The 103,710-nt window shown below is 47.6% G+C and carries 98 protein-coding genes and 1 tRNA gene; 46 read left to right on the forward strand and 53 right to left on the reverse strand.

Features of this window, described 5'->3' with window-relative positions; genetic code table 11:
- Positions 1–400: 400 nt before the first annotated feature.
- Positions 401–484, forward strand: a tRNA-Leu gene (locus AAC052_RS23710).
- Between the two features lie 21 nt (positions 485–505).
- Here AAC052_RS23710 and AAC052_RS23715 read toward each other — a convergent pair.
- Both AAC052_RS23715 and AAC052_RS23720 read right to left on the reverse strand, forming a co-directional pair.
- Entirely contained in the window at positions 506–802 is a 297-nt protein-coding gene (locus AAC052_RS23715; RefSeq protein ID WP_339815734.1) for an antibiotic biosynthesis monooxygenase family protein, read from the reverse strand.
- Between the two features lie 2 nt (positions 803–804).
- Positions 805–1,590: an SAM-dependent chlorinase/fluorinase gene (locus AAC052_RS23720; RefSeq protein ID WP_339815735.1), complete on the reverse strand. Its 786-nt coding sequence runs from the start codon at positions 1,588–1,590 to the stop codon at positions 805–807.
- A 97-nt stretch (positions 1,591–1,687) separates the two neighbouring features.
- Here AAC052_RS23720 and AAC052_RS23725 point away from each other — a divergent pair, with 97 nt between their 5' ends.
- The 4 genes from AAC052_RS23725 (at position 1,688) to AAC052_RS23740 (ending at position 5,823) form a co-directional block, all read left to right on the forward strand.
- Positions 1,688–2,647 (forward strand): PhoH family protein, encoded by a 960-nt coding sequence (locus AAC052_RS23725; RefSeq protein ID WP_151999517.1) that lies wholly within the window; start codon positions 1,688–1,690, stop codon positions 2,645–2,647.
- On the forward strand, positions 2,644–3,087 hold the full coding sequence (locus tag AAC052_RS23730) for a GNAT family N-acetyltransferase (protein WP_339815736.1): 444 nt from the start codon (positions 2,644–2,646) through the stop codon (positions 3,085–3,087). The genes AAC052_RS23725 and AAC052_RS23730 overlap by 4 nt, the downstream gene beginning before the upstream one ends.
- Before the next feature lie 54 nt (positions 3,088–3,141).
- On the forward strand, positions 3,142–3,609 hold the full coding sequence (locus AAC052_RS23735) for a hypothetical protein (RefSeq protein WP_339815737.1): 468 nt from the start codon (positions 3,142–3,144) through the stop codon (positions 3,607–3,609).
- Positions 3,610–3,690: 81 nt separating this feature from the next.
- Complete coding sequence (locus AAC052_RS23740) at positions 3,691–5,823, forward strand: ComEC/Rec2 family competence protein (RefSeq protein WP_339815738.1); 2,133 nt, start codon at positions 3,691–3,693, stop codon at positions 5,821–5,823.
- Positions 5,824–5,997: 174 nt separating this feature from the next.
- On the opposite strand, the gene AAC052_RS23745 is transcribed toward AAC052_RS23740, so the two are convergent.
- From AAC052_RS23745 to AAC052_RS23755, 3 genes are all read right to left on the reverse strand, one after another.
- The gene (locus tag AAC052_RS23745) at positions 5,998–7,593 is read right to left on the reverse strand and encodes an ABC-F family ATP-binding cassette domain-containing protein (protein WP_339815739.1); all 1,596 of its coding nucleotides are present in this window, start codon (positions 7,591–7,593) and stop codon (positions 5,998–6,000) included.
- 184 nt (positions 7,594–7,777) lie between these two features.
- Positions 7,778–8,833, reverse strand: coding sequence for an acyltransferase family protein (locus AAC052_RS23750; RefSeq protein ID WP_339815740.1), 1,056 nt, complete (start codon positions 8,831–8,833; stop codon positions 7,778–7,780).
- Positions 8,834–8,856: 23 nt separating this feature from the next.
- Entirely contained in the window at positions 8,857–9,444 is a 588-nt protein-coding gene (locus AAC052_RS23755) for an ankyrin repeat domain-containing protein (protein WP_339815741.1), read from the reverse strand.
- Between the two features lie 250 nt (positions 9,445–9,694).
- Here AAC052_RS23755 and AAC052_RS23760 point away from each other — a divergent pair, with 250 nt between their 5' ends.
- Entirely contained in the window at positions 9,695–11,779 is a 2,085-nt protein-coding gene (locus AAC052_RS23760) for a helix-turn-helix domain-containing protein (protein ID WP_339815743.1), read from the forward strand.
- Here the strand turns inward: AAC052_RS23760 and AAC052_RS23765 are convergent.
- Complete coding sequence (locus AAC052_RS23765) at positions 11,776–14,139, reverse strand: ABC transporter permease (RefSeq protein ID WP_339815744.1); 2,364 nt, start codon at positions 14,137–14,139, stop codon at positions 11,776–11,778. The two genes, AAC052_RS23760 and AAC052_RS23765, sit on opposite strands and share 4 nt — an antisense overlap.
- 338 nt (positions 14,140–14,477) lie before the next feature.
- Between AAC052_RS23765 and AAC052_RS23770 the strand changes: the two genes are divergently transcribed.
- The gene (locus AAC052_RS23770; protein ID WP_339815745.1) at positions 14,478–14,867 is read left to right on the forward strand and encodes a hypothetical protein; all 390 of its coding nucleotides are present in this window, start codon (positions 14,478–14,480) and stop codon (positions 14,865–14,867) included.
- A gap of 134 nt (positions 14,868–15,001) precedes the next feature.
- Here the strand turns inward: AAC052_RS23770 and AAC052_RS23775 are convergent, their stop codons facing one another.
- The 12 genes from AAC052_RS23775 to AAC052_RS23830 all read right to left on the reverse strand — a co-directional run bounded on the left by AAC052_RS23775 (position 15,002) and on the right by AAC052_RS23830 (position 23,760).
- On the reverse strand, positions 15,002–15,418 hold the full coding sequence (locus AAC052_RS23775; RefSeq protein ID WP_339815747.1) for a hypothetical protein: 417 nt from the start codon (positions 15,416–15,418) through the stop codon (positions 15,002–15,004).
- 68 nt (positions 15,419–15,486) lie between these two features.
- Positions 15,487–16,755, reverse strand: a complete 1,269-nt coding sequence (locus AAC052_RS23780; protein ID WP_339815748.1) for a mandelate racemase/muconate lactonizing enzyme family protein — start codon at positions 16,753–16,755, stop codon at positions 15,487–15,489.
- Positions 16,756–17,010: 255 nt separating this feature from the next.
- The gene (locus AAC052_RS23785; protein ID WP_339815749.1) at positions 17,011–17,481 is read right to left on the reverse strand and encodes a GNAT family N-acetyltransferase; all 471 of its coding nucleotides are present in this window, start codon (positions 17,479–17,481) and stop codon (positions 17,011–17,013) included.
- Positions 17,471–18,055 (reverse strand): uracil-DNA glycosylase family protein, encoded by a 585-nt coding sequence (locus AAC052_RS23790; protein WP_339815750.1) that lies wholly within the window; start codon positions 18,053–18,055, stop codon positions 17,471–17,473. The genes AAC052_RS23785 and AAC052_RS23790 overlap by 11 nt, the downstream gene beginning before the upstream one ends.
- A 68-nt stretch (positions 18,056–18,123) precedes the next feature.
- A complete protein-coding gene (locus AAC052_RS23795) occupies positions 18,124–18,582 on the reverse strand; it encodes a YHS domain-containing (seleno)protein (RefSeq protein ID WP_317487629.1) in 459 nt (152 codons plus the stop codon).
- A 45-nt stretch (positions 18,583–18,627) separates the two neighbouring features.
- Entirely contained in the window at positions 18,628–18,987 is a 360-nt protein-coding gene (locus AAC052_RS23800; RefSeq protein WP_339815751.1) for a hypothetical protein, read from the reverse strand.
- A 12-nt stretch (positions 18,988–18,999) separates the two neighbouring features.
- Entirely contained in the window at positions 19,000–19,353 is a 354-nt protein-coding gene (locus AAC052_RS23805) for a hypothetical protein (protein ID WP_317487627.1), read from the reverse strand.
- A 102-nt stretch (positions 19,354–19,455) separates the two neighbouring features.
- Positions 19,456–20,040, reverse strand: coding sequence for a Crp/Fnr family transcriptional regulator (locus AAC052_RS23810; RefSeq protein ID WP_339815752.1), 585 nt, complete (start codon positions 20,038–20,040; stop codon positions 19,456–19,458).
- 256 nt (positions 20,041–20,296) lie between these two features.
- Complete coding sequence (locus AAC052_RS23815) at positions 20,297–20,800, reverse strand: DinB family protein (RefSeq protein WP_339815753.1); 504 nt, start codon at positions 20,798–20,800, stop codon at positions 20,297–20,299.
- A gap of 159 nt (positions 20,801–20,959) precedes the next feature.
- Positions 20,960–21,616, reverse strand: a complete 657-nt coding sequence (locus tag AAC052_RS23820) for an energy transducer TonB (RefSeq protein WP_339815755.1) — start codon at positions 21,614–21,616, stop codon at positions 20,960–20,962.
- A gap of 168 nt (positions 21,617–21,784) precedes the next feature.
- The gene (locus AAC052_RS23825; RefSeq protein WP_339815757.1) at positions 21,785–22,468 is read right to left on the reverse strand and encodes a response regulator transcription factor; all 684 of its coding nucleotides are present in this window, start codon (positions 22,466–22,468) and stop codon (positions 21,785–21,787) included.
- The gene (locus tag AAC052_RS23830; RefSeq protein WP_339815759.1) at positions 22,465–23,760 is read right to left on the reverse strand and encodes a HAMP domain-containing sensor histidine kinase; all 1,296 of its coding nucleotides are present in this window, start codon (positions 23,758–23,760) and stop codon (positions 22,465–22,467) included. The genes AAC052_RS23825 and AAC052_RS23830 overlap by 4 nt, the downstream gene beginning before the upstream one ends.
- Positions 23,761–24,190: 430 nt before the next feature.
- On the opposite strand from AAC052_RS23830, the gene AAC052_RS23835 reads away from it, so the two are divergent.
- Genes AAC052_RS23835 through AAC052_RS23855 form a run of 5 tightly spaced genes read left to right on the forward strand, consistent with a single transcriptional unit; the run spans position 24,191 to position 28,196 of the window.
- Entirely contained in the window at positions 24,191–25,078 is an 888-nt protein-coding gene (locus AAC052_RS23835; RefSeq protein WP_339815760.1) for a rhodanese-like domain-containing protein, read from the forward strand.
- Position 25,079: 1 nt separating this feature from the next.
- A complete protein-coding gene (locus AAC052_RS23840) occupies positions 25,080–25,610 on the forward strand; it encodes a YeeE/YedE thiosulfate transporter family protein (RefSeq protein WP_339815761.1) in 531 nt (176 codons plus the stop codon).
- Positions 25,607–26,194, forward strand: coding sequence for a YeeE/YedE thiosulfate transporter family protein (locus AAC052_RS23845; RefSeq protein ID WP_339815762.1), 588 nt, complete (start codon positions 25,607–25,609; stop codon positions 26,192–26,194). Before AAC052_RS23840 ends, AAC052_RS23845 begins: the two co-directional genes overlap by 4 nt.
- Positions 26,191–26,793 carry a rhodanese-like domain-containing protein gene (locus AAC052_RS23850; protein ID WP_339815763.1) on the forward strand — a complete coding sequence of 201 codons (603 nt, stop codon included), beginning with the start codon at positions 26,191–26,193 and terminating at the stop codon, positions 26,791–26,793. Before AAC052_RS23845 ends, AAC052_RS23850 begins: the two co-directional genes overlap by 4 nt.
- Before the next feature lie 2 nt (positions 26,794–26,795).
- Positions 26,796–28,196 (forward strand): aminotransferase class V-fold PLP-dependent enzyme, encoded by a 1,401-nt coding sequence (locus AAC052_RS23855; protein WP_339815764.1) that lies wholly within the window; start codon positions 26,796–26,798, stop codon positions 28,194–28,196.
- A gap of 90 nt (positions 28,197–28,286) precedes the next feature.
- Here AAC052_RS23855 and AAC052_RS23860 read toward each other — a convergent pair whose 3' ends face one another.
- Positions 28,287–28,604 (reverse strand): nuclear transport factor 2 family protein, encoded by a 318-nt coding sequence (locus tag AAC052_RS23860; RefSeq protein WP_339815765.1) that lies wholly within the window; start codon positions 28,602–28,604, stop codon positions 28,287–28,289.
- Positions 28,605–28,625: 21 nt separating this feature from the next.
- Positions 28,626–29,417 (reverse strand): SDR family oxidoreductase, encoded by a 792-nt coding sequence (locus tag AAC052_RS23865; protein WP_317487616.1) that lies wholly within the window; start codon positions 29,415–29,417, stop codon positions 28,626–28,628.
- 127 nt (positions 29,418–29,544) lie between these two features.
- Here AAC052_RS23865 and AAC052_RS23870 point away from each other — a divergent pair, with 127 nt between their 5' ends.
- Positions 29,545–29,916 (forward strand): helix-turn-helix domain-containing protein, encoded by a 372-nt coding sequence (locus AAC052_RS23870; protein WP_339815766.1) that lies wholly within the window; start codon positions 29,545–29,547, stop codon positions 29,914–29,916.
- Positions 29,917–30,093: 177 nt separating this feature from the next.
- Here AAC052_RS23870 and AAC052_RS23875 read toward each other — a convergent pair whose 3' ends face one another.
- Complete coding sequence (locus AAC052_RS23875; protein WP_339815767.1) at positions 30,094–30,864, reverse strand: LytTR family DNA-binding domain-containing protein; 771 nt, start codon at positions 30,862–30,864, stop codon at positions 30,094–30,096.
- Between the two features lie 149 nt (positions 30,865–31,013).
- Here AAC052_RS23875 and AAC052_RS23880 point away from each other — a divergent pair, with 149 nt between their 5' ends.
- Entirely contained in the window at positions 31,014–31,403 is a 390-nt protein-coding gene (locus AAC052_RS23880; protein WP_339815768.1) for a MotA/TolQ/ExbB proton channel family protein, read from the forward strand.
- Positions 31,404–31,539: 136 nt separating this feature from the next.
- On the opposite strand, the gene AAC052_RS23885 is transcribed toward AAC052_RS23880, so the two are convergent.
- The 6 genes from AAC052_RS23885 to AAC052_RS23910 form a co-directional block, all read right to left on the reverse strand.
- Complete coding sequence (locus AAC052_RS23885; protein ID WP_317487612.1) at positions 31,540–32,082, reverse strand: hypothetical protein; 543 nt, start codon at positions 32,080–32,082, stop codon at positions 31,540–31,542.
- A gap of 237 nt (positions 32,083–32,319) precedes the next feature.
- Positions 32,320–32,748, reverse strand: a complete 429-nt coding sequence (locus AAC052_RS23890; protein ID WP_339815769.1) for an EthD family reductase — start codon at positions 32,746–32,748, stop codon at positions 32,320–32,322.
- Positions 32,749–32,874: 126 nt separating this feature from the next.
- Positions 32,875–33,411 carry a hypothetical protein gene (locus AAC052_RS23895; RefSeq protein ID WP_339815771.1) on the reverse strand — a complete coding sequence of 179 codons (537 nt, stop codon included), beginning with the start codon at positions 33,409–33,411 and terminating at the stop codon, positions 32,875–32,877.
- A gap of 173 nt (positions 33,412–33,584) precedes the next feature.
- Complete coding sequence (locus tag AAC052_RS23900) at positions 33,585–34,004, reverse strand: hypothetical protein (RefSeq protein ID WP_339815772.1); 420 nt, start codon at positions 34,002–34,004, stop codon at positions 33,585–33,587.
- 782 nt (positions 34,005–34,786) lie between these two features.
- Positions 34,787–36,220 carry a TrkH family potassium uptake protein gene (locus AAC052_RS23905; protein ID WP_317487607.1) on the reverse strand — a complete coding sequence of 478 codons (1,434 nt, stop codon included), beginning with the start codon at positions 36,218–36,220 and terminating at the stop codon, positions 34,787–34,789.
- Entirely contained in the window at positions 36,220–37,005 is a 786-nt protein-coding gene (locus tag AAC052_RS23910; protein WP_317487606.1) for a hypothetical protein, read from the reverse strand. Before AAC052_RS23910 ends, AAC052_RS23905 begins: the two co-directional genes overlap by 1 nt.
- 43 nt (positions 37,006–37,048) lie before the next feature.
- On the opposite strand from AAC052_RS23910, the gene AAC052_RS23915 reads away from it, so the two are divergent.
- Positions 37,049–37,363 carry a hypothetical protein gene (locus AAC052_RS23915; RefSeq protein WP_339815773.1) on the forward strand — a complete coding sequence of 105 codons (315 nt, stop codon included), beginning with the start codon at positions 37,049–37,051 and terminating at the stop codon, positions 37,361–37,363.
- Between the two features lie 80 nt (positions 37,364–37,443).
- On the opposite strand, the gene AAC052_RS23920 is transcribed toward AAC052_RS23915, so the two are convergent.
- Entirely contained in the window at positions 37,444–39,045 is a 1,602-nt protein-coding gene (locus AAC052_RS23920; protein WP_339815774.1) for a nucleoside hydrolase-like domain-containing protein, read from the reverse strand.
- 423 nt (positions 39,046–39,468) lie between these two features.
- Between AAC052_RS23920 and AAC052_RS23925 the strand changes: the two genes are divergently transcribed.
- From AAC052_RS23925 to AAC052_RS23940, 4 genes are all read left to right on the forward strand, one after another.
- Complete coding sequence (locus AAC052_RS23925) at positions 39,469–40,812, forward strand: HAMP domain-containing sensor histidine kinase (RefSeq protein ID WP_339815776.1); 1,344 nt, start codon at positions 39,469–39,471, stop codon at positions 40,810–40,812.
- Between the two features lie 116 nt (positions 40,813–40,928).
- Positions 40,929–41,702 carry an enoyl-CoA hydratase-related protein gene (locus AAC052_RS23930; RefSeq protein WP_317487603.1) on the forward strand — a complete coding sequence of 258 codons (774 nt, stop codon included), beginning with the start codon at positions 40,929–40,931 and terminating at the stop codon, positions 41,700–41,702.
- 215 nt (positions 41,703–41,917) lie between these two features.
- Positions 41,918–43,114 (forward strand): S41 family peptidase, encoded by a 1,197-nt coding sequence (locus tag AAC052_RS23935; protein ID WP_339815777.1) that lies wholly within the window; start codon positions 41,918–41,920, stop codon positions 43,112–43,114.
- Positions 43,115–43,127: 13 nt separating this feature from the next.
- Positions 43,128–45,035: an ATP-dependent DNA helicase RecQ gene (locus AAC052_RS23940; RefSeq protein WP_339815778.1), complete on the forward strand. Its 1,908-nt coding sequence runs from the start codon at positions 43,128–43,130 to the stop codon at positions 45,033–45,035.
- Here the strand turns inward: AAC052_RS23940 and AAC052_RS23945 are convergent.
- The 3 genes from AAC052_RS23945 to AAC052_RS23955 form a co-directional block, all read right to left on the reverse strand.
- Positions 45,028–47,109, reverse strand: a complete 2,082-nt coding sequence (locus AAC052_RS23945) for an ATP-binding protein (RefSeq protein ID WP_339815779.1) — start codon at positions 47,107–47,109, stop codon at positions 45,028–45,030. The two genes, AAC052_RS23940 and AAC052_RS23945, sit on opposite strands and share 8 nt — an antisense overlap.
- 124 nt (positions 47,110–47,233) lie before the next feature.
- Positions 47,234–48,418, reverse strand: a complete 1,185-nt coding sequence (locus AAC052_RS23950; RefSeq protein ID WP_317487599.1) for a phosphoglycerate kinase — start codon at positions 48,416–48,418, stop codon at positions 47,234–47,236.
- A gap of 124 nt (positions 48,419–48,542) precedes the next feature.
- Positions 48,543–49,496: an L-threonylcarbamoyladenylate synthase gene (locus tag AAC052_RS23955; protein WP_339815781.1), complete on the reverse strand. Its 954-nt coding sequence runs from the start codon at positions 49,494–49,496 to the stop codon at positions 48,543–48,545.
- Between the two features lie 85 nt (positions 49,497–49,581).
- Here AAC052_RS23955 and AAC052_RS23960 point away from each other — a divergent pair, with 85 nt between their 5' ends.
- Positions 49,582–49,743 (forward strand): hypothetical protein, encoded by a 162-nt coding sequence (locus AAC052_RS23960; RefSeq protein WP_317487597.1) that lies wholly within the window; start codon positions 49,582–49,584, stop codon positions 49,741–49,743.
- A gap of 369 nt (positions 49,744–50,112) precedes the next feature.
- Here the strand turns inward: AAC052_RS23960 and AAC052_RS23965 are convergent, their stop codons facing one another.
- The 4 genes from AAC052_RS23965 to AAC052_RS23980 are packed head-to-tail and all read right to left on the reverse strand — an operon-like array spanning position 50,113 to position 54,510.
- Positions 50,113–52,944 (reverse strand): FlgD immunoglobulin-like domain containing protein, encoded by a 2,832-nt coding sequence (locus AAC052_RS23965; protein WP_317487596.1) that lies wholly within the window; start codon positions 52,942–52,944, stop codon positions 50,113–50,115.
- Between the two features lie 15 nt (positions 52,945–52,959).
- Complete coding sequence (locus AAC052_RS23970) at positions 52,960–53,517, reverse strand: NUDIX hydrolase (RefSeq protein WP_317487595.1); 558 nt, start codon at positions 53,515–53,517, stop codon at positions 52,960–52,962.
- Positions 53,518–53,522: 5 nt separating this feature from the next.
- Positions 53,523–53,891, reverse strand: coding sequence for a carboxypeptidase regulatory-like domain-containing protein (locus tag AAC052_RS23975; protein ID WP_317487594.1), 369 nt, complete (start codon positions 53,889–53,891; stop codon positions 53,523–53,525).
- 31 nt (positions 53,892–53,922) lie between these two features.
- Positions 53,923–54,510, reverse strand: a complete 588-nt coding sequence (locus AAC052_RS23980; protein WP_339815782.1) for a hypothetical protein — start codon at positions 54,508–54,510, stop codon at positions 53,923–53,925.
- A gap of 82 nt (positions 54,511–54,592) precedes the next feature.
- Between AAC052_RS23980 and AAC052_RS23985 the strand changes: the two genes are divergently transcribed.
- Both AAC052_RS23985 and AAC052_RS23990 read left to right on the forward strand, forming a co-directional pair.
- The gene (locus tag AAC052_RS23985) at positions 54,593–54,970 is read left to right on the forward strand and encodes a RidA family protein (protein ID WP_317487592.1); all 378 of its coding nucleotides are present in this window, start codon (positions 54,593–54,595) and stop codon (positions 54,968–54,970) included.
- A 33-nt stretch (positions 54,971–55,003) separates the two neighbouring features.
- Positions 55,004–55,435 (forward strand): DUF4174 domain-containing protein, encoded by a 432-nt coding sequence (locus tag AAC052_RS23990; RefSeq protein WP_339815783.1) that lies wholly within the window; start codon positions 55,004–55,006, stop codon positions 55,433–55,435.
- 32 nt (positions 55,436–55,467) lie between these two features.
- On the opposite strand, the gene AAC052_RS23995 is transcribed toward AAC052_RS23990, so the two are convergent.
- Both AAC052_RS23995 and topA read right to left on the reverse strand, forming a co-directional pair.
- A complete protein-coding gene (locus AAC052_RS23995; protein WP_317487590.1) occupies positions 55,468–56,463 on the reverse strand; it encodes a 2-hydroxyacid dehydrogenase in 996 nt (331 codons plus the stop codon).
- 11 nt (positions 56,464–56,474) lie between these two features.
- Positions 56,475–58,793, reverse strand: coding sequence for a type I DNA topoisomerase (topA, locus tag AAC052_RS24000; protein ID WP_339815784.1), 2,319 nt, complete (start codon positions 58,791–58,793; stop codon positions 56,475–56,477).
- A 151-nt stretch (positions 58,794–58,944) separates the two neighbouring features.
- Here topA and AAC052_RS24005 point away from each other — a divergent pair, with 151 nt between their 5' ends.
- Positions 58,945–59,466, forward strand: a complete 522-nt coding sequence (locus tag AAC052_RS24005; RefSeq protein WP_317487588.1) for a histidine phosphatase family protein — start codon at positions 58,945–58,947, stop codon at positions 59,464–59,466.
- Complete coding sequence (locus AAC052_RS24010; RefSeq protein ID WP_317487587.1) at positions 59,467–60,603, forward strand: glycerate kinase; 1,137 nt, start codon at positions 59,467–59,469, stop codon at positions 60,601–60,603.
- On the opposite strand, the gene AAC052_RS24015 is transcribed toward AAC052_RS24010, so the two are convergent.
- Entirely contained in the window at positions 60,598–61,173 is a 576-nt protein-coding gene (locus AAC052_RS24015; protein WP_339815785.1) for a TlpA disulfide reductase family protein, read from the reverse strand. The genes AAC052_RS24010 and AAC052_RS24015 overlap by 6 nt on opposite strands.
- A gap of 175 nt (positions 61,174–61,348) precedes the next feature.
- Here AAC052_RS24015 and AAC052_RS24020 point away from each other — a divergent pair, with 175 nt between their 5' ends.
- The 4 genes from AAC052_RS24020 to AAC052_RS24035 all read left to right on the forward strand — a co-directional run bounded on the left by AAC052_RS24020 (position 61,349) and on the right by AAC052_RS24035 (position 65,499).
- Positions 61,349–63,652 (forward strand): Tex family protein, encoded by a 2,304-nt coding sequence (locus AAC052_RS24020; protein ID WP_339815786.1) that lies wholly within the window; start codon positions 61,349–61,351, stop codon positions 63,650–63,652.
- A gap of 74 nt (positions 63,653–63,726) precedes the next feature.
- Positions 63,727–63,987 carry a DUF6364 family protein gene (locus AAC052_RS24025; RefSeq protein ID WP_317487584.1) on the forward strand — a complete coding sequence of 87 codons (261 nt, stop codon included), beginning with the start codon at positions 63,727–63,729 and terminating at the stop codon, positions 63,985–63,987.
- Positions 63,984–64,406, forward strand: coding sequence for a PIN domain-containing protein (locus tag AAC052_RS24030; protein WP_317487583.1), 423 nt, complete (start codon positions 63,984–63,986; stop codon positions 64,404–64,406). The genes AAC052_RS24025 and AAC052_RS24030 overlap by 4 nt, the downstream gene beginning before the upstream one ends.
- A 73-nt stretch (positions 64,407–64,479) precedes the next feature.
- Entirely contained in the window at positions 64,480–65,499 is a 1,020-nt protein-coding gene (locus AAC052_RS24035) for a DUF3500 domain-containing protein (RefSeq protein WP_339815787.1), read from the forward strand.
- 5 nt (positions 65,500–65,504) lie between these two features.
- On the opposite strand, the gene AAC052_RS24040 is transcribed toward AAC052_RS24035, so the two are convergent.
- The 3 genes from AAC052_RS24040 to AAC052_RS24050 are packed head-to-tail and all read right to left on the reverse strand — an operon-like array spanning position 65,505 to position 66,970.
- Complete coding sequence (locus AAC052_RS24040) at positions 65,505–66,008, reverse strand: GNAT family N-acetyltransferase (protein ID WP_317487581.1); 504 nt, start codon at positions 66,006–66,008, stop codon at positions 65,505–65,507.
- The gene (locus tag AAC052_RS24045; RefSeq protein WP_317487580.1) at positions 66,005–66,442 is read right to left on the reverse strand and encodes a MarR family winged helix-turn-helix transcriptional regulator; all 438 of its coding nucleotides are present in this window, start codon (positions 66,440–66,442) and stop codon (positions 66,005–66,007) included. Before AAC052_RS24045 ends, AAC052_RS24040 begins: the two co-directional genes overlap by 4 nt.
- Before the next feature lie 39 nt (positions 66,443–66,481).
- Entirely contained in the window at positions 66,482–66,970 is a 489-nt protein-coding gene (locus tag AAC052_RS24050) for a cupin domain-containing protein (protein ID WP_339815789.1), read from the reverse strand.
- A gap of 64 nt (positions 66,971–67,034) precedes the next feature.
- On the opposite strand from AAC052_RS24050, the gene AAC052_RS24055 reads away from it, so the two are divergent.
- Entirely contained in the window at positions 67,035–67,841 is an 807-nt protein-coding gene (locus AAC052_RS24055) for a tetratricopeptide repeat protein (RefSeq protein WP_339815790.1), read from the forward strand.
- A 40-nt stretch (positions 67,842–67,881) separates the two neighbouring features.
- Here AAC052_RS24055 and AAC052_RS24060 read toward each other — a convergent pair whose 3' ends face one another.
- Complete coding sequence (locus tag AAC052_RS24060; protein ID WP_317487577.1) at positions 67,882–68,661, reverse strand: NIPSNAP family protein; 780 nt, start codon at positions 68,659–68,661, stop codon at positions 67,882–67,884.
- Between the two features lie 149 nt (positions 68,662–68,810).
- Between AAC052_RS24060 and AAC052_RS24065 the strand changes: the two genes are divergently transcribed.
- The 4 genes from AAC052_RS24065 to AAC052_RS24080 all read left to right on the forward strand — a co-directional run bounded on the left by AAC052_RS24065 (position 68,811) and on the right by AAC052_RS24080 (position 75,169).
- Positions 68,811–70,619 (forward strand): hypothetical protein, encoded by a 1,809-nt coding sequence (locus AAC052_RS24065; protein WP_339815791.1) that lies wholly within the window; start codon positions 68,811–68,813, stop codon positions 70,617–70,619.
- Positions 70,620–70,963: 344 nt separating this feature from the next.
- Entirely contained in the window at positions 70,964–71,974 is a 1,011-nt protein-coding gene (locus AAC052_RS24070) for a glutamine synthetase beta-grasp domain-containing protein (protein ID WP_317487575.1), read from the forward strand.
- A gap of 636 nt (positions 71,975–72,610) precedes the next feature.
- Positions 72,611–73,993, forward strand: a complete 1,383-nt coding sequence (locus tag AAC052_RS24075) for an ammonium transporter (RefSeq protein ID WP_317487574.1) — start codon at positions 72,611–72,613, stop codon at positions 73,991–73,993.
- A gap of 108 nt (positions 73,994–74,101) precedes the next feature.
- Positions 74,102–75,169 carry an outer membrane beta-barrel protein gene (locus AAC052_RS24080; protein WP_317487573.1) on the forward strand — a complete coding sequence of 356 codons (1,068 nt, stop codon included), beginning with the start codon at positions 74,102–74,104 and terminating at the stop codon, positions 75,167–75,169.
- Positions 75,170–75,223: 54 nt separating this feature from the next.
- Here AAC052_RS24080 and AAC052_RS24085 read toward each other — a convergent pair whose 3' ends face one another.
- Positions 75,224–75,940 (reverse strand): RsmE family RNA methyltransferase, encoded by a 717-nt coding sequence (locus AAC052_RS24085; RefSeq protein WP_339815792.1) that lies wholly within the window; start codon positions 75,938–75,940, stop codon positions 75,224–75,226.
- Positions 75,941–76,111: 171 nt separating this feature from the next.
- Between AAC052_RS24085 and AAC052_RS24090 the strand changes: the two genes are divergently transcribed.
- From AAC052_RS24090 to AAC052_RS24100, 3 genes are all read left to right on the forward strand, one after another.
- Positions 76,112–78,271, forward strand: coding sequence for a glutamine synthetase III (locus tag AAC052_RS24090; RefSeq protein ID WP_339815794.1), 2,160 nt, complete (start codon positions 76,112–76,114; stop codon positions 78,269–78,271).
- Positions 78,272–78,369: 98 nt separating this feature from the next.
- A complete protein-coding gene (locus AAC052_RS24095) occupies positions 78,370–79,149 on the forward strand; it encodes an alpha/beta hydrolase (protein ID WP_339815795.1) in 780 nt (259 codons plus the stop codon).
- A gap of 66 nt (positions 79,150–79,215) precedes the next feature.
- Positions 79,216–80,283, forward strand: a complete 1,068-nt coding sequence (locus tag AAC052_RS24100) for a DUF6340 family protein (protein ID WP_339815796.1) — start codon at positions 79,216–79,218, stop codon at positions 80,281–80,283.
- A 1-nt stretch (position 80,284) separates the two neighbouring features.
- On the opposite strand, the gene AAC052_RS24105 is transcribed toward AAC052_RS24100, so the two are convergent.
- Positions 80,285–80,458, reverse strand: coding sequence for a Lacal_2735 family protein (locus AAC052_RS24105; protein ID WP_339815797.1), 174 nt, complete (start codon positions 80,456–80,458; stop codon positions 80,285–80,287).
- A 194-nt stretch (positions 80,459–80,652) separates the two neighbouring features.
- Between AAC052_RS24105 and AAC052_RS24110 the strand changes: the two genes are divergently transcribed.
- The 5 genes from AAC052_RS24110 (at position 80,653) to AAC052_RS24130 (ending at position 89,022) form a co-directional block, all read left to right on the forward strand.
- Positions 80,653–83,067, forward strand: coding sequence for a TonB-dependent receptor (locus AAC052_RS24110; RefSeq protein WP_339815798.1), 2,415 nt, complete (start codon positions 80,653–80,655; stop codon positions 83,065–83,067).
- A 5-nt stretch (positions 83,068–83,072) separates the two neighbouring features.
- On the forward strand, positions 83,073–84,164 hold the full coding sequence (locus AAC052_RS24115; protein ID WP_317487566.1) for a DUF4249 domain-containing protein: 1,092 nt from the start codon (positions 83,073–83,075) through the stop codon (positions 84,162–84,164).
- Between the two features lie 200 nt (positions 84,165–84,364).
- On the forward strand, positions 84,365–86,770 hold the full coding sequence (locus tag AAC052_RS24120; protein ID WP_339815799.1) for a TonB-dependent receptor: 2,406 nt from the start codon (positions 84,365–84,367) through the stop codon (positions 86,768–86,770).
- A complete protein-coding gene (locus tag AAC052_RS24125) occupies positions 86,770–87,894 on the forward strand; it encodes a DUF4249 domain-containing protein (protein WP_339815800.1) in 1,125 nt (374 codons plus the stop codon). The genes AAC052_RS24120 and AAC052_RS24125 overlap by 1 nt, the downstream gene beginning before the upstream one ends.
- Positions 87,895–87,900: 6 nt before the next feature.
- Entirely contained in the window at positions 87,901–89,022 is a 1,122-nt protein-coding gene (locus tag AAC052_RS24130; RefSeq protein WP_339815801.1) for a DUF4249 domain-containing protein, read from the forward strand.
- Between the two features lie 69 nt (positions 89,023–89,091).
- On the opposite strand, the gene AAC052_RS24135 is transcribed toward AAC052_RS24130, so the two are convergent.
- From AAC052_RS24135 to AAC052_RS24160, 6 genes are all read right to left on the reverse strand, one after another.
- Complete coding sequence (locus AAC052_RS24135) at positions 89,092–90,579, reverse strand: hypothetical protein (protein WP_339815802.1); 1,488 nt, start codon at positions 90,577–90,579, stop codon at positions 89,092–89,094.
- 145 nt (positions 90,580–90,724) lie between these two features.
- Positions 90,725–91,330 (reverse strand): hypothetical protein, encoded by a 606-nt coding sequence (locus AAC052_RS24140; RefSeq protein WP_339815803.1) that lies wholly within the window; start codon positions 91,328–91,330, stop codon positions 90,725–90,727.
- Positions 91,324–92,331 carry a beta-ketoacyl-ACP synthase III gene (locus tag AAC052_RS24145; protein WP_317487560.1) on the reverse strand — a complete coding sequence of 336 codons (1,008 nt, stop codon included), beginning with the start codon at positions 92,329–92,331 and terminating at the stop codon, positions 91,324–91,326. The genes AAC052_RS24140 and AAC052_RS24145 overlap by 7 nt, the downstream gene beginning before the upstream one ends.
- 52 nt (positions 92,332–92,383) lie before the next feature.
- Positions 92,384–94,432, reverse strand: a complete 2,049-nt coding sequence (locus AAC052_RS24150) for an OmpA family protein (RefSeq protein ID WP_339815804.1) — start codon at positions 94,430–94,432, stop codon at positions 92,384–92,386.
- Between the two features lie 110 nt (positions 94,433–94,542).
- Positions 94,543–95,241: an SOS response-associated peptidase gene (locus tag AAC052_RS24155; RefSeq protein ID WP_339815805.1), complete on the reverse strand. Its 699-nt coding sequence runs from the start codon at positions 95,239–95,241 to the stop codon at positions 94,543–94,545.
- Positions 95,242–95,320: 79 nt separating this feature from the next.
- Positions 95,321–96,316, reverse strand: coding sequence for an alpha/beta fold hydrolase (locus AAC052_RS24160; RefSeq protein ID WP_339815806.1), 996 nt, complete (start codon positions 96,314–96,316; stop codon positions 95,321–95,323).
- Positions 96,317–96,581: 265 nt separating this feature from the next.
- Here AAC052_RS24160 and AAC052_RS24165 point away from each other — a divergent pair, with 265 nt between their 5' ends.
- From AAC052_RS24165 to AAC052_RS24180, 4 genes are all read left to right on the forward strand, one after another.
- On the forward strand, positions 96,582–98,240 hold the full coding sequence (locus tag AAC052_RS24165; protein ID WP_339815808.1) for a pyruvate dehydrogenase complex dihydrolipoamide acetyltransferase: 1,659 nt from the start codon (positions 96,582–96,584) through the stop codon (positions 98,238–98,240).
- A 125-nt stretch (positions 98,241–98,365) separates the two neighbouring features.
- Positions 98,366–98,902, forward strand: coding sequence for an ATP-dependent protease subunit HslV (hslV, locus tag AAC052_RS24170; protein ID WP_151999427.1), 537 nt, complete (start codon positions 98,366–98,368; stop codon positions 98,900–98,902).
- Between the two features lie 7 nt (positions 98,903–98,909).
- Complete coding sequence (gene arsC / locus AAC052_RS24175; RefSeq protein WP_317487555.1) at positions 98,910–99,254, forward strand: arsenate reductase (glutaredoxin); 345 nt, start codon at positions 98,910–98,912, stop codon at positions 99,252–99,254.
- A gap of 75 nt (positions 99,255–99,329) precedes the next feature.
- Positions 99,330–99,902 (forward strand): Uma2 family endonuclease, encoded by a 573-nt coding sequence (locus AAC052_RS24180; RefSeq protein WP_317487554.1) that lies wholly within the window; start codon positions 99,330–99,332, stop codon positions 99,900–99,902.
- Between the two features lie 47 nt (positions 99,903–99,949).
- Here AAC052_RS24180 and AAC052_RS24185 read toward each other — a convergent pair whose 3' ends face one another.
- Positions 99,950–101,089 carry a cystathionine gamma-synthase gene (locus tag AAC052_RS24185; protein ID WP_317487553.1) on the reverse strand — a complete coding sequence of 380 codons (1,140 nt, stop codon included), beginning with the start codon at positions 101,087–101,089 and terminating at the stop codon, positions 99,950–99,952.
- Positions 101,090–101,159: 70 nt separating this feature from the next.
- Here AAC052_RS24185 and AAC052_RS24190 point away from each other — a divergent pair, with 70 nt between their 5' ends.
- On the forward strand, positions 101,160–101,840 hold the full coding sequence (locus tag AAC052_RS24190) for a VTT domain-containing protein (RefSeq protein ID WP_317487552.1): 681 nt from the start codon (positions 101,160–101,162) through the stop codon (positions 101,838–101,840).
- Positions 101,841–102,308: 468 nt separating this feature from the next.
- Here AAC052_RS24190 and AAC052_RS24195 read toward each other — a convergent pair whose 3' ends face one another.
- A complete protein-coding gene (locus AAC052_RS24195) occupies positions 102,309–102,566 on the reverse strand; it encodes a hypothetical protein (protein ID WP_339815809.1) in 258 nt (85 codons plus the stop codon).
- Positions 102,567–102,850: 284 nt separating this feature from the next.
- Positions 102,851–103,528, reverse strand: a complete 678-nt coding sequence (locus AAC052_RS24200; RefSeq protein WP_339815810.1) for a M15 family metallopeptidase — start codon at positions 103,526–103,528, stop codon at positions 102,851–102,853.
- Positions 103,529–103,710: the final 182 nt, after the last annotated feature.

The following is a 103,710-nucleotide window of genomic DNA, read 5'->3' on the forward strand; positions in this document are numbered from 1 at the left end:
CTCCGACTTTATTCATTCCGCTGGGTATGGACTTTCCTTATGGCTATTTCATGGTGATAGGTTGGTATTTTTTTAACGCCGGTTTTCCAAAGGATTGCCACTTCCAATATGCAGAAGTATTTTAATTCTCCGGTATATTTTTTTTAAATAACTCCAAAAAAATTCAGTTAAAACAAAAGATACGATATAACCATCGGTTAAATATTAAGCTGGTTGTAAAAGCTTAGGCGAGAGGTGATGGTTACATGACTTGCAGAATGGCTGGCACCAGGCGAAAGGCATCGGTGACACGTATTTTTAGTTGGTCAACGCCTACAGATAGCTTTGCATTTATTCAAAACTTTAATATGTTTGCATCCCGTTTCGGAATGAGACACGAAACGTAGTTCCTTCACTTCAAGCCTGGGTGGCGAAATTGGTAGACGCAAAGGTCTCAAACACCTTCGGGGGCAACCCCATGCCGGTTCGAGTCCGGCCCCAGGTACTCTTTTCTCATTTGATTCCCCTAGTCTGCTACGGTAATAATTTCATTGGAAAAGGCCATCGGCTTGTCCGCAAAAAGCATCCGTGTCTTCGCCCAGGTAGTTCTGAATAGCTCTGAATGCCGGTAGTTGTCCAGGTCAGCCGCAGTTTGCCAATGGCTGTAGGTGGTGAAGACGTTTGGTGTCTCTGTGCTTTGCCAGAGCTCCAAATGCTTGCAGCCCTCAAAATTTCTGATCTTACTTTTCGAATGGTTGAAGATTGTCAGGAACTCGCTGACTTTGCCCGGATGAAAGGTCATGCGCACAATCCTGATAATCATAGCTATTCGGTTACAAAATTGATAAATACCGGGGAGTCGTAGTGGAGCCCCAGTAGGTCCGACCCATGGCCGTTGTTGATGCCAATTTCCAGCAAACCCGATTGGTTGAAGATGAAGAAGCATTCGCCACCTTCTACAGAAAAATAAGATTCATGGATTTCGGTAGAGCGCTCCCTCCCAAAAGATATTTCAAAACCTTTTTGCTGGTTCAGCTCCATGATGGTATCAAAGTCCTCTTTCGCAATGTTGGTAATCAAATTGCCGTAATGGTCGATATGAATCACATGGCCGGTGATTTGTTTTTTAGTCGTTTTGCCCTTTTTCTTGATGAGGGTGTTGAGCTCCGGCACCATTTGCCCCAGGTCATGAATAGACTTGCCGCTGGCCAGGTAGGAGGCGGCTTGCGCATACATGTTTCTGGCGGGAAAAGTGGTTTTCTTTTTATTGATGAGGTCGAGCGTTACAATGGCTGTAGGCTTTTGCGTGGAAATCAGGCTGAAGATGCCATTGTCGGGCCCAACGAAGAAATGATCTTCCAGCTTCACTGCCACTGGCTTGTCTTCTCTTTTTCCGGTCGAGTTCACGGCCACCATGTGCACCGTGCCCTTGGGGAAATCACGAAAGACCGATTCAAGAAGGTAGGAGGCCTCTGCCAGGTTGCACGACGCTACCTCATGGGTAATGTCGACTATTTGCAGCCCCGGGTTAACGCTCATTATTGCTGCCTTCACTGCTGCCACGTAATGGTCTGACGTACCGAAATCTGACAGAAAAGTAATGAGAGCCATGTAGGAAGACGCAAATAATAGTTAGTTTTACAGGGGCAAAGTAAATAAAAATAAAGCACTTAGCTGATTACTAACAAAATCTAAAATAGATCATCATTTGATAGAAAAGGTCATCACACTGGAGAATATCTCCCTTCTCGATTTTCTGGGGATTGAGAATCAAAATATTAAGCAAATAGCCCAGGCGTTTCCTCAAAGCAAGATCATATCGAGAGGAAATGAGATAAGGATACAGGGAAGCACGCCCGAAATCATCAGGATCAACGATATCCTTAATTCGCTGATTCAGCACTACAATAAGTTCGGCATGGTAACGGAAGAGAACGTGACCAACTACCTGACGCAGGAAGACGAGACCGTGCTCGATGAGGACAAGGATGATGTGCTTATTTATGGAACCAAAGGGTTTAAGATCGTTCCGAAAACGCCCAATCAAAAAGCGCTGGTAACAGCCTCCCGAAAGAACGACCTGGTGTTTGCCATTGGGCCAGCTGGTACCGGCAAGACCTATATTTCGGTGGCGCTGGCCGTAAAGGCTCTCAAGAACAGAGAGGTAAAAAAAATTATCATCACCCGTCCGGCTGTGGAAGCTGGAGAAAACCTCGGTTTTCTACCAGGCGACCTCAAAGAAAAAATCGACCCCTATCTCCGTCCGATTTACGATGCACTGGACGACATGGTGCCACCGGAAAAACTGAAGTTTTATCAGGAAAACAGGGTGATAGAAATAGCACCGCTGGCCTACATGCGGGGCCGTACACTGAACCATGCTTTTATTTTGCTTGACGAGGCTCAAAACACCTCAGCTATGCAAATAAAGATGTTTCTGACCAGGATGGGGCCTACGTCGAAAGTGATCATTACAGGCGATAAGTCGCAGGTGGATTTGCCCAAAAAGCAAAAGTCAGGCCTTATTGAAGCATTGAATGTGCTGAAAGATGTGAAAGGCATTGGCTTTGTGGAGCTGGATGGTAAAGATGTGGTAAGACATAAGCTGGTAAGAGAAATTATCAAGGCTTATGATCAGTTTGACGAAGGAGAGGAAGACCGCAAATGAATGATATAGCCGTTAGAAAAATCGCCTCGAACGAAGACCTGGAGCATGCCTTTCACATCCGCCGAAAGGTATTTATGGAGGAGCAAAAGGTGAGTGAGGCGGACGAATATGATGGCCTGGATGAATCGTCAACCCATTTTCTGGCCTTTTCTGGCAGTCAGCCTGCTGGAACCGCCAGGTGGAGATATGTAGAAAATAGCGTAAAGCTCGAACGGTTTGCCGTACTTGTTAGTTTTAGGGGAAAGGGAGTTGGTAAAGAGCTGTTGAAAAAGGTAATGGGAGATGTTCTTACGGCCGTGCCGTTAGGAACCAGAGTCTTTCTTCATGCGCAAATCGATGTGGTGCCTTTGTATCAATCGCATGGGTTTGTGACCGTGGGAGACGAGTTTGAAGAATGCAACATTCTTCATATTGAAATGGAATATGATCGCAATAGGTGACTTTGGGAAGTCAGCTTGGAAATTGAGACCAGTTAAAGCTTAAACGATAGAGAATTGACAGCATTGGAAAGAATAACTCATTTTTTTGAGTTGGCAGGCGGCGATCTTCACCTTCTTAAGCACGATTATTTTGTTATTGGCAGCGCCGCCATGGTGCTGGCAGAGTGTGAAATGTACAAGATAGGAGACATCAATCTGCTGACCTCCAGCGCTGACGCCAACTTTCTTAAAGAACAATGGAAAGACAGGCAAGTAAAGGACCATGTATATGCCTATGACCGAATATTCAGATCCAACTCCGGTAGGTTTCGCTTCAAAGGAGTTGACGCAGAAGTAATGGGAAACCTTGAAGTGAATGCGGGGCAACAATGGGTGCCGTTGCTTGTCAGGCAATTTATGAACGTGACAGTGGCCGGCATGCAAGTGAAAATACCCACCATCAAGGAACAGCATCGGATTTATCGTTTCTTCGGTCGGCCTAAAGATATCCAGAAGGCTGAGCTGCTGTTGAGGCATTTATAAGAAGTTTTTCAGCATTATCTTTTGTACAACCTTTTTTAACTATAGCGTCATAATTACTATTTTTAGAAAAATAGTAGCCAATTGATCCGCTGGAGTGCCATACCTTTTGTTAGAATTTTTCTTGCCTGTGCTGCTGGTATCGGCTGCCATGAGTTGTTTCTGAGAGGCACCTGGCTTCCCCCTTCGTATATAGCGCTTATTTGGCTTGTGGTACTGCTTCTTTGGTTTTATTCCAGAAGAAACGCTGCACGGAGTCTGCGTTACCTTTTCGGTATAGTGTTTATGCTTTCGATCAGTTTCGTCGGCATCCTCAGAAAGCAGTCAACAGAAGCCACATTTCAGGAGAATCATTTGTACACCAGCAAGTCGCCGATAGATTTCTACAAAGGAGTTCTGGTAGATGATCCAATAGAAAAGACAAATACCTGGGCGTTTGATATCCAGGTGACTGCCATTAGGTCGGGCGATTCATTGCTGCGAAAGACTGGATTGGTGCAGATATACCTGAAAAAGGACTCCGCCACCACGGCCAATCTTAGTGCCCTGAAATACGGCACGGTACTTTGGATCCACGGAAGCCCGGAAGAAATCAGACCGCTTCGTAACCCTGGCGGATTTGACTTTAAGCAGTACATGGCCAGGAAAGGCATTCATTTTCAGGACTACGTTACCTTCGACGACGTGCTCCTGGCTGGCTCAGCACCTCCTAATAAGTTAGTGAGCCTTTCAATGGGTTGGCGACGTGAGCTGCTACAGGTGCTGAAGGAATACCTTCCCGATGTACGGGAGCGGGGCATAGCTGAGGCGCTGATACTGGGGCAAAAAGATGAAATTGACATCGAACAACGGCGGGCTTATGCGGCAGCTGGTGCCATGCATATTCTGGCAGTGTCGGGCCTGCATGTGGGCATCATCTACATGATCCTGGCTTTCTTGCTGAAGCCATTGGAGAAGCGTAAATATGGCAAGCTGGTGCGATTTATCATTTTGTTTGCCAGCCTATGGGGCTTTGCGCTGATCACCGGCATGTCGGCTTCGGTGTTGAGGGCCGTTACCATGTTTTCTATTGTGATGGTAGCAGAAGGCCTGGGTAGAAAGACCAATATCTACAATTCGCTGGCGCTGGCTGCCTTTCTGCTGCTCCTTTACGACCCCAACTTTCTTTTTCATGTGGGCTACCAGCTTTCATTTCTGGCGGTGCTGGGTATCGTTTACCTTCAACCCTTTCTGTACCGTCAGTGGGCGGCACCTCATTGGCTGCTCGACAAAATCTGGGCCATTACCTGCGTTTCTCTGGCTGCTCAGCTGGCCACAGGGCCATTGAGCATGTACTACTTCAACCAGTTTCCCAGTTGGTTTTTGTTGTCCAATTTGCTCGTCATCCCGGCGGCATTTCTGATCTTAAGCACCGGAGTGGCCTTATTTGTTGTCCATTATGTGTCATCATTTTTGGCCGGGGCAGTAGCCTTTATGCTGAAATGGATGGTGTTTGGCCTCAATTGGTTTGTGGAGTTTATAGAGCAGCTGCCGGCCAGCCAAATCTTCCCCATTTCCTTTTCATCTGCACAAACCTGGCTGTTATACAGTGCCCTTCTGCTGATGCTGCTTTGGTGGCAGAGCCGTGAGTACCGGTGGTTTCAGTACATGGCGGCGTGTCTGCTACTCTTTGTTCTGTCGAAAGGACTTTTTGTAGCAGATAAACATCAGAAAAGGGAGCTGGTGATTTACGAAATGACCGGCTACACCGCCATGGACTACCAGGAAGGAGGGAAGGTGTTTCACTATTTTGATGAGGCGTTTAAGCAGGAGGAACGACTATTCAACCTTAATGTGAGACCCCACCTGATCCAGCAGGGAACAATGATCCCTTTTGTTTCGCATGCCGACAATTGGCTCCCACAAACGGTTTTGATAAAAGACACCCTCGTTGCAATAATGGTCGGCAGCTTGAAAGTGATTCATCTGCTAAACCCACTGCCGAAGCGCAAGGCTTTTTCCGAGCCCCTGGCGGCTGATCTTTTGATTGTCTCCAACCAGAGTTTTTGGTCGACTGATCTTGGGAAGTACTTTGCTCCGCAGGAGATCGTTTTTGACGGAACTAGCAGGTTCAACTACCTGAGCAGAACTTCGAAGGCGTTGCAGGGAACGGGCGTAAAAGTCTATATCATCCCATGGGAAGGTGCCTACGTAAGGGATTTGAGACAGCGAGAGTAGTAAAGCGTACTCGCTCGAGAGCAAGCGCATTTAGCCTGCAACCCTCCAAGGGTTCGCTTTTAGCTAGCCCCTCTCGGGCACATGACAACTGCCCTGAAAAGGACAAACCCTTGGAGGGTTTTACTACAAAACTTCACTACGTGCATTTGTCTCAAGCGCACCTTCGCTGAATGCTTACCGCAAAAGAATCTCCCTGTCCACGTTTACCTGTTCCAGAAAATAGCTGTCGTGCGACACCACCAGCAGCGTGCCCTCATATTCGTTGATAGCCCCGGTCAAAATCTCTATGTTCTGAATGTCGAGGTTGTTGGTGGGTTCGTCGAGCACGATAATGTCAGGTGCCTGATTGCTAATTGTAAGACAGCACAGCATCAAGCGCATTTTTTCGCCGCCGCTCAGCACGCCGCACGACTTGTCCCAGTCCTCCTTCGAAAACAGGAAGCGGGCCAGCCTTATTTTGACTTCGTGTTCCAGCAATGGTGGCTTGGAGGTGTTGAATAGCTGAGCTTGTTCATAAACAGTGAGCTTGTTGTCGATCAGCGAGTAATCCTGGTCGATGTAGATGGCTGAATTGTCCGTCCTGTAGATGGTGCCTGATTGGGGCTTTGTGTCGCCAAGTATTAGCTTGATCAACGTCGTTTTTCCCGAGCCGTTCAGGCCTTTGATAGCTATTCTATCGCCGCTGTTGATGCGGAAATCAATTCCATCTTCCCAAAGTGCCTTTTCATCATACCCGTAGTTTAGTTTTTTCCCCTCTACCAAAACCTTGCCTTTATGCAGGTTGGAGCGGTCGAAGCCAAACTTCATTGCGTCCCTGTCGGGCAGCTCTTTTCTGAGGGCCGTCAACGCTGTTGAAATGGTGCCGATTTTCTCGGTGTGAACCCCTTTGAGCCGTGAGGTGCTTTTCTCCGCTTTGTCCTTCATGAGGTTCATCATCACTTTGGGCATCCCGGCTTTCTGCTGCTTTTTCTTTCCCCGGGCATCCTGCTTTTGCTTTCTTTCGGCGGCTTCTCTTTCTACTTCCTTCGCTTTGCGAAGGGCCTTTTCTTTGCTGTTCACGTCGTGTTGGAGTGCCTGGCTTTCGATCTCCTTCTGCTCAGCGTAGAACTCGTAGTTCCCTCCGTACATGGTGATTTTGCCCCGGCTGAGCTCATAAACATTGTCAAGCAAGTTCAAAAGCTGCCTGTCGTGGCTTACAACCACCAGCGTTAGCGCATTTGACTGCACCAGCTGGTATAGCAGCTCCCGGCTGCCGGTGTCGAGGTGGTTGCTGGGCTCGTCGAGCAGTACGAGCGCCGGTTGATGGATGGCAATACCTGCCAGACACACCTTAGTCTTTTGGCCCCCACTCAGGGTGCCCATGCTGGTGTTTAAAGGCAAGTTGCCAAGCCCCCAATGTGTAAGGGCCTCGCTGCAGCGCTCCTCAATGCTCCAGTCATCGTCGAGGATTGCCATGTTGGTTTCTGTTACGCTACCTTCCAGTATTTGCTGAAGGGCCTCGATTTTGCCGTCAACTTTTAGCGCCTGGGCAACAGTAAGGTCATTGAACTGCCCGAACAACTGCGGAACGTAGTAGGGTGCTGCGTCGGACTGCACTGTCCCGGCCGACGGCTCCAGTCCGCCTGCCATGATTTTCATAAGCACACTCTTTCCTTCACCATTGTTGCCAATCAGGGCAATTTTGTCGTGCCTGTTGATAGAAAGGTTGAGATGACTGAAGAGCACATCCTTGTTGGGATGTGTATAGGTAATATCTTGAAGAATAAGCATAATTTCTTTTCAGGTAGTGGAACAAATACAGCAAAGTCCCGGGGAGGGTGCTGTTTACTTTTTCTGAAAGAAATTAGATTTCACATGGAGTATGACTGTCTGGCTTTTGTCGTACGGAAGCAAGGACGATTTTGTTGCAATGGCCCGGCTTTGATCGAACCATTGCAACTAATCAAGAGCAAAATTATACAGATTTCCACTTTAACCCGAACAATGGCCTCAGGAATTTCACTCTTCTGATCACCTCATAAGTTGCAAAGCATCCCACGCTTGTGACAACCAAAACCATCAGGAACTGGACAGGTGCTGGCAAGTCGAGCTGGAAGATGTATTTCGAGCCAAGATAAAGAAACACCATGTGCAGGATGTAGACCGGATAGGCTGCCTGACTCAGATAAGTCAGGGCTTTGCCGCCGTGATTCAGGTATTTGTAACCAAAGGCGAAAACTGAGAAAATCCAGAAATTTGACTCAATAGACTGCAGATGGTTAGGAGCCATTTGCTTGAAAACAACCATCCGAATGACGAACAGTGCAGAGCCAATGACCACAAATATCCACTTCCACTTCAGGATCAGTTCCAGAAAGGGCTGCCCGCTGAGCACGAAACAGAAGCCAAAGAAAAACGCCAACAAGCCCAGGAAGAATCCGTGCCATGTGGTGGCGTAAAGGGAGTAAATACCCGGGTTCACCAGCCAGGCTTCTGCGGCGAAAGTTGCCAAAGTAGCGAAAAGGCCAAGGGGATTACCAAATAGCCACTTGATGCCTTTTGCCAGCTTCCCATCGTCGTGGCCTTTCAGGTAGAAAAAGATGGGAGAGAGCACCAGCACATAGGTGAAAATGTTTCCAAGAAACCACAAGTGACCCGGGTTGTACTCGTAGCCGGCTGTCATCTTGTAATAAGACTTCCACAGGTAGATATGGATAGGCACTATGGCGAACATACCGAAAAGGAAAGGCACCAGTATCCGGCCGGTGCGTTCCATCAGCAGCTCCTTCCAGTTCCTGCGGCGCAAGGCAAAATAGACGCCCATGCCCGAAACAAAGAAAAGCAAGGGTATCCGCCACACATTCAGCATCGACATGGGAATCCAAAGTGATTCCCATGTCTTCGTAGAGGCAATGAAGCCAATCATCACCCCCCAGGTTTGGAAACCGATCGCCACATGGTAGATCAGCAGCAAGCCGATGGCGATCACACGCAACCAGTCAATATCGTACCGTCTGTTTGTTGTTGTCATTTGAGTATTCTTTGTACCGGTTATTATTTCAGCATTTCAGCCACCTCAGGTCTTGTTTTTTCTATATAGGCATAGTCTAGCTTAAGGCCCATAGGGGCAAGCATGGTGGCCATCATTTCGTAGCTGCCTTTTACGTCAGCGTACGGTACTGCTACACCGTCATAAGCAGTGGCGCCATATTTATTCTTAATGGTTTTGTCGGCACCCTTATCGAGCAGCATCTGCACGATTGCGGGGCGGCAGAAGAAAGCAGCCGAGGTCAGTGCAGTAGAACCATCATTGTTTTGGAAATTGATGTCAGCACCTGCATCGATAAGAAGTTTGGCTGCTTCGGGTTTGCCGAACACTGCCGCTGAGATCAATGGACTGGAGCCTCCGAATGGGTCTTTCTCATCCAGGTTGGAGCCGGCAGCGATATGCTGCTTTACTGCTTCAAGGTTTCCGGAGATTACCGCCGTGTGAATGTCAACATCCGGTGCTGCAACTGTTGTACTTTCGCTGGCCGATTCACTTTTCACTTTTTTGTCGGAGCAGGCTGCAGTCACTAAAAGAGCGGCTGCGAGCGTCAAATGTGTCATTGTTTTCATTGTGTTTTTCATCATCGTTTTCATAGTGCTGTGTTTTAAGTTTTTGCAAGAATTTGTTTTGATACAAAGGTGGGGCATACCGTGACGCAGCGTTAAACATGGATGACGCCAAAAGCATAAAGTTTGCTGAAGCATTAGCATTTATGACGATTCGATATAAAATATGACGCAAGCCGGGTAAAAAGCTTTGGAAATGAAGTGATTAGAGGAGGTTGCTACTTCAAATGGGAATCGCCATTTTTGTTGAGTCAAAAGAAACCACCGCCACCTAACGATGGAGAACCAAACGTCTGCGGGCAATCCGGCAGAAAACGATTTTTTGAACCAACTAACAGAGATCATCGGCGACAACCTGTCGGATGAAAACTTTGGAGTGTCGGAGCTGGCCAGTGAGGTGAACATGAGCCGTTCGAACCTCCTGCGCAAAATCAACAAACTGACCAAACTGTCAGCCAGCCAGTTTATTCGCCAGGAAAGGCTAAAAAAGGGCATGGAGTTGCTCCGTCAAACCTCGATGAATGTGTCGGAGGTGTCGTACAAAGTGGGTTTTGGCAGCACATCGTACTTTATCAAATGCTTTCGGGAGTATTATGGTTATCCGCCAGGGGAGGTGGGGAAAAGAGAACATCACGAACCTGTGAGTTCGGCTGTTGTTGAGAAAAGAAAGTCGCTCCTGGTTCCGGCATTGGCGGTGGGAACCTTGCTAGTTATCGGGGCAGTGGCCTTGTGGTTTTTCAATCAGCCGCAGGCACCGGAAGCTGCGTCGGCTCCGCTCGATAAGTCAATAGCCGTGCTGCCTTTCAAAAACGAAAGCAACGACTCCACCAACGTTTACCTTATCAATGGGCTGATGGAGTCGACCCTGACTAACCTGCAAAAGATGCGTGACGTCAGGGTGATCAGCCGCACATCTTCTGAAAAATACCGCAACACCAGCAAGTCAATTCCTGAAATGGCGAAGGAATTGAACGTAAGCTATTTCGTAGAAGGGAGTGGACAGAAAATTGGTGATAAAATATTGTTGAACATCCAGTTGATAGAAGCAGCCACCGACCGCCACCTTTGGGCCAAACAGTATAGAAGAGAGGCGAAAGATATTTTTGAATTGCAGGAAGAAGTAGCCAAAAACATCGCCGAGGAGATACAGGTGTTCATTACACCGGAAGAGGAAGAAAGAATTGGAAGGCGGCCGACAGAGAGCCTCGCAGCCTATGATTTTTACCTGAAAGGCACCGAGCTATTTTACCAAAGCACTGGAGAAAGTCTTAGGGCTTCTATTCCCTATTACAAGAATGCTATTGATATCGACGATCAATTTGCCCTGGCCTATGCCGATCTCACCATGGTGTATTTTTACCTGGATATCTATCGATCAGATAAGCAGTACAAAGAGGAAATAAGCCAGGCCTCGGAAAAGGCATTTGCTACTGATCCGACGCTGGCAGAGAGCCTTGTGGCAAAAGCTCTGGCCTACATTTATGAGGGAAAAAACGAGCAGGCAGTGCCCTACCTGGAAAAGGCGCTGGAGTACAACCCCAACTCGGGTGTTGTTCTTCACTTTCTTTCTGAATATTATTTTTCCCGCCAGCCGGATACGGGCAAGTATCTGGAGTATGCTTTGATGAAAGCGAGAGTGGACATTGCGGCCGACTCCGCCACCCAGAGTTACAACTACCTGCAAATAAGTAATGCGTTGGTGCAGGCAGGGTTCGTGGATGAAGCACTTTTTTACATCGACAAATCCCTTGCGTATGAGCCTGGCAACACTATAGCCAAGATGGTAAAAGTATTCACCCAGCTAGCCAAAACCAGAAGCTTTGTTAAGGCAAAAGACTTTCTACTGAAAGAGCTGGAAAATGATCCCAACAATATGATGTTCTTACAAGAGTTGGGTAACACGTACTTTGTGCTGAGGGACTATGAAAATTCTTACCGTTACTACAAAAAATTCGTCAACCTGAAGGACAGCCTTCATCTTGATTTGTATGCCCACGCCAACCTTAAGATTGGGGCTGTGTATGAAAAAATGGGTTTTAATGAGGAGGCCCGGCTATTCGTCAGTCGCTATAAACAGTATGCCGACAACGACCCGACGATTTACATGCATGTGAACCAGGCCGCACACTTCGCCTATTTGAAAGATTGGCCAAAAGCCATCGAGGAGGTGACCTTGTTTTCAAAACAGGATAACTTCTACATTTGGGTGCTATTGCTGGATATGGATCCCATGTTTGAACCTATCAAAGATTGGCCTGAATTTCAAAAGGCATTTGGCGAGGTAACGGCCAAGTTTTGGAGGGACCATGAGGAGATTAAAGCCCACCTGGGGGAGAAGGGGCTGCTGCCGATAACACTTTAGTCCCTAATCAAACTCGCTGGGTTTGTGTTCCATGTTCTTCCAATACTAAGTACAACGGTAGTTATCCCAAGCACAAGCACGCCAAGACAGGCTGCCACAAACGCCCAGGGGCTGATGCCGTCTCTCAGCGCAAAGGACTGCAGCCATTGGGACACCAGCCAGAAGCAAACCGGTGCGATCATGACGAACGAGAGACCAATGAGCATCAGGTATTCCGTTGAAAATAGTCTCACGATGGAGCCATAGCTGGCACCAATGATTTTGCGAACGCCCACTTCCTTTTTCCTTTGTGAAATGGTGAGGGAGCAGAGGCCAAAAAGCCCCAGACACGAGACCATGATGGTGAGTACGCTGAAGGAAGTGAACAGGGTAAGGGCTCTGTCTTCCTGATCGTACTGAGCGGCCAGGGATTGATCCAGGAAATGGGCGCTAAAAGGGTCGTTCGGAAAAAGCTTTTTCCACTCTTGCTCCAACAAAGGCATTTGATCAGCCACCGGATAGTCGGCCCGGAAACGCACCAGCATATGCACGGTAACGTCATCGCCAAACATGATGATTGTGGGCTCCACCCCCACATGAAGAGACTGGAAATAATAGTCCTCCATCACACCCACCACTTTCACAGAGCCATCGGCATGCACCTGCTCGCTGAGGGGATCGTCCCAGCCCCAAAGTTGAGCGAATGCTGTATTCACAATGGCGGTGGTATGTTTATCTCCAGGGCGGGTTGCGTCAAAGTTTCGCCCTTCGAGCAGTGCCACGTCCAGTGTTGGCAGGTAGTCAGCATCAACGGTAAACACATTCACCAGCCTGCTCTCGCCATTGGGTTTTACGCCCAATGTGCCTTTTCGGGGTTCTTCGTCAGGAATAGCGCCATAGCCTGTGCCAGATACCTTTTCTACGGCGCTGTTTTGTAGCAAAATCTGTTTGAACACATTCAGACCACCTGCCGCCAGCGAATCGTCCGGGGTGTCGATCACTACCACGTTCTCTTTACGGAAGCCCATGTCGTAGTTGCTCATGAAACGCATTTGCCGGTGGATCAGCAGCGTACAAATGATCAGTCCCATGGCAATGGCAAACTGCACCAATATGGAGGCTTTGCGGAACCATTGACCCCGGATGCCAGTGATTTTTCCTTTCAGCGCCTGTAAAGGTTGAATAGAGGAAGTGAAAAAAGCTGGAAAGCTGCCAGCCAGCACACCCACCAGCAGCACTGTGGCAAAAGAGAGCGAGAGGAAGGTGAAATTGAACAGGCGGATGGCTTCGAAGCTTTTACCGGTAATTTCATTGAACAGCGGCATGGCCACCACCACCATTAGCATGGCAATGATAAAAGCCATCAGGGCGATGAGCACCGACTCGCTGAGGTACTTAAACACCAGCTGGGGAAAACGGGCGCCAACAATCTTACGGATGCCCACCTCCCTGCCTCGTTCGAGAGACTGCACCAGAGAAAAGTTGATGAAATTGATGCTGCCTATAACCAACATGAGCAGCGCCACTGAAGCAATGATATAAATGAAGGCCATATTGCCCTTTGGGCTGTCATCGTACGTCGGCTCCCTGAAGTGGACGCCACTCAGTGGCTCCACTGGCATGGCGATGGTGAGGTCAGCCTCGTCCAGCAGGTCGTTAAGGGTTTTTTCAGCCTCGCTCACCATTCGTTCTTTGAGGGAAATGAGCGCTGGATCGGATTGAAGGTATTGTTCTTTGAGCAGCACATAAGTATGGTATTCAAAATCGAACCACCCTTTCTCCGCCTGGCTGTCCATTGACACGAGGGCAGAAAATTTAAGGTCGGTAGCCGTCGGAATGTCGTGCATGAGCCCCGTGACCTGGTAGGGCTGCTCATTGATGGTAAGCACTTTGCCCATCGGCTGCTCTGCACCAAAGTACTTCTCAGCCAGGGTTTTGGTCAGCACGATGCTATTGGGAGCTGTGAGGGCGGTGCCGGGGTCTCCTTCAACGAGGGGGAAAGTAAGTACCTGAAAGATTTCCGGGTCGGCTTGGAACATGTCATTCTCCTGAAAGATGTTGGAGCCGTACTTGACTGACCGAACAGTCATGGAGGTTGTTCGCACTGCCTCCTCCACTTCGGGAAAGTCCTGCTTCAGCATGGGTGTGAGCGCTCCCGGAGCAGTAGACACTTTGGTGACCGACTCGCCTGAGTTGATCTGAGACGTGACCACGTAGATTCGGTCGAGCTTCTCGTGGTATTGGTCGTAGCTAAGCTCTTCGGTAATGTACAAGCCGATGAAAATACAGGCAGCAAAGCCAATAGCCAGGCCAAACACATTGATAAAACTGAGGGTTTTATGGCGGGAAAGGAAGCGAAGGTAGGCGGTTAGGTTGTGCATGCTGAAATGGTTTAAGTAATGCTATGGTTGAACTGATAGTAGTTGTCGGTCAGTATCCAGAGTCAACAATGCAGTATTTGGTTGGAGGGTTGTTCAACGGAGTGCAGGAACAAAGGCTTCGGCTGCAAATTTGGCTGTATATGTTTTATCGCAGCCACAAACCTTGCTTTCAGCTGCCGAGGAAATTCCTGAGTGCGAATAAATTTGTATATTTGTTAATATGAAAGACGCAGTAAAAGACGCATTAAGAGCTGAAAAAGCAATGAATGAGGCTTTAAAGAGAGAAAAGGCATCTCGCCAAGAGAAAAAATAATTGGTTGCTCCAAAAGTGATAGTTGTTGCAGAAAAAATCTGAATTCAGCTCGTCGCCATTTTTTATTGTCATTGCCGGACCCAACGGTGCCGGCAAGTCGACTACGAGTAAAGAAATACTTAGGCCGTATGAGATAGAAGCCTTTGATTGGGATAAGGAATTCCAATCAGTATGGAGAAAATTTGACTTTGATCCCCTGCTTGCCGAAGGAATCAGGGAGTCTATCAACTCAAAATTTGAATCGTATTTGTCTCATTCATTTTCACAAGATAAGTCGGTAGCCTACGAAACAAATTTCCACTCAGAATACAATATCCAACTAGCGCAAAAAGCTAAGAAATTGGGTTATGCAACGATTCTATACTTCTTGGCGCTGACCAATCCTACCATTGCAATTCCAATGTCGTTAAGTTAAGGAATCGGAATACTAAACGTCACTCACCCCAATTCACAAATGACAAGGAAAGTTCGTTATTCTCCCTTCGGGGCCGGGGTAGAAAAGGCTTAACTTAACGACATTGGGCTCACACCAGCGGGGGTACAGTAAAGTCAACGGCAGTCTTCCAAAAGCCACTTAGACGCCAGGTCAAGAAGCAGCGTGGCGTCAGTACCCGGATTGTGAACGAGACCAACAAATTTCATCACCTGATGTGGTGAAACATGGAGCACTTTTAGGCAAACGGTGTTGTGAAAGACAGCAATGTTTAGTCCCTCGTCTGGGATACCAGACACTAGCGCATCCTCTATTTTTTCTTTTAGCGCATCCGCTGTTTTTGCCGGAAGCTTGATGGGTGCGGTAATCGTGACTACAACAGCTTTCCCTGTCGGTATCTCACCTTCCAAAGAGGCTTTGAGACTCCCCAGGAGGCGTACCACAACTTTATCAAAGCGTAAGCCAAGCGTGGTTAGGCTCAGTCCGTTGGCCCTCACAATGGCCTCGGCTATTTGTTTTTCGGTGTTTGACATGCTGAAGGATTGCCACTCTGGTTGAAACCAATGCTTACACCAGGGATGTTTCTTTTTCTATGATCCGTTTATTTCCACCAGGTTTCACCTGCTACCAAATACTTCTCTTTGATAAGCTTTTCATTGAGCTCGATCCCGAAGCCCGGCCGGTCGCTGAGCTGGATGTGGCCGTTTTTAATGACCTCTTTGTCGTAGCCGAGCACATCAGGGTCGCCGTTGATGCCATTGCCTGCCTTGTTCTTAGGATGGAAGATAAACGCTTCATGAGCCACAAACTCCCTCACCGATGCGGCGAAATTAGCTGAGGCAATGGTGGCAATCGGTCCGGCCACGTTGTGTGTACACACGGGGATGTAATAAGTCTCAGCCATGTCGGCGATTTTCTTGGCCTCCAGCAGCCCGCCTGCCATGGAAACGTCAATCTCTATCATGTTCACGCCCTGGTTCACGATAAAAGGCCGGAAGTCATCACGGGTATACAGGTTTTCGCCTGTCAGGATGGGTACGGGCGACTTTTCTGTCAGCTTCACCCATTGCTCATTGTAGGCGATAGGTAGCGGGTCTTCCATCCAGATGGGACGTATAGGTGCTACTGCATTGGCCAGCCGCAGGGCACTGTCGAAATCAAACTCCCAGTGACAGTGCACGGCAATATCGAATTCGAGCCCGAGCGCTTCTCTCATGTTGGTGTAGCCTGTTCCATTGCGGTCTGCTTCTATATTTGATAGCCGGCGGTTGTCAAGCTTGTTCCACTCCTGGTCTCTTAGGATATTGGTTTTACAGGCTGTCCATCCCTGGCTTTTCATCAGCTCGGCAAATTCGGCGCAGGAGTCTTTGCTCAGCATGTCCTGAGGGCCCGACGAGGCATAGGCCCTCACTTCCTTTACGTGGCTGCCACCGCCTAATATTTTGTGCACAGGCTGTTCCGTGATTTTGCCGATCAGGTCCCACATGGCAAACTCCACACCGGTGATGGCGTGGGTGGCCAGGCCATGGTTGCCGCCATAGTAGGAGGTGCGGGTACTCATTTTGAAAACGAGGTATTCAAGGTCCAGCGGATCCTGATCCATCAGAATGGGCTTGCAAACATTTTGGATGATGTCTTTGGCACCATACCCAGTTTCATCGTGGTGGCATTCGCCAATACCCACCAGCCCCACATTGGTGCTGATCTTGACGAGCGGACTTACCCGAAAGCCAATTTTGGTTAATACACATTGTACATCGGTTATTTTGACTTTTCCGGCAAGTGAGTTGGCCAGCAAATCCAGGTACGGCATAAAAGCCAGAGCAGGCGTGGCCAGTGCTACGTTTCGGACAAAGGTTCTTCTCTTCATGTAGGTAGTGTTTGGGCGTTTGATAAAAATAGGGAATTATATCACTTATCGACAAACAACCCGGCAAAATAGCCATAGAGAGAGCCATACCCAGAGGAACCGGCGTGGAACGATGAATATGTAGGTCGAAAGGCTAAATATTCATTCCCCAATGGTAGAAGCTATTCCCGCTTCGGCGGCGGACCGATCGCTCCGGCGAACCGGTGGCCGCAGAAAATCAAAATTTATACACATGAATCCATGCCTTTCATTCCTTCAGGCGGGCCTTCTGAGCCGGTACTTAATGAAGCGATGCTGGCCTATATACACCTCGCTTTCTTCTGTGAAGCCGAGACGCAGCAGGCCTTTCACCCTGGTTCGGCTGGGGGGAAACAGCACGGTGACGGACTCCAGCCCCATTTCTGTAAACGCCCGGCCAATGATTTTCTGGTAAAGCTTTTTTCCAAGGCCCCAGTAGCCGGGGTGCAGCACCAGGGCCAGGTCCGCTTCGCCCGCCTCAGGCTGCAAGCCACCCCAGCCCGCAAATACATCGTCGACTACAAATGCCCACGGGCCATAGCCATGTTCGTCCCATAGCCGGGTTTTGGCCGCCACAAAGGCAGCGCAGGCGGCTTCGTCAAAGTAGTCGGTCAGCAGGGGCATCTGCCGCCTCACGAGGGGGTTGTTCATCAACGCCACGATGGCTGAGGTGCTTACCTCAGAAAGCTGCCTGAATTCAATAGTCATCTTTTTCTAATAGGGGTAATATGATGGATTGAAGGGTGGGGAGCACCTCTTCCCGAAACCAGCTGTTTCTCTTTTGCCAGATATTGTTGCGGGGCGATGGATGGGGAAGGGGTAAGTATTCCGGCAGATAGGCTTGATAGTTCTTCACTGTCTCAGTTAAAGTGCTCATGCATCTTTCTTTCAAATAGCAGGCCTGGGCATACTGCCCGATCAGCAGTGTGAGTTGTACTTCCGGCATTGAGGCGATCACTGGTTGATGCCACAGCGGCGCACATTCCGGCCTTGGCGGCAGGTCGCCACTTTTTCCGGTGCCAGGATAGCAAAAACCCATGGGCATGAGTGTCAGCAGTCTGTCATTGTAGAAGATTTCCCGGTTCATTCCAAGCCAGCTTCTCAGGGTATCGCCGCTGGCATCGTCCCACGGAATGCCACTTTGCTGCACTTTGAGGCCGGGCGCCTGCCCGATCACCACAATCCGGGCCAATGGGCTGGCCTGAATGATGGGCTTGGGTGCATACGGCAAATGCGCTTTGCACACACTGCAATGTCTTATCTCGTTGAGGAGTTTCTCCATGGTAGGTTCACATAAAGCCACCTGAAGCAATGAGCTTCAGGTGGCGGGTTTCATATGGCAGGGAACCACTATTCCCGGCTAAGCTTTTTCCAGTTGTTGTCGGCTTTGGCGGCCAGCTGGCTATGATTGCCTTCCAGCCACAGCTGCTGGGCGTCCACCTCCAAATCGTACAGGAAAAGGTAGTATTTCCCGTCTTTCACCACAAATTTGTTGGGATCAACCCTGAATTTGGCCCCTACCGACACCCCAAAGGCGCAGTAGCCTCCGTATTGTGGCAAATACTTCTCAGGGTTGGCTTCAAAGGCCTTTTTCTGTTTAGCGTCCGTGAAGTAGTAAGCTACGCCGTCGTGGGTCGCCTTAAACTCCTTCTGGCCTTTTTGAGCGATGCCTAGCTCCAGATAAGACACCGGACTGTAGCCCTGCAGGGCAATTTTGCTGTCGTCAATATTGTTGACCGACTTAATGTTCTGAGCAAGGCCAATGGTTGACATCAGCAATGCTGTGAGTAAGAATGAGAATGTTTTCATGTTCGTTTATTGATTTTAAAATGATAAAAAGATTATTAATGGTTATTATTTTGAGGTGACCTCTTCGGGCTTGTGCAGGCTTACTACCGTTAACACAGCCAGGCCATTCACCAGATAGTAGTAGGTATCCAGCCCCTTAAAAGAGAAGATGAAGGGTGCCAGCGTAAAAACTACCCCAACAAGGCCATCGACAATCAGATGTATGCGGTAAGGGATCACACGCACTATTCCCAGGTGGTGGTCGGTTAACACGGTGAGCACAAAAGCGGCGACGCCCGTAGCCACCGACAGCTGCAGGGCGAAAGCATTTGACCCACCCAGCCCCAGCACAAAAGGAAGGGCCATCAATGCAACCGCCACCGGGTAGTCGAGGTAAGCGTGGATTCTCTTGGTTACGAATTTCATCTGACGGGTGGTTTAGGCTTTAAAGTATTGTTCCTCTACAATCTGCCCGTTTTCCCATGATGTCTTCAGGATTTCGTGCCATAGGATTTTGCTTCCGTCTTTCATGTCGAAGTCGAAAGTGAATTCGGCAAAAGAGGTGTCTCCGTTGAGGGCGGCGTGGTGCAGCTCAATGCCATTGACTTTTGCTATGGCGCCGGCAAACCCCTGCATTTTGGCAACCATTTCCGATTTGTTGTGGGTTACTGTACCGTCAAAGTCGATGGTTTTGGCATGGGCAGCAAAGTACTTTTCAGTGGCTTCCACTATCTGCCCTTTCTTTACCAGCTCGTTTTTGGCTGAGAAGATTTCGTTCAGCGATTGTTCCATTTTCTTTCTTTTTTAGATCATTTGTCAAAATTGACAGCACAAAAGTGCGGCGATCAAAAGGCAGGAAAAATGAAGCAGATCAAGAAAAGAGGTTGATGTAGTTCAACTTCTTCGGTGCGCTTTTTTGTTGCGGATTCGTGACAGAAACTCGGTGGTCATACCCAGATAAGAAGCCAGGGCGTATTGTGGCACCCGCTGAATGAAATTGGGGAAGTTCAGGATGAAATTCTCATAACGGGCTTCGGCAGAGTGGCAAAGGTTGAAAATGATGCGCCGGTGCTCAAAGGCCAGTCCTTTTTCGGCCATGATCCTGAAGAAGGTTTCAAACTTATGGTTCGCCTTTTTGAGCTCCTGCTCTCTGCTGTATTCAATTTGAAGGAGGATGCTGTCTTCCAGGGCCACAATAAAAAGCGTTGCCGGATGCTGGTAAATGTAGCTGTTGAAGTCCGACACCCACCAATTTTCGATGGCAAACTGAAGGGTGTGTTCCTGCCCGTCGTGGACGGCATAGCTTCTGAAGGCGCCCTTTACTACAAATGCCCGGTGCTTGTTGGTGAAATTGGGCTGCACAATGAATTGCCGTTTTTTTACATGAACCTCTTCATAGGGTGCTAAAAATTGCTCTGACTCTTCGTCGGTGAGCGCAACGAAGCTACGAACATACTGGAGAAGTTGCTCTTTAATCATTTTTCGGAGTATTCAGATTGTTGGTAGTATGCGCCTGCAACCGGTTTTGCATAGCCACAATTTGATCCACAATTTATTTGATCTTAGCTGGATCGGGGCAAAGTTGCTGCTCCTTGTTCACAATATGTCTGCTGGCAGGCAATTTTCTTCGCATCACCTGGGCCCACGGAGTTTCCTTAACCTGAGGTTTCAATTTTTTGTCTTGTGCGAGTGTAACTGTTTAGCTATGCCTTAGCTGAGACATTCGGCACGGCTTTTACTCTTTGGCTTTTGTTTCTTGGTCCCAGAAATAGGTTTCGTAGTCGGTTTCAGGGATATTGGATACTGCTCCTAAAATGCGGGCGATGGTGATGATTTGCCCCCGGTGATAAGAGTTGTGATTGATCACATGCATAATGAAGTCGTGTCTTGTTCTCGTCATGACTGGCGAGTTGATGTCAGCCGCAAGCTGTTTTTCACTGAATGTAGTGTAGGTGTCGACCATTTTTTCTGAGCCTCGCAGCAATTCTTCAATCACTGCTTCAATCGACTTCACCTTTATTGTTTCGTCCAGTTTTTTGACGTCACCTTCGGTAATCACTTCATACCAGAAGAACTGTGCATTTTTCATGTGCTGCAAAGTCAGGTCGATGCTGGCAAAACTGGCATTAGTCTCTGTGTAGAGCACTTCATTGGATGACGTTTGTAGCCATTGAGTCAATCTTTCATTGGCCCAGTGGTTGTAGCGGATGTAGCTGGAGATTGTTTCTTTTAGTGTCATCAGGTAATAGTTTCTGCGGCAAGGGCTTGTGTTTCCACGAGCGTCTCTGTAAATATTCTGATTTTTTCCGAAGGAAGGAATTCAAGCTGAAAGCTTGATAAGCGATTTCCGCCTTCGCCAGGGTTTGGAATATATATTTTGATATATTTTTTATCTGAATTAGTAATCAGAAAATCTAATCGGTATGATAATCGACGACTCTACCGGTTTACCGTTTTGTAGTGCTGGGTTGAATGATAGATCAAGAGAGTTTAGGGCTTTTACAGCCTCTTCGTTAGCCGCTGCACAATTGCCTTTCATTACTTTTACATCTTTTATCAAGCCATCGGGGCCAACCGTTACTTTCAGGAAGACGGTGCCAACAAAGTCGACACCTTTGGGGTATCTTAGGTTGGCTTTTAGCATTTCATATAGTTTTGCTTGGCCGCCCACTGGTTCGGGCATCGATGGTTCATCTTCGATAAGATAAACGATTCCCGTCAACGTGATCTCTTCTTCGATCGGATTGATCGCTGACGTGTCTGCAGGCAATACATCGTCCTTTGTACAGGACTGTGTGGTAATAGCCGATGCAGCAACCATTGAAGCTACTGCGTATTTTACGAACTGTTTGTTTAGTTGGGAGTGCTTGAAGATGCCACAAAGTGATTCGTCTGACGAGCGGATAGTTTTGTTGATATAGCTGTCTGTCTTTCGGGTAAAATCGATCACCTTTTTGGAGCAGCTGTCGCAAAAGAAATTGGTTCCGCAGGGCTGTAGATTGGTCTTATTTTTTTCGCAGGCAAAGCGAAGACTGGGTTTGTTGAGGCTTTTCATTGCAGTAGGTGTTTCTTATACAATCAGAAGTGTGCAGAAAAGTCACAGTATTTGTAAGGCTTTTTTAAGCATGTGAGCCAAGCTTCCTTTTGATCAGTCTCTGAGTTGTGCAACAGCAAGGAACCGCTTGCACGGATGTGGATGTGCCCGTGCCTCTTGCTCTAAGAGTCACCCCTCCTCCAAAATATACCCGCTCCCGTGCATGTTCTGGATCTTGACGGCGTCGTCGGAGCTCAGGTACTTTCGGAGCTTGGAGATGTACACATCCATGCTGCGGCGGGTGAAGTAGGTGTTTTCGCCCCACACCTCCCGGAGGATTTTGTCACTTTCCACCAGCTGGCCCTTGGCTTCGCATAGCATCTGCAGCACCCGGGCCTCCTTCTTGGTCAGGTGGAGGGCATTGCCATCGTGCAGCAGCTGCCGGTTTTTCAGGTGGAAGGTGTGGGAGCCAATCTGGTAGCTCTCGGTAGCCGTGCCTGAGCTGCTTTTGCCGCTGCGGCGCAGCACAGCCTGTATCCGCATAATGAGCTCTTCTTCGTCCACCGGCTTCACAATATAGTCGTCGGCACCGGCCTTAAAGCCTTTCATCTTGTCGATTTTCATCGACTTGGCGGTGAGAAAGATCAATGGAAGGGTGGGGTCAATGGCTTTCAACTTACCGGCCAGGGCAAAGCCGTCCATTTTGGGCATCATCACGTCCAGGATACAGATGTCGAACTTACCAGGCTGGAAGGCGCTCAGCCCTTCTTCGCCGTCTTTCGTCCATTCCACTGTAAAGTCGTGCATTTGCAGGTACTCTTTCAGAATATAGCCAAGGCTGTGGTCGTCTTCTACAAGTAAAATGCTGCTCATGACACCTGGGGTAAAAAGATGCTAAACTCGCTGCCAGCGCCCGGCTGACTCTTGAGGCTGATGGTGCCCATATGAAATTCCACAATGCGCTTGACATAGCTGAGCCCCAGCCCAAAGCCTTTCACAGTGTGGATGTCGCCCTGCTGAGCCCGGTAAAACTGATCGAAGATGTATTTCTGTACCCGCTCGTCGATGCCAATGCCATGGTCTTTTACCACCAGCAAGATGCCATCCTGTGCTGTGTCGGAAGTGCTGATGTTGATTTTGGGTGCTCCGTTGGTGTACTTCTGTGCATTGTCGATCAGGTTGTACAGCACGTTTTTGATGTGGGTTTCATCGGCCGTGATGAGGTGCCTCTTTGCCAACAAGCTGAGCTTTATTTCACCTTGCTTTTCAGCAATGATCATGGTAAAGCTGTCTGCTACTTGCCGGATCACCTCATGGAGATCAAATGTCTTTTTTTCGAGGTGGAGATTACCCGAGTCGAGCATAGCCATCTGCAGGATTTTGTCCACCTGGGTCTGCAACCTTTTGCTCTCTGCGCCGATGAGGTTCACGTAGGAAGTCATCTTTTCTGAGGTCTTTACTTCCTCTTTCGCTTTCAGCGATTTGGCCGCAAGCGAAATGGAAAAGATGGGTGTTTTGAACTCATGGGTGAGGTTGTTGATGAAGTCCCGCTTGAGATCGGACAGTTTCTTCTGCTTGTTGATCGTGTAAATGGTGTAGCCAAATGCGCCTAGTATTACCACAATGAGAATAAGACTGGTGCGGATGATATCTGCAGACTCTCCCAGCACTGCCGCCCCTTTGTTGGTGTAGGTCATGGCGATGTCGAGCTTTTTGGGATAAATCATGCAGAAGCAAAGGTGATTGTCGGCTGCCATCACGTTTTTGGCTTCTGGCTGCACGGGCCAGTTGCCACGGTGGATCATGCAGCCATATTCGCTTGATGTGTAGCCGTCTACCCTGTAGTCGAAGTTGGGATAATTAAGTGCCAGCACCTTGTCGATCTCCGTCTTCAGCTTCAACTGGAGCGGATCGGTGACCTCGGAGGTGTTGGTAAATACAAAGGAATCCGTTCCCCTGATGTCATCAACCAGGTCTCGCAGGTCGTCGTTGTACATGGAGTTGTCGTAGAGGTCGGAGAGGATGTCCGGCACCGCCATGCTCATGACGTTCCTGTTGGTTTCGATGTCCTGCTCGAGAATGCGGTATTGATTGTACAGCAGCACACCCAGCGAGGTAACAACCACGAGGAAGAGGAGGATGAAAGTGTACTTTGATAGTTTCATGTTACAATATGCAATAATGAAATCCTTCGACTCCCTTTAGGGTTGGGGTAAAACGAAGGATTTCATTATCGCTTTTTATTTTTACGTCATTGCGAGGCTGTGCCAATTGCTTGTTGATTGTGTGCATAATTCTGTCACAGTTGCGGTAATTTTTTTATTCCGGAGCGATGTTCTAACAGACAGATTGCTTCAGTCGCTTGATGATCTTCAACATAGATTGCATGTTGTTTCGCTCCATCGCAATAACCGTCAGGTGGTGATTCCCCTCCTCAAATGTCGCAGATCGCTTTCAAAAATTAGCTATATTTAACCAAAGCCGCCCCTTTTTAACCTTTCTTTAACACTTTTAACTTTTGCTTAAGTGAGTTTAACGCTTTGTTAACCCAAATAGAAAAGATGAAGCCCTAAACTGCATGAAAAACTCAAAGTCATGCATAAACTCAAATTAATCGGACTCCCTCTTTTATTACTGTCCTGTCAACTGTTCGCCCAGAAGGCCAATATCCTTGTGGATGCCAATTGGCTGAAAAACAGAATGAAACAAGACAACCTCGTGATCCTGCACATAGGGCAAGAAAACAACTACAAGCAAGAGCATATCCCCGGCGCTGTTTTCATTGCTGGGGATGAGTACACCGTCGATGACGACCCCCATGTTTTTGACCTTCCGCCGGACGCCACACTAAAAAGCATCCTGGAAGGCAAAGGAGTCAGCTCGTCAACAGACGTGGTGATTTACACAGGTGAAAACTGGATTCCGATGGTGACCCGGCTCTACTTCACCTTCGACTACCTCGGCCATGCCAGCAAAACCTACATACTGAATGGAGGCTTAAAGGCCTGGAAAGACGGTGGAGGGGCTCTGTCTGCCGAAACACCCTCCCCTGCAAAAGGAGCTTTCAGCATTAAGCCCAACCCGGGGCTTGTGGCCGACCAGGCCTACGTGCTGAAAAGTATCGAAGATGCCAATACCAATATCGTCGACTGCAGGGCAGCGGTTTTCTACAATGGCATCGAGCCTACCCACGGGGCCAGAAAGGGCAGGATACCGGGTGCCAAAACCATCCCTTATACAAGCCTGTACGAAAAGACCAGCACAGGTGCCTACGAGTTCAAGTCGCTGGAAGACTTGGGGGGCATTTTTGCGGCACAGGGGCTGTCCAAAGACAAGCAGCTGGTGCTCTACTGCCATATTGGTATGCAGCTGACGGTCGTTTACACGTCGGCCAAACTGCTTGGGTACACCGATATCAAAATCTACGACGGCTCCTTTCATGAGTGGGGCCCCGATGAAAAACTCCCGATAGAAATAGACTGATATGTCAAAACAACCAAAGGTGCCGCAGCCGTATTGGAATCCTTACGTCTGTGGGATAGGCCTCGGCCTGGTACTGCTGGCAGCGTTTGTCGTCATGGGCCGTGGCATTGGCGCTTCAGGCGCCATGACGTCGGTAGTAGCTACAGGCGTAAAATCCGTGTCGCCCTCCCATGCCGAAGCCAGCGCTTTTTACATGGGTTACCTCGGTGATGGCACCGTGAGCCCGCTGAAAGACTGGCTGGTGTTTGAGGTGCTGGGTGTGCTGATTGGCGGGTTTCTCTCCGGGAAGCTGGCTCATCGGTTCAAGTTCAAAGTGGAGAAAGGAGAACTATTGTCGAACAACAGTCGCTTCTTGTACGCCTTCCTGGGGGGCATCATCATGGCGTTTGGCACCAAGCTGGCCAGGGGCTGCACCAGCGGACAGGCGCTGACAGGCGGAGCCCTGATGAATGTAGGCAGCTGGATTTTTATGATTGCATTATTCATCGGCGCCTATGCCATGGCTGGCGCTGTTAAACGACTTTGGACATGAACGGGCCCTTTTACGAATTTGGATGGATAGGAGAGGAGGCCAGTCTGGCTTTTGCGTTAATAACGGGCGTGGCCTTTGGGTTCTTCCTTGAAAGAGCGGGGCTGGGCAGTGCCAAAAAGCTGGCAGGGCAGTTTTACTTTCGTGACATGACTGTCTTCAAAATGATGTTTACAGCCATCATCACGGCCATGCTGGGCGTGTTCTGGCTCAGCTGGGCGGGGCTGCTGCAGGCCGATATGATCTACCTGACGCCGACCTTTGTCTGGCCACAGTTCATCGGCGGGCTGGTGTTTGGTGTGGGCTTTATTGTCGGCGGCTACTGCCCCGGCACCTCCTGTGTGGCGTCTTCTACCGGGAGTCTGGATGGGCTGGTGAACGTCGCCGGGCTACTGTTTGGCATCTTTTTGTTTGGGGAGTTGTACCCCTGGCTGGAAGGTTTCTACACCGCCGGGCCGCTTGGACAGGTGACAATGGACGACTACTTCGGCATCCCGGAAGGCATCATGGTGTTTCTGTTGGTAAGCATGGCGTTGGCGGGCTTTTGGGCGTCGGAGAAACTTGAAAAAAAGTATTCGGGCCAATGAAACAACTCACCTTCAATCAGAAGCTGGCTGCGATGGCCTTTTTGCTGGCTGTGGCGTCGTTGGTAGTGGCGCTGGCCTTTCCCAACGGCCCGAAGAGCGTGAGTCAGGAGCCCAGGTTTGTGTCGGTGGTGACGCTGGCTGAGCGAATCAAGAACCGGGAGCCGCTGGTGCTTATCGACCTCAGGGAGCCCGATCTCTTCGAAGAGTTTCATTTGCCTACGGCTGTGAATATGTCGCTGAATGAGATACAGGAAACAGGATTGGCCGAAGGCACAACCTACGTTTTTTATTCTGGCGATGACCTGCTGACACGGCATCTGTGGATTTCCTTGCCTCCAGCCATTAAAAAGCAGTCATCCATTTTGTATGGCGGCGTGCACGACTGGTACAATCATCTGCTCTACCCAACGCTTCCATTGGAGATTCGTGGCGAAGACTCGTTGATGGCTGAGAAAGTAGAGGCCCTTACCCGTTTTTACGGCGGGCAGGCGGAATTTGAAAAGGACAGTACCGGGCTTGCTTACTACACCAAAGACATGGGCAAAGCTTCCTGGCCAGTAGTAAAAAGGGTGGGGAAGCTGATGAGGAAGGGTTGCTGATCATGGAAAAACATCAACAAATCCTGAATCTGGAAGCCTATTTCGCTTCCTACAGAAAAAATATTATCGGCGTTGACCAGCAAATAGCCACGGACAGGCATCGTTCTATCCGCATGCTGTATGCCGACTGGACGGCCAGCGGCCGATGCTACTGGCCGATAGAAAACCAGCTTCTACAGGAGATTATGCCGCTGATGGCTAATACTCATACGGACACCAGCCACTCCGGGGCGTTTATCTCCAGGGTTTACCACGAAGCCCGGCAGACCATCAAAGCCCATGTAAATGCCTCGGCCGACGATGTACTGATTGCGTCCGGTTCCGGCATGACCGACGTGGTGAACAAACTGCAGCGACTCCTGGGCCTGCGGCTGCCTGAGCCCTTCAGGCACAGGTGGCAAGTGCCAGCCTCAGAGCGACCTGTTGTGTTCATCACACACATGGAGCACCACTCCAACCACACCAGCTGGCTGGAAACCATCGCCGATGTAGTAGTGGTGTCGCCCAACGCCAGGGGAGAAGTGGAGACCGCTCAGTTTGAAGAAGCAGTGGCCCGCTACAATGCCCGGCCGCTTAAAATTGCTGCCATTACCGCCTGCTCCAACGTGACGGGGATCACCACCCCTTACCACGACATTGCCAGGCTGGTACATCATCATGGAGGCTACTGCTTTGTTGATTTTGCCTGCTCAGCACCCTACGTCGACATTGATATGCATCCCGAAGACGAAGAAGCCTGCCTGGATGCCATTTACTTTTCTCCCCACAAGTTCCTGGGTGGCCCCGGCTCGTCGGGGGTGCTCGTGTTTAACAAAGGGCTGTATCAGCATCACGTGCCTGACAACAGCGGTGGTGGCACCGTCGACTGGACTAACCCCTGGGGTGGCCGGAAGTACGTGGACGACATTGAGGACAGGGAGGACGGAGGCACCCCGCCTATTTTACAAACGATCAAAGCGGCACTGTGTATTCAACTAAAGGAGCAGATGGGGGTCGACCGCATGGCACACCGGGAGGAGGAGCTGCTGGCTATTTTATGGGAGGGGTTGTCCGGCATTCCCGGTGTGCGCATACTGGCTCCGCAGCATAGAAACAGGCTGCCGATTGTATCCTTCTATGTGGAGGATCAGCACTTCAACACCACCGTGCAGCTCCTCAACGACCACTTTGGCATCCAGTGCAGGGGTGGCTGCTCCTGTGCTGGCACCTATGGGCACTACCTGCTGGACATTGATCAAAATCAATCACAGCAAATCACCGACCTGATCGATCAGGGCGATACGTCAGCCAAACCGGGTTGGGTGCGGATTTCTCTGCATCCCACGATGACGGACGAGGAGGTGAGGTTCATTGTGGGTAGCGTGAGAGAAGTGAGTGGGATGAGGCGAGCGGTTGACCAATAGCCGACGCAACCGCTGGTCTCATACCTCCTCCCTGGTGTGCAGCCGTTTCACCTTTCCGGTTCAAGGGCCTACTTGAAGCATGAGGGCTTCTTACCCTGTTATTTTCAAAGACTGAATAAGTCCGTCTTTTAATTTTAAATGGTAAGCCAGCACTATCGGACTTCCCGGGAAATTACCTGAAACTTCGGCTTTCAGAATTTCTTCTGTTGCCGAATAGTCGATCGGTTTCATCACGGCTTGGTAGGCCTCATTGGCTTTTTTAATCCATTGCTGAATTTCCTTTTTTCCTTTGTGTGTTCTTCCCTCGTCGAAAACGACGGCTGTTTCAGAAAAGCAATTTGCGTAAGCCAGGCTGTCAAAATTGTTTTGGGCCTGTGCCAAATTGGTGATTACGTTGGGTAAGTTCATGTTTTTATTTTTTTAAGATGATTAAATAGTGGGTATAGTACCTCCGTCGATGACGAATTCTGTTCCTGTTAAATAGTTGGCTCTAGGCGACACAAGAAAGCCCACCAGCTCGGCCACTTCTTCTGGTTGAGCCGGCCTGCCGTAGGGTATGCCGCCCAAAGCGTCCATCACGCTCTGTGTTGCCTGCTCTACCGTAGTAGCTGAGCTCTCAGCAATGCGTTCCATCATGGCTGTGGAGCTTTCGGTTTTTATCCAACCCGGGGAAACAGTCAATACACGAATACCTTTTGGCGAAACTTCGTTGGAAAGGCTTTTGCTGTAATTGATAAGCCCCGCTTTGGCGGCTGCATAGGGCAAGGTGGAGTCGAATAGAGGCAGCTTACCCTGTATGGAGCCGATGTGGATAATGACACCCGTTTTTCGTTCGATCATTCCGGGCAGAAATCCTCTGTCGAGCCTTACCGGGGCCAATAAATTGGCTTGCAGCGTTGTTAGCCAGTCCTCATCAGTCAATACCGCAAAGCCGCCGCCGGGAGTATCCGAGCCCCCCAAATTGTTGACCAGGATATCAAGCCTGCCAAAGGTTGATTGTACTTCCTGTATCACTTTGGCTGTGCCCGCTGAGGTGCTTAAGTCGGCTGAAATGAAGTGAAGGTTTTGAGCTGATGCTGCAGGGCGGTTCCTTGCTGTGATGATCACTGTGGCTCCTGCTTGCAGCAGCCGTGCGGCAATGGCTTTTCCTGTGCCTTTTGTGCCGCCTGTAACTAATGCTATCTTGCCATGTAGCTCGTTGTTAAAGTCAAAATGTCCCATTTGTGTAACTTAGTGTAGGGCAAAATTCGGCTATACAAGCAGTGGACACAAGTACGGGCAATCGAATCACATAGGGATAAAATTATCCCCTACAACATGTTTTAGAACATTGAAGTACTTTTAGGTTATGTATGAAAGAAAGATTCCGTTAAACCTGAATTGCGGCCTCGACCTGGTCGGCGAAGTGCTTTATGGCAAGTGGAAAATCAGACTGCTGTGGTTTATCAATGAAGGAATCCAGCGGCCAAGCGACCTGCAACGAAAAATCCCTGATGCTTCACGCAGGGTTTTAAATGTGCAGCTGAAGGAATTGGAAGAACACGAATTGGTTACAAAGAAAATTTACCCTGTTGTGCCTCCCAAAGTGGAGTATTCGTTGACTGATTTCGGTAAAACTTTGATCCCCGTCATTTCAGCACTGGGCGACTGGGGTGATCAGCATGAGGAGCGTTTGCGGTCTCTTATTTTGAAAAGTGAAGGAATTTCATCTGCCGAATAGATTTACTATTCATCTGCCAGGGCGGAATAGCCACATGCAGAGGACGGCAGGCGTTCATTGCCGCAACCGGTCGCTTCGCATATTGAGCGATGTAATCTCCTATCTCGCCCGACCTCAATGGTGTGCAGCCTGTTCTGCTATTACTCAACTGTGGATAGCTGAGACCGTCGCCTGATTTTACGCATGGCTTTTCAGGGCTTCCTTAACAACTTTCCTGTAACTTCTGCCAATGTTTAGTCTGATATCATCAACCAACAGTTCGTCAAATGACACCTCTTTTATCCTGTTTGTGTTGATAATAAAGGAACGGTGAATTCTTAGAAAGACATTGGGCAATACTTCGGCCAGTCGGCTTATTTTCTCCTTGCTGACAACTTCTTCATTAATGGTAATCACTTTGATATAGTCCGATATGCTTTCGATATAAACGATGTCTTCGAACGGTATTTTCGTCAATTTCCTATTGGACATGATTTCAAGAAAGGACTTTTTCGTCTTCTCCTTTTCGTCCAGCAGTTGCCGAATCATCTGCTGGTTTTCTGTTATCTGATTCATCATTAATAGAAATGATCCAATAAGTACAAGCAGGTATAGCACTGCCGCCAAAAGAAGGATTTGGGTAGCATTGGGGTTCAGGCTATCATAGCTGAACTTTACCATGTATACATACGAAAACAGCAAAACCATCATTTCGAGGTACACTGAAGTGATAGCCAGGCAAAAGGTGTAAAGCGCAAATTTCCAGTACTTTTTGGTGAGGAAATATCTTGGCACAAGCACGTAGTTGAAAAAATAGGAGGTGCCTAAAACAATTGGGAGGAGCATGCTGACAAAGAAAAATGCCGCAGTTCTATGACCCCATGAAAATCCAAATACCAGTGTTAAGACAAGTAGTACGAAGATCCAGTAGGCGATGTGGTAGCTTGGGTTTTCGGCTTTTTTATTCATTCAAATTTTGTTTCCCAGGCTAATTTCGAAAAGGATATCAAAATTAAAAGTCAGTGTAGACATACGACCTGTTAACAGCCGGATACGACCTTGATGGACTTCGTTGACTGCTATACCTTGGCAGCAGTATTCACCAAAAAAATATTACTATGATAAAGTTCTTTTATATGGGAGGCAATTTCATGAGTATTCTAACCATAGAGTTGGTTATAATCACTGCATGGATTATTTATCAATTGGTTACCGGTTACAATTCGAAACAACCTAATAAGGAGGAAATCTTACGAAAAATTAGCTATGGCAAATCAATGGGCTTTTTTGCCCTGGCAACAGGCTTTCTTGGTCAGATGTTTGGTTTAATGGGGGCGTTTTCGGTAATCAAGCAACATCCTGATATCAAAATAGAATACATATTTGATGGCGTAGGTGTATCCATGATATCGGCTACTTATGGCGTATTTATTTTTCTATTCTCCATGATATTATGGTTTGTGGCAAGTATGATTATTGAGAAAAAGTTCAAGACCACGGCGGTCTGAAAATATGGATTGCTTTGGGCAGCTACCGCAGTGGCTCGTGTCTCACGGGCCACTCCTGGCAATGGCTGATGTTGGCTCGTGAGACAAGAAACAAGGGGGTCTGTCTGTTTCAGGTGGAGCTTAGGCCATAATTGATTCACAAAAACTGAGCATGAAACTTCACGTTACGATCTTCGGTAGAGTAGGGGATAGTCAAATTGCCCTGTACCAACCACGTGCCGTCCGATTGTTTTTCACCTTGCATGCAACCGGAAATGACCGCTTTAAATGCTGATGCATCACAACACGACTGAGAAAGCCTCCTGAAGTGTACATTCATCCCTTTCATTTCTCGGCCTTCCACGGAGAAACTAGTTTGAAACTCATCCAGTTCAAAGACCAGCACGTCTGTTAATTCATCATCAATAAGTGCGCTTCCTGGGTTGCGGTTAAGCATTCGGAACACATTTTTACTTCCGTTTGCCAGCCCTTCCCATTCATCGATTGCCACTTTGGAGTCAGAATTGACGGTAAAAGCGCAATTCCAATCGTCGATACAGTCATTTGTGATAACGTCTGCCTCGCCGGCTTCCAGACAAGTGAAGCTGCAGTCTTTGCAGGTTGGAATTTGCACATCATCTTTTTCACAGGCCTGAATGAAAACTAAAGTCAAAAAGAAGGTGAAGATTGTATTTTTCATATTCTGTTTTTGAATTGTATACTCTAAGAGGCTAGCTAGCGGCTTTAATTGGCTATATGAGTAACCAATATTTACCTGCTAAGGTAGCTAAATAGCAAGAGAAAGTGTTGGGGTTGAGGATAGATATTGGCAGCTACCGCAGTGGCTCGTGTCTCACGGGCCACTCCTGGCAATGGCTGATGTTGGTGAGCCATGGGGGGAGGGGCTACTCAACGGGGATGGTTGTGAATGATCGCCTTACCTTACCACCTCGCTCACCAGGATCACGGGAGCGGCGTTGGTGTAATTGGGGAAGTCGGCCCTTATGGCATCTCTGTTGGGAGCTATGGCATCCTGGTACGCTTTCAGGTCTTTTATGTAGAAAGTGCCGATGGCCATAAATGGCAGGAGCGTGTTGGGAATGCCGCTGGCCGTGCCTTTTTCAATGGTATACTTTACCAGATTCGACCCCAGGTAGCCTGCCACCATGGGCATGTGTTTGGTTTCGTAGTAGTCCATATCAAAGGTTTTGCCTTCGGCAAAAGGGTACATGACGGATACCTTAATGAGCCCTTTTTCAACGACGGTCTGTTTTTGCTTCTTGGCTTTGGCAGGCTGCTTTTCCTGACTAAAGGCAGATACAGATGCGAACAGAAGGAATACCGAGAGGATGAGTTTAAGTTTCATAGTTGAGTTTTTTAGAAAGGGAATTTAAGTGAAAATATCATATCTACCGCAGTGGCTCGTGTCTCACGGGGCCGCTCCAGGCAATGGCTGATATTGGTTCGAGAGATACGAACCAAGGGGATAGAATCAAAAAAACTGAGCATCAAATTTCACTTCACGGTCTTTGGATGAATAGGGAACCGTCAAATGGCCCTGTACCAACCAGCTGCCGTCGGACTGCTTTTCGCCCTGCATACATCCTGACGTGACCGCTTTGAACTCTGTCTCACCACAGTAGCAAAGTCTCCTGAAATGTACTTTCATCCCTTTCATCTCAATGCCTTCTACCGAGAAGCTGTTTTGAGATTTGTCCAGTTCAAAGACCAAAACGTCTGTTAGTTCATCATCAATAATGGCCGTTCCCAGCGTACTGTTAATCATTTGAAACACATTTTTACGTCCGCTTGTCCGCCCCTCCATTTCGCCTGTTGCCACTTTGGAATCAGCACTGACGGTAAAAGCGCAGTCCCAATTATCCATACAGTCATTTGTGATCACCTCAGCCTCGCTGGCTTCCAGGCAGGTGAAACTGCAGTTTTCGCACGTAGGGATTTCGATATCCTCTTTTTCACAGGCAAGAGAAAAAACCAACACTAAAAGGAAGAGGGGGAGTGTGTTTTTCATGATGTTTTTTTAATAGAACGCTTCAAGGAGCTCATTCATGTATTTTGGAGGGTTATTATTCCACGAACATTGCCTGCCAAAGTAGGCGAATAGTTGAAGAAAGTGGTAAGGACGCTCTTATGAGGCCGGTATTAGTATTGTTCCGTGAGACACCGACCAAGGGAGGGGAGTGTTTAGTGGAAAATATATACGGCCAGAATGACGATAGCCAAGCCGAAGAGCAAAGTCATTTTACCGAACTTTTCCATTTTTTGTAAGTGAAGTGCTGCGTCACCTTTGCTGGCTTTCTTAGTTAACGAACTAATCAGCGTAAGCAACACCAGAAGGATGACGACCAGCGCCAATTTGAGCATTAGTAATGGCGATGAAGGCAATATGGCCCAATAGGGGGTAATTAAATACAAACCTGAAATAATGAGCAGCCCCAGCCCGATATGCCCCATTCTGCTCAACACCATCGAATGCATGCGAAATTTTGTTGCTTCATCTGTCGACATCTTTGCAGTGGCAATGCTTAAAAAAGCATGGGCAAAACTTGTCCCCAAACCCATAGTAAGCCCAAAAAAATGGAGGATCAGCATCAACTCTCTCATAGGGTAATATTTACAATTGTTTAACTCATGCTATCTCCTGCCGCAGTGGCTCGTGTCTCACGGGCCACTCCTGATAATTGCTGATAGTGGTTCGTGAGAAACGAAGCAAGGGGGGTATACACGAACCAATGAACCAAGGAGGTAGCGTTTTTTTACGGAAGTTAGGTGATAAAACTTTCATCCCAAAGCGTCTGTTTCGGTGGTTTTAGTCTGTAGTAGATTACAAAAGTTTCGCCACCCGCTCCGATGTTGCCGCCACAACCGGCGGCCGAATGGGCAACCAACCTCACAGGCTATTCCAAACTTTTGTAATCTTTACTGACGATGACTTGAGGCCTCCCCTTTCTGGTTCAAGCTTCCGCTTGGACTTGTCCTATCTGAGCGTCCCGCTCCAACTCTTACGCTCATCCCCCGGCGAGGCACCGAAAAGAGCCACGCCACAAGCGGACGCTTGCGGCATGAGGGTTTTGGTGACGGATAGGTGGAGTTTCAGCCAACCCTACCACAACGACGTCATCCCGATTGCGACGGAGGAGCGAGCCGACGTGGAACGGGATCCCCAAAACCTAGTAGCAAGCCGGATAAACCTCTTGGCCAGGTCGGAAGGGCGTTCCGGCACCGGGTTCCACATCGGCTCACTTCACTATCCCTTCGTTTCGATGACGGCGTGTTATCTGGGTTTTGCCCCCAACTGGTTCAAGCGTCTTGGACCTTTCGACTTTTCTTTAAACTTCTCGCTGATCCTCATTTGCAAAATCTATCAAAAGAGGACGTTTGGGCGGCTAATACCTGGTATAGTAGATCAACGCAAGAATATTGAATATCTCCAGCCGACCGAAGAGCATGTTTATCGATAGCAACACTTTTGCGCCGTCGGGGAGGCCCGAAAAGTTGCCCAGGGAGCTCACTCCTTCAAATCCGGGCCCCACGTTGCCAATGGTGGCGATGGAGGCGGAGAAGGCAGTGAGCAAATCGATGTTGTAGGCACTCAGGACCACGGTTGTTACAAAGAAAATGAGGATATACATCACAATAAAAACCTGTGTGTGCTCAATAATCTCCACCGGTATCCTTTGACCGTCAACCTTAGCCACTCTTACCAGTCTGGGATGAAGAATCTGCAATATCTGTGTCTTCAGCGCCTTAAAAAATATATAAACCCTGTCGAACTTAAGTCCTCCCGATGTGGATCCCACCATGCCGCACTGAATAGTGAAATACATCAGCACCATCATTGCCAGCGGGGGCCAGTGAGCGGTATCAACTGTGGCAAACCCTGTAGTAGTGCCCAGGGAGATCACCTGAAAGGCGGCGTGGCGGAAGGACGTGCCCAAAGAGTAGAGGCCGTCGGCATATAGCTTAAGCGCCACGATGGTGATGCCGATTGCCACCACCAGCAGAAAGGCTCGGGTTATCTCGGAGGTAAAAATATTGCGCTTGTGCCACATAATCGTGGTGAAAAGTAGCCCAAAATGAATCGCCGATAATACCATGAAAACTTCGGTTATCACTTCTATGGGCAGGCTGTTGAAGTGGGCGATGCTGAGATTTTTGGTAGAGAAGCCTCCCGTGGCAATAGTGGCAAAGGCGTGATTAACAGCATCAAAAAGACTCATACCGGCCACCCACAAAAGGCATGTTTGCAACACGGTAAGCCCCAGATACACATAGCCCAGCACGAGCAGCACCTGGCGCTTGCTTTGTTTGAAGTTTGTTTGAGACAGGGAAGAAAGCTCCGTGTTGAGCAGCACAAGCTTGGAGCTTGACTGCGGCAGTATCAGCAGCACGAACATGATGATACCAACCCCACCCATCCAGTGTGTGGACGACCTGAAGAAAAGCAATCCGGAGGGCAGGCGCTCAACATCGTTGAGAATAGTGGATCCCGTGGTGGTGAAACCTGAAACGCTCTCAAACCAGGCGTTTACCAGGTCAAACTCTACCCCCCACAACAAATAGGGAAGGGCCCCCACCAGGCACGTAACCACCCAGCCCAGCACCACCGTGAGTAAACCTTCAGAGAAATTTACTTCTTCGGTCGGGTGGGTAAAGAGAACGAACATGGCACCAAACACCACGGCCGAAATCAGGCTGAATAGCAGCGGAACCGTAGAGGTTTCCAGCTGCACGGCTGAAATAATAAACGACAGCAGCAGGAAAAACCCCTGAAACAGCAGGATAAAGCCCAGGTAGCGAAGTACTGACTCCCCTCTCATTAGTTGACTTTGGCTTTTTGATCGTAAAATTTGTGCACTTTGCTGATCATCTTCTGAATGCCCTGCTCCAGCTCTCTGAATTCGTCGTCGGTCTTTTTGGTAGAAAACGAGAATGAAGACATATTGGCCCCGTACTTTTCGGTGGCGGCTATCAGCTCATATAAGGGAGCCATTAAGGACTGCCTCAAAAAATAGTTGAAGAGAAAAGCGAATACGATCACGGCCACGATGGCAACAATGCCGGGCATGATAGCCCTGTACGACCGTTCTTTTAGCACCGATGCCTCGTCGTACATGCTGTTCTGATTGAGCTTCATCAATGCATACACAGCTTCCTTGGCCTGCAAAAAATCGGGGTTGATATCTGTGACGTACCAATTTAGATTCCCCTCCTTATCGGTGTCAACGATAGGCTTTTGCCACTTGGTTTTGTATTCGTTGTAGGCGGCTTTCACAGCTGCCACCCGCTCGTCCTCATGAAGCTCGGTGACATTGCCGACTGCCACGGCCATTGAAGCCATGAACACGCTGTCGGCAGCATCGATAATGTAGCGGCCTTTTTCCCAGTTGCCAAGCGAGAGCAAAAGAATGCCGCTGTCTTCACGCTCGAGGGCTTCAAGCATGTTCTGGCAGGCCTGGATGGTTTTATAGTTGTCTTCGATAAGGGCCGTTACCGATCGGTTTAAAAGCAGAAATTGATGTAGAACGATCGTGCCAGATGCGGCCAGCAGCACGGCCAGCAGCAGTATGCCAATAAAAATCTTGTGCCTGAGTTTACTGATCATTGTGTCCCATTAAAGTGATAGAATCTGACGAGCAACTATGTGAATGCATGCGAAGTTAGTCATCCTTCGCACTAAAGACCTCACTTTTTTCTCTTATTTAGCTGGCAGGTTTGTGCCCTTGCTCCTTGAAACTGCGGGCAACCGGGCACGGACAGACAGCTGCGCCCGGGTGACTTGGGGTTGTGTTTATAACATGGGCCGACGAATTTCACTTCCTCACCGCCTCATAGTAAAGCAGTATGGGCCCGGCTTTGAGGGTTATTGTTACCTGGCGCATCAGGTCATTGTAATGCTCGTGTATTTCATCGTCTGCAACTGTGTAGGTGTGGTCACAGTTCCCGTCGAGGGGTCATATTGATGGCGACGATAATTTTTCTCGTGGTAGTTGATGTTAGGGCTGTGGAGAGCGGTATCCGGCACAATAGGAGCATCATCTCCCTACCCTCCAATCATAATAACGACCCGCTGGTAGCGGGTGAGGGCGGGCTTGCCATTGTCGGTTGCTTCGAAAATGATGTGGATGGTCTGCCCCGGCCGCACATCTTCCGGCACCAGCACTTCCGCTTTGGAAGTGTCGGCCTGGGCAATCTCTACCCGGCCGTGGTAGGTGCCCACTGGCAGCTGCGACCATTTCAGGGTTACCTTGTTGCCGTCAGGGTCGGAGGCAATGCCACGGAGGCGCACTTTTTGCCCGGGAGCGGCCACTACTGTGAGCGGCCCCTGTATGGTTACCGTTGGCTCATGATTGGCGTCGGCATACCTGGGGGTCACTGCCCATTTCATGCGGGCTGCAAGGTCCCGCTGCGCTTGCGGAAAGAAATTGGGGTAGGCTAGTTCTTCGGCTTTGCGTTCGTTGTTTGTGCTCCCCATTCGGTCGGCCATGGCATCAGCACTTGCGTCGGTGGGCATGTTGAAAATATCGGCAGCGGCTGGTCCGGCTTCCACCCGGCCACCCCAGCCACCCCAGGTGCCTTGTTCGTAGGCCCGCAGTCCGTTGCCCAGCATGTTCATAAAGGTATGATTGTCGCCCTCTCCCAGCCACGAACCCCTGGCCTGCACAGGCATCCACACCACATAGCCCATTTTTTTCAGCTCTTCGGTGGTGTGGCCTGCCAGCCCGAAATAGTCGACAACGTCGCCCTTCACCATCTGCTTGCCGTCGCCCCATACCCGGTAGAGCTCGCCGAACGGTCCCCGGTCCGATACATTTTCTTTCATCCAGGCAGGGGTGAGGTAGGGAGCATTTTCCTCCGACGCCCTGATCTGGGCCCCGTAGCCATAGTTGGGGCCGCCCCTGAACTGCCGGTACTCAATCTCCGGCCAGTTGGGTTTGATGTAAGTAGCGTAGGTGGCGTCCTGATCGCCGGAGGGCAGCAACACTACTTTTCTGGAGATTTTTTGCTTGATAGCATCCCATTCTGTGGTGAACTCATATTGGTCTTTGATGGACTTCAGCGCACGGGCAATGGTGCTCTGTCCGCCCCAGGCCGTAATGTACAGCTGGCCAGGCTCATTGTCCATGATCAGCGACCTGATGAGATCTGAGCCGGGAGTGTCTTTGGAGATATCGCCGTCGAATTCAATGTTACCGTACCGAATCTTTGACTTCAGCTCGTCAGGAGAGGGATACTGCTTGTTGTGGGCTTTGAGGTTAGGGTACGATTTTTCGTAGGCTTCCACAATGTCGTGGATAAAGCGCTCGCCCTCCGCCCATCGCCACGACTCGCAGGGGCAGAGGTCGAGACCGAAACGGTCGTATTCACGGCCTGGCACAAACCACTTGGTGCCTTTGCCGTCGCCTTTCCAGTGAAACTGGCTGCTGGCATAAATAAGGCCCTCTATTTTTAAGTCACTGCTGTAGAGCAGCAGGCGGATGAGAGAGTTGTTGTCGTCGAGCTCGGGGTCGGCTGTAATGATGATGCGGGGCCTTTGGTCACTGGGTGTTTGTGCAACAAGGGTAGCTGTGTGCAGCGTGATCAGGGTCAGAAGAGTGAGAAAACACAGGCAATGGCTTCTTCGGTGTGGCGTTGTTAAATGCATAGTGGTTAAAGAGTGTTTGTTGGTGTTGGCTGCTTACTGTAGCCGACCTTTTGTCTAAGATACTGACATTTTTTTTGGTTTGGATATTTGTTATCTCATGCCCGCATTTCCTTCAATGGCGCTCAGCGTCAACAGGACTTAGCTTGGATGGATTAATAATGAACCTTTAAACTATTGTCTTCGCAGTGATTCGTGTCTCACGAACCACTCAAGGTGATGATGAGTATAGATTCGTGGGACACGAACCAAGGGGTTAGTTTCATGCCGGTGTTGTCTTTTCAATAGCGACCGGCGCTAGAAAAGTTATCTAAAATAGTGAAATAATCATATTTAAGCAATCAAATAGCCAACGAATATTAGTAGGCCATTAAAATTGTACTATATTGTGTTTGCGCTTAATTTTGCATCCCAACCGACTTAGCTATGCAATTATCCCACCTTGTTGATTTCTTTCTACATCCGGTATACTTTGAGCAGCCCGATCAGCTACGGAAAGCACGCCTGTTTGTCCGTGGTTGTTTGCTCACCAGCTTGTTCTCCACTTCTTATGTTTGGCTGAGTGTGCTTTTTGAGTACCAAAAGGGCGTTTATTTCATGGTAATGAACGTAGTCGGTTTTTTGTTGCTGCCCCTGCTTGCTAAAACCAGGCTTCCTATCGCCTTGCTGGGCAATCTGTATGTGACCCTGGGCGCTACGGCAGTGCTGGTGCTTACTTATTTTTCGGGGGGCATCTGGTCGGCTATTTATCCATGGATCGTCAGCATTCCGCTGCTGGCGTTATTGGTCGTAGATAAATTTTCAGGGGCAGTTTGGGGTGGGATTGCGCTGGCGTGCATGGTTTATTTTGGCGTTTTGGATATGAGGGGTATTGCATTGCCGGTAGAGTATAATGTGGAAATGAAAACGTGGTGGTTTACGACGATTCTCACAGGACTGCTCTTGATTATCCTTTTTGTTGGGTTCGTTTTTGAGGTTGTGCAAACGGGGGCACTTCGGGAGCTTGAAAGCAAAAATGCAAAGCTTGAAGAGCAAAAGACGACCATTGCCAGCCAATCGGAAGCGCTGGAGAAACTTATCGAGGAGAAAGATTACATCATCCGAATTCTCGCCCATGATTTGAGGAACCCCTTGAGCAACATCGATGGCCTGGCAGATATGATGGAGAGTAAGCGCTATGTGGGTCAGGAAGATGAGTTTCTGGGGATGGTGAAGCGCACTGCCAACAATGCACTTCACCTGATTGAGCGGGTACTCGAGATGGACAAAGCTGATCAAAGAGAGTCAATTGACATGGATCCGGTTGATGTGGCCGAGGTATTGCAGGAACTCATCGAATCCATCAATGAAACAGCCCGAAGGAAGGACATCGCTATTAAGCTGAACAACGCAGCCAGGTCTACGTCGGTGGTGGGAGAGAGGGTGTATGTCCTTCAGATTTTTGAGAACCTGCTTTCCAATGCCATCAAATTTTCGAAGGGAGGTACCAAAGTCAGCATAACGGTGGCGAATACCAACTCTTCGCTGATGGTGAAGGTAGCGGATGAAGGCCCGGGCGTACGGCCCGAGGAGGAGGACAGGCTGTTCAAGAAGTTTTCGAAACTAAGCAGTCGGCCTACCGGCGAAGAAAGCTCGGCTGGCCTGGGATTGTCACTAGTAAAACGCTATGTGGAGTTGCTGGGAGGAAAAATATGGCATGAAGGGGGTGCTGCCATAGGGGCTACCTTTGCTGTTGAGCTTCCACTCACCGGGAGACCAGACCGGGGCTAACGTTTTAGCGGTTGTGCCAACACGTTTGATTTGGAAAAAAGAGAATATTTCAAAATTGCGGCGGTTTATTTGCCTACGTCCTTCCACTCCTTAAATTCACGGCAAAGAGCAACAACATGGACCTGATTAAATATGAAACTGGGGAGCGCCTGGCGTGGATCACCCTTAACCGCCCCGAAAAACGAAATGCCCTTAGCCATGAGTTGGTAGCAGAGCTGAAGGAAGCCTTTCAAAAAGCAGCCTACGATCCGAAAGTGAAAGTGATCATCCTGAAGGCTGAGGGAACGTCGTTCTGCGCCGGTGCTGACATCGCCTATTTGCAGCAATTGCAAAGTAATACCTACGAAGAAAACCTGGAGGACAGCATCCACCTCAAAGAGTTGTTTGAGATGATCTACACCATTCCCAAGGTGGTAATTGCCCAGGTACAGGGCCCTGCCATTGCGGGTGGCTGTGGGCTGGCCACTGTTTGCGACATGGTGTACGCCGTGCCCGAAGCCCAGTTTGGCTACACGGAGGTCAAGATCGGCTTCATCCCAGCCATTGTGATGGTTTTTCTGGTGCGGAAGCTGGGAGATGCAAAGGCAAGAGAACTGCTGCTGACCGGGCAGCTGATAGATGCAAAAAAGGCCTGGGAGTTGGGTATTGTCAATGAGGTAGTTGAAGCGGACAGGCTAGCATCCAGGGTGGAGGAAATGGCTGCGAAACTCATTAGCAGCAACTCCGAGCAATCGATGGGCATGACCAAACAAATGATGGCAGAGGTGCAGCAGATGTCCATTGTGGATGCTTTGCAATATGCCGCCGAACAAAACGCCGTTGCCCGCTCGACCAAAGACTGCAAGAGAGGGATGGCAGCCTTTTTGAACAAAGAGAAGATCACCTGGTAACGACTTTGGGCGAAATGACTTCTAATTAGGAACGTCATTCCGAGAGAGCACGAGAGTGTTGATCGATCTACCTGCACGTTTAGCGATCGTGGGAATCTTCGTTAAGTGTGACCGGACGTAATTAATACCAACCATTTTTTCGAACCAATGCTGGTTCTTCTCTCCTCTTGCCTTAGCTTTAGATTTACTCTTCCTGACGACTCAATTGTAACATCATGAAAAGTCCCTTAGTCCTGCTGTTCACCTTTCTCTTCAGCTTTTCCGTCGGTTTGGCGCAAAACGCCATTGCACCGCTTTTCCCGGTAACAATCACCCACGATTTCAGCAACCCGGACAAGACTTTTAACGACGTGAGAGAACTGATCCTGAACAACTATTACTCTGCCGACATCACAGAACAGGCGCTCTACTGGGCTGCTATTGAAGGCATGCTGCGCCATATTTCGCCACCTGAAAATCCCGGCCTGGCAAAAATATGGACGCCGGAGGAGTATGAAAACATTCTGAACTCACTTAAGGGCGTAAAGGTGTCTCTTGGTTTTAACAGCACCTTCAACACCAACGACGGCAGCCTCACAGTAACCGAGGTGCTGGAAGATTCGCCTGCCGTGGGCAAGCTGCAAGTGTACGACCGCATCGTGCGCATCAACGGAGAGGTGCTGAAGGGCAAAACGCTTGCCTTTGTCAACGACCTGCTGGATGGGCCAGCCAACTCAGAGGCCAGTCTGAAAGTGATCCGGGACGTCAGCGTGATGGACGTAAAGCTGAAACGGGCTGCCTTTCCTTCCAACGACCTGAAAGTGACTGTGCTTCCGGGGAGGCCAGCGGCCCTGGTAGAAATTAAAAATGTGTCGCAGGGGCTTACGCAGCAGCTGGCTGCCGACTTGCAAAAACTGAAAGAGCAGGGAGTAAAAAAAATACTGCTCGACCTGCGCAACAATCCGGGTGGGGTGCTGAACGAAGGGGTGAGCATAGCCAACCTGTTTTTAAGCAAGAACAATATCATTGTGCGCACAGTGGCCCGCAGCGACAAAGCCACCCCCATCGTGGCTGACAGAGAGGCACCTTTCGATTTTGAAATGGTGGTGCTCGTGAATAAGAACACCGCTTCCGCCGCCGAGATCATTGCATCAGCTTTGCAGGATCATAAGCGGGCCACCATTATCGGCACCAAAACATTTGGCAAAGGGGTAATTGAAACCACCTACACACTCGAAAACCAGTACAGGGTGAAGTTTATCAGCAGCGCTATGTATTCACCTGCTGGGCGGTCGTGGCAGGCCAGCGGTGTGCTGCCCGATTTTCTCGTGCAGCAGGAGCCGTCGGTAAGCGAATCGATGGCCAAGCTGCCCATCGACCAGAGGGTGAGCAACGATATTTACCTCATCACTGCTATCAAGCTTTTGCAATAGATATCTTCGAATAGTGAAAGCACCAGCCGACATATTAAAGCAATATTGGGGATACGATGCCTTCCGGCCCTTGCAGGAAGACATCATTCAAAGTGTGCTCGACGGCAACGACACACTGGCCCTCCTGCCCACGGGCGGCGGAAAATCCATTTGTTTTCAGGTGCCTGCCCTGTGCATGGAAGGGATTTGCATAGTGGTGTCGCCCCTGATTGCCCTGATGAAAGACCAGGTATTCCAGCTGCAAAAACGGGAAATTGAAGCCGAGGCCATTTACTCAGGCATGAGCAAAAGAGAAATAGACATCATTCTCGACAATTGCATCTATGGTAACATTAAGTTCCTGTACGTTTCACCGGAGCGGCTGCTGACGGAGATTTTCATCGAGCGGGCAGCCAAAATGAAGGTATCGCTGTTGGCCATCGACGAGGCGCACTGCATTTCCCAATGGGGCTACGACTTCAGGCCGCCTTATCTGCAAATAGCCGATTTCAGAGAGAAAATACCCGACGCCAAACTCATCGCTCTTACCGCCTCGGCCACGCTGAAAGTGCAGCAGGACATACAGGACAAGCTAAGGATGAAAGCAGCGGCTGTTTTCATGAAGAGCTATGCCAGAAAGAACCTGTCGTACTCGGTGTTTAAGGTGGAAGACAAAGGCAGGAAGCTGCTGGAGGTACTCACCAATGTGCCTGGATCGGCCGTGGTGTATGTGAGGAGCCGCAAGCGCACCGAGGAGTTGGCCAAATGGCTCATGTCGAACCGCATTTCTGCCTCCTACTATCATGCAGGGCTGAATGCCATGGAGCGGGCCAACCGGCAAACCCACTGGATCGACAACAAGGTCAGGGTGATGGTGGCTACCAACGCATTTGGCATGGGCATCGACAAACCCGATGTGCGGGTCGTCATCCATGTCGATATTCCTGACAGCCTCGAGGCCTACTACCAGGAAGCGGGTAGGGGAGGCCGTGACGAGAAGCTTGCCTACGCAGTCATGATTTACCTGGCAGCGGACGTAAAGGAGCTGAAGGAACGCACCCTTCGCTCACTGCCAGAGGTAGAGTACCTCAAAAAGGTATACCAGGCACTGGCCAACTACTTCAAGCTGGCGGTGGGCAGTTCGCAATTTGTGTCGTTCGACTTTGACTATGAACAGTTCATCAAAACCTACCAGCTGAATCCGTTTGAAGCCTTCGCTGCGCTGAAAAAACTGGAAGAGGAAGGGCTGATCCAGCTGACAGAGAGCTTTTATCAGCCATCGAGGCTGTTTGCTCAGGTCGACAAGCAGGAGCTTTATAAGATTCAGGTGGCTAACGCCAATTTGGATCCAGTGATCAAGGCTACGCTCCGCCTTTTTGGTGGTGAGGTGTTCGCTCATTTGACCACAATTTCCGAAAGTGACATTGCCAGGCTGGCCAATTGCACGAGGGCTGAAGTGGTAAAGCAGTTGACGTATTTGGACGCACAGGGGGCCTTTGTGTACGAAAAAATGAAGGACTCACCCCAGGTGCAGTTCCTCACTCCCCGCCAGGATGCCGCTAAGCTTTCCATCGACAAGCAACGCCTGGCGCAACGAAGAGAAGAGCTGATTGACAAGGTAGACGCCATGCTAAAATACCTGCAGCAGGAAGTGAGGTGCAGAACGCAGGTGATTCAGGAATACTTTGGCGAAGAAAACGACATCCCCTGCGGGATGTGCGACTACTGCATCAGGCAAAAGAAGATCCTTCAGTCAGAAAATGACTTCAATAAACTGCTGACACAGCTGATGGAAGAAATTGGAAAGAATGAGGTATCACTGGAGCAACTAATGAAGGGGCATTCTGGCAAGACAAAGGAAGCGAGAATGTACGGAATCAGGCACTTACTGGATGAAGAAAAGGTGCGATACAATGAAGTAGGGAAGCTGATGCTCACTTAGCCAGCATCGTCTGCTGAGGCACGTGACTATTTTCCGCTGTTGGAATGCTCACAATAAACAGGCAGCCCCTGCCAATATCACTTTCTACCTGAATATCCCCTCCCAGCGCCTGGGTAAGCTTTTTTGCTATGGACAAGCCAAGGCCTGTGGAAGACTCATTTCCAGTAGCCTTATTGCTGGTGGTAGTGTATTTTTCAAACAAGGTCAATTGTTCCTTTTTAGAAATACCGGGGCCATTATCTTTTACTATGATGGCACAGTGCTTTGGTTGCATGGCAAACTCCAGGCTGACAGTGGCACCCGACTGGCAATACTTTATAGCATTCGACAAAAGGTTGGAAAGGATTTGCGAGATGTAGTCGCCGTCAGTTAACACCTTGTGCTTTTTAGGTGTTGGCGTAAATTGTAGCTCAATATCTTTTGATGCAGCTTTTGGACTAAACTCACTCATCGTTTCAAGTATCAAATCATTGATACTCACCATCTCAAGCTCTGGTACCCTGCTGGCTGGCGCAGCTTGCTCATTCCTGCCCAGGAACTTAGAGATGCTACTATTGATTCGCTGGCAGATGGATTCTATCAGTTGCACATATTCTTTTCTCTCTTCTGCAGTAGTGGCTTCATGCTCCAGCAGCCCGGCGATGGAAACAATATTGTTTACAGGGCTGCGCATGTCGTGTGCCACAAGCTTAATTAAGTCACTTTTTTCGTCGTCAAGTTTCTTCAGCTCAATATTTTGATTGTTCACCTGCTCGTTAACAGCATAGAGCTTCTTTGTGATCTTCTTTAGCTTTAGCTGGTCAAAAGCAATGAATGCAAGCAGCGCCACAAAGAAAATTGTAGCGGCCAGGTAATATTTTGACAAGGTGCTGGTGCTTGCCAACTCCCCCTGTGTGGCTTCAAGTTGATTGTTGAGGGCTTGGATTTTAAGGTTGGATTTTTGGATTTCGAAAGAGGCCACCATATCGGCGATGTAGTTTTTATACCCCTCTGAGTTAATCGAGTCCTGAAGAGTATAGGCCTTCGAAATATCTTTTAGCGCCTGCCCTTCCAGTCCCATTTTCTTAAGGATCTCTGCTTTTGTAAAGAGTGCCCTGGTCAGCAGGGCAATTGCTTTGGTTTTTTCGCTTTTTGCAAGAGCAGAGTCAACCATCTTAATAGCATTTGTCAGCTGCCCATGTTTTAAGTACGAGCTGGCCAAATCCAGCATTATTTCACCTTTTTCAATTTCGTTGGAGCCCTTGTCGATAATCGACTGAGCTTCGAGAAAAGTATTTTTGGCTTCGCTGTAAAGTCCTTTAGCGAGGTAAAATTTCCCCAACGCCCTAAGGCCCAATGCCTTGGTTTGTGATGAATGACGCTCTTTGTCGATTTGTACGAGCCCTACCTTGTAGTTTTCAAAAGCTAGTGTGTCCTGGTTCAAACCCGCATAAATATCTCCCAGGAGAATATAGGAAAAGCCTGCATCAATTTTAACGTTATTGCTGAGGCTGAACTCATCACATTCTCTTATTTTTTCAAGTGCTTTTTTAAATTCTTTGTTCTTGATATACACCGAAGCTTCATCGTAGAAGCAGTAGGCTATCAGCTCATGCTGCTCAGCTTTTTTGTAGGTGGCAACGGCATCCCTGAAGTACTTTAGCGAGTAGTCGAAAAAACCAAAATGAGAGTATACAAGGCCAATGCAGTGCAAAGACCGACCTATGAGTCGATTGTCCTCAATTTCAACACTGATATTTCTGGCCTGCTCAAGAAGCGTGAGCGCAGCAATGATTTCTCCATTATTGAGCTTCATCATGCCCTCTTCTTTGATGGCGAAGGCCAGGCCAGCTTTATAGTTGAGCTCTTCGGCTAATTTTTTTGCTTGCTGAATATAAGTGCTGGCTCTTCCGGGTTCAAAGATATTGTAGTACAGGGAGAGCTCGTTCAGCACGTCCACAAGTTGCTCTTTCTCACTGGTTTGGAGCAGGTTGGTCAAGCTGTCCCGACTTTTGTCGGAAGGGAAATAGACGGAGTCAGCCAATAGATTGGCTGAAATAGAAAGGATTACAATGAAGAGAAGAAGTGATTTCACCTTTGTAAAGCAGTCTTTTATAGGTTAAAGCACTCTAAGGATATTATTGAGGTCTGTGGTCTACGAAAATACAAAAAGGCGGCTTTAAAGCCGCCTTTTTTTTATTTATTTTCAGGGTGTGGCTCTATTGAAGGGCCTTTACGCCCGGAAGTTCTTTGCCTTCCATGAACTCAAGAAGGGCTCCGCCTCCTGTTGATACGTAACTTACCTTGTCTCCGTAGCCGAGTGTGTTAACGGCAGCAGCAGAGTCACCTCCCCCAATGAGAGAAAAAGCACCATTGCCTGTTGCTTTCACTACAGCGTCGGCGATTTTCTTTGTTCCATTAGCGAACTTTTCCATTTCAAACACGCCCATAGGCCCGTTCCAGAGAATAGTTTTGCTGGATTCTACCACCTTCGAAAAGATGGCCGTTGCCTCAGGCCCGATGTCAAGCCCCATCCAGCCGTCGGGTATAGAGTGGTTGTTGGCCACTTTTGTGTTGGCGTCGTTGCTGAAGTTGTCAGCTATTATCGAATCGATAGGCAAGTGAAGCTCAACACCTTTTTCTTTGGCTTTCTGAATCAACTCTTTGGCGAGTGAAAGCTTGTCTTCCTCTACCAGTGATTTGCCAATATGGCCGCCCATTGCTTTGAAGAACGTGTAGGACATGCCGCCGCCAATGATGAGGTGATCAACTGTATCCAGCAGCCTTTCTATGATCAGTATTTTATCGGAAATTTTAGCACCACCCATAATGGCCGTAAATGGCTTTGTGGCATTTTCAAGTACCTTCTGTGCGTTGTCAAGCTCTGCCTGCATCACGTAGCCACACACCTTGTCCTTCATATAATTGGCTACAATGGTGGTAGAGGCGTGGGCCCTGTGGGCAGTGCCGAAGGCGTCGTTTACGTACACATCGCCATGCTTAGCAAGTTTTTGAGAAAACTCAGCATCACCTTTTTCTTCCTGCTTGTAAAACCTCAGGTTTTCGAGTAACAAAACACCTCCTGGTTGTAGATCGGCACTCATTTTGAAAGCAGCGTCGCCAATACAATCGTCTGCAAACTGAACCTTTGTTCCAAGGGCTTCACTTAGGTAGGCAACTACATGCTTCAGCGAGAACTTGTCTTCCGGCCCTTCCTTCGGGCGGCCCAAATGGCTCATGAGAATCACCGAGCCTCCGTCTTTTAATATTTTATTGATAGTCGGAATGGCTGCCCTCAAGCGGTTGTCGTCTGTTATATTGTTTGACTTGTCGAGGGGCACATTAAAATCGACCCGTATTAGCGCTCTTTTTCCTTGAAAGTTGTACTGATCTAGTGTTATCATAAAAGGTTTTTAATTTTTTAAAACCAGGGAAATAAATTGGCTCGAGAATGTGGGCTAATGATAGATGTAAAATTACTTTTTTTAGGCGAGTTTGAAAGCGGTTCGCAGGGTCTTTCATTTTCAGCTATGCCTGGGCACGCTTCAGGCGGTCATTAATGGCCTTCCCCAAACCGATTTCCGGGACATATTCAGCAACAATGCAGTTGGCAGCTGTTTTATCCATTTTTCGCATGGCTGAAAACAGGTTGGCGGCTGCTTCATCAATATTTCCCGTTTTCGACAGGATGAACTTATGGTTTTCGGGCACCTCAGGATAGTCTTTCTGAAATGAAATAATCGCCACTTTCAGCGGGTTTAATTTGGGGATCAGCTCTTCCAGGTCGCCAATAACTACCCTTTTCACAGGAGCGTAGTGGCTTTTTAGCATGCCTGGTGCGGTGGGGTCGGAGCTCATATTAGTTCTTATGCGCACTGTGCCAATGAGCTTTTCTATTTCGTCAATTCGCTTACCACCCAGGCGATAAACAACCGGCTTATTGTTTTCGAACCCGATAATGGTCGACTCAATACCCACTCTGCAAGGTCCCCCATCGAGGATGTAAGGAATGGCTTCCCCAAGTTGGTCCTGCACATGGTGTGCCGTGGTGGGGCTTACATAGCCAAATGGATTGGCACTGGGTGCCGCCAGCGGATAGTCAAGCTTTTCCAGCAATTCCGTAGTGATCGGGTGATCGGGAATTCGCACCGCCACAGTTTTTAACCCGGAGGTTAGCAGGAGCGGAATCCTTTTTTTCTTTGGAAGCAGTAGTGTGAGCGGGCCGGGCCAAAATGCCTCAGCGAGGTCAAGTGCTACATCCGGGATGTCCTTAACAAATGTCTTTACTTTTTCGAGGCTATTGGTGTGTGCAATAAGCGGATCGAACGAGGGCCTGTTCTTTACCTGAAATATCTTTAAAACGGCGGATTCATTAAAAGCATTTCCCGCAAGACCATACACGGTCTCGGTAGGGAGCCCTATCAGTTGCCCCCGATCCAGAAAGGATTTTGCTTGGTCTATGTCGATCCCTATTTCCGCCATGAAATTTCATCAGATACTGCGAATCTACAATTATTCTGTTTATTTCGTGATGTATTAAATTACACACAAAAAATATTTTAAAGCTATGAGTCAAAGAACAAGATCTGTCATAAAACTAATCGCCGTACTCGTTGTGCTGCTACTTGTTTTGGGTGAGTTGAGTATTGTCATTATCCCTGCTATTGCTGCCTACAAGTTTTGGCTTATGGTCATCGCCTTTATGTTGGTGCTGATTAGCTCCAAATAGGATAAAACAAAGAATATCTTGCAGATGCTCCTGATGGAGTTTTGACTATTCAAAGGTATGAATTAGCGCTGCCTACGATTAATCGCCCAATATTTTGTAGAAAATAAGGAAATACTTACATCAGTTCTTTGCTTTCATAGCACTATTCTGATGTGTTATCTTTCTGAAGGGCATACAAGTATTGTTTTTTGCACCAAAACTTACATGTATAATATTGCCAGGTTTAATGCCTGAATAGTATCATAGCAGCGCTCTATATTTGAATTAATTAATCAAATGGAAAACGATCCAATTGATTAGGTTCTTTAAGGTTTAATTAAGGTTGATGGTGGGCCCCGAGCAGATTTTGTCTGCCGGGGTTTCTTATTTTTAGTGGTTGAGTATCAGCCTGACGGTTTTTTGTTCACCCGAGGCCAATTGTATCCGGCAAAAGTAAACTCCATCCACCACTGCCGTGCCCGTCACGTTCGTTCCATCCCATGTCATAGTAGTGGCCCCTTCAAACTGTGTACCCCAAACAAGCGTTTTGACCTGCTGGCCCGCTGCATTGTAAATGATGGATTTCACAATTTGCTTTTTTGGTATTTCGAAGGGAATGCTGATCAAATCAGTGAAAGGGTTGGGGTAGGGGGCACCAACAATAAATTTCTCCGAAGAAGGTTTTTTTTCGATCACCAGATGATCCGATATAAAGGTTTCAAATATCCCATTTCCATGGGTAGCAATGGCCAGCCGCCCGTCAAGCGGATTGTAGCTTAGCATGGGGATGACGCTGTACCCAACCACGTCTGCACCTTCTCTTGACCAGGTGGTGGCAGTTCCCGACAGCGCTTCGGTTGCGTAAAGCCCCGATCCGGTTCCCACGGCAGCCATTAGCTCACCGTCTTTCATAGGGATGAGCTGCCCCCAACGGACACTGGGGCCATTTCCTGTTCCATCCGCATTCTCCTCCAGGTTGCCACTGATGTCGATGAACGAAAGGCCACCATCGTCTGAAAAGAAGACACTGGGAATGCCGTAGTTGGAAAATACTACCATGATATTGTGGTGATCGGAAGGGTCGATAGAAATGGAGCTTATGAAAGCCTGCGGAAAACCAGGGTCCGTGATTTCCTCCATATCAAAACTATTTCCATTTGCTAATGGCAGTTTGAAGAGCCTTCCTGTGCTGTTGCCGTAGAGCAGCCACTTTTCGCCTGTGGTGCTTACCTCCATGGCTGTGATTTGCCCTTCCGGAATAACCGACGACTCAAGCCGCTGCCAGTTGGTGCTTGTCTTGTCTTGCGAACCATTGGCGATTTGGCTTAAGTTCGAGTTTCTCCAGATAACATTTCCACCTGCCAGGAACATGATATTATTGTTGACAGGGTCGAGCCTGAAGGGGTTCACGAACAGGTAGCCATTGTCGCTGGCGAGGCCCCCATTGAGTGGATCCACTCTGGCATAGCCGGTGAGTTCGAATTTAGTATTGAATGTAAGCCGGTAGATTTGCGCCATTTGCGCCGACACATACCAAAATGTGCCGTCGGAGGTGGTTTGGCAGTAGCTGCCATCCCCCGAAAAAACCTGGTCCCACGGAGGGTTTTCGCCAGGTGCACTTCTGAGGTATGTGCCATTGTCCTGCATACCTCCCACCATCAGGTCGCTGTACTCATATTTGGGGATGTCAATGGTGAAAAACTGAGAGGTGAGGTAGCCGTTGTTAAGGCTTAGCCAGTTTACTTCTTTCGATAGTCCACTCCAGGTTATCGAGATTCCTGCGTCATGCCCGGAAAGCATTTTGGCTGGATCGGAACTGTAAAAGGTGAGCACATGCTGGTCGGCGTGGTGATTGGAATACTGGCTGGCGTTGTTTTCCGGGCTGTAGCCACCAATCCACTCTGTATTGTCTTTGCTTTTGAATCCGTCAGAAGAACGAAACAAATTGGTACCACCCAAGAACACTATGTTTTCATCTGTGGGGTGCACCTCAAGTAGCATATTGTAGCCGTTTTGGGTATCAAACTCGCCCACTCTGCCGCCAAAGTCTGGTATGTTGGATGACAAGTTCTCCCAAATATACTTGTCGCCAGATGCCAGGTAGGTGGCTTTCCACAGATTAGTAGCGGCTGCATCAACTAAAAAGTAGATGACCTTTTCGTTAGATGGCGAAGGTGTGATGACTATCCTTCTATATTGAGAGGGAAACCCTGTGGGGGTAATGTTGACCCAGGATAGTCCATCTTCTGATCTGTAAATACCGGCTTTTGCCCAGTTGTTGTCGGCGTTGCTCACAGTGCTCAACGCACCATACTTAATCCCACTTTTGGTAATTGACACGTCACTAAAGAAGGGGAAGGTTTTGTTATTCAAATCGGTACCGGGCGGCTCGCTCAGCAAGTCTGCACCCAGCACAGTTGCCCAGGTCTCGCCGCCGTCGGAAGAGCGGATCACACCTCCAATAGTGGCGGCATATAGTTCGTCTTCATTGCTGTTGGCCGTGTTGATGGCAAGTTTGTAGATGTACTGGAAAGGACTCCCAAAGGTGGTAACATCTCCTGACACAGTAGCACTCAGTGGCTGCCAGGTAAGTCCCTTGTCGGTCGATTTGAAAATACCGTCGCCTCTGTAGGGCGTGGAATTGTTGCCTCTGGCCGAGTTGAAAAGCGAATACTCACCGGTGCCAAAGTACCAGGTATCGGTGCGGCCATCCCGAGTGTCCTGCACCAGACAACTCACGCTGTTGATCATTTCGGGGGGCGTGATTCTTTTCCATATAATGCCTTCGTTTTCAGTTCGCCACAAGCCACCGGAAACGCCTCCCGCCAGAATTACCTTTTCATTGCTGCGGTCGATGGCCAGCGCCCGGGTACGTCCGCCTACGTTGAACGGCCCTCGTGGGATGTATGCCCTTTCCTCGGTTCTCGCAAAACCACCGAGCTTCATTTCTCTGCTTGTAGGCAGCTGTCGGGTAAACTTGAGGGCCTTGCTGTGAATACCGGCCGGGATCGCTCCTGACGCCGGGTCTGCCAGCATCATATGTTCGAAGTTGGCTCTGGCATCCGGATCTTCCTCAACCCCCAGGCTGGTGGGGGTAAACGGCGTGGCCAGTACTTCAGCCGACTGCTGGTCGCCGTCGTTTGAAAACTTTCCTAAAAAGTAAATCGAAAGGACGCCGCAGACTAGTAGCAGTGCGGAGATAAAGAGAATCCTTCTGTTCATATCAACTTCACTGTGTCAGGTTAGCGATGCCTTTAGCTTGAGTGTTTTTTTAACCATCCGGAGAATCGATTCTTCAAAACCTGCTTCTTCAGTAACAGCCGACAAGGGCACCCACCTTACATCTCTGCTTTCGTTGCTTACAACAAGGGGAGCCGAAACTTCAGCCATGGCAATAAACCTGATGTCGTAGTGAAAATGAGCCGGCTCGTTGCCTCTTTCAGGAATAAGGTGGATATCGATATCAAAAACATCTTTGGTGATCCATTTATAGGCGCTAAGCCCTGTTTCTTCTTCGAGTTCTTTGGCGGCCACTTTCAATACGTCCTCTTCACCATCGGCATGACCGCCTGGCTGCAGCCACCTGTTAAGTTTTTTGTGGTGCAAGAGTACTACCTGATCAAGAGCTGAAGAAACTACCCAGGCAGAGCCGGTGATATGGCCAGAAACCAAATCTCTGCGGAAGCAACCTGGGAAGTTTTGAAGAAGAGATACAAACCTTGGAGCGTAATGAACCTCACTTGTGTGTGATGTTTCGTAATGGCTCAAAAGGCTGGTCAATTCTTTTCGGGACATCCGGCCTACTGAATCACAATGTTTACTTTGTTCATTCTTCCTTCTTGTAGCGGAGCTGTTTCAGCGCCCTCGCCGTTGTTGTCAAGGTCTCCTTTTCTGGCCACAACAAAATATGGCTTTGGATCCAGTTTGGTGAATGTTACTCTCCCTTTCTGGTCAGTTAATTGCGCCTCTTGTACCGGATTCGTTTCTTCTATGTAGTTTTCTTCTGTGGCATAAAGAGTCACAGTAACGCCCTCTTCTGCATTACCAAGGCTATTCAACACGGTGATTCTCAGGTTGGTGGGGAGCAACTGAGTGGAAGACGTAAGCAGCACGAAGCATGCAATCATTAAAATATTTAAGCCTGTAATTCTGTAAGCAATTCTTTTCATTGTTTTGAGATTTATAACGGTTTTAAGTTTATCAGTCAATGGTAAACAAATGTGAGATCAATTCTCTATGGTCTTCAGCAGGCTCATATTGTCTGTCGAAGTAGATATTAGCCAACAGCTTAATATAGCTCGGCTGATCATCGATCAATATGTACTCCACAAGAATGTTACCAAAAAGTTGTTTGGACAGCTGGTCAGCGGCACCGATGGGTGGTTTTAGGTAGTGTTTCTCTCTGGTTTCAATGGTGTCGTTCTTCTCGGTGATCGTCACATCGCTGTTTACCTGCCTGTAGCCCAATGTTTTGCTGATATCAGCCAGGTAGTCGAACAGAAACTGAAACTCCTGCTTATCGAAATCAGGAGAGTAGGTCAGCGCAAATCCGTTGGACGCCGAGGAGGCAAATACATGCACATTGGGCTCACTTTGAACTCCTGCTTTTTTGAAATGATAGGAGCGGCTGTAGTCTGAGATCATTTTGGCGGCACGGCCATCCAGCTTCCATTGCTCATAGCCCTGCAGGTATTTTTCATTTCTTACAATTACCTCTTGAAGGATGAGCGAAGTTTTGCTGACCTGATTGTTGAATAATTTCTGATATAACTGATCGAAGAATGCCATTTCCGAAAGATAACGAGATGCAGGGTGGATTAGTTAAAACAAGAATAGATTTTTATAGATTGGCTTAAATAATCAAACAAAGATGAAGAAAATATATTCAGACGAGGCACCTAAAGCCATAGGGCCCTATTCGCAGGCGATCAGGTCAGGTAGTCTCGTATTCTGTTCGGGGCAAACACCCATTGTGCCCGACACCAACAAAATGGTTGACGGCGAGATAGGGCCGCAAACCCGGCAGGCACTGATGAATTTGTCGGCCGTGCTGAAAGCAGAGGGTTTATCTTTGGCCGACGTAGTGAAAACGACGGTATTTCTTAAAAACTTCAGAGACTTCCCTGCCATGAACGCTGTGTATGCAGAAGTGTTTGGAGAGCATCAGCCTGCCAGAAGCACAGTGGAGGTAAGCAGGCTGCCCCTGGATGCATTGGTGGAGATTGAATGCGTGGCAGAGACCAACTGATAACAAAAGCCTAAAGAGACTTGTTGTTATGTTATGATTTCTATCGCTTTCGTTTTGATGTCAATGGTTGGGTTGGGTGGAGAGAAGTCCGGCGACCCACTAGTGCCGTTTGCCTGGAAAAACAGAATCATCCTTGTCTTTCATTCTGAATCAAATGCTGGCATCGGCGTTGAGCAGGTGGCGCTTTTTAAAAAGCAACAAAAAGAGTTTGACGATCGTGACCTTGTGTTGGGGGTCATTGAAGGTGGGAGAAACGGGGCAATTGGCGGAGCATCGATTGGTGCCAAAGATGCCGCCACGTTGCAGCAAACTTTTAACCCCACTCATAGTCATTTTTTAATCGTTCTGATTGGAAAAGATGGCGGTGTTAAGCTAAAGGAACAAACTGTGGTGTCAGTAGAAACAATTTTCGACCTGGTAGATTCTATGCCTATGCGGCGGGCAGAGATGAGGAGAAACCAGTAATGTTAGGCGACGGTGCGACTGGGGGCAGGCAACTAATTTTTATTCAAGGTAACTTCATTGGCAAGCGGTAGCCCCTCGTTGAAGCTCCTGATGTTTTGCAGCGTCGTTAACGCAATTTGCTCCAGTGCTTCACTGGTAAGAAACGCCTGATGCGCTGTAATCAGCACGTTGGGGAAGGTCATCAGGCGGGAGATAACGTCGTCGTCAATGATGACATCGGAGAAATCCTGGAAGAAAAGGTGTTCTTCCTGTTCGTATACATCAATGCCCAGGGCCCCGAGGCGGTGGCTTTTCAAAGCATCGATAGCGGCCAACGTGTCAATCAAAGCTCCTCTGCTGGTGTTGATCAAGAGGGCTCCCGGTTTGATGTGTTGCAACGCTTCCTGACCAATCAGGTGGTGGGTTTCAGGTGTCAGCGGGCAGTGAAGCGATAGGATATCAGACTGAGCAAGTAGCTCGTTCAACGGGTAGTACACAATGCCCTTTTCAGTGAGTTCCGTATTTGGAAACGGATCGTAGGCTATCACCCGGCAGCCAAATCCCAGCATAATGCTGGCAAAAGTGGCCCCAATTTTACCGGTGCCAATCACTCCAACAGTTTTACCAAAGATATCGAACCCGGTCATGCGCTCCAGGGAGAAATTCCCTTCCCTCACCCTGTTGTATGCTTTGTGGGTTTTTCTGTTCAGCGTTAACAACAATGCGACCGCATGCTCGGCCACGGCGTGAGGAGAATAGGCGGGTACCCTCACGACCTTGATGCTGGCTTTGGCAGCGGCTTCCAGGTTTACCTGATTGAACCCGGCACACCTGAGAGCTATCAGCCGAACCTTCTTACTTTTCAACACTTCAATGACTTGCTCATTGATAGCGTCGTTCACAAAACAGCAAACAACTGCTCCATCAGGAATGACTACCGCAGTGATGGGGTCAAGATTTGCCTCTATGAATATGAAGTCAAATTCCTTGTTGGCTTTTTCGAAGTATTCTTTGTCGTATGATTTGGTGCTAAAGAATACGATTTTCATGTTCGTTTGTGCTACTTGGACTTTCTCTTGAATCCTCCCTTTTTCGCTGGTGCTGCTTCGGCCAGCTCCACGCATTCGGCGTAGGTCAGCTCCTTGGGCTCTTTGCCTTTTGGAATCTTCACGTTCTGTTTGCCAAACTTGATGTAAGGGCCAAAGCGACCGTTTAGCACCTGAACTTCTTCGTTTTCAGTGAATTTCTTGATGAGCCTGTTGGCTTCCAATTCTCTCTTAGCCCTGATAATCAATACAGCCTCTTCCTCAGTGACTGTCATTGGGTCAAAATCCTTGGTAAGCGAGTAAAACTGACTTTTATGACGAATATAAGGCCCAAATCTGCCGATAGCCGCTACCATTGGTTCCTCTTCAAACAGCCCAATCTCTCTGGGAAGCTTGAATAGCTCAAGGGCGTCCTCCAATGTTATATTCTCCATCAGCTGCCCTTTTTTCAGGCTGGCGTATTTGGGCTTCTCGTCTTCGGTTGCTTCGCCAATTTGGGCCAGCGGGCCAAAACGACCTAGCCTGACAGTCACTTTCTTGCCGCTGGCCGGGTCAATGCCCAGCTCTTTGCTGGCACCTACTTCCGACCGGTCAACCTTTTCGGTGCTTTCTACCCTTGGGTGAAATTTGCCATAGAAGGAGTCAATCATTGTTTGCCATTCCACTTTGCCAGAGGCTATGTCGTCAAACTCTTTCTCCACCCGGGCAGTAAAAGTGAAGTCGATCACATTCGGGAAATGGAGCACCAGGAAGTCGTTGACTACCATGGCCAGGTTGGTGGGGAAGAGCTTCATTTTTTCGGCACCGTAGTTTTCAGTACCTGTTTTGGCAGTGATTTTGCCGTTGGCCAGCGTCAGCTCCCTGTATTTTCTCTCCTTGCCGTCACGAGACTCCTTAATAACGTATTCTCTTTTTTGGATGGTGGAAATGGTTGGTGCGTAGGTCGACGGACGGCCTATGCCCATTTCTTCCAGCTGTTTTACAAGACTCGCTTCTGTGTACCTTGTAGGTGGGCGTGTAAACGATTCTTTGCCAGTTATTTCCCTCAAAGTCAGCTTTTCACCGACCTTCAATGGTGGCAGCATGCCTTTTGCTTCTTCTTCATCCTCCTCGTCGTCGGTCGACTCTATATACACTTTAAGGAAGCCTTCAAATTGGATCACTTCTCCGGTGGCAGTCAGTACCTCATCGGTAGTGGAAATGCCAATGGAAGCGATGGTTTTTTCAATTTGCGCATCCGCCATTTGGGAGGCGATTGCTCTTTTCCAGATCAGGTCGTAAAGCCGCTGTTCATTTCTTTCTGCACCGGCTGTGTGAGCCGAGAAGTCCGTAGGCCTGATGGCTTCGTGAGCTTCCTGAGAACTTTCCGACTTGGTTTTATACTTTCTGTTTTGAACAAAATCGTTGCCATACGATGACTTGATTTCGTTGGTGGCACCGCTGACGGCCTCGTCTGACAGGTTGAGTGAGTCAGTTCTCATATAAGAGATCTTACCCGACTCATAAAGCCGCTGAGCGATGGTCATTGTCTGACTCACCGAGAAACCCAACTTACGGCTGGCCTCCTGCTGTAGGGTAGAAGTGGTGAATGGAGGTGCTGGTGACCTTTTAGTAGGCTTTTTCTCTAAGTTTTTGATAGAGAACTCTGCGCCGTTACACTTCTCAAGAAAGGCTTGTGCTTCGTCCTCGGTCTTAAATTTTTTGCCAAGCTCTGCTTTCAGTACCTTACCACCTGCAAGCAGAAAATTGGCTGTGATTTTGAAAGAAGACTCAGAGTTGAAATGTTCAACTTCTCGTTCTCGCTCCACCACAAGGCGTACGGCAACGGATTGCACCCGGCCAGCTGAGAGACCAGTTTTTATTTTTTTCCAGAGAATGGGAGACAGCTCGAAACCAACCAGGCGGTCAAGTATGCGGCGGGCCTGCTGGGCATTTACCAAATCGATATCAATGCCTCTTGGGTTCTGAATGGCATTGTCAATTGCCTTCTTGGTAATTTCCCTGAAAACGATTCGCCTTGTGTTCTTATCGTTCAGGTCCAGCGCCTCCTTTAAATGCCACGAAATGGCTTCTCCTTCACGGTCATCGTCACTAGCCAGGTAAATCATCTCAGCTTCCTTCGATAATTTTTTCAACTGCTTGATGACTTCCTTCTTATCGGCCGTTATTTCGTAGGTCGGCTTAAAACCATTCTTGATGTCAATCGCTTTATCGCCTTTGGGCAGATCACGAACATGGCCGTAACTCGACGTAACTGAATAGTCCTTCCCTAAGTATCCTTCAATTGTTTTTGCCTTTGCTGGCGACTCGACTATTACTAGGTTTTTCGACATTTCTCTGGATTTTTTCCTTTCTACCAAAATGGTGAGGCGGTCAAATATCTTTAAAAAAAAACAAAAAAATCAAATGGCGGGGATATTGGTAGACTCGTTTTGCTATATTTCCCCCGCCATACTGACTTTTATTTGACCACGTTATAAGAGAATGGTTAAGAAATTATTGATTGTCCGACATGCAGAATCAGGAGAGACCGACCATGGGTCAAAAGACATCGAAAGGTATCTAACCAGGTCAGGCCAAAGAGAGGCAGTTCATACCGGTATGTACATAAAACGCCATGATTTGATCCCCAACCTGATGGTTACCAGTGCGGCTGTCCGGGCGTTTCAAACTGCGCAGATTATAGCCGAACAAATCAAGTATCCGGCCGAGGAAATTCAGGAAGACCCGGAGCTGTACGACGCCTCGGTGAGAATTTTTTTAAGAATTGTGAATGAGCTGGATGTAAATTGCCAAAGTGTACTTTTTGTAGGACACAACCCCACCGTTAGTTATATGGCAGAGCTGCTGACAGGCGAAACTGTGGGAAACATGGAGCCGGGCAGTCTGGTTGAAATTCATTTCCCTATGGATTCATGGAAAGAGGTGTCGCAGAACACTGGCAAGCTGATCCAGTATATCACGCCGGGTCAGATTGAAGAAGACGAACACAAGCCGGACAACTAAATGCGGGAGCTTAATATACTTGTGGCTCCAAATGCCTTCAAAAGCGCCGCTACAGCCTTCGATATCGCTGAGGCCATCAAGAAAGGACTTCAAAAAAGTAAATGTCAGTCCAGAATAGTTTGCAAACCAATAGCCGATGGTGGCGATGGCACCTTGCCTATTCTAGTGGATGCGCTACAGGGGGAGATTTTCAAAAAGGAAGTATCGGGGCCGTTAGGAAGGAAGGTGATGGCACCTTTTGGATACATAGCCAGCAAGCAACTGGCAATCATTGAAATGGCCGATGCCTCTGGCCTGCGGTTGCTCTCAGAGACGGAAAGGAATGCCATGAAGGCAAGCAGTGCAGGCACAGGCGAACTGATGAAAGAGGCAATCGACCTGGGTGCTACACATATTATATTATGTATCGGCGGCAGTGCAACCACCGATGGCGGCATGGGCATACTCACTGCCCTTGGCTATAAATTCCTTAGCAGTAGTGGAGAAGGGCTCGCCGGATCGGGCGAAGCGCTTAAACACATAGTTCAGATTGTTGAGCCGGAAGGCTTAAAAAAATTGCATATAACTGTGCTGTGCGACGTGAGCAATCCCCTTCTGGGTGCTTCAGGGGCAGCTGCAGTTTACGGGCCGCAAAAGGGGGCGTCGCCGGAGCAGGTAGCTCAACTTGATAATGGACTGGCTCATTGGGCCAACCTTATCAGGCAGCATAGGGGGGTAGACGTCACTGGTGTGAAAGGAGGAGGGGCTGCCGGGGGTATTTCGGCGGGGCTGGTTGGCTGGATGGATGCTGAGCTGAGGCCGGGGGCCGAGTTTATACTGGAGCTTTTGGAAATGGACAAGGCGATCAAAGAAACTGATGTGGTGATCACGGCCGAAGGCAGCCTTGATGAGCAGACAGCGGAGGGCAAAGGGCCGTTTGCGCTGTTGGAAATGGCAGAGAAGCATCGCAAACCTGTAGTTGGATTGGCGGGACGTATTCCAGGGGAAATTCCCGATAGTGAGCTCAGAAGATTTTTGGCGCTACTGCCTGTAGGGAATCAGCCAGAGAGCCTGGAGACTGCAATGGCCAACACGCTTATTAATATAGAAAGAACGGCCTTCAACCTTGGGAACGTGCTGGCTTTGCAGCAGCTATAAGCTCAATAGCAAGTTTCTAAACTCCTCGGTGTCGTAGCTAGCCATGCCAAACTGCTGCACTTTCACCTGGCCATCGGGTGCTATCACAAAAGTGGTCGGAATCGACTGAGAATGAAAAACAGCTGGCAGCCCGCTCACCAGGGTATAGACCGGAAAAGTATACTCCTTCTTCTGAATAAATTTAATCGCCTTTTCTCGCTCATCGTCCAGCGAAATCATAACAAACACCACTTTGTCACTCCCCACTTTGTCGTAGAGGTCCTGGATTTCTGGCATTTCTGCTATGCAGGGAGGACACCAGGTTGCCCACAGATTGATGAAAACGGTTTTGCCCTTAAGGTCACTAAAAGAGGAGACTTTCCCTTCCAGGTCTTCAAGCTGAAATTGATAATCCGACTCCGTGAGCGACAGCGTACTTTCGGGCTCGCTGGGCGCCATGATGCCTGTCGCCAGAATACCTCTTTGCAATGTGCCGATGACTTCCGTATGCAGGCCAGTGAAATATAGCGTGGCCATAACTCCCAGAATTACAGCCCATTCAATAATTTCCCTTTTCTTTTTTTTATCCATTTTGCCTTAATTCATTAGAAGTCAGTAAGTTTTTAGTCTCCGCAGCAATCAATACAAAAAAAGTCTTCATTTGATTCCGAAAGCCTTTATTTTCGAGCCCTGTTTCGAGTAATTTCGAAGATCACTTTGAGCAAAACACGTATTTAACAGACCCTAATCAGAAGTCAAGGAAGACATGAGCCAGGCACATTACCTCAAAATCGCAGCTGAATTAAGCATTTCCCCAAAACAGGTCGTAGCTACCGCTGAGCTTCTCGACGAAGGCGGAACCGTTCCTTTTATTTCCAGGTACCGTAAAGAGAGGACAGGAAGCCTCGACGAAGTTTTTATTGCAAAAATACGTGACCGGATTGGGCAACTGCGTGACCTCGACAAAAGAAGGGAAGCCATCCTCAAGTCGATTGAGGAGCAGGGCAAGCTGACTGATGAGCTGAAAGCGCAAATTGATGCAGCAGAAACCATGTCGTCGCTGGAAGATATTTATCTGCCCTATAAGCCCAAGCGCCGCACCCGGGCCACCATTGCCAGAGAAAAGGGACTGGAGCCGCTGGCACTTTGGATCTTTGAAAGGCAAGCTGGTGAATTGGCAGGTGAGGCCGAAAAATACCTGGATGAAGAAAAAGGTGTGGCATCAGCCGAGGAGGCCTTGCAGGGAGCTCGTGACATTATTGCTGAAATAGTGAATGAAGACCCCGATGCCCGAAAGAAAATGAGGGAGCTGTTTAATCGCAGTGGCGTTGTTTACTCCAAAGTGATGAAAGGCAAAGAGGAAGAGGGACAGAAATATAAAGACTACTTTGAGTGGTCTGAGCCCCTTGACAAGGTGCCATCTCACCGCCTGCTTGCGATGAGAAGAGGTGAAAAGGAGATGATCCTTATGCTGGATATGTATCCGCCGGAGGAGGAAGCGACTTTGTTGCTTGAAAGACAGTTTGTGAAGGGCAGCAATCCCGTGGCCGATCAGGTGAAAGAAGCTGTCCATGATTCATATAAGCGCTTGCTGAAGCCTAGCATGGAAACTGAAGCACGGCTCGGGTCAAAAGACAAGGCTGATGTGGAGGCCATTAATGTGTTTGCCGAAAACTTGAAGCAACTGCTGATGGCTGCCCCGCTAGGGCAAAAGAGCATTCTTGCTGTCGACCCGGGATTCAGAACGGGGTGTAAAGTAGCTGCTTTGGACAGTCAGGGTAAGCTGCTGGACTTTGAGGCCATTTACCCTAACGAACCTCAAAAAGCTGTGCAAAAGGCGGCAGCCACGGTTGCCTACATGGTGGAGAAATATAAAATCCAGGCCGTAGCCATTGGAAACGGAACGGCAAGCAGAGAAACCGAGCAGTTTATCAAATCTATCGGGCTGCCTTCGCATGTGCTGGTGGCCATGGTGAACGAAAGTGGCGCCTCTATCTATTCTGCGTCGGATGTAGCCAGAGAAGAATTCCCCGATCAGGACGTGACTGTTCGTGGTGCAGTCTCCATTGGTCGCAGACTTATGGATCCGTTGGCTGAGCTGGTGAAGATAGATGCCAAGTCGATAGGCGTTGGCCAGTACCAGCACGACGTGGATCAAACAGAGCTAAAGAAGTCGCTGGACGATGTGGTGATGAGCTGTGTAAACGCTGTGGGCGTGGAACTGAACACAGCAAGCAAGCAGCTGCTGACCTACGTGTCGGGGCTGGGGCCACAACTGGCACAAAATATCGTTGAGTTCAGGAATGCTAATGGGCCTTTCAAAGACCGGGAGTCACTGAAGAAAGTACCCCGCCTGGGCGACAAGGCTTACGAGCAGGCCGCTGGCTTCCTTCGCATCAGGGATGGCAAGAACGTACTGGACACCAGTGCAGTTCACCCGGAACGGTATAATTTGGTGGAGCAAATGGCAAAAGACCTTGGTTGTGGTGTTACTGATTTGATGACGAGCAATGAGCTTCGACGGAAATTAGATTTGAAAAAGTATGTATCTGAGGAGGTAGGGCTCCCTACTTTGACAGATATTATTGAGGAACTAGCCAAACCCGGTCGTGACCCAAGGGAGTCGTTCGAGGTATTCTCTTTTACTGACGGAGTGAATGAGATGGCTGACCTTAAAATGGGTATGAAGCTTCCGGGCATCGTCACCAATGTGACCAAGTTTGGTGCTTTTGTGGACATTGGAGTGCATCAGGACGGCCTGGTTCACATCAGTCACCTGGCCGATAAATTTATTAGCGATCCGTCGGAGGCGGTTAAGCTACAGCAGAAGGTAATGGTGACAGTGGTAGAAGTTGACCTCGCCAGAAAACGGATTGCCCTGTCGATGAAAGCCGACCCGTTTGCCACAGGCCCGGCGCCCAGAAAGGCAAGTGAGAATAAAGACGAGCGACCAGAGCCAAGGAGGCAGGAGCGAAGAAGCTTTCAGCCTCAAAAACCACAGCAATCAGATGAGCCGGATGGAGATTTGCAGGCTCAGTTGGCTAAGCTGAGGGGAAAATTTGGGGGATGATTGAGTAGCGTCGAAACTTCCTTATTTTTTATACGTATAAATTTTTTATCTTTGTCGTATAAAATAATGGAAGTATGGACGCCAAGATCACTTTGAGTTTTGATGCAAGTGTTATTGCCTCAGCCAAAGCATTCGCCGAGGAGAATAATATTAGTCTGTCCAGGCTAACAGAATACCTCTACAGGCAAATGACATCCCGGCACTATCAGTCGCTCGAAGACCTGGAGGTAGCGAAGTGGGTGATGATGGTGGCAGATGGGCAGGCAGAATACAAAACTTCAAAGCCAAGAAAAGCGGCAAAAAAAGAGTACTACGAAAGCCGCAAAAAGAAGTGAAAACCCTGATAGATGCCAATGTATTGGTTGCGGTGCTCAATAAGGAATATCCAGTATTTTCCAATGCAGCGAGAGTGTTAAGTTTGGCGGGAAAGCAGGGTTTTGAATTGTATGCCACGCCGATGAGTCTCGCCATCGCTTTCTATTTTTCATCTAAGAAAAGTGGAGCAGTGCAAGCGAAGAAAAAGCTTGCCATTCTGAAAGAGCATATTCTCACGGCCGTTATTGATGATAACGCTGTTAATAGTGCTTTGACTAATAAAAGTATCCATGATTTTGAAGACGGCATGCAGTACTATGCTGCACTGGAAGTAGGGTGCCGGTGTATTGTGACTGAAGACAGAGATGATTTTTACTACTCCACGATAGATGTTGTGAGTTGTGAAGGGTTTTTAAAGAAGTATTATTTTAATACCTGACCATTGCAAAGGATGCCTTAGCTAATCGATTGGTTGTTAGTGTTTTTCTGCGAAATAATAGTTATCTTCTTGCATGAAAACCCACCCTAAGTTTTATCTGTCAGCTATGCTGCTGGCCCTTGCCATTTTCACTAGCTCGTTCAGGTTCCACGGTTTCAGTGCCGAAATAGCCAGTCTTTTGCTCGAGTCGGCGAACGACAAGCAGAAAGCCAAACTGCTCATGGCCTTCGACGATACCAAAAGATTTGATTGGGCGTATGTGCCTCCTTACCAGGTAGCCAGAAATGGGCTGCCGTTAAAAGAAATGGACGACAGTCAGAAAGACCTGGTGAATCAGCTATTAACTATGTCGCTCAGCGAAGCAGGCTACAAAAAGGTCAAAATGATCATGAGCCTGGAGGAAGTGCTGGCTGAGTTGGAAAACAACCCGAAGCGTGATCCGGAGATGTATTTCGTATCCATTTTCGGCAAGCCTGGAGGGAAAGAACCGTGGGCCTGGCAGTTCGACGGGCATCATATCTCTCTTCACTTCACAGTCGTAAATGGTGAGGTGTCTTACACACCAAGGTTTTTGGGATCTAACCCCGGTGAGGTGAAAAATGGCCCTAAGGAGGGCCTGCGGGTGCTTAACAGGGAAGAAGACCTGGCTTTCGAACTGTTGAATTCGCTGAAGGGAGCACAAAAGCAGCAAGCCGTTTTTAGTGGAAGCACTTTCAATGATATTGTGTCTAAGACTGTAGCGCAGGTAAAACCGTTTGACAGGGCAGGCATTGCCTATGATCAGCTTACGGATCAACAGAAAAATATGCTATGGGCAATCGTTGATGAATACCTGGCTGTGATGCCGGAAAAAGAAGCGAGGGCAAGAAAAAGCAACATACTGAAAGAAGACGTCAATCTCATTATGTTCGGGTGGGCAGGTAGCGATAAACCCGGTGCACCACATTATTACAGGATACAGGGGCTCTCTTTCCTGATTGAGTTTGATAACTCACAGGGTAACGGCAATCATATCCATACCGTTTGGCGAGATTTTGATGGTGACTTCGGGAGGGATTTGATCAAAGAGCACTATGTAAAGGTGAAGCACTAGAGCGATCAGCGTAGCATAAGCTCATATTTCTGCTCCATCAGGGGTTTGCCGAAATCCGAAAATGGCTTTTCCTCAGTCAGTCGAAAGCCATGCCGCTTGTACAACGAGGCAGCCGCAGGAAGCTCGTCCACGGTGAGAAGGTAAGACGATTCGTACCCGAGGCTGTTCAGTTCGTTCATATACAAATTCATTAGCTTCTTTCCCAGTCCGATACCCCGGTAGGGCTTTTCCATTATGAAGTACCTAAGCTGGGCTGCTTTGCCCCGGTGCATCAGCAGAAGAAACCCTATGATTTTTTCGTTGTGTTCACAAACCCACACCCGATCAAGGTTGGCGTCATATTGCTTGTAGAACTCTACAAAACTTTCGGCCACATAAGATTCGAAACCCAAACTGTAACCATACTCTTTCGAATAGATATCGCCGTGCATGTAGATCACATATCCTATGTCCCCTGGCCTCAGCTCAGTTCGTATGGTCACACTTTCAAGGGTGATGGCAGCTTTCATAAAGTCTTCGCTAAAATTGATTTTATGCTTTGGAGCTGAGTAGAAAGAAGGTCAATTTCTTTTCGGCTCAGTTTTTTCAGTAACAGCGCTATGTCGTCATGTGAGGCTTTGTCGAGCCTGGTAAACTCTCGTTGCCCGGCTGGCGATAGTGAAAGCAAAAACGCTCTGCCGTCTTCGTCCGACCTGGTTTTCTTCAAAAGGCCTTGTTTCAACAGCTTGTCGACTATCCTGCTCAGATACCCTTCATCCATTTGCGTTTCTGCTTTTATATGCCTGGCAGTGCAGCTACCGACTATATTGATTTCGAACATGACCCGAGCCTCCGACAAAGAATAGGGGCTATCAAGTATGTGCTTGTCGAGCAGGCCAATGACACTGGTGTAAAACCTGTTGAAATCACGAACAATGCCTATTGCTTTTTCAGCTTCGATCATGTCGCCAAGTAAATGATAATACTTGACTTTGTCAAGTATTTAAATCCTTGTAAGGGAGCTAATGATTGATTGGTACTGGGGATATTCTTGAATCAGTTTGTTTCTTTCAGCCATTTCAAAGTCTTGAAAGTCAAAGCCCGGTGCCACTGTGCAGCCTACCAGGGAGAATTTTCCGCCAGCAGACACTCTGGAGGCAAACCAGCAGTTGGCAGGAACGACTGCCTGAGGCTTTTGGCCTGCTGAAAGATCCAGGCCAAGGCGAACCTCTTCAAGCATGCCACTTTGATCAATCATGTATACGGAAAGCGGGTCGCCATCGTAAAAGTGCCACGCTTCATCTGACTTTATGCGGTGAAATGCAGAAAAGTTGCCGGCTTCCAACAGGAAGTAAATGGCAGTGGAAATGCTCCTTTGACCAGCTTTGGTGGTGGTGACTTCAACACTTCTATATGTCTCTTTAAAATATCCGCCCTCAGGATGAGAGGCGAGGTTCAGTTGGTCTATGTAATAATTAGCGTTCCTGTTCATTCAATTTCCGGAATTAATTAATAAAAGCGTTTGCTACAACTAAACGATTAGTTTATCTTTCAGCATGAGAAACGCTGGCCTTCTTTTTCTACTGGCTATCTGCCTTTTTGCTTGCGAAGACAAGGAGGAGGCAGCGTTTGAAGCGTTTGAAAACGAAGATTTTGAACAATCTTTGGTAATTTTTAAAGAATTGTCAAGCCTTGATCCGCAAAACTGGTATCACCTCTACAACATTGCCCGAAGCCTTGAGGAACTGGGCAGGTACAATGAGGCTATTACCTGGTATGGGAAGTCGCTGAGATACAATGAAAAGGCCAATGAGATTTTGATAGCCAGGGCAAGGTGCCTGTTGAGAACAGGCTATTTGGACGGAGCAAAAACCGACCTTTTTCGGGTGTTTCAGAGAGACGAGGAGAATTTTGAAGCAAATTATCTGATGGGGCGTGTGATGATGGCAGACAATGACCCATGGAGTGCTTTGAGCTACTATAACAAAGCCATAAAAAAGGATGACAGTGATGTTACACTGTTCTATCATCGGGCAATAGTGATGGGTACTGTCGGCAATGGATACATGGCCTTAAGGGATATTAACCACGTGATTTCTCAAAAGCCGGATTTCAACCAGGCCTATTTTAATAGAGGAATATTGCAAATGAGGGCGGGTAAATATGCAGAAGCCATTGAAGACTTTGATAGGGCAGAAGCACTTGCGTATGCCCCGGCCGACCTGTACGTCAGGCGAGCCGATTGTAAATCAAGCGTTGGGCTCAATAGTGCTGCCTGCACTGACTACAAAATAGCCTCAGATATGGATCCGAAGCACTACAAAAAGGTGTTTTTAGAAATGTGTGCAGTGTCTTCCAATTAGAGGCTTAGCCCCTAATCGGAATAACTTGCAGTGAATTCAATCAATAGTCAGAGTATTCTGCAGGCACCAGGAACTTCGTCACATTCTTCGAAACATTGTTCTGATACTTGGGCATCGTTTTTAGCTTATCCCACTCCGGAGCAGCCGAAAATGCCTTCCAGTGCTCGTCTCTGCTCGCTTTGTTGTCAAAGGTGGTCATGTACATCAGGTTTGGCATGGTAGAACCAGAAATTACTTCTCCATAGAATACCGCATTGAATCCAAGCCTGTCGAAAAGGGTGACCTCTCCATCATTAAACATTTCAACTTTGTTTAGATGGATTTTTTCGGTAGCCGATTCGTAGCTCCTGAGCTCATATATTCGTTCACTTCTCGGGCCGGTGAGGTTCGGTGTTTTCATAAAGGGCATTCCGGTAAAAGCCTGAAGTAGGGTGCTCTCAATCCTGGCGTACGGAGGCTGGTTGTAGGCAGCGTTGATATATTCACTTCCAGCCGTTTGGTATTGTGCGTCCTTCGAAAGCGTATTGGCCAGGGCGCTGAATTGGTCGTATGAAGGAAATGGGATCAGCACATAGACCTTACGAACAGTGTCTGTCTCGCTTAGTTTGGTTTTAAATACGCCAATCGACTTGATATTGGCCCTGTGAAGCGCCGGGATAAAAGCTTCCTTTAAATACTTGTCAACCATTTTCTCCTGTGTATCAGAAGCAAGGGTATATACTTTTAGTTGGTAAAACTCCCTCTTCGACTTCTGAGCGAAGGAAGCGGATGAAAAGGCCACCAGAAAGGTGATAACTAATGCAATGCCTGAAATTTTCATCTTAGTGACGTTTAAGTGAGTATGAATTTTGGTAATCTAAGTTGCAATCTAATAACTCATGTCGTGGATTCATCAGTATTTAGCGAAATAGTGGGGTATTTTACATTTGTGGCAGAACATTTTTAACTTAGACTAAATTTTTGCTACCAATGAGAAAGTCTTGTGTATCTACCGCCACTATTATTCTATTTTTTTCGTTTGCCGTTTCGGCTCAGAAGTTAAAGTACAAAGATATCTTTCCTCTGATGCAAGCCTCTAAATGGGATGAAGCTGAACAACAACTGGATTTGTTTATCGCCGACCCCAAAAACAGCGAGGAAGCCAATGCTCATTACAGCCTGGGCAAAATACTTGAACGAAAGGCATTGTCTGAAAATATCGTTACCGATACTGCCCAGATGTTTGCCCACATCGATGCCGCTGATCTCCATTATAATAAGTCACTGAAGCTGATAGATGAAAAGGAGCTAAAGAAAAACGAAGAGTATTATCAGGAGTTCAACAGAAGGGATTTGAGAACTGGTGAGTTTGGGATCAAAGTTTCCGATGTTCATCTCGATATAGAAAACAAGGTAAAATCCCTGCAAGACAGAAGGAACAACGTCAGGGCTTTCCTAAGGGAGGCATCGGTGGCGAGAAAATTGTACGATGAGGCACAAGAAATACTGCAAAACTTTAAGATTGACTTCTCAAACCAGTCTTCCTTCCTCCTGGGGATGGACAAGGAAGTTGAGCAGGAGTTTGTGAAGCTCGAAGGAATTGTAAAAAACCTTGAGAGTGCCATTGCTAATGCTGAAGCGGCGCTTGCGAAGATACCGTCAGCCGGGCTTGCCCATACCCTTGCAAAAAACACGCTGTACGATCTGGCTGATTTCAGCAAAGGTTCTCTTGATCTTACCAGGGAAGGCAGCATTGGCTATTGGGATTTGAAGGCTTGGACAGAGATGACAAAATCTGAGCAGAAATCTAATATCGGCCCATTCAGGCAGGAGCTAATTGCTTATGATCGTGACCTGGTGGCAAAAAAGCAGGCCTTTGTTCAGAACCCATCTGGCATTAGCGGGCCCTTCGAATTTGATCCGACAATTTTGGCCAAAGTCAGAGGCTTTGGCGCAAATACCCTGACTGAGAAGGTGGTGAGTTTCAAAGTGGAAGAATTGAACTACCTTATTGAAAAACAGCCAAATGTGATGCCCGATAGCACTAAAGTCGACGACCTATATATGGCTGTTTCAAACCTCGTTGACAGGCTGGATAAAATGAAAGAGTTTATTGCTATTGACAAACAAAAGGCTGAAGGAGGATTTCAGCGGAATCCTGTCTTTTTTACGAGTAGGTATGTTTCTCCCGACCAACTGCTGAGCTATGCAAACGAAAGGGAGAGCTTTGTTGATTCAGAGCTGAGCTTGTGGAGAAAGATAGCTGAGGGCTTGAGGAAGCGTAGAAATTGGTTGATTGCCCAAAATGGTGATTCGATTGCTTTGGCTGTAAAGGATAGTATTGCTAGCCCAACGGGGTTTAGCACAATACACATTGCAGACAGTGCTGGCCTTTATGTGACCGGGCTGAAGCTCGTAGGTAAAGATTTGAACTTTGTAGTGGCAAAGGCGACACCCGCCTACACAGTGGAGTGGATGTTGAACGAAAAGTTACCGACACCAAACAAAGACTTCTCCTATAAGCCTAAAAACGCCGGGCATGCCCCAACCGCTGAGGGATTCAGGACTTTTTATATTCACTATCCACTGAAGGAAAAAACTCATCTTTTTATCACTACCGTCGACAATGCAGGGAAAGCGCTTTGGAAGGCTTCTCTCGACCTCGATCATCCACCGGTTTCGGTCTCTTTTAACAAAATGGTGATGGAGACGATCATTTACCTCGAAAAACCTGCAGGTGACCCAACTACCGATCTTGCCTATATAGTCATCGACAGAACCGGTAAAGTAAGGAAGTAGCCCTCTCTTGCGTTTTTGCCGCTTTTAAGCCTGCGAGTGTCAGGCTTTTTGTATTTTAACAACTCCGAATATTATTCTGACAATACCCGCTAATTCCCTTCTTACAGTAGGTTTTACAGAGGTCTTGGATGCGATAATTCTGATTTTGAAATTGCATACGATTGAATTACTTTAAATTTAACAATTCCATAACTGAATGGTGTATATTTTATCATATATACAATATTTAACCAAATTTTGTAAAAATTTCAATTTTGCCGTAACATTGCCTTTGATAATCACCTTAAATCAAAGGTTTTTTTGCAAATCACTTAGTAACTGGTTCAAAATTAAACTTAACTATTATGTCAAAATCCAAACTAGAGTACATTTGGCTGGACGGATACAAGCCTACTCAAAGTTTAAGAAGTAAAACTAAAATCGTTGATGGTTTTAGCGGTAAGCTTGAGGACGCCCCGATGTGGTCATTTGATGGAAGTTCAACAGAGCAAGCTCTTGGCGGCTCCTCAGATTGTTTATTAAAACCTGTCTTCGTTTGTCCTGATCCTGCTATTGAAAATGGATACCTTGTGATGACCGAAGTTCTCAATGCCGATGGAACCGCTCATGTTACCAACGGCAGAGCAACGATTGATGATTCTGATGACGATTTCTGGTTCGGATTTGAGCAAGAGTATTTCCTTATGGATCCTGAAACTGGCAAGCCAGTTGGATTCCCTGCTGGAGGCTATCCTGCTCCACAGGGACCTTACTATTGTGGTGTAGGTGGCAAAAACGTCTTTGGTAGAGAGTTTAAGGACGAGCACCTTGATTTGTGTTTAGCCGCCGGTCTAAATGTTGAAGGAACCAATGGTGAAGTTGCTGCAGGTCAGTGGGAATGGCAAATTTTTGCCAAAGGAGCCACGCAGGCTGGAGATGAAGTGTGGGTTGCAAGATTTCTTATGGAAAGACTTTCTGAGAAGTATGGCTTGTACATTGAGTACCATCCTAAGCCACTTGGTCAGCTTGACTGGAATGGCTCAGGCATGCACGCAAACTTCTCTAATACCTACCTCAGAACCGCTGGCTCTAGAGAGAAGGTGGAGAAGGTTTGTGAGGCTTTCAGAGGTGTGGTGAAGGAGCATATTGCGGTATATGGTGCTTACAATGATCAGCGTTTGACAGGTAAGCATGAAACTGCTTCTATCAATGATTTCTCTTATGGTGTTTCTGATAGAGGTGCTTCCATTCGTATTCCGGTTTATACCGCAACTCATGGATGGAGTGGTTACCTGGAAGACAGAAGACCAGCGTCAAATGCAGATCCCTACAAAGTAGCTGCGAGAATTATCAAAACTGTTAAAACTGTGAAATAAGGTTTCAATACCTATTTCCTTTAGAATAATGGCCTCCTGATTTCAGGAGGCTTTTTTTTTGCCTCATCATGGCTGGTTTCTACCACAGTGAAGCTTTTTTTTGCGGTCACTCATTGGCTCCCATGGCATTGATTCTACCGATTGATTCCCCGACATTTTATTCTGGTTGTCGAAGTTTTGAATTGAAGCATATTAACCACTTAATATTCTGAGATTCTTCCAGGGCTCGAAACTAAAGCTAGATGTACTGGTTTTATGGCGAAATAATTATTTGTGGGTGTGACAATTAGCAGATCGGTTTTAGGCATCGTTTCCATCGGGTAATATTTTGATAAATTGCCAATAAAGCACCATGTTTAATGTGATTTTTTTAAAAATAACCCATTTTTTGAATATATCATAATGTAAAACCTCTATTGTTATGAATGTGTTAAAATCAGCGGTCGTACGGGTGACATTAGTAGCAATGATTTTAATAAATGTAAAAATGGACTTTTACTTGGGTAAAAAATGAACTGAAAAATGAATGATTTGCAATTTTTGATATAAAATTGGGTCAAAATTGAATCACTAGTCATTAACTATTGAAAATTATTCATTCAAATACATTTAAACCTAACACTAACAAGTAGTAGTATGATGAAAGTCTTTACACCCGTTCTTGCTTACGTTAGCTCAGCTCAGGACTCCTTGGCAGTCGACAGTGCTGTGGCTGAAGTGGCCGAGGCTACCATGGTGGTTGCCTCTGAAACCGCAGCTGAAGTTGTGGATTACAGCACACAGATTGCTGATGTATTGTTAACATCCAACAACATTTGGATGATGCTGGCAACTGCATTGGTATTTATTATGCACCTTGGATTTGCCGGGGTAGAAACTGGGTTTTCTCAGGCAAAGAATACGGTCAACATCCTATTCAAAAACACAATCACACCTATTATAGGAATTCTTACCTATGCGGTGTGCGGATTCTTCCTTATGTACCCAGGATTTGACGTGCCTGGCTGGTTTGCTTTTGATGGAGCCGGCTGGTCAATGTTCTGGTTTTCTCCAGCAGACGCTGACGTGACAACAGGCTACGCAGATGGCGGCTACACCTACTGGACCGACTTCTTGTTTCAGGCCATGTTCGCTGCTACTGCTGCAACTATAGTATCTGGAGCCGTTGCAGAGCGTATCAAGATTTCGACTTATTTGATTTTCACTGTTATCTATGTGGGGCTTGTGTATCCATTAATCGGCTCATGGAAATGGGGCGGTGGTGCGCTTGACGACATGGGCTTTTATGACTTTGCTGGTTCTACACTTGTTCACTCTGTAGGTGGATGGGGAGCGTTGGCTGGTATTATACTTCTCGGGCCTCGTATTGGCAAGTATGTTGACGGCAAAGTGGTCGACAAGCCAGGTGCCAGTGTGCCTCTTGCAGTTATTGGTGTATTCATGTTGTGGCTGGGCTGGTTTGGTTTCAACGGCGGTTCTGTGTTGTCTGCTGATCCCGGACTGGTTTCATTCGTTCTGGTTACCACTTCATTGGCAGCTTGTACTGGCGGTATCGGTGGTTTCATCGGTGGCTACCTTCTGTTCAAGAGACTTGATATTGGTATGATGCTAAATGGTATCCTGGCTGGCCTTGTAGGTATCACGGCAGGTGCTGATGTGATTAACCCGGGTTGGGCACTCTTTGTAGGTCTTGTTGCTGGTATCGCTGTAGTGTACTCAGTTGTACTTCTTGACAAACTGAAACTGGATGACGTAGTGGGTGCAGTCTCTGTTCACCTTGTTTGCGGTATATGGGGCACACTTGCGGTGGGTCTGTTCTCTACAAATCCTGAGCACACTTTCTGGATTCAGCTTAAAGGAGTAGTTATCTGTGGTCTGGCTGCGTTTACTGCTGCCTTCCTGATCTTCTTCATTCTTAAGAAAACATTTGGTATCAGAGTATCTGAAGAGCATGAGAAGTCTGGTCTTGATAGCCATGAGCATGGTATCAGAGGCTACACTATCATCTATCCTGATTGATAATCGATCAAAACTCACAATAAAAAAAGAGGCCTCCTTGCTTGCGGCGGCAACCTAACGAGCAAGAGAGGCCTTATCCAAAAACTTTAAAAAAACAGATTAAAGCTTATGAACACTTTTACAAAATTACTATTCCGTGGCGTATTCGCTACCATTTTTACACTATCGTTATCTGTGAGCGCTTTTGCTCAGGAAGAAGAGGAAGACGATGCTCCACTTTCTATCTCAGGTTCAATCGACACTTATGTAAGAACAGCGCCAGGTTATGAAGGTGCTGCCCCAGGTACTTCATTTGCCAATGGCAACGGCTTTTCAATGGGTATGCTTGATTTGATTGTTTCTAAGGAAGTTGGAAAGGTAGGATTTGTAGGTAACGTTGTTTTTGGCCCACGTGGTCAGGAAGCAGCCTTTGGTGCCCCAACCGGCTTACAATTTGTCAATCAGCTTTACGGCTACTGGAATGTAAGTGACAAAGTGAAGCTGACAATGGGTGCCTTTAATACCTACCTTGGGTATGAAGTGATTTCTCCAACAGCGAACTTCAACTATACCACTTCTTACATGTTCTCATGGGGACCTTTCAACCAGGCTGGTTTGAAGGCAGATTTCGCCCTTTCTGATAATTTCAGCTTGATGCTAGCGGTAATGAACCCAACAGATGTTTTGGAAACTAACACTTTTGGGAATCACCTGACTGCTGGACTGCAACTGGGTTACTCAGGTGACTTTGGAAGCATTTACTTGAATTCACGTTATGGTGACTACAGCGGAAAATTGTTCCAGGGTGATATTACGGCTGGTTTCGATATCTCAGATGCTTTCTTCCTTGGTGTGAACGCCACAGTACTTGAAGACGATGGCGCTGGATTCTCAGGTGTTGCGCTTTATCCTCAAATTGGTGTTTCAGATAATTTCTCTATCGGCGTTCGTGGCGAGTATTTCGCAGTTAAAGGTGCTTACCTTGGCGGAATTGGTGCTGGCCCTATCGGTTACGATACTAATGGAGACGGTAGTGTTATCGATTTGACGCTTAGCGGAAACATTTCAGTAGGTAAACTGACTTTCATTCCTGAAGTTCGTATTGATGCTACTTCAGAAGACACTTATGTAAACAAAGACGGTGAAGCAGGCAAGTCATTGCCTTCGCTACTATTTGCAGCAATCTATTCTTTCTAAATTATTTAGTGATATCAGTTAATAGAAGGCCCGTGAAAGCGGGCTTTCATTGTTTCAAGGGGTTGCTATTTGGTTGGCAACATGCAATAAGTGACATGCCACAATGCCAGCTGTTTCAGTTCTCAGTACTGACTCTCCCAGGCTCACAGGCAAAAAGCCTTTGGAAATAGCCTGGTCTATTTCGGCAGCTGAGAAGTCTCCCTCGGGGCCGATCAATATCAAGTAGGAGGAATGCTTCTTCACTTTTGCTATCAGGTAGTTTTCTATGGGCTGGTCGGCAATAGCTACAAAGTTTTGCCTTCCCTCTTGAGCTGTTTGTATTAATTCATCCAGTTTAACCAAACCGTTCAGTTTTGCTTTAATGAAGTTCTTAGATTGCTTCAATGCGCTGATGGTGATTTTCTCTGCTCTTTCCAGCTTCAGTTTGGTTCGCACCGAATGCTCGCATTCAACAAATGTGATTTCATCCACACCCAGCTCGCACACTTTTTCCAGAAACCATTCAATTCTGTCGGGCTGCTTTGTTGGTGCAATGGCAATGTGAATGTGATAAGGCCTGGAAAAACTTTCCACACTCAATACCTCCAGTTGAGCAACTCCCGGTTGATCGTTGACAATTCGGCATAGAAAGCGCTCACCCATTCCGTTGGTGAAATAAACCTGGTCACCTTTCTTGTGCCTTAGTACTTTCAGGCAATGTTGCGACTCTTCCCTGTCGAGTGTAACGATGTCGTTGACGGAGGATTTTTGAGGATGATAGAAAATGTGCATAGTGTTATCTTGGGGATGCAAAATACATTGCCTGGAATTAAGCATCAAAGAATTCAATGCGACGGCTGTAATTTGGCCAAATCGTTCATCAGGATCAAAAAATGATTAATTTCGAAGTTGGCAGAAATGAGCGCACTAAGAGTTTTTTAAATACATAAATATCCCTGAAAAATGGCAAGACTGAGGTTTAAGGCACTGGAGGCCCTTAGCATGAGAAAGAAGGTAGAGTTCAAGCTTCCCTCATTGAAAATATCTGACTATTTCGGTCAAAATGCCTTTGGAATACCTCAAATGCGAAGTGCACTTGCGCCAGAGGTATTTGAGAAAGTGGTGCACGTGAGCCATGGTAAGCGGGTGGACAAAGACACGGCTGATGCAGTGGCAGCCGCTGTAAAAACCTGGGCCATGAACAGGGGGGTGACGCACTACACACACTGGTTTCAGCCTTTGACAGGGGCCACCGCCGAAAAGCACGATACATTTTTTGATTCCACCAAAGGCATCGAAGAGTTCAAAGGCAGCGCCCTTGTTCAGCAGGAGCCAGACGCTTCTTCCTTTCCAAGCGGGGGGATCAGAAGCACGTTCGAGGCAAGGGGCTACACTGCCTGGGATCCAAGCTCTCCAATTTTTATTTGGGACACCACATTATGTATTCCCACCATATTTGTTTCGTTCACAGGGGAGGCGCTCGACTACAAAGCACCGCTGCTGAAAGCCATCGAAGCTATCGACAGGGCCTCTACCAAAGTTTGCCGGCTGTTCGACAGAGCAGTGGCCAACGTGACTCCCACACTTGGCTGGGAGCAAGAATACTTTGTAGTGGATAGAGCCCTTTATAATGCCCGCCCTGACCTGGTGATGTGCGGACGAACGGTGTTTGGCCACAATCCGGCCCGTGGTCAGCAGCTGGACGACCACTACTTCGGGACGATCCCCACCAGGGTGCAAGAGTTCATGAAAGAGTTTGAGGTGGAGGCACATAAGCTGGGTATCCCCATCCGCACCAGGCACAACGAGGTGGCTCCTTCTCAATTTGAGGCAGCTCCGATGTTCGAGGAGGCCAATGTGGCTACTGACCACAATCAGCTTCTCAGAGACATTATGGATAGGGTGGCTTTTAAGCATGACCTTAAAGTGTTGCTACACGAAAAACCATTTGCCGGTGTGAACGGAAACGGCAAACACAACAACTGGTCGCTCATGACCGATACCGGGGTGAATCTGCTTCAGCCCACCAGCAGTGCCAGGGAGAACCTCCTTTTTCTGACTTTCTTCGTTGTGTCCATCAAAGCGGTATACGAGCATGCCGATTTGCTCAGGGCCAGCATTGCATCATTTGGCAACGACTTTAGGTTAGGGGCTAATGAGGCTCCACCAGCTATTATTTCTGTTTTCATTGGGCAAACGTTGAGTAATGTGCTGGACGAGCTGGAGAAAAACGGGAACGTAAAAATTGAAAAAGGTGATAATCTGTATATGAAGCTGGGTATTGATCAGATACCAGAAATCATCATGGACAATACCGACCGCAACAGAACGTCGCCATTTGCTTTCACTGGCAATAAGTTTGAGTTCAGGGCGGTTGGCAGCGAGTCGAATGTGTCGAACCCGATGATGGTGCTTAATCTCATTGTGGCCGATCAGCTCAATAAGTTCTATTCGGAAGTAACTAAGCTGACCAACAAAGGCAAAGACCGCAGGCTGGCGATTATCGAGATCCTGAGAAAGTATATCAAAGAATCGAAGTCAATCAGGTTTGAGGGTGATGGTTATTCGGAGGCGTGGGTGAAGGAAGCTGAGAAACGTGGCCTTTCCAATGTGCGGGACACGCCAAGAGCCCTCGATTTTTACCTTTCTGACAAGTCCACTCAGCTATTCAGTTCCAACAAGATCTTGAATGAAAAGGAGGTGAAGGCTCGTCATGAGATCATGATTGAGAACTACATCAAAAAGGCACAGATCGACTCCAGGGTAATGGGAGACCTGGCCCTGAACCACATCATCCCAACAGCCATTGCTTATCAGAATAAGCTCATTCAAAATGCAAAAGGCCTGAAGGAACTTGGGGTGGACAACAAGGAAATCATCAGCTATATTGAAGAAATAAGTCAGCACATTTCTGCCCTTCGCAAAAATGTGAATGAGATGATCGAAGAAAGGAAGAAGATCAACAAGATTGACGATTCAAGGAAGAGAGCCATTGCCTATTGTGATGACATCAGGCACAAGTATTTTGATAAGATCAGGTATTCTGTTGATAAGCTTGAGTTGTTTATTGACGACGAGGACTGGCCGCTTGTTAAATACAGGGAACTTTTGTTTCTGAAATAAGTAAGCATTTTCTAGTGTAAACAGTGTTGAAAAATATTCTGAAAGCCTTTTTTGTCGTCGTAGCTTGCGTCCTGGTTTCTCATTTTATTGGTGGGTGCATGGAATTTCGGATGTCGCTAAGGGAAATGGACGACTACTACGCTGGGTATCAAAAACCCAGGATTGTGTCATTTCCTTTCGACGGACGAACCGTCAACTATGCTGAAGCTGGCGATAAAACGAAACCTCTGGTGCTGTTCGTTCATGGTTCTCCGGGTTCCTGGAGCGCCTTCGCTGACTTTCTCAGGGATTCTAGTCTTGTTGCTAATTTTCACCTGATTGCACCAGACAGGCCCGGGTTTGGGCATTCTAATTTTGGAAGAGCCGAGCCTTCACTGAAGAAGCAAAGTGAGTTCCTGTATCAGGTGCTCAAGAGATATCCTGAAAAAAAGGCTATCCTGGTGGGACACTCGCTGGGAGGGCCGGTAATCGCCCAAATGGCGATGGACTTTCCTGACAATGTCAGGGGATTGCTGTTTGTAGCTCCGTCCATTGACCCTGCACTTGAGCCGGATGAATGGTTCAGGCCACTGCTACGCAACTTTGTTGTCCGCACTTTTACACCCATAAGTTTGGTAGTATCCAATGAAGAAATTATCGACCTTAAGGAAGAGCTGGAGATGATGACCGATGGCTGGAAAAGCTTAAAGACGCCTGTTTATATGCTACAGGGTGACCAGGACACGCTTGTGCCTATGGAAAATGCCTACTACCCCGGAAAATTCATGCCCGACAGCCTTATTCACATTCAACTACTAAGCGGAGTCAATCACTTTATCCCGTGGTCGCATCCCCAGGAGATCATAAAAGGTATCAACTACCTCAAAGCTTTGCCTTAGCGGCAATTTGGGAATGTAGTATTTTTGGTATCTTTATTGAGAAGCGTTTCTTTAGACTGGAATATTATGAGACTAACCAAACACACCCTTGAGCTTTTTGTGGTTCTGCTGGCTATTGGCCTGGCTGCCAGTTCCTGCACCAAATCAGTATATATCAATACGCTGAGGCCTGCGGAGATTACCTTTCCTTCGCACGTGAACACGATTTTATTGGTCGACAGGACGGAGTTTGAAAGGAAAGGTCTCGGTATTGTGGAAGGAGTGCTTACCGGAGAGATGCCAGGTGAAGACAGAGCTGGTGTGCAGGAAGCGATGAATGCCTTTCAGCAACAGCTGATGGCCAGCCCCAGGTTCCAGTTGAAGCGAGCCAGCGAAACGTTGAAAGGCAACAGCATGACGGGCGCTTTTCCTGATCCGATTTCCTGGCCAGTGATCGAGCGTCTTTGCCGGAATTATGATGCTGATGCTGTGATCGCCGTCGAAATTTTTGATACCGACTTCATCGTCACCAACGGGAAGCGTGATGTCGAAAAAGAAGTAGAGAAAGATGGTAAAAAGGTAAAGGAGAAGGTGGTTGAGTATTTTGCCGAAGGCGTGGGTAATGCAAAAATAGGTTTTCGACTTTACGACCCTCTTGAAAAAACGATTGCAGACCAGCAGCTCTTTAACCCTTCTAATAATTGGAGTGCTACTGGTGCCAATGTGAAAGATGCCATGTCGCAGTTGATTCAAAAAACAGAGGCGACCAGGCAGGTTAGTCGTACGGCCGGCTCTACCTATGCCTACAAAATTGCCCCCATGCCAGTGCAATTAAGCCGGTTTTATTATGCTAAGTCCAAAAAGACGCCAGAAGTGAGGCAGGGTGCCCGACAAGCTCAGGTAGGGCAGTGGCAGGGTGCCATCGACACCTGGCGGGGCAGACTTAGCCAAAGCATTAAGCGGAAAGAAGGGGGCAAGCTGGCCTACAATATTGCCGTGGCCTACGAAGTGCTGGGAGATTTTGATAGCGCCAAAGAATGGGCGTCAAGATCTTACGTTAAATACGAGAACAAGAAAGGGCGTGGATACAATAGCACCCTGAACCAGAGGATATACAATGATCAGCTGCTGCAACAGCAGGGAGTCAGGGACTGATCTACTTATCGGGCAAGGTTTCAATTTTACGCATCAGCGCTTCGGCTTCGGCGACTTTTTCGTCCGATTTTCGACGGTTCACACTGCTGAGTTTAAACGACTCTTCAAGCAGCTTTCTGTGCTTTTCAATGAGTTTTTCTTTTTCACTTTTCTTTCTAAAGAATCCGAATGCCATGTTTTGTGATTTATAAATCATATAACAGGATGATCGGTATAATGTTTTTAGCGATGGTATTTTGCCGAAATATTATCACCAAGGAATGGTAATCACACTTTTTTTGAGAAAAAATTAATCGCTACTTTCAGGGTCTCGACACCTTTAGCTGTTATTAGATTTTTACCACTGGATTTTACTACATCGAAAACTAAATGAGAAACTTTCTGAGAGCTCTCCCGGCTCTTTTTATTCTGCTCTTTTGTGCTTTTTTTTCGCTCTCTGCACAGAATTTTCAGTTCAAAGGTTACGTCAAAAATAGTGTTACAGGGGAACCCATAGAGGGGGCTAACGTGTATGTTACGAACCTGTCTACAGGCGTTATCACTGACTCAACCGGATATTTTTCTATGTTTTTGCCGCAGGGCACGCACGCTGTGGAGTTCACTTACGTGGGGTTTGAGTCGAAGAAAAGGAATATTGCCCTAAACAGGACGGTTACTATCAACATGAACCTCGAGGAGTCGTCGCAGCTGCTGCAAGAGGTGAGTGTGAGCGGGCAGGCTGAGGATCATAACATTTCCAGCTCGGAAATAGGGGTGAGTAAGATGTCGATGAAGACCATCGAAAAGATGCCTTCTTTCATGGGAGAAGTGGATGTAATGAAGAGCCTGCTGATGCTGCCCGGAGTGAGTACGGTGGGTGAGGGCACCACTGGGCTGAATGTGCGAGGGGGCAATATTGACCAAAACCTGATTTTGCTGGACGATGCCCCTGTTTTCAATAGCTCCCACCTGATGGGCCTATTTTCAGTTTTTAATCCCGACATGGTGCGAGACGTTACTTTTTACCGTGGGGCTATCCCTGCGCAGTATGGAAGCCGGGTGTCGTCGGTGCTTGACATCAAAATAAGAAACCCTGAAACTGAAAGGCTGAAACTGGCGGGCGGGGTTGGGCTTATTTCTAACCGGCTGATGCTGGAAGGCCCGATTGGAAAAAGTGAAAAGCTTAGCTTCCTGATAGGTGGAAGGGCTTCTTTTTCTGATTATCTGCTCAAAATCTCCCCTAATAAGTCCATTCAGGACACCAGAGCCAATTTTTATGATGTTACGGGCAAGCTGTTGTACAAGCTGAACAACAACAACAAATTGCAGGTGTCTTTCTACAGGGCGCATGATGGGTTCAAGCTGGCATCCGATTCTCTATCGGCAGTGGAAATCAACGCTTCTTCTTCTCAGTTTGCCTGGGAAACAGCCAACGCCACGGTTCGATGGGACCATGCCTTTACGGACAACTTCATTGCCAATATCGTCGGGGTGTACAGCGACTACAATGCGATCATATCGAGCCCCGAACCTACCAACGGCTTTGACCTGACCTCGGCTGTAAAGTACCGCAAGCTCAAATCTGACTTTAGTTGGTTTAGCTCCGGAGGGCATTCGGTGATGTTTGGTGCGGCTGCCACCAAGTACATCATCGACCCTGGTCACCTGGATCCTAACAGCGACCAGTCGAATATCAATGAGCTTTTGTTGCAGCAGGAAAACGGTCTCGAGCTGGCTGCATTTGCCAGCGATGAAATCATTTTCAACGACAAAATCACTTTGATGCTTGGGCTCAGGTATTCCTACTTTCATAGCGTAGGAGAGAGAAATGTATACTCTTATGACCCCACTCAACCATATTCGCTAAAGACCATTACCGACACAACGTTTTTTAGCAAAGGCGAAAAGATCGCAAGCTATCATGGAGCCGAGCCCCGGTTTTCTTTTAAATACAGCCTGAACCGAAGCAGTTCCGTTAAGATTGGATACAACAAAATGCGCCAATACCTGCAGTTGGTTTCCAATACCACAGCCGCTTTGCCGATAGACAGGTGGCAGCTGAGCAACTCTTATTCAAAGCCTATCATAGCTGATCAGTTATCTGTTGGTTATTTCAAGAACCTCAACAGTAATGAGTATGAAGTCTCGGCGGAGGTGTTTTACAAAACCACACAAAATGTAAGCGACTATAAGGACGGCGCTGAGTTATTGCTGAACCAGGCGCTCGAAACGGCTATACTTCACGGCAGCGGCTATGCTTATGGGCTGGAGTTTCAAACCAAAAAGAATTTGGGAAGGCTTACAGGTTGGCTAAGTTATACCTATTCGCAGGCACGTCAGCTGGTAAAGGGCGACTTCGAAGAAGAGGAGATAAGCGGGGGAGAGTACTATCCCACAAACTTCAACAAGCCTCATATTCTAAATATGTCTGCTACGTGGAAGGAAAGCGCCAGGGTAAATTTCTCTGCGAACTTCACTTACAGCACGGGCAGGCCAGTCACATACCCTGACGACAAGTACTATGTATACGGACTTTTCATTCCGAACTATGTGAGCAGGAATCAGTACAAAATACCGGACTATCACAGACTGGATCTTGCAATGACTGTTGGGCCCGATCCGGCCAAGCAGACCAAATGGCAGGGCAGCTGGACATTCTCCATTTACAATGTTTACGCACGCAAGAATGCCTATTCAGTATTTTTCAAGCCTAACAATCAGGCTGCCGTGAATCAGGCCAATGCCTACAAGTTGTCTATTTTCGGCACCATTTTCCCTTCCATCACCTATAATTTCTCCTTTTGATAGCCATGAAGAATCTGATGACTGTACAGCATATGCCTAAGGCTTTCTACATAAGTTTTCTCCTTTTTTTAGCATCCTGCATTACCCCATTTGATCCTGATTTGACTCAGGAAAACCCCAAACTGAGCGTGGAAGGAACGGTGACGGACCTGGCGGGGCCTTATGCGATCAAACTGAGTTACAGTACATCGTACACCAGCGGTGATAAGAAAAATGAGAATACAATCAGAGACGCAAAAGTCTTCATTAGCGACAGCGAGGGCAACGAGGAAGAGCTGACCTACAGCGGCAACGCAGGCACTTATGTGACCGCAGCCGATGGTATTCAAGGTGTGGCTGGCAGATACTACACGCTGAGGGTTGAACTTTCCAATGGTAAGGCCTATGAGTCATACCCGGAGCTGATGCCCCATGCGCCGGAAATCGATACATTGTATGCTGAGTACAGGGACGTGACCGGGGAATTTGTGCAGGGTGAGTTTGATGTTTACCTCGATGCCACCGATCCGGCAGAAGAGGAGAACTATTACCTGTGGAAGTGGAAGCACTACAAAAGACTTGACTACTGTCTGACATACATTCAGAACTTCCCTTCTCCGCCGACATGGTATGCCAGGTACTGCTGCGACGAATGTTTCGAAATTGAAGCTTGTGCCGGTTGTGTCAATATTGGGTCGGACGCACTGGTGAACGGCGGGAGGATCAGCAGAGTGCCCTTGATGTCGTTTGAGTACGACAGCCGGGAGCCTTACTATTTGCAGGCTGAGCAGTATTCACTGACGGAGTCGGCCTACAAGTTTTGGAAAACAGCCAGCGACCTGATCAACAATGCCGGTGGTGTTTTCGACAAGCCGCCTGTGACCGTAAAAGGAAACCTTTTCAATGTGGCCGACCCCGATGAGCAGGTGTTGGGGTATTTTGGTGCTTCCTCAGTAAAAGTAAAGGCAGTGTACTTTAGGAGAGACAATATTCCTTCGTTTCCTTATAGCTCAACACCTCTCTACAATATTGACACACGGGGCTGCCAGGAATGTGAAGAATCGATTTACAGAACCGGAAGAAAGCCATCAGAGTGGGATAATGCGCCGACGTATTGAAGCGATAGAATAGGCCTGTTCCAATGTTGCCTTAATACTCGGAAAGGCTTATATTTTTCACTTACCCATTGCGGAAAATTACTACCTTTAAATGGATTAACATCTTGTAATTGATTTCTTTATTCTCAAATTATAGGGAGTTTTGAAGCAGAGTTGTTCTCTATTTTAGGGTAAGGATCTACTACTTTTATGCAATACAAATGAGAAACCTCTTGAAGGTGCTTCTGGCTTGTGTCTTATTGTCGGTGTTGACGTCCTTTCTATCAGTTGCTCAAAATTCCCCCTTTAGTGGCACTGTTAAAAATAGCGTTTCAGGCGCTCCTTTAGAAGGTGTAAACGTCTACGTGACTAACCTTTCGACAGGTGTAGTAACTGACTCAGCCGGGTATTTCATCATGTTCTTACCACAGGGAGTGCATGCTGTTGAGTTTTCTTCTGTTGGTTTCGAGAGCAAAAGACGCAATGTGCCTGTTTATCGTGCCATGACCATCAATATTGACCTGGATGAGTCGTCTCAACTGTTGCAGGAAGTGAGTGTAAGTGGTCAGGCGGAAGACCATAACATATCGAGTGTGGAGCTTGGCGTTAGCAAGATGTCGATGAAGACGATTGAGAAAATGCCGACTTTTATGGGGGAAGTGGACGTGATGAAGAGCCTGCTCATGCTTCCGGGCGTGACAACGGTAGGGGAGGGAACAACAGGTATTAATGTAAGAGGAGGAAATATTGACCAAAACCTGATATTGCTCGACGATGCACCGGTTTTTAATAGTTCTCATCTGATGGGGCTGTTTTCGGTGTTTAATCCGGACGTTGTAAGAGATATCTCCTTTTACAGAGGGGCGATTCCGGCACAGTACGGAGGCAGGGCCTCTTCCGTACTGGACATAAAAATAAGAACGCCAGAAACCGATCAAATAAAAGCGCAGGGTGGGGTTGGGATCATAGCCAACCGTCTTTTGCTAGAAGGGCCTGTCAATAAGAAAGTAAGCTTCCTGCTGGGAGGCAGGGCTTCTTTTCCGAACTACATTTTCAAACTTGCTCCCAACAAAGCAATTCAGGACACCAGGGCTAACTTTTATGATGTAACGGCCAAGGTGCTTTATCAAGTTGATGATGACAATAAAATCCAGCTGTCATTGTATCGATCGGTGGACAGGTTTAAGCTGGCCTCTGACTCACTCTCTGCACTGGAGGTCAACGCTACATCCTCTCAATACGACTGGGAAACTACCAATGCTACCGTTAGGTGGGATCATGCTTTTTCTCCCGACTTCATAGCGAACGTAGTTGGTGTTTATAGCGACTACAATGCGTCGATTTCCAGCCTCGTTCCGGCTGTGGGCTTTGAGTTGCCGTCGGCCATAAAGTACCGAAAAGCAAAAGCCGACTTTAGCTGGTTGAAAGGCAGCCATACCATTATGTTTGGCGGTGCCGGCACCCAATACATTCTGGAACCGGGGCATCTGCAACCCACCAGCAGCGAATCGAACATCAACGAGCAGCTGCTGCAAAATGAGTATGGACTGGAACTGGCGGGGTTCGCAAGCGATGAACTCATCGTTAACACAAAGCTGACTGTAATGGCTGGTCTTCGGTATTCCTATTTCCAAAACATGGGTGACCGGGATGTGTATTCTTATCAGCCTGGCGTACCTTACTCGCATGAGTCAATGGTGGATACCACACACTATTCAAAGGGAGAAAGGATCAATAGCTATGGTGGCGCAGAGCCCAGGCTGTCATTAAAATACAGCCTTAACCCGACAGCGTCTGTCAAGCTGGGTTACAACAGGATGCGGCAATATTTGCAGATTATTTCCAATACCACTGCCTCAATGCCCATCGACAGGTGGCAACTGAGCAATCCCTACTCCAAGCCTATCATCGCCGATCAGGTGTCAGTGGGCTATTTCAAGAACCTCAGAGAGAATGTGTATGAGCTATCGGCAGAGGCTTTTTACAAAACCACCCAAAACCTAAGCGACTATAAAGATGGTGCTGACCTGCTGCTGAACCCGGCCTTGGAAACTGCCATTCTTCATGGAAATGGCTTTGCTTATGGTGTAGAGCTTCAGGCGAAGAAGAACATGGGAAGGCTGACCGGCTGGCTAAGTTACACCTACTCGCAGGCAAGAATCAGGACGAAGACTGATTTTATTGAGGAGCAAATTAGTAACGGTAACTACTACCCTACGAATTTCAACAAGCCCCACATACTGAACCTGTCAGCCATATTTAAGCAAAGTGCCAGGGTGAGCTTTTCAGCGAATTTCACCTATAGTTCCGGCCGACCGACGACCTATCCGTTGGACAAGTACTACTACCATGGAGCGTATGTGCCTTATTATGAGAACCGCAACCAGTTTCGCATTCCCGATTATCATAGGCTGGATTTGGCTATGACAATAGACGATAAACCAAGCAGGCAAGCAAAGTGGAAGGGGAGCTGGGTATTTTCTATCTATAATGTCTATGCCCGAAAAAATGCCTATTCGATTTTTTTCAAGCCTAATAACCAGCTTTACTATGTCCATGCTGACGTCTACAAGCTCTCTATTTTTGGCTCCATTTTTCCGTCAATCACCTACAACTTTACTTTTTGATGGGATCAAGAAGCCTGATTTTGTATAGAAATAGATTGACAGGTGTGTTGACTGTGTGTCTTGTTGTGCTCACCACTTGCATTACACCATTTGATCCTGAATTGACCGACGAAGAGCCAAAATTAACAGTAGAGGGTCTGATTACTGACCAGCCAGGCCCTTACAGGGTGAAGCTAAGCTACAGCACCACTTATACTTCAGGCAACGCTAAAAGTGACTTTACGATTTATGATGCTAAAGTAATCATCAAAGACGATGTGGGGAATGAGGAACAACTTACCTATACGAAGGGAGGCACGTATGAAACGAAAGCTGATGGAATACGAGGAGAAGTTGGGCGGAGCTATTCGGTACAAATAGAGCTATCCGATGGAAAGGTTTATGAGTCTGTGCCGGAGATGCTGCCAGCTGTTCCACCCATCGACACCATATACGCTGAGTACCGGGATATTTCCGGCGAATTTTTGCAAGGGGAGTTTGACGTTTTCGTCGAGAGCAAAGATCCGAAAGATGAAGAGAACTACTATCTGTGGAGGTGGAATAACTTTGAGCGACTGGATTACTGTAGGATCTATACAACGGGAAGTGGCGCATTCAAGCTTGTAACTTATGCGGTGCCTTGTTGCGGTATTTGCTTTGACATTGTCAACTGTCCGGGTTGTGTAAATGTGGCTGCTGATAAGCTTATGAATGGGAATAGGATATCAAGAGTACAGTTGCTGACTTTCCCATATGACGATCGAAAGCCTTATTTCGTTGAGGCAGAGCAGTATTCGGTGAGTAAAGCAGCGTACGAGTACTGGCAAATGGTAGACCACTTGACTACGAATTCAGGAGGAGTTTTTGACAAACCCCCTATCACAATAAAAGGAAATTTGTCAAATGCTACCGACCCGGATGAGAGAGTTCTTGGCTATTTCGGAGCATCGGGACTAAAGACAAAATCAGTTTATTTTAGTAGAAGGGGTATTCCGGCAAATCCTTACAAAAAGCTTTGGTACGACGACTTCGTTGAGGACAAGAGGTTTGGGTGTCTTGAATGTGAGGAGGTGGCAGGAGTAAGAACTGGAATCATCCCTGCTCATTGGGATGATGCGCCTACTTATTATCCAGTTGTTTATTGATGTAGTATGTTGGAACGATTTAGCCCAGGCAAAGTAAATGCAAAATGGAAGCTGCTCAGCTTGTTGTTGCTGGTCGGCTGCATAACTCCCTTTGACCCCGAACTGACCGATGAAAATTCCAAACTGACGGTAGAAGGTCTCATTACTGACCAGTCAGGACCTTACAGGGTAAAGCTAAGCTACAGTACCACTTACACTTCGGGCAACGCTAAAAGTGATTTTACAATCTACGATGCAAAGGTCATTATCAAAGATGATGCGGGCAATGAAGAACAACTCACTTATACAGCGGGCGGCGCTTATGAGACCAAAGCTGATGGAATCAGAGGCGAAGTGGGGCGAAGCTATTCGGTGAGGATAGAGTTGGCTAACGGAAAAAATTACGAATCGAAGCCCGACTACCTGGCGGCAGTGCCGGAGATAGACACCATGTACGCTGAGTACCGGGATATCTCAGGCGAGTTTTTGCAAGGTGAGTTTGATGTTTTCGTGGAGACCAAAGACCCAGAAAATGAGGAGAACTACTATCTGTGGCGCTGGAATAATTATGAGAGGCTGGATTATTGCAGAATTTGGAGAATAGGAGCCCCGGATGCGGGCTATATCACGTTCGGCACCTATTGCTGTAGCCGGTGCTTTGGTATCAACAATTGCCCAGGATGCGTTAATGTCGGGTCAGACAAACTGTTGGATGGAAATACAATAGCCAGAGTGCCTTTACTCACTTTTCCTTATGATGATCGCCTGCCTTATTTTGTAGAAGCCGAGCAGTATGCCCTTAGCCGGGCTGCGTATGAATACTGGCAAAAAGTAGCGCAACTAACTACCAACTCGGGTGGGGTATTTGATAGGCCTCCGATCACCATTAAGGGCAACCTGTTTAATGTGAACGATCCCGAAGAAAGAGTGCATGGCTTTTTTGGTGCGTCAGGGCTAAAAATGAAGTCCGTTTATTTTAGCAGAAGCGGTATTTCAGACAATCCGTACAGAAAGCTGTCATCGGAAATTATTCTGGACATGAGATTCGGCTGTCTGGAATGCCAGGAAGTAGCGGGTGTCAGAACGGGAGTCACACCCCTCCACTGGGAAGATGCACCAACTTATTATCCAGTTGTTTCCAGCAATTGATTAACGGAAAAGTGTGCAAAGAACCTGACTTGGTGTTGTCTACAACAGTTGCTTTAGGAAAACGCCGCTTTATTCTTTCGAATAATTGATCTGATTCGTTATCCTGTTTTTTCTGTTGTAAAACTTCCAAAGACCGATGCGTTCATCATTCAAATACTTTCCTTCCGATTCCATAGTGCCATTGTCATGGTAGTATTTCCATGTGCCTTGTTTTTGGGAGTTCAGTAGTTGCCCCTCAGAGGCCAGCTTGCCGTTGGGGTGGTAGTACTTCCATATGTCAGAGGTAAAGCCGTTTTTGTAATAGCTTTCCAGCTTTAGGGTACCATCTTCATAGTAAGTTATTCTTGAGCCGTAGCCGTCTTTTAAGGTGCCACCAGGCAATACCTCCCCTTTTGGTGTAAAGTATTCGCTGACTGCCAGTAGTCGGCCATTGTCCCAGTTTTCGTCCTGTATGAGTTGCTCATTTTGGTAAAACCTGCCCCAAATGCCGTCTTCTAAATCCAGCCTGTAGCTACCGATAGCAGATATTTCTCCTGTAATATAGTAACTGACCCACTGGCCGTCTCTCATGTCATTTTTGTACTTGCCTTCGGTTTCGATTGGGCCAGCTTCGTAAAAGTATTTCCACAAGCCAGTCTTCTGATCACGCAGGTAGTCGCCAATGGAATAGAGGTTGCCATTCTCAAAGAAGCTTGTCCATGTACCGGTCTTCAGGTCGTAGGCATATTTGCCTTCAACGCTCTTTTTGCCCCGGGCAAAAAACTCCTGATAGATGCCGTCCTTTAGGCCGTTCTTATAGTTGACATTCAACTTGAGCTGACCATTCTCGTAGTATTGCTGCCAGTTGCCGGTTGCTATGCCTAACTCATATTCTTCCGTCTTTTCCAGTTTGCCACTCGGGTAGTAGTACGACTGTTTTCCATCCAGCGAACCATTTTTATATTTCTCTTTGGCTAAAATCAATTTGAAAGGGTCGTATTCTACCCAAACACTGTCTTTCTTTCCTATTTTGAAGACTCCCTCAAGCGCCACACTTCCGTCGGGATAAAACTCCGTAACCGGGCCGTGAAGCGTATTTTCTTTGTAATTTACTTTGGACTGCAATTGTCCGTATTCGTCGTAAAATTCGGCCTCACCGTCCAGTTTATCATTCTCATAAAACACTGCGGACTTAAGGTTGCCTGTTTCATAATACTCTTTCCAAAAACCTTCTCGTTTGCCCTCGTTGTATTTGCCTTCGTAAAGCTTAAGCCCAAAGCGATAGAACCCTTCCCAGTCGCCAGTTCGCAGACTATCTTTGTACCGGCCTCGTTCCTTGATTTCCCCATTTGAATAAATACTGGCATAGATGCCGTTAAGAATACCTCCCTTGTAGCTCTCCATTTGGTTGCGGCGGCCATCTGTGTTGTAGAAAAACCAAAGGCTGTCTTTCTTATCATTTTTGTAAAAACCTTCTGCCAGCAACTGGTTATTGCCTCTGTAAAAAAGCCACAGGCCTTCCTTTTTACCATTCTGTACCTCGCCTTTGTAAGTGGCAACGGTGTCAGGAAAAGACATCGTTTGGGCCTTCAATCCGGGGAGCAAAAAGCAGGATAGACAAAAAATGCTTAAGGAGTATATCAACAAATAGCTTGCGGGCTTATTCATCCGGGGTTTGATTGTTGTCCGATTACTTTGGTATTCAAAAACAATGCTAGATTATTCAATCCTTTAAAATAGACATAAATTTTTTAAAACCTTTGGTAGCGAATTCATCGAGATTTGGGATCTCATGGAGAGGTAAATAGTAGCTGAGCCGCAAAAAGGTGGATTTTTCAATTGAAAGTGTTTGCACGCTGTCGGAGGGGTTTAAGTCGTGAAAATTACCTGAGAAAATGTCGTTTTCCCAGGGTGAACCGTCGACTTGAAAACGAATTTTTCCAAAAGTAAGTGCCCCAATATTCTTTAAAATGTTTGGTTTTCTTTCCTGCCAAAACCCACCGGCCACGTGAAGCGACAGGGTGAAGTAATGCCCCCACCAGAATAACAGCCGGATATTGAGCACATCGTGACGGGTCATAAGCCGTGGGTAGTCCAGTACAATATAGGGGAGACCTTTGTAATTTTCTCCTCTCGATACCTTTCCAGCTTTTACCAGGGTGTCGGGTGGTAAGTGAAGGCTGCTTTCACTCAGCATTATTTGCCTAAATTTTCCTTCTACTGCAGAGAACCGGTCAGCCATCTTCGAAATTACCTTTCGTTTGGTCAACAGCAGTTCGCTGTCACCCATCAGGTCTATTTCTTCTTTGGAAAACCCGTCTTCTACCATCTAATAAGTGCAGAAGCCCAGGTAAATCCGCTACCAAATGCAGCGAGGCATACTAAGTCGCCTTCCTTTATTTTTCCTTCCTGCCACGCTTCACTCATTGCAATGGGAATGGAAGCGGCTGTAGTGTTGCCATATTTCATGATGTTGTTGAATACCTGGTCGTCCGACAGTCCCATTTTCTTTTGAATGAACTGGCTGATGCGCAGGTTGGCCTGGTGCGGGATCAAAAGGTTGATGTCTGTGCTCTTAAAGCCATTCTTGTCCAGTGCCTCATTGATCACCTCTTCAAAGCGGGTAACAGCGTGCTTGAACACAAAGTTGCCATTCATGTAGGGGTAGTAGCTGATGTCTTCGGGGTCATTTTCGACGATTAGTTTGTCCACCCAGTGCTTGGTGCTTGGGCCTATGAGTGCCAGCTCCTTCGCATGCTTGCCTTCGGAATGAAGGTGCGTAGACAGGATGCCCTGCCCTGGCTTGTCGGCTGCCTGCATCACCACGGCACCTGCACCGTCGCCGAAAATAACTGAGACGCCACGCCCTCTGGTGGTCATGTCGAGGCCGCTGCTATGGAGCTCGGAGCCTATCACCAGGATGTTGTTATACATTCCGGTTTTGATAAACTGATCGGCAATAGAAACTGCATAAACAAACCCTGAACACTGATTTCGGACGTCAAGCGCACCAATTTCTTTGATGCCAAGCTGCTCTTGCACCATCACACCCGGGCCTGGGAAGTAGTAGTCGGGGCTGAGCGTGGCAAAAATGATGAAATCAAGATCGTCGGGCGTAATTCCGGCGTTTTTGATGGCAATCCGGGCAGCCTTGGTACCCATGGTTGACGGAGCTTCATCCGACTTTGGGTCTACAAACCGGCGCTCTTTAATGCCGGTTCTTTCCTGAATCCATTCGTCAGTGGTTTCTATTAGTTTTTCAAGGTCTTTGTTGGTCACTACGTTGTCGGGCACATAGTGGCCAATGCCTGCTATCTTGCTTGCTCTCATTTGGGTGTTGAGTTATATTTATACAAGAATAATAAACGAAACAATTTAAGTTCTATTCAATAACAAGGACTTCGATTCGGCGGTTTAACTCACGTCCTTCTTTTTCATTGTCATTCGACGCCAGTGGTTGTGTGGCTCCGTAGCCCACCTCCTTAATTCTATTCTCTGATATTCTTCTTTGCATCAGGTAGCTGCCCACTGCTCTGGCCCTGAGTTTCGATAAATTCTGTGTACTGGTTTTTTCCTCCAGAGCGTCGGTGTGTCCGCCAATCTCAATTCTCAGTTCAGGGTTTTCACTCATTACCTTGAAAAGTGCGAAAAGCTCGGGCGTATAAGCAGAGCTGATATAATCAGACCCCGGCTCAAAGTATATATTACTCAAAATGGCCTTATTGCCTTTGCTGAATTTCTTTCCCAGGTCACCCAACTCAGTGTACTCGGAAATTGGGGCTGTGGTTTCTGTGCTGGCACTGGCAACTTTTGTAGTCGTTTTGGTTGGAACGGCTGATTTGCCTTGCTGGACTCCCTGCTGATGGGTTTGCTGAGCAAGGATGGTTTCCGTTAAGTCGATCTCAAAAACTTTGTTCAGTATGTTGGTGGGGCTGGTCTGATCCACTGAAATACTCTCTGTTTTAGCATGCAGACCCATGTAGGTCAGGTCGAATGTTTGGTCAAATCCTGACGTAAGCAAGACCTCAAACTCTCCGTCCTGATTGCTTTCAGCCGAAAGTGTGTTGAGGTACTGGTTGTCGGGCGTTACTCTCACCAGCACCCCTGCTAGAGGCTGTTTTGTAGAGCTGGCGATTACCCTGCCCTTCATTGGAATCTTGATTTCTTCTACGAACAGGTAAGCATCGAGAAAGCCAACTGTTCCGGCCCTGTCCGAACTAAAGAAGCCAGTTTTGCCGTCTTTGTTGAACTTGAAGAAAATTTCATCGCCGGGTGTATTGATAGGATACCCCAGGTTTTCCGGAGTTCCCCACTTGCCTGTAGTAGGGTTTCGTACCGACTTGAATATGTCGAAACCTCCAATGCTCGAGTGGCCTCTTGAGCTAAAATAGATGGTGGAACCGTCTGGTGTAATGTAAGGGCTGTCTTCGTCAAACGGAGAGTTGAGTTCCTGTAGCTCAGTAGGGGCTGACCATTGGCCTTCACCCTGCCTTGTCACCATATAAAGGTCGATGTCTTTGTCGGGCTTTTTTGATTCGGCCGTATAAACAAGTACCTCTCCATTGGAAGTGAAAAAGCCGCTGACCTGCATGCCCGAGCGATCTATCTGCTCCAAAGGCTTGGGCTTTTGCCAAACACCATTTACTTTTTCCGATTGATACAGATCACCCTTCTTGTCTTCGTAGTAAAGCAGAAGTTTGGTTTCGTTGTCGAAAAGCTGAAGGTTGACGATGTTGCCTTTCATTTCTTTGAAAGCCGGGTAGCTCACTGGTGCCGACCATTTGTTTTTCCCCTGCCGCTCAAAAAAGTAAATAGTTGACCTTTGCTTTCTTCGGCGGACACTCTCGTCGTTGCCTATGCTCGCAAGCATCAGCTTACTTTCATTGTCAAACAATATAGGGTTCTCTTCAGAATTGAGCGTATTGATAGGTGCCGGCAAATGGTGCACTGAATAGGTGGATGGATGCTCGATAAAAGATTTTTTAACAATAGCGTCTTCAATGAAAGCCTTTGTTTCGTCGGTAATTACTTTGCTTTTGTAGGCCTTCAGGTCGAGGAATTTCTGCCAGGCTTCTATGGCCGCACCATAGTCGTACCGTGCTGCATAGATCCTTCCAGCCCAATAATAGAAAAATTTGTCGCTGGTACCCAGGGTAGCTTCAAACTGAAGAAATTTATCGAGTGGTTTGGCGGGGTAGTAGGTGAGTAGTGAGCAAATCTCGGCGTAGTACTGGGCCTTTCTGTCGTCGGGTGATCCAGCCAGGTATTCGTTGAACAACAGGAAGGCGGTTTCTAACTCCTCATCATAAAAAGAATCCTCTGCTCTCACATACGTGCTGTGCTTGCCTTGTGAGGAGCCTGCGTAGGGAAGCAGGACACCCACTGCAAGGAGGGCTAGTGAAGTAATGCGTAAATAGGTCGAATTTTTCATGCTGGTATACAAATACAATAGAAATCGGGTTGGTTGATACTTCTGCAAAACGCTATGAATACGAACTTGTTCAAGATATAAATTGTCTCAGGATAATGATAAATCGTCAATTAGTCAAAGAGTGTATAGTTGCCGAACTGATCCGAGGGCGCAGCCGGCAAGATCAAATCAGGCGCATCATACTTTATATTATTAACTCTTGATGACACAGGATGGCGCTGCATTTGCAGTGCCGGAAAGGGGTTTAGCATGCTCACCAGCTCCTCGAATGGCGTAGCTTTGTTGAGCCAGGCACTTTCACGGGATTTCTCAATCATTACAGGCATCCGGTCACTGGCTTCCGATACCAGTTGGTTAGCAGCACAAGTAATTAATGTAAACGAATGCATTTGCTCTCCTTCATCATCTTCAAACTCCTCCCAAAGACCTGCCATTGCAAAAGGCTGGTGCTGCTTTTCAAAAAAGTAGTAGGGCACCTGTCCTTTTTTGCTCACTTTTTTCCAATCGTAAAACCCATCAGCTGGTATCAAGCACCGGCGCTCCATCAAAGCGGTTTTTGCACTTGCTTTCTCGGGAATCTGTTCTGCTCTTGTGATGTAGAGCCTTTCACTGATGCTTTTATTGTTGGCCCATTTCGAGATCAGTCCCCAGTAAAAAAACGAAAACCCCTTCGGTGAGTCGCTGGTAATAACTGGGGCGAGCTGTGTCGGCGCTATATTAAACCTTGGCTCATATGAGTCTGTTACATCAGCTTTAAATCGCCTGGCAACTTCTTCAGGTGGCTTACTCAACGTATAGCGTGAACTCATTCAATGATTGGTTTTCCCAAAGCTATCTAATTTGCCGTAAAAATACGACCGTAACACTGACTGTGAGTCATTTAACCATTTACTTGCCCTGAAGCCACCGCTCAGGGTGCAGGCAAAATTCGGTAGCCATTTGCTCCGACCAGTAGGTGCTGCCGTTTCGAAACTCTGCAAAACCGCAATGCCCGCCGTGCCGGGGTTTCAGCAATATGGTGTTTGCATTGGCGCTGAAGGCACTTTCCTCGTAACACTTAGCGGAAAGGAAAGTATCGTTTAACGCATTGACCACAAGCAGGGGCGTCTTTACTTTCGGCACAAACGGGGCTGAGCTGCACCGTTTGTAGTAGTCAACAGCGCCTTCGTAGCCGTGCAGGGGGCCTGTAATTAATTCGTCAAACTGAAAGATGCTTTTTATTTTCCGAACACCCTCAGTGTTGAATGATTCGGGGAATATTTCGGCTTTTCGAACCACTTTCTTAATCAATGTATTCAGGAATCTTCGGGTGTAGAGATAGTTGTGCCATTTGTCTATTTCAACAGAGCAACTCTCCAGGTCAAGAGGTACGGAAAATGCCACGGACGAGGCAATCGGATATTGGTCAGCGTAGGACTCGCCCAGAAACTTCACTGTCATATTGCCGCCAAGACTAAAGCCTACCAGTGAAATTTCGTTGTAGCCTCTCTTGACGGCTTCGGCCACTACTGCGTCCAGGTCTTCGGTAGCTCCGCTATTGTAGAACCTCGGCAGCCTGTTGAGCTCGCCACCACAGCCCCGTAGGTTCCAGGCCATCACGTCCCAGCCATGGGCATAAAAGGCCTTGGTCATTCCTTTGATATAGGGCCTGCTACTGTCCCCTTCCAGCCCGTGAGTGATAATTACTACCCGGTTGTTGCGATTTGCTGTGTGCTGTATGGCATAATCAATGTCAAGAAAATCACCGTCTTTCATTTCCAGCCTTTCCCTTCGAACGGCAGGGGGATTGGATACTTTTCTGAAAAGTGCAGGGTAAATCGTTTCGAAGTGCTTGTTTACGGAAAGAAAGGAACCCTTGTAGCTGGGTTTTTGGAGTACGGGCATTGCTGATTATTCAATAAATTTTCAAAAAAGCCATGAATACTGCTGTAGTTATTGCTAATATCGTAGCAGACAGAAACCTATGCACACGTTTGTAAACTGATGTTTGGGTAGATTCGCTGGCCGACCAAAACATTTTCCAACGAATATCATTTAATATGTTCATGGCTAAGCCTCAATTTTATAAATTTACGAGTCGCAACATGATAATGCATAGTTGTGATTAAAATTTCAATAACGCTATTTTTGATATAAATAAGGACAACGAATGGCTGAAGTAATCAGAATGCCAAAAATGAGTGACACCATGGAAGAGGGTGTTATCGCTTCATGGCTGAAGAAAGTGGGGGATACAGTGAAATCTGGTGATATACTCGCCGAAGTAGAAACCGACAAGGCAACAATGGAGCTGGAATCATATGAGGATGGCACCCTCCTTTATATTGGTGTAAAGGAGAAAGAAGCTGCCCCTGTAGACGGAATCATTGCTATTATAGGCAAGAAGGGAGAGAATATTGACGGGTTGCTGAAAGATGTGAAGAGTGGAGGAGCAGGCAACGGCGCTGCTGAAAAGGCCGCAGAGAGTGCCGCCCCGGCACCAGTGGCCAGCGCACCCGCAGAAAAAATTGATACTTCAGGCATTAAGGCAACGGTGGTGACAATGCCAAAAATGAGCGACACCATGACGGAGGGAGTTATTGCCTCATGGTTGAGCAAAGTAGGAGATACTGTGAAGGCAGGAGACATCATTGCCGAAGTGGAAACTGACAAGGCTACCATGGAATTGGAGTCTTATGAAGATGGTACCTTGCTGTATATCGGCGTAGAGGCTGGTAGCTCTGTGCCAGTGGATGGTGTTATTGCTATTATTGGGGAGAAGGGTGCTGATTACAAAACATTGCTGAAAGCACATGAAGCGGGTGCTGGTTCAGCTCCGGCTGAGGAAAGTGCTCCCCAGGCGGCAAGTGCGCCTGCAAGTACTTCAAGTGCGCCAGCGGCTTCAAGCCAGGCGGCCACTGCAGATCATTCGTCTGACAATGGAAGAATAAAAATTTCTCCTCTGGCCAAGAAAATGGCTGAAGATAAAGGATATGATATCCGTCAGATTGCCGGCTCCGGCGATGGAGGCAGAATTGTGAGAAAAGACGTAGAAAGCTTTAGTCCTTCGGCGCAACCATCAGCTCCGGCTGCTGCACCAGGCAAGGAGGCGCCCAAAGTGGTATTGCCATCGATAGTGGGCGAAGAAAGCTTCGAAGATGTGCCGGTTTCTCAAATGCGGAAGGTCATCGCCAAAGGTGTGTCCGATAGCAAATTTACTGCGCCGCACTTCTATGTGACCATGGAAATCAACATGGACAAGGCCATTGAAGCCAGAACAAGCCTGAACGACATATCGCCGGTGAAGATCTCGTTTAATGACATGGTAGTCAAAGCAGCAGCGGCGGCTTTGAGATTGCACCCCGATGTAAACGTGTCGTGGAGAGGTGATAAAATACGGATGAACAAACACATCCACGTGGCAGTGGCTATGGCTATACCGCCGGATGGGCTGCTGATGCCTGTTGTTCGTTTTGCAGACAATAAGTCACTGTCGCATATTTCGGCTGAAATAAAGGAATTCGGGCAAAAGGCTAAAGCTAAGAAGCTTCAACCTACCGATTGGGAGGGAGCTACCTTCAGTATTTCCAACCTTGGTATGTTCGGTGTAGATGAATTCACAGCTATCCTGAATGCGCCTGCCTCCTGCATATTGGCCGTAGGCGGTATTAAGGAGACTGCGATTGTGAAAAATGGTCAGCTTGTGCCGGGCAATATTATGAAAGTGACGCTGACTTGCGATCACCGATCAGTGGATGGAGCTATGGGTGCTGCCTTCCTGCAGACGCTGAAGAAGTTCCTCGAAGATCCGATCAAACTGCTGGTTTAAATAAAACACTGTCTTTTTGACACATCAAAGCCAGCAGGTATCATACTTGCTGGCTTTTTTAGTTATTGTACCAATCAGGGAAACTAAACACAGCTAAAAAGCGGTTTCTCATTATCATACACAAAATGGAAAAAATCAGATCAACAACCGTGCTGGCGGTTCAGCATAACGGGGAAATTGCAATAGGGGCCGACGGACAAGCTACCATGGGTAATACCGTTGCTAAAAACAATGTTAAGAAGATCAGAAAGTTGCTTGATGGTAAAGTAGTAACTGGTTTCGCCGGCTCGACTGCTGATGCTTTTTCGCTGCTCGACAGGTTTGAGGAAAAGCTGAATGCTTACGGCGGCAATATGAAGCGGGGCGCTATTGAGCTGGCTAAAGACTGGCGAACTGACAGGTACCTCAGGAAACTGGAGGCGATGCTGATCACCGCCAGCAAAGAGGAAATCCTTGTTGTGTCAGGCACTGGCGACGTGCTGGAACCAGAAAACGGAGTGGCTGCGATAGGCTCAGGTAGCATGTATGCTCAGGCGGCTGCTATTGCTCTCAAGAAGCACGCACCGCAACTGACAGCTGAAGAAATAGTGAGAGAGGCGCTCAATATTGCTGCTGACATCTGTATTTATACCAATCACAATTTGATAGTAGAGAAACTCTAAAAGACACATGTATACCATATACCATAACCCGAGATGCGGCGCCAGTCGGGAGGCGCTGAAAATATTACACGAAAGAGGAGGAGAGGTAAGGATTGTGGAATACCTCCAGAATTGCCCGACCAAAGTTGAGTTGCGGGGCCTGATCGAGAAACTTGGAATCAAAGCTGAAGACTTGGTGCGTAAAAAGGAGCCTGTGTTCAAGGAGAAGTATGAAGGCAAGACGCTGACAAGTGCGCAGTGGATCACCGCTATGGTCAACGACCCCATTCTTATCGAACGCCCGATCATCGTAAGGGATGGCGTGGCGGTGATAGGAAGGGGAGAGGAAGAGATGGAGAAGATACTGAATTAGGTGTTTTCTGGGTTAGAAGGCCCGCTGCTTCGCTGGTTTTTATTGACTCATTATAAATGATATATTTATAGTTGTTTGAGAAACACCATTATGGAAGGTTTAGTGATCAACAGAACTAAAGAGTGGACTGCCAGTGACTATCAGCTACTGGGTGAAAGCGCTGCGCCTTGCCAGTTAATTGATGGAGAATTATTTATGAGTCCCGCCCCAACACCTGAACATCAACGTGTCGTTCGGAGGTTGTTCAAGATATTGGACAGCTTTGCTGCCGGCACAGGAGAGGTCTTTTTTTCCCCCATCGATTTGTATGTAGACGATAGGAATGTTTTTCAGCCGGATCTGATCTATATAGCAGAATCAAACGCTAATGCTGTCACAAAAAAGGGTGTCGAAAAGGCGCCAGATTTGATTGTTGAAATAATTTCCCCTTCAAATAGCTATGTTGACAGGTATACCAAGAAGAAGGCGTACCTAAAAATGGGAGTGAAGGAATACTGGATCGTCGACCCGGCTAATCAAACGTTGGAAGTATTTTCGGAGGATTTGGATGTCGTCGATAAGCCGTCCTTTTTTCTTTCGCAAGGTGGCATTGTTTCCAGTCGTGTGATCCCGCAACTTAAGTTTAATCTCGAAGATATCTGGAGCTAAAACAACTGTCGATAATTGATAATCAACTATCGACAGTCCCCTATTTTTTATCCAATCGCCTTTTTCAAATCTTCGATCAGGTCATCTGCTCCCTCAATGCCCACACTCAACCTGATTAACGAATCACTCAGTCCGTTTTTGATCCTTTCCTCACGGGGAATAGACGCATGTGTCATGCTGGCCGGGTGATTGATCAGCGATTCTACACCACCGAGGCTTTCCGCCAGTGAGAAAAGTTTGGTAGAGCTCAGCACTTTGTTGGCTGCTGCTATTGTTTCGTCTTTTAGTGTAAAAGAGATCATCCCTCCAAAGCTGCGCATTTGCTTTTTGGCAATGGCGTGACCAGGGTGGTCTTCAAAGCCCGGCCAGTATACTTTGCCCACTTTTGGGTGGTTCTTCAGGAAGTGTGCGATCTTCTCACCGTTTTCGCTGTGGCGTTCCATGCGTACGTGCAGCGTTTTGATACCACGCAGCACCAGGAAGCAATCCTGGGGGCCGGGAACCGCACCGCAGCTCTTTTGAATAAAGTAGAGCTTGTCTTTCAGGTCTTTGTCGTTCATGACCAGACAGCCGTGGATCACGTCGCTATGGCCTCCGAGGTATTTGGTGGCAGAGTGCATCACAATATCTGCTCCCATGTCAAGCGGGTTTTGCAGGTACGGCGAAGCAAAGGTGTTGTCCACGCACACGATGATGTTTTTACCTTTGGCCAGGTTGGCCACTGCCTGAATGTCCACGATGTTCATCAGTGGATTGGTTGGTGTCTCTAACCAAATCAGCTTTGTGTTGGCATTGATGTATTTGCTGATATTTGCTGCATCCTGCATGTCAACAAAGTGAAACTTAATGCCAAATTTTTCAAAGACCTTGGTAAACAGCCTGTAGGTGCCTCCATACATATCACTGGCAGCTATCACCTCATCGCCGGGGGCCAGCAGCTTGATAACTGCATCGGTGGCAGCAACTCCACTGCTGAAACAAAGGCCATATTTGCCATTTTCCAGAGCTGCAAGGGCTGTCTCCAACGCCTCACGGGTTGGGTTCTGAGACCGGGCGTACTCATACCCCTTGTTTTTTCCCGGTGCTTCCTGCACGTAAGTGGAGGTTTGATAGATGGGAGTCATTATGGCTCCTGTGGAGGGGTCTGGCTCTGCGCCGGCGTGAATAGCTTTGGTTCCGAATTCCATATAAAGTGAATTATTTGGGTATTATGTGGTTACTTGTGCCGCAAAGTTAGGTTTAGTCAGCTTCTTTCAAATGCTTGTACGAGAAATCATTCGCCGCAGTCCCGCATCCCTGGTGCTTATTCTTTGGATGGCGGCCATGCCACTTATTTTTAGCACCATCACGGGTTATCAAAGCTGGCAGCACGCTGAATGGCTCACTGGCCTAACGCAGCTACAGTGGGCTTGGTTCTTTTTGCTGACTGTTTTTACCATGGCCTTTGCTTTTACTCCCACCACGTTTGTGGCAGCGCTTAGCGGCTACTTTCTGGGCTTCGAAAGTTTGTGGTTGCTAGTGCCTGCTTATATGCTGGCGTCTTTACTTGGCTATGCGGTGTCGCAGTTAATTGGGGCTAAAGCTGTTCAGGCTGTTTTTGATGCTTATCCACGCTCAACGGCTGTGCTGGATGGCTTGAAGAAGAACGACCTTCTGCTGGTGATCATGTGCCGCATTTCACCGGTGCTTCCATTTGCTATCATGAACGTAGTACTTGGTTACACGGGCATACGGATAAAACCTTTTTTGTTGGGCGGGTTAATTGGTATGCTTCCCCGAACGGTGATGGCTGTGGCTATTGGGATGCAAATGGAGGCTTTGGCCACAGGGAGCCTGTTCTCGTTGCTATGGATTGGATTACTTGTGGTAAGCTTTGTTGGCTTGGGGTGGGTTTTTAAGCGTTCAATAAATCGCTCCCAAAGCAAGAACGGCGTCTAGCTGGCCAGTATGAAAAATCAACGGCGGACCAAAGGCCCGCCGCTCATCAAACTGTAAACTGTAAACTGAAAAATAAGACAATCAAGTAACCAACCTATGGTTCTTCATTGCACCGACCTAACCTAAATTTTCCAACGATCTTTGAATGAGCATGCAAAAAGCTCACCTGATATTGTCATACAAACATGCCATTGCTGCCGTCTTTTATGTTGCCTTTATCTTCTGTGATATACAGCATATTTCCTTTGATGAACTTTAAGCGCCTGAACTGATTGGCATTGTCCTTCGATAGTCTTTAAACAGCTTCATCATTTTTGGCGGATGATTTCCAGTCAATGAATATGAAGTACTTTTCACAGGATTGCCTTGCCAATTCTCCATGAGAATGAAAGGTGCAACGAGGAATATTTCGGCTAAGCATTGCCCCATCGGCAAGCTTATCCGCTCTTATTCACGAGGCTTTATTGGTTAGCAATGATGCCTTAGCTGGCAATAGAGAAGGTAAAGCCTTTTGTCGGGAGCGACCTCGGCGGATTTTGTAGGGTGTTCTGACGGCGCAGAAAAGGGAATATCAAAATTGAATGGATACGAGGAATTGGCAATATTGGGCCAGCCGATGTCGGGTATTTTAAATTTGTGGTACGAGAGGCTTGATTTTTCCTCCAGCTGGTTGCTCAATTCAGACTCTACCTCGAACAAGTCTTCTTTTCCAGACAAGCTTTCCATCCACAAAAATTCCGTGGTTGATGCCAGCAGGAACAAAGAAACTATTATAAGGAGATGTTTCTTTAACAATTGATTGGTAGTTATTGCCCAGCTCAATTCAGCACCATATTCATAGCACAGAAAGAACTATGTAAAACTAGTAGTTAGGCGCTAAAAAGTACAAGGGAATACGAGAATATATTACAAGTAGTAAATATCAATGGCAAGCTAGCCGACAGTGTCTGTTAGCGGTAATTTTCATTTAGTCCCCAGAAGAGAACACGCCCCCCGGAGCAAACTAAGAGCTACTTCACCTTTTCAAACGGCACATTGGTGATCCTGTAGCTGCGCCAGTCGTTGAAGTCAAAGTGCCACCACTCGTACTCATACACTGTAAAGCCTTCTGCTTCCATAGCGGAGCGGAGGAGGTCTCTCATTTGGCGCTGCTTTTCAGTGCCACCGGTATAGTCGGGGTAAGAGCGCTCGGTCATTTCATCATACACCCCCGTCATTTGTATCTCTTCGCCCGTTGCCAGGTCATACAGGGTTAGGTCAACTGCGCAGCCCCGGTTGTGCCTGGAGCCCTGATTGGGGTCGGCAACGAAGATGCGGTCTTCCACTGGGGTGATGTCCCAAAAAATCTTCGTCACACTCCAGGGACGGTAACCATCGAATACCATCAGTCCTAAGCCTTTTTCCTTCAATGAGGCATTAATCTTGGCAAGTGCCTCTGCTGCCGGTCGCTGCAGAAAAGCCCTGGCCTGTGTATACACCGGCCGGCCAACAAGGTTGTTGTCGGTGGCATAGCGAATGTCGAGTTTGATGCTGGGATCCAGCGAAACAAGCTCCACCAGGTCAGTCTTTTTGAAGTCACCTTTTTCCTTCGGAGGATTTTTGGGCGAAGGGTGGGAGAGGTCAGCTTCCTGAGCGAACGCAGTTTGAATCAGTAAGCCACAAAGAAGGAGGAGCAAAAGTCTTTTCATGTGTATATAATTTGTTTTTCAGCGGCCACCGGTTCGCCGGTGCGATGGAATAGCTTTTACCACTGGAGAATGAATATTTAGCTTTTCGATCCACTTATTCATCGTTCCACGCCGGTTCCGTTGGGTATGGCTCTCCTTATGGCTATTTCATGTGTATATAATTTTGTTTCGATCAAGTAGTA

Source organism: uncultured Imperialibacter sp., from assembly GCF_963974565.1.
GTDB lineage: Bacteria > Bacteroidota > Bacteroidia > Cytophagales > Cyclobacteriaceae > Imperialibacter > Imperialibacter roseus.

Bases quoted from the DNA above. Each gene is read 5' to 3' on its own strand.
- AAC052_RS23715 (WP_339815734.1), bottom strand. From the start codon at position 802: ATGATTATCAGGATTGTGCGCATGACCTTTCATCCGGGCAAAGTCAGC.
- AAC052_RS23720 (WP_339815735.1), bottom strand. From the start codon at position 1,590: ATGGCTCTCATTACTTTTCTGTCAGATTTCGGTACGTCAGACCATTAC.
- AAC052_RS23730 (WP_339815736.1), top strand. From the start codon at position 2,644: ATGAATGATATAGCCGTTAGAAAAATCGCCTCGAACGAAGACCTGGAG.
- AAC052_RS23745 (WP_339815739.1), bottom strand. From the start codon at position 7,593: ATGCTTATTCTTCAAGATATTACCTATACACATCCCAACAAGGATGTG.
- AAC052_RS23750 (WP_339815740.1), bottom strand. From the start codon at position 8,833: ATGACAACAACAAACAGACGGTACGATATTGACTGGTTGCGTGTGATC.
- AAC052_RS23755 (WP_339815741.1), bottom strand. From the start codon at position 9,444: ATGAAAACGATGATGAAAAACACAATGAAAACAATGACACATTTGACG.
- AAC052_RS23760 (WP_339815743.1), top strand. From the start codon at position 9,695: ATGGAGAACCAAACGTCTGCGGGCAATCCGGCAGAAAACGATTTTTTG.
- AAC052_RS23765 (WP_339815744.1), bottom strand. From the start codon at position 14,139: ATGCACAACCTAACCGCCTACCTTCGCTTCCTTTCCCGCCATAAAACC.
- AAC052_RS23775 (WP_339815747.1), bottom strand. From the start codon at position 15,418: ATGTCAAACACCGAAAAACAAATAGCCGAGGCCATTGTGAGGGCCAAC.
- AAC052_RS23780 (WP_339815748.1), bottom strand. From the start codon at position 16,755: ATGAAGAGAAGAACCTTTGTCCGAAACGTAGCACTGGCCACGCCTGCT.
- AAC052_RS23785 (WP_339815749.1), bottom strand. From the start codon at position 17,481: ATGACTATTGAATTCAGGCAGCTTTCTGAGGTAAGCACCTCAGCCATC.
- AAC052_RS23790 (WP_339815750.1), bottom strand. From the start codon at position 18,055: ATGGAGAAACTCCTCAACGAGATAAGACATTGCAGTGTGTGCAAAGCG.
- AAC052_RS23795 (WP_317487629.1), bottom strand. From the start codon at position 18,582: ATGAAAACATTCTCATTCTTACTCACAGCATTGCTGATGTCAACCATT.
- AAC052_RS23800 (WP_339815751.1), bottom strand. From the start codon at position 18,987: ATGAAATTCGTAACCAAGAGAATCCACGCTTACCTCGACTACCCGGTG.
- AAC052_RS23805 (WP_317487627.1), bottom strand. From the start codon at position 19,353: ATGGAACAATCGCTGAACGAAATCTTCTCAGCCAAAAACGAGCTGGTA.
- AAC052_RS23810 (WP_339815752.1), bottom strand. From the start codon at position 20,040: ATGATTAAAGAGCAACTTCTCCAGTATGTTCGTAGCTTCGTTGCGCTC.
- AAC052_RS23815 (WP_339815753.1), bottom strand. From the start codon at position 20,800: ATGACACTAAAAGAAACAATCTCCAGCTACATCCGCTACAACCACTGG.
- AAC052_RS23820 (WP_339815755.1), bottom strand. From the start codon at position 21,616: ATGAAAAGCCTCAACAAACCCAGTCTTCGCTTTGCCTGCGAAAAAAAT.
- AAC052_RS23825 (WP_339815757.1), bottom strand. From the start codon at position 22,468: ATGAGCAGCATTTTACTTGTAGAAGACGACCACAGCCTTGGCTATATT.
- AAC052_RS23830 (WP_339815759.1), bottom strand. From the start codon at position 23,760: ATGAAACTATCAAAGTACACTTTCATCCTCCTCTTCCTCGTGGTTGTT.
- AAC052_RS23835 (WP_339815760.1), top strand. From the start codon at position 24,191: ATGCATAAACTCAAATTAATCGGACTCCCTCTTTTATTACTGTCCTGT.
- AAC052_RS23840 (WP_339815761.1), top strand. From the start codon at position 25,080: ATGTCAAAACAACCAAAGGTGCCGCAGCCGTATTGGAATCCTTACGTC.
- AAC052_RS23845 (WP_339815762.1), top strand. From the start codon at position 25,607: ATGAACGGGCCCTTTTACGAATTTGGATGGATAGGAGAGGAGGCCAGT.
- AAC052_RS23850 (WP_339815763.1), top strand. From the start codon at position 26,191: ATGAAACAACTCACCTTCAATCAGAAGCTGGCTGCGATGGCCTTTTTG.
- AAC052_RS23855 (WP_339815764.1), top strand. From the start codon at position 26,796: ATGGAAAAACATCAACAAATCCTGAATCTGGAAGCCTATTTCGCTTCC.
- AAC052_RS23860 (WP_339815765.1), bottom strand. From the start codon at position 28,604: ATGAACTTACCCAACGTAATCACCAATTTGGCACAGGCCCAAAACAAT.
- AAC052_RS23865 (WP_317487616.1), bottom strand. From the start codon at position 29,417: ATGGGACATTTTGACTTTAACAACGAGCTACATGGCAAGATAGCATTA.
- AAC052_RS23870 (WP_339815766.1), top strand. From the start codon at position 29,545: ATGTATGAAAGAAAGATTCCGTTAAACCTGAATTGCGGCCTCGACCTG.
- AAC052_RS23875 (WP_339815767.1), bottom strand. From the start codon at position 30,864: ATGAATAAAAAAGCCGAAAACCCAAGCTACCACATCGCCTACTGGATC.
- AAC052_RS23880 (WP_339815768.1), top strand. From the start codon at position 31,014: ATGATAAAGTTCTTTTATATGGGAGGCAATTTCATGAGTATTCTAACC.
- AAC052_RS23885 (WP_317487612.1), bottom strand. From the start codon at position 32,082: ATGAAAAATACAATCTTCACCTTCTTTTTGACTTTAGTTTTCATTCAG.
- AAC052_RS23890 (WP_339815769.1), bottom strand. From the start codon at position 32,748: ATGAAACTTAAACTCATCCTCTCGGTATTCCTTCTGTTCGCATCTGTA.
- AAC052_RS23895 (WP_339815771.1), bottom strand. From the start codon at position 33,411: ATGAAAAACACACTCCCCCTCTTCCTTTTAGTGTTGGTTTTTTCTCTT.
- AAC052_RS23900 (WP_339815772.1), bottom strand. From the start codon at position 34,004: ATGAGAGAGTTGATGCTGATCCTCCATTTTTTTGGGCTTACTATGGGT.
- AAC052_RS23905 (WP_317487607.1), bottom strand. From the start codon at position 36,220: ATGAGAGGGGAGTCAGTACTTCGCTACCTGGGCTTTATCCTGCTGTTT.
- AAC052_RS23910 (WP_317487606.1), bottom strand. From the start codon at position 37,005: ATGATCAGTAAACTCAGGCACAAGATTTTTATTGGCATACTGCTGCTG.
- AAC052_RS23915 (WP_339815773.1), top strand. From the start codon at position 37,049: ATGCATGCGAAGTTAGTCATCCTTCGCACTAAAGACCTCACTTTTTTC.
- AAC052_RS23920 (WP_339815774.1), bottom strand. From the start codon at position 39,045: ATGCATTTAACAACGCCACACCGAAGAAGCCATTGCCTGTGTTTTCTC.
- AAC052_RS23925 (WP_339815776.1), top strand. From the start codon at position 39,469: ATGCAATTATCCCACCTTGTTGATTTCTTTCTACATCCGGTATACTTT.
- AAC052_RS23930 (WP_317487603.1), top strand. From the start codon at position 40,929: ATGGACCTGATTAAATATGAAACTGGGGAGCGCCTGGCGTGGATCACC.
- AAC052_RS23935 (WP_339815777.1), top strand. From the start codon at position 41,918: ATGAAAAGTCCCTTAGTCCTGCTGTTCACCTTTCTCTTCAGCTTTTCC.
- AAC052_RS23950 (WP_317487599.1), bottom strand. From the start codon at position 48,418: ATGATAACACTAGATCAGTACAACTTTCAAGGAAAAAGAGCGCTAATA.
- AAC052_RS23955 (WP_339815781.1), bottom strand. From the start codon at position 49,496: ATGGCGGAAATAGGGATCGACATAGACCAAGCAAAATCCTTTCTGGAT.
- AAC052_RS23960 (WP_317487597.1), top strand. From the start codon at position 49,582: ATGAGTCAAAGAACAAGATCTGTCATAAAACTAATCGCCGTACTCGTT.
- AAC052_RS23965 (WP_317487596.1), bottom strand. From the start codon at position 52,944: ATGAACAGAAGGATTCTCTTTATCTCCGCACTGCTACTAGTCTGCGGC.
- AAC052_RS23970 (WP_317487595.1), bottom strand. From the start codon at position 53,517: ATGTCCCGAAAAGAATTGACCAGCCTTTTGAGCCATTACGAAACATCA.
- AAC052_RS23975 (WP_317487594.1), bottom strand. From the start codon at position 53,891: ATGAAAAGAATTGCTTACAGAATTACAGGCTTAAATATTTTAATGATT.
- AAC052_RS23980 (WP_339815782.1), bottom strand. From the start codon at position 54,510: ATGGCATTCTTCGATCAGTTATATCAGAAATTATTCAACAATCAGGTC.
- AAC052_RS23985 (WP_317487592.1), top strand. From the start codon at position 54,593: ATGAAGAAAATATATTCAGACGAGGCACCTAAAGCCATAGGGCCCTAT.
- AAC052_RS23990 (WP_339815783.1), top strand. From the start codon at position 55,004: ATGATTTCTATCGCTTTCGTTTTGATGTCAATGGTTGGGTTGGGTGGA.
- AAC052_RS23995 (WP_317487590.1), bottom strand. From the start codon at position 56,463: ATGAAAATCGTATTCTTTAGCACCAAATCATACGACAAAGAATACTTC.
- topA (WP_339815784.1), bottom strand. From the start codon at position 58,793: ATGTCGAAAAACCTAGTAATAGTCGAGTCGCCAGCAAAGGCAAAAACA.
- AAC052_RS24005 (WP_317487588.1), top strand. From the start codon at position 58,945: ATGGTTAAGAAATTATTGATTGTCCGACATGCAGAATCAGGAGAGACC.
- AAC052_RS24010 (WP_317487587.1), top strand. From the start codon at position 59,467: ATGCGGGAGCTTAATATACTTGTGGCTCCAAATGCCTTCAAAAGCGCC.
- AAC052_RS24015 (WP_339815785.1), bottom strand. From the start codon at position 61,173: ATGGATAAAAAAAAGAAAAGGGAAATTATTGAATGGGCTGTAATTCTG.
- AAC052_RS24020 (WP_339815786.1), top strand. From the start codon at position 61,349: ATGAGCCAGGCACATTACCTCAAAATCGCAGCTGAATTAAGCATTTCC.
- AAC052_RS24025 (WP_317487584.1), top strand. From the start codon at position 63,727: ATGGACGCCAAGATCACTTTGAGTTTTGATGCAAGTGTTATTGCCTCA.
- AAC052_RS24035 (WP_339815787.1), top strand. From the start codon at position 64,480: ATGAAAACCCACCCTAAGTTTTATCTGTCAGCTATGCTGCTGGCCCTT.
- AAC052_RS24040 (WP_317487581.1), bottom strand. From the start codon at position 66,008: ATGAAAGCTGCCATCACCCTTGAAAGTGTGACCATACGAACTGAGCTG.
- AAC052_RS24045 (WP_317487580.1), bottom strand. From the start codon at position 66,442: ATGATCGAAGCTGAAAAAGCAATAGGCATTGTTCGTGATTTCAACAGG.
- AAC052_RS24050 (WP_339815789.1), bottom strand. From the start codon at position 66,970: ATGAACAGGAACGCTAATTATTACATAGACCAACTGAACCTCGCCTCT.
- AAC052_RS24055 (WP_339815790.1), top strand. From the start codon at position 67,035: ATGAGAAACGCTGGCCTTCTTTTTCTACTGGCTATCTGCCTTTTTGCT.
- AAC052_RS24060 (WP_317487577.1), bottom strand. From the start codon at position 68,661: ATGAAAATTTCAGGCATTGCATTAGTTATCACCTTTCTGGTGGCCTTT.
- AAC052_RS24065 (WP_339815791.1), top strand. From the start codon at position 68,811: ATGAGAAAGTCTTGTGTATCTACCGCCACTATTATTCTATTTTTTTCG.
- AAC052_RS24070 (WP_317487575.1), top strand. From the start codon at position 70,964: ATGTCAAAATCCAAACTAGAGTACATTTGGCTGGACGGATACAAGCCT.
- AAC052_RS24075 (WP_317487574.1), top strand. From the start codon at position 72,611: ATGATGAAAGTCTTTACACCCGTTCTTGCTTACGTTAGCTCAGCTCAG.
- AAC052_RS24080 (WP_317487573.1), top strand. From the start codon at position 74,102: ATGAACACTTTTACAAAATTACTATTCCGTGGCGTATTCGCTACCATT.
- AAC052_RS24085 (WP_339815792.1), bottom strand. From the start codon at position 75,940: ATGCACATTTTCTATCATCCTCAAAAATCCTCCGTCAACGACATCGTT.
- AAC052_RS24090 (WP_339815794.1), top strand. From the start codon at position 76,112: ATGGCAAGACTGAGGTTTAAGGCACTGGAGGCCCTTAGCATGAGAAAG.
- AAC052_RS24095 (WP_339815795.1), top strand. From the start codon at position 78,370: ATGGAATTTCGGATGTCGCTAAGGGAAATGGACGACTACTACGCTGGG.
- AAC052_RS24100 (WP_339815796.1), top strand. From the start codon at position 79,216: ATGAGACTAACCAAACACACCCTTGAGCTTTTTGTGGTTCTGCTGGCT.
- AAC052_RS24105 (WP_339815797.1), bottom strand. From the start codon at position 80,458: ATGGCATTCGGATTCTTTAGAAAGAAAAGTGAAAAAGAAAAACTCATT.
- AAC052_RS24110 (WP_339815798.1), top strand. From the start codon at position 80,653: ATGAGAAACTTTCTGAGAGCTCTCCCGGCTCTTTTTATTCTGCTCTTT.
- AAC052_RS24115 (WP_317487566.1), top strand. From the start codon at position 83,073: ATGAAGAATCTGATGACTGTACAGCATATGCCTAAGGCTTTCTACATA.
- AAC052_RS24120 (WP_339815799.1), top strand. From the start codon at position 84,365: ATGAGAAACCTCTTGAAGGTGCTTCTGGCTTGTGTCTTATTGTCGGTG.
- AAC052_RS24125 (WP_339815800.1), top strand. From the start codon at position 86,770: ATGGGATCAAGAAGCCTGATTTTGTATAGAAATAGATTGACAGGTGTG.
- AAC052_RS24130 (WP_339815801.1), top strand. From the start codon at position 87,901: ATGTTGGAACGATTTAGCCCAGGCAAAGTAAATGCAAAATGGAAGCTG.
- AAC052_RS24135 (WP_339815802.1), bottom strand. From the start codon at position 90,579: ATGTCTTTTCCTGACACCGTTGCCACTTACAAAGGCGAGGTACAGAAT.
- AAC052_RS24140 (WP_339815803.1), bottom strand. From the start codon at position 91,330: ATGGTAGAAGACGGGTTTTCCAAAGAAGAAATAGACCTGATGGGTGAC.
- AAC052_RS24145 (WP_317487560.1), bottom strand. From the start codon at position 92,331: ATGAGAGCAAGCAAGATAGCAGGCATTGGCCACTATGTGCCCGACAAC.
- AAC052_RS24150 (WP_339815804.1), bottom strand. From the start codon at position 94,432: ATGAAAAATTCGACCTATTTACGCATTACTTCACTAGCCCTCCTTGCA.
- AAC052_RS24155 (WP_339815805.1), bottom strand. From the start codon at position 95,241: ATGAGTTCACGCTATACGTTGAGTAAGCCACCTGAAGAAGTTGCCAGG.
- AAC052_RS24160 (WP_339815806.1), bottom strand. From the start codon at position 96,316: ATGCCCGTACTCCAAAAACCCAGCTACAAGGGTTCCTTTCTTTCCGTA.
- AAC052_RS24165 (WP_339815808.1), top strand. From the start codon at position 96,582: ATGGCTGAAGTAATCAGAATGCCAAAAATGAGTGACACCATGGAAGAG.
- hslV (WP_151999427.1), top strand. From the start codon at position 98,366: ATGGAAAAAATCAGATCAACAACCGTGCTGGCGGTTCAGCATAACGGG.
- arsC (WP_317487555.1), top strand. From the start codon at position 98,910: ATGTATACCATATACCATAACCCGAGATGCGGCGCCAGTCGGGAGGCG.
- AAC052_RS24185 (WP_317487553.1), bottom strand. From the start codon at position 101,089: ATGGAATTCGGAACCAAAGCTATTCACGCCGGCGCAGAGCCAGACCCC.
- AAC052_RS24190 (WP_317487552.1), top strand. From the start codon at position 101,160: ATGCTTGTACGAGAAATCATTCGCCGCAGTCCCGCATCCCTGGTGCTT.
- AAC052_RS24195 (WP_339815809.1), bottom strand. From the start codon at position 102,566: ATGGAAAGCTTGTCTGGAAAAGAAGACTTGTTCGAGGTAGAGTCTGAA.
- AAC052_RS24200 (WP_339815810.1), bottom strand. From the start codon at position 103,528: ATGAAAAGACTTTTGCTCCTCCTTCTTTGTGGCTTACTGATTCAAACT.